General features: G+C 50.5%; 110 protein-coding genes, 1 tRNA gene and 13 pseudogenes (2 of these 124 cut by a window edge). 73 read left to right on the top strand and 51 right to left on the bottom strand.

Features of this window, described 5'->3' with window-relative positions:
- Together FTE26_RS14955 and FTE26_RS14950 are read left to right on the top strand one after the other, a co-directional pair.
- Positions 1 to 551: the 3' portion of a YjjI family glycine radical enzyme gene (locus tag FTE26_RS14955; RefSeq protein ID WP_001143253.1), read on the top strand. The gene continues 1,000 nt to the left of window position 1, outside the view; only the last 551 of its 1,551 coding nucleotides appear in the window; its start codon lies off the left edge, out of view; it ends in the stop codon at positions 549 to 551.
- Complete coding sequence (locus tag FTE26_RS14950; protein ID WP_001088423.1) at positions 523 to 1,386, top strand: YjjW family glycine radical enzyme activase; 864 nt, start codon at positions 523 to 525, stop codon at positions 1,384 to 1,386. Before FTE26_RS14955 ends, FTE26_RS14950 begins: the two co-directional genes overlap by 29 nt.
- 112 nt (positions 1,387 to 1,498) lie before the next feature.
- Here FTE26_RS14950 and FTE26_RS14945 read toward each other — a convergent pair whose 3' ends face one another.
- The 8 genes from FTE26_RS14945 to holD form a co-directional block, all read right to left on the bottom strand.
- Positions 1,499 to 2,281 carry a metal-dependent hydrolase gene (locus FTE26_RS14945; RefSeq protein WP_000563066.1) on the bottom strand — a complete coding sequence of 261 codons (783 nt, stop codon included), beginning with the start codon at positions 2,279 to 2,281 and terminating at the stop codon, positions 1,499 to 1,501.
- Positions 2,278 to 3,351, bottom strand: a complete 1,074-nt coding sequence (locus FTE26_RS14940; RefSeq protein ID WP_000531527.1) for a patatin-like phospholipase family protein — start codon at positions 3,349 to 3,351, stop codon at positions 2,278 to 2,280. The genes FTE26_RS14945 and FTE26_RS14940 overlap by 4 nt, the downstream gene beginning before the upstream one ends.
- Before the next feature lie 121 nt (positions 3,352 to 3,472).
- Positions 3,473 to 3,634, bottom strand: coding sequence for a DUF1328 domain-containing protein (locus tag FTE26_RS14935; RefSeq protein WP_000490275.1), 162 nt, complete (start codon positions 3,632 to 3,634; stop codon positions 3,473 to 3,475).
- Positions 3,635 to 3,760: 126 nt separating this feature from the next.
- On the bottom strand, positions 3,761 to 4,366 hold the full coding sequence (osmY, locus tag FTE26_RS14930; RefSeq protein WP_001348455.1) for a molecular chaperone OsmY: 606 nt from the start codon (positions 4,364 to 4,366) through the stop codon (positions 3,761 to 3,763).
- Between the two features lie 392 nt (positions 4,367 to 4,758).
- Positions 4,759 to 6,348: a peptide chain release factor 3 gene (gene prfC, locus FTE26_RS14925; RefSeq protein WP_000175943.1), complete on the bottom strand. Its 1,590-nt coding sequence runs from the start codon at positions 6,346 to 6,348 to the stop codon at positions 4,759 to 4,761.
- A 90-nt stretch (positions 6,349 to 6,438) separates the two neighbouring features.
- Positions 6,439 to 7,116, bottom strand: a complete 678-nt coding sequence (gene yjjG, locus FTE26_RS14920; protein WP_000870700.1) for a pyrimidine 5'-nucleotidase — start codon at positions 7,114 to 7,116, stop codon at positions 6,439 to 6,441.
- A 14-nt stretch (positions 7,117 to 7,130) separates the two neighbouring features.
- Positions 7,131 to 7,577 (bottom strand): ribosomal protein S18-alanine N-acetyltransferase, encoded by a 447-nt coding sequence (rimI, locus tag FTE26_RS14915; protein WP_001092461.1) that lies wholly within the window; start codon positions 7,575 to 7,577, stop codon positions 7,131 to 7,133.
- Positions 7,546 to 7,959 carry a DNA polymerase III subunit psi gene (holD, locus tag FTE26_RS14910; protein ID WP_000204016.1) on the bottom strand — a complete coding sequence of 138 codons (414 nt, stop codon included), beginning with the start codon at positions 7,957 to 7,959 and terminating at the stop codon, positions 7,546 to 7,548. Before holD ends, rimI begins: the two co-directional genes overlap by 32 nt.
- A gap of 102 nt (positions 7,960 to 8,061) precedes the next feature.
- Between holD and rsmC the strand changes: the two genes are divergently transcribed.
- Positions 8,062 to 9,093 (top strand): 16S rRNA (guanine(1207)-N(2))-methyltransferase RsmC, encoded by a 1,032-nt coding sequence (gene rsmC / locus FTE26_RS14905; protein WP_001272319.1) that lies wholly within the window; start codon positions 8,062 to 8,064, stop codon positions 9,091 to 9,093.
- A gap of 267 nt (positions 9,094 to 9,360) precedes the next feature.
- A tRNA-Leu gene (locus tag FTE26_RS14900) sits at positions 9,361 to 9,447 on the top strand.
- A gap of 38 nt (positions 9,448 to 9,485) precedes the next feature.
- Here the strand turns inward: FTE26_RS14900 and FTE26_RS14895 are convergent.
- Complete coding sequence (locus FTE26_RS14895; protein ID WP_001350368.1) at positions 9,486 to 9,722, bottom strand: DUF1435 domain-containing protein; 237 nt, start codon at positions 9,720 to 9,722, stop codon at positions 9,486 to 9,488.
- Positions 9,723 to 9,862: 140 nt separating this feature from the next.
- Between FTE26_RS14895 and fhuF the strand changes: the two genes are divergently transcribed.
- Entirely contained in the window at positions 9,863 to 10,651 is a 789-nt protein-coding gene (fhuF, locus tag FTE26_RS14890) for a siderophore-iron reductase FhuF (protein ID WP_000331602.1), read from the top strand.
- Positions 10,652 to 10,688: 37 nt separating this feature from the next.
- Here fhuF and bglJ read toward each other — a convergent pair whose 3' ends face one another.
- The gene (gene bglJ, locus FTE26_RS14885) at positions 10,689 to 11,366 is read right to left on the bottom strand and encodes a DNA-binding transcriptional activator BglJ (RefSeq protein ID WP_001300509.1); all 678 of its coding nucleotides are present in this window, start codon (positions 11,364 to 11,366) and stop codon (positions 10,689 to 10,691) included.
- Positions 11,324 to 12,049, bottom strand: a complete 726-nt coding sequence (locus tag FTE26_RS14880) for a helix-turn-helix domain-containing protein (RefSeq protein ID WP_000936630.1) — start codon at positions 12,047 to 12,049, stop codon at positions 11,324 to 11,326. Before FTE26_RS14880 ends, bglJ begins: the two co-directional genes overlap by 43 nt.
- 618 nt (positions 12,050 to 12,667) lie before the next feature.
- Between FTE26_RS14880 and FTE26_RS14875 the strand changes: the two genes are divergently transcribed.
- From FTE26_RS14875 to opgB, 6 genes are all read left to right on the top strand, one after another.
- The gene (locus FTE26_RS14875; protein WP_001340933.1) at positions 12,668 to 13,438 is read left to right on the top strand and encodes a threonine/serine ThrE exporter family protein; all 771 of its coding nucleotides are present in this window, start codon (positions 12,668 to 12,670) and stop codon (positions 13,436 to 13,438) included.
- Positions 13,429 to 13,902, top strand: coding sequence for a threonine/serine exporter (locus FTE26_RS14870; RefSeq protein ID WP_000538188.1), 474 nt, complete (start codon positions 13,429 to 13,431; stop codon positions 13,900 to 13,902). Before FTE26_RS14875 ends, FTE26_RS14870 begins: the two co-directional genes overlap by 10 nt.
- A gap of 106 nt (positions 13,903 to 14,008) precedes the next feature.
- Positions 14,009 to 14,548, top strand: a complete 540-nt coding sequence (gene dnaT / locus FTE26_RS14865) for a primosomal protein DnaT (RefSeq protein ID WP_000098818.1) — start codon at positions 14,009 to 14,011, stop codon at positions 14,546 to 14,548.
- A 2-nt stretch (positions 14,549 to 14,550) separates the two neighbouring features.
- The gene (gene dnaC, locus FTE26_RS14860) at positions 14,551 to 15,288 is read left to right on the top strand and encodes a DNA replication protein DnaC (protein ID WP_000799911.1); all 738 of its coding nucleotides are present in this window, start codon (positions 14,551 to 14,553) and stop codon (positions 15,286 to 15,288) included.
- Between the two features lie 48 nt (positions 15,289 to 15,336).
- Positions 15,337 to 15,831, top strand: coding sequence for a DUF2501 domain-containing protein YjjA (gene yjjA, locus FTE26_RS14855; protein WP_001308243.1), 495 nt, complete (start codon positions 15,337 to 15,339; stop codon positions 15,829 to 15,831).
- 253 nt (positions 15,832 to 16,084) lie between these two features.
- Positions 16,085 to 18,376, top strand: a complete 2,292-nt coding sequence (gene opgB, locus FTE26_RS14850) for a phosphatidylglycerol--membrane-oligosaccharide glycerophosphotransferase (RefSeq protein WP_001292657.1) — start codon at positions 16,085 to 16,087, stop codon at positions 18,374 to 18,376.
- A gap of 138 nt (positions 18,377 to 18,514) precedes the next feature.
- Here the strand turns inward: opgB and lgoD are convergent, their stop codons facing one another.
- On the bottom strand, positions 18,515 to 19,537 hold the full coding sequence (lgoD, locus tag FTE26_RS14845; RefSeq protein ID WP_000106033.1) for an L-galactonate oxidoreductase: 1,023 nt from the start codon (positions 19,535 to 19,537) through the stop codon (positions 18,515 to 18,517).
- Between the two features lie 138 nt (positions 19,538 to 19,675).
- Between lgoD and FTE26_RS14840 the strand changes: the two genes are divergently transcribed.
- Positions 19,676 to 20,590 carry a GntR family transcriptional regulator gene (locus FTE26_RS14840; protein WP_000091572.1) on the top strand — a complete coding sequence of 305 codons (915 nt, stop codon included), beginning with the start codon at positions 19,676 to 19,678 and terminating at the stop codon, positions 20,588 to 20,590.
- 214 nt (positions 20,591 to 20,804) lie between these two features.
- Positions 20,805 to 22,166, top strand: a complete 1,362-nt coding sequence (locus FTE26_RS14835) for an MFS transporter (protein WP_000410129.1) — start codon at positions 20,805 to 20,807, stop codon at positions 22,164 to 22,166.
- A gap of 48 nt (positions 22,167 to 22,214) precedes the next feature.
- Here FTE26_RS14835 and tsr read toward each other — a convergent pair whose 3' ends face one another.
- Both tsr and hpaR read right to left on the bottom strand, forming a co-directional pair.
- Complete coding sequence (gene tsr, locus FTE26_RS14830; protein WP_000919571.1) at positions 22,215 to 23,879, bottom strand: methyl-accepting chemotaxis protein; 1,665 nt, start codon at positions 23,877 to 23,879, stop codon at positions 22,215 to 22,217.
- Positions 23,880 to 23,997: 118 nt separating this feature from the next.
- On the bottom strand, positions 23,998 to 24,444 hold the full coding sequence (hpaR, locus tag FTE26_RS14825; RefSeq protein WP_000543915.1) for a homoprotocatechuate degradation operon regulator HpaR: 447 nt from the start codon (positions 24,442 to 24,444) through the stop codon (positions 23,998 to 24,000).
- A gap of 271 nt (positions 24,445 to 24,715) precedes the next feature.
- Between hpaR and hpaG the strand changes: the two genes are divergently transcribed.
- The 13 genes from hpaG (at position 24,716) to yjiA (ending at position 38,938) form a co-directional block, all read left to right on the top strand.
- Positions 24,716 to 26,005, top strand: a complete 1,290-nt coding sequence (gene hpaG, locus FTE26_RS14820) for a 4-hydroxyphenylacetate degradation bifunctional isomerase/decarboxylase (protein ID WP_000679094.1) — start codon at positions 24,716 to 24,718, stop codon at positions 26,003 to 26,005.
- Complete coding sequence (hpaE, locus tag FTE26_RS14815) at positions 26,002 to 27,468, top strand: 5-carboxymethyl-2-hydroxymuconate semialdehyde dehydrogenase (protein ID WP_000757512.1); 1,467 nt, start codon at positions 26,002 to 26,004, stop codon at positions 27,466 to 27,468. The genes hpaG and hpaE overlap by 4 nt, the downstream gene beginning before the upstream one ends.
- Before the next feature lies 1 nt (position 27,469).
- The gene (hpaD, locus tag FTE26_RS14810) at positions 27,470 to 28,321 is read left to right on the top strand and encodes a 3,4-dihydroxyphenylacetate 2,3-dioxygenase (protein WP_000516990.1); all 852 of its coding nucleotides are present in this window, start codon (positions 27,470 to 27,472) and stop codon (positions 28,319 to 28,321) included.
- A 9-nt stretch (positions 28,322 to 28,330) separates the two neighbouring features.
- Positions 28,331 to 28,711, top strand: a complete 381-nt coding sequence (locus FTE26_RS14805; protein ID WP_001119868.1) for a 5-carboxymethyl-2-hydroxymuconate Delta-isomerase — start codon at positions 28,331 to 28,333, stop codon at positions 28,709 to 28,711.
- 67 nt (positions 28,712 to 28,778) lie between these two features.
- Positions 28,779 to 29,582, top strand: coding sequence for a 2-oxo-hept-4-ene-1,7-dioate hydratase (gene hpaH / locus FTE26_RS14800; protein ID WP_000459750.1), 804 nt, complete (start codon positions 28,779 to 28,781; stop codon positions 29,580 to 29,582).
- Between the two features lie 10 nt (positions 29,583 to 29,592).
- Positions 29,593 to 30,381 carry a 4-hydroxy-2-oxoheptanedioate aldolase gene (gene hpaI, locus FTE26_RS14795; protein WP_000431706.1) on the top strand — a complete coding sequence of 263 codons (789 nt, stop codon included), beginning with the start codon at positions 29,593 to 29,595 and terminating at the stop codon, positions 30,379 to 30,381.
- Between the two features lie 174 nt (positions 30,382 to 30,555).
- A complete protein-coding gene (hpaX, locus tag FTE26_RS14790) occupies positions 30,556 to 31,932 on the top strand; it encodes a 4-hydroxyphenylacetate permease (RefSeq protein ID WP_001285769.1) in 1,377 nt (458 codons plus the stop codon).
- A gap of 9 nt (positions 31,933 to 31,941) precedes the next feature.
- Positions 31,942 to 32,832: a 4-hydroxyphenylacetate catabolism regulatory protein HpaA gene (gene hpaA, locus FTE26_RS14785; protein WP_000332890.1), complete on the top strand. Its 891-nt coding sequence runs from the start codon at positions 31,942 to 31,944 to the stop codon at positions 32,830 to 32,832.
- A gap of 250 nt (positions 32,833 to 33,082) precedes the next feature.
- A complete protein-coding gene (gene hpaB / locus FTE26_RS14780; protein WP_000801473.1) occupies positions 33,083 to 34,645 on the top strand; it encodes a 4-hydroxyphenylacetate 3-monooxygenase, oxygenase component in 1,563 nt (520 codons plus the stop codon).
- A gap of 17 nt (positions 34,646 to 34,662) precedes the next feature.
- On the top strand, positions 34,663 to 35,175 hold the full coding sequence (locus tag FTE26_RS14775; protein WP_001175455.1) for a 4-hydroxyphenylacetate 3-monooxygenase reductase subunit: 513 nt from the start codon (positions 34,663 to 34,665) through the stop codon (positions 35,173 to 35,175).
- A 392-nt stretch (positions 35,176 to 35,567) separates the two neighbouring features.
- The gene (btsT, locus tag FTE26_RS14770) at positions 35,568 to 37,718 is read left to right on the top strand and encodes a pyruvate/proton symporter BtsT (protein WP_001298933.1); all 2,151 of its coding nucleotides are present in this window, start codon (positions 35,568 to 35,570) and stop codon (positions 37,716 to 37,718) included.
- 49 nt (positions 37,719 to 37,767) lie between these two features.
- A complete protein-coding gene (locus tag FTE26_RS14765; protein ID WP_000467859.1) occupies positions 37,768 to 37,971 on the top strand; it encodes a YbdD/YjiX family protein in 204 nt (67 codons plus the stop codon).
- A 10-nt stretch (positions 37,972 to 37,981) separates the two neighbouring features.
- Complete coding sequence (gene yjiA / locus FTE26_RS14760; protein WP_001324160.1) at positions 37,982 to 38,938, top strand: GTPase; 957 nt, start codon at positions 37,982 to 37,984, stop codon at positions 38,936 to 38,938.
- Between the two features lie 77 nt (positions 38,939 to 39,015).
- On the opposite strand, the pseudogene FTE26_RS14755 reads toward yjiA, so the two are convergent.
- Both FTE26_RS14755 and FTE26_RS14750 read right to left on the bottom strand, forming a co-directional pair.
- Positions 39,016 to 41,555 (bottom strand): annotated as a pseudogene (locus FTE26_RS14755) (penicillin G acylase).
- A gap of 351 nt (positions 41,556 to 41,906) precedes the next feature.
- Positions 41,907 to 42,071: a DUF1127 domain-containing protein gene (locus tag FTE26_RS14750; RefSeq protein ID WP_000394274.1), complete on the bottom strand. Its 165-nt coding sequence runs from the start codon at positions 42,069 to 42,071 to the stop codon at positions 41,907 to 41,909.
- Between the two features lie 176 nt (positions 42,072 to 42,247).
- Between FTE26_RS14750 and FTE26_RS14745 the strand changes: the two genes are divergently transcribed.
- The gene (locus FTE26_RS14745; protein ID WP_000199283.1) at positions 42,248 to 43,660 is read left to right on the top strand and encodes an aminotransferase-like domain-containing protein; all 1,413 of its coding nucleotides are present in this window, start codon (positions 42,248 to 42,250) and stop codon (positions 43,658 to 43,660) included.
- A 242-nt stretch (positions 43,661 to 43,902) separates the two neighbouring features.
- Here FTE26_RS14745 and FTE26_RS14740 read toward each other — a convergent pair whose 3' ends face one another.
- Complete coding sequence (locus tag FTE26_RS14740; RefSeq protein WP_000181171.1) at positions 43,903 to 44,859, bottom strand: Rpn family recombination-promoting nuclease/putative transposase; 957 nt, start codon at positions 44,857 to 44,859, stop codon at positions 43,903 to 43,905.
- Positions 44,860 to 45,325: 466 nt separating this feature from the next.
- Between FTE26_RS14740 and mdtM the strand changes: the two genes are divergently transcribed.
- The 7 genes from mdtM to FTE26_RS14705 all read left to right on the top strand — a co-directional run bounded on the left by mdtM (position 45,326) and on the right by FTE26_RS14705 (position 52,348).
- Entirely contained in the window at positions 45,326 to 46,558 is a 1,233-nt protein-coding gene (gene mdtM, locus FTE26_RS14735) for a multidrug efflux MFS transporter MdtM (protein WP_001137019.1), read from the top strand.
- A gap of 40 nt (positions 46,559 to 46,598) precedes the next feature.
- Positions 46,599 to 47,879 (top strand): DUF445 domain-containing protein, encoded by a 1,281-nt coding sequence (locus tag FTE26_RS14730; protein WP_001037377.1) that lies wholly within the window; start codon positions 46,599 to 46,601, stop codon positions 47,877 to 47,879.
- Positions 47,880 to 47,994: 115 nt separating this feature from the next.
- A complete protein-coding gene (locus tag FTE26_RS14725; RefSeq protein WP_001307557.1) occupies positions 47,995 to 49,146 on the top strand; it encodes a double-cubane-cluster-containing anaerobic reductase in 1,152 nt (383 codons plus the stop codon).
- A 9-nt stretch (positions 49,147 to 49,155) separates the two neighbouring features.
- Positions 49,156 to 49,923, top strand: coding sequence for a putative 2-hydroxyacyl-CoA dehydratase activator YjiL (gene yjiL / locus FTE26_RS14720; RefSeq protein WP_000222495.1), 768 nt, complete (start codon positions 49,156 to 49,158; stop codon positions 49,921 to 49,923).
- A complete protein-coding gene (locus FTE26_RS14715) occupies positions 49,920 to 50,177 on the top strand; it encodes a DUF3343 domain-containing protein (RefSeq protein WP_000657676.1) in 258 nt (85 codons plus the stop codon). Before yjiL ends, FTE26_RS14715 begins: the two co-directional genes overlap by 4 nt.
- A 64-nt stretch (positions 50,178 to 50,241) precedes the next feature.
- Positions 50,242 to 51,102, top strand: a complete 861-nt coding sequence (locus tag FTE26_RS14710) for an SdiA-regulated domain-containing protein (RefSeq protein ID WP_001298932.1) — start codon at positions 50,242 to 50,244, stop codon at positions 51,100 to 51,102.
- 67 nt (positions 51,103 to 51,169) lie between these two features.
- Positions 51,170 to 52,348 carry an MFS transporter gene (locus FTE26_RS14705; RefSeq protein ID WP_001141192.1) on the top strand — a complete coding sequence of 393 codons (1,179 nt, stop codon included), beginning with the start codon at positions 51,170 to 51,172 and terminating at the stop codon, positions 52,346 to 52,348.
- 12 nt (positions 52,349 to 52,360) lie between these two features.
- Here the strand turns inward: FTE26_RS14705 and kptA are convergent, their stop codons facing one another.
- Complete coding sequence (gene kptA, locus FTE26_RS14700; RefSeq protein WP_001151854.1) at positions 52,361 to 52,915, bottom strand: RNA 2'-phosphotransferase; 555 nt, start codon at positions 52,913 to 52,915, stop codon at positions 52,361 to 52,363.
- Positions 52,916 to 53,164: 249 nt separating this feature from the next.
- Between kptA and FTE26_RS14695 the strand changes: the two genes are divergently transcribed.
- The 4 genes from FTE26_RS14695 (at position 53,165) to hypT (ending at position 56,467) form a co-directional block, all read left to right on the top strand.
- Positions 53,165 to 53,848 carry a nucleoside recognition domain-containing protein gene (locus tag FTE26_RS14695; protein WP_001295597.1) on the top strand — a complete coding sequence of 228 codons (684 nt, stop codon included), beginning with the start codon at positions 53,165 to 53,167 and terminating at the stop codon, positions 53,846 to 53,848.
- Positions 53,845 to 54,306 carry a YjiG family protein gene (locus FTE26_RS14690; RefSeq protein WP_000211971.1) on the top strand — a complete coding sequence of 154 codons (462 nt, stop codon included), beginning with the start codon at positions 53,845 to 53,847 and terminating at the stop codon, positions 54,304 to 54,306. Before FTE26_RS14695 ends, FTE26_RS14690 begins: the two co-directional genes overlap by 4 nt.
- Positions 54,307 to 54,318: 12 nt before the next feature.
- Positions 54,319 to 55,491, top strand: coding sequence for a beta-aspartyl-peptidase (gene iadA / locus FTE26_RS14685; RefSeq protein WP_000568406.1), 1,173 nt, complete (start codon positions 54,319 to 54,321; stop codon positions 55,489 to 55,491).
- A gap of 64 nt (positions 55,492 to 55,555) precedes the next feature.
- Entirely contained in the window at positions 55,556 to 56,467 is a 912-nt protein-coding gene (hypT, locus tag FTE26_RS14680) for a hypochlorite stress DNA-binding transcriptional regulator HypT (RefSeq protein WP_000340764.1), read from the top strand.
- Here hypT and iraD read toward each other — a convergent pair.
- The 4 genes from iraD to FTE26_RS20325 form a co-directional block, all read right to left on the bottom strand.
- Complete coding sequence (iraD, locus tag FTE26_RS14675) at positions 56,460 to 56,852, bottom strand: anti-adapter protein IraD (RefSeq protein ID WP_000986215.1); 393 nt, start codon at positions 56,850 to 56,852, stop codon at positions 56,460 to 56,462. The genes hypT and iraD overlap by 8 nt on opposite strands.
- Complete coding sequence (idlP, locus tag FTE26_RS14670; protein WP_120795393.1) at positions 56,849 to 56,932, bottom strand: iraD leader peptide IdlP; 84 nt, start codon at positions 56,930 to 56,932, stop codon at positions 56,849 to 56,851. The genes iraD and idlP overlap by 4 nt, the downstream gene beginning before the upstream one ends.
- Positions 56,933 to 57,047: 115 nt before the next feature.
- Positions 57,048 to 57,191, bottom strand: a complete 144-nt coding sequence (gene ytiD / locus FTE26_RS14665; protein WP_001329085.1) for a protein YtiD — start codon at positions 57,189 to 57,191, stop codon at positions 57,048 to 57,050.
- A complete protein-coding gene (locus FTE26_RS20325) occupies positions 57,170 to 57,238 on the bottom strand; it encodes a hypothetical protein (protein ID WP_418886026.1) in 69 nt (22 codons plus the stop codon). The genes ytiD and FTE26_RS20325 overlap by 22 nt, the downstream gene beginning before the upstream one ends.
- A 286-nt stretch (positions 57,239 to 57,524) precedes the next feature.
- On the opposite strand from FTE26_RS20325, the gene FTE26_RS14660 reads away from it, so the two are divergent.
- Positions 57,525 to 58,355 carry a DUF2686 family protein gene (locus tag FTE26_RS14660; protein ID WP_000062558.1) on the top strand — a complete coding sequence of 277 codons (831 nt, stop codon included), beginning with the start codon at positions 57,525 to 57,527 and terminating at the stop codon, positions 58,353 to 58,355.
- Positions 58,356 to 58,495: 140 nt separating this feature from the next.
- On the opposite strand, the gene uxuR is transcribed toward FTE26_RS14660, so the two are convergent.
- From uxuR to uxuA, 3 genes are all read right to left on the bottom strand, one after another.
- Positions 58,496 to 59,269, bottom strand: a complete 774-nt coding sequence (uxuR, locus tag FTE26_RS14655) for a Uxu operon transcriptional regulator (RefSeq protein ID WP_000833679.1) — start codon at positions 59,267 to 59,269, stop codon at positions 58,496 to 58,498.
- 214 nt (positions 59,270 to 59,483) lie between these two features.
- Positions 59,484 to 60,944 (bottom strand): fructuronate reductase, encoded by a 1,461-nt coding sequence (locus FTE26_RS14650; protein WP_000208194.1) that lies wholly within the window; start codon positions 60,942 to 60,944, stop codon positions 59,484 to 59,486.
- Between the two features lie 80 nt (positions 60,945 to 61,024).
- The gene (uxuA, locus tag FTE26_RS14645) at positions 61,025 to 62,209 is read right to left on the bottom strand and encodes a mannonate dehydratase (RefSeq protein WP_000438591.1); all 1,185 of its coding nucleotides are present in this window, start codon (positions 62,207 to 62,209) and stop codon (positions 61,025 to 61,027) included.
- A gap of 339 nt (positions 62,210 to 62,548) precedes the next feature.
- Between uxuA and gntP the strand changes: the two genes are divergently transcribed.
- On the top strand, positions 62,549 to 63,892 hold the full coding sequence (gene gntP / locus FTE26_RS14640; RefSeq protein WP_000558251.1) for a gluconate permease GntP: 1,344 nt from the start codon (positions 62,549 to 62,551) through the stop codon (positions 63,890 to 63,892).
- A gap of 242 nt (positions 63,893 to 64,134) precedes the next feature.
- On the opposite strand, the gene fimH is transcribed toward gntP, so the two are convergent.
- The 9 genes from fimH to fimB form a co-directional block, all read right to left on the bottom strand.
- Positions 64,135 to 65,037, bottom strand: coding sequence for a type 1 fimbria D-mannose specific adhesin FimH (fimH, locus tag FTE26_RS14635; protein WP_000832227.1), 903 nt, complete (start codon positions 65,035 to 65,037; stop codon positions 64,135 to 64,137).
- Positions 65,038 to 65,056: 19 nt separating this feature from the next.
- On the bottom strand, positions 65,057 to 65,500 hold the full coding sequence (locus tag FTE26_RS14630; protein WP_077897989.1) for a fimbrial protein: 444 nt from the start codon (positions 65,498 to 65,500) through the stop codon (positions 65,057 to 65,059).
- Between the two features lie 72 nt (positions 65,501 to 65,572).
- Positions 65,573 to 66,103, bottom strand: coding sequence for a type 1 fimbria minor subunit FimF (gene fimF, locus FTE26_RS14625; RefSeq protein WP_001244838.1), 531 nt, complete (start codon positions 66,101 to 66,103; stop codon positions 65,573 to 65,575).
- Between the two features lie 9 nt (positions 66,104 to 66,112).
- Complete coding sequence (gene fimD, locus FTE26_RS14620) at positions 66,113 to 68,749, bottom strand: fimbrial usher FimD (RefSeq protein WP_000120942.1); 2,637 nt, start codon at positions 68,747 to 68,749, stop codon at positions 66,113 to 66,115.
- A gap of 66 nt (positions 68,750 to 68,815) precedes the next feature.
- The gene (gene fimC, locus FTE26_RS14615) at positions 68,816 to 69,541 is read right to left on the bottom strand and encodes a type 1 fimbria chaperone FimC (RefSeq protein WP_000066540.1); all 726 of its coding nucleotides are present in this window, start codon (positions 69,539 to 69,541) and stop codon (positions 68,816 to 68,818) included.
- A gap of 36 nt (positions 69,542 to 69,577) precedes the next feature.
- A complete protein-coding gene (locus FTE26_RS14610; RefSeq protein ID WP_000824109.1) occupies positions 69,578 to 70,117 on the bottom strand; it encodes a fimbrial protein in 540 nt (179 codons plus the stop codon).
- Positions 70,118 to 70,181: 64 nt separating this feature from the next.
- Positions 70,182 to 70,730 (bottom strand): type 1 fimbrial major subunit FimA, encoded by a 549-nt coding sequence (gene fimA, locus FTE26_RS14605; protein WP_000695561.1) that lies wholly within the window; start codon positions 70,728 to 70,730, stop codon positions 70,182 to 70,184.
- A gap of 480 nt (positions 70,731 to 71,210) precedes the next feature.
- Positions 71,211 to 71,807, bottom strand: coding sequence for a type 1 fimbria switch DNA invertase FimE (gene fimE / locus FTE26_RS14600; protein WP_000044711.1), 597 nt, complete (start codon positions 71,805 to 71,807; stop codon positions 71,211 to 71,213).
- A 477-nt stretch (positions 71,808 to 72,284) separates the two neighbouring features.
- Positions 72,285 to 72,887, bottom strand: coding sequence for a type 1 fimbria switch DNA invertase FimB (gene fimB / locus FTE26_RS14595; RefSeq protein ID WP_000790583.1), 603 nt, complete (start codon positions 72,885 to 72,887; stop codon positions 72,285 to 72,287).
- Between the two features lie 1,453 nt (positions 72,888 to 74,340).
- Between fimB and nanC the strand changes: the two genes are divergently transcribed.
- From nanC to FTE26_RS20320, 3 genes and pseudogenes are all read left to right on the top strand, one after another.
- Entirely contained in the window at positions 74,341 to 75,057 is a 717-nt protein-coding gene (gene nanC, locus FTE26_RS14590; protein ID WP_001295734.1) for an N-acetylneuraminic acid outer membrane channel NanC, read from the top strand.
- 19 nt (positions 75,058 to 75,076) lie between these two features.
- Entirely contained in the window at positions 75,077 to 76,183 is a 1,107-nt protein-coding gene (gene nanM / locus FTE26_RS14585; protein ID WP_001295733.1) for an N-acetylneuraminate epimerase, read from the top strand.
- Between the two features lie 63 nt (positions 76,184 to 76,246).
- Positions 76,247 to 76,861 (top strand): annotated as a pseudogene (locus FTE26_RS20320) (sialate O-acetylesterase); the annotation flags it as partial.
- Between the two features lie 284 nt (positions 76,862 to 77,145).
- Here the strand turns inward: FTE26_RS20320 and FTE26_RS20315 are convergent.
- Complete coding sequence (locus FTE26_RS20315; RefSeq protein WP_418510044.1) at positions 77,146 to 77,244, bottom strand: hypothetical protein; 99 nt, start codon at positions 77,242 to 77,244, stop codon at positions 77,146 to 77,148.
- Positions 77,245 to 77,336: 92 nt separating this feature from the next.
- Here FTE26_RS20315 and FTE26_RS14575 point away from each other — a divergent pair.
- Positions 77,337 to 77,542, top strand: a pseudogene (locus FTE26_RS14575) (phosphorothioated DNA-binding restriction endonuclease); the annotation flags it as partial.
- Between the two features lie 267 nt (positions 77,543 to 77,809).
- Here the strand turns inward: FTE26_RS14575 and yjhR are convergent.
- Positions 77,810 to 79,051, bottom strand: a pseudogene (yjhR, locus tag FTE26_RS14570) (helicase YjhR); the annotation flags it as partial.
- Positions 79,052 to 79,167: 116 nt separating this feature from the next.
- Between yjhR and FTE26_RS14565 the strand changes: the two are divergent.
- From FTE26_RS14565 to FTE26_RS14480, 18 genes and pseudogenes are all read left to right on the top strand, one after another.
- Positions 79,168 to 79,413 carry a GNAT family N-acetyltransferase gene (locus FTE26_RS14565; protein WP_001420158.1) on the top strand — a complete coding sequence of 82 codons (246 nt, stop codon included), beginning with the start codon at positions 79,168 to 79,170 and terminating at the stop codon, positions 79,411 to 79,413.
- Between the two features lie 376 nt (positions 79,414 to 79,789).
- The gene (locus FTE26_RS14560) at positions 79,790 to 80,047 is read left to right on the top strand and encodes a YjhX family toxin (protein ID WP_001054379.1); all 258 of its coding nucleotides are present in this window, start codon (positions 79,790 to 79,792) and stop codon (positions 80,045 to 80,047) included.
- An 11-nt stretch (positions 80,048 to 80,058) separates the two neighbouring features.
- Positions 80,059 to 80,606 (top strand): annotated as a pseudogene (locus FTE26_RS14555) (GNAT family N-acetyltransferase).
- A 55-nt stretch (positions 80,607 to 80,661) separates the two neighbouring features.
- Complete coding sequence (locus FTE26_RS14550) at positions 80,662 to 81,408, top strand: SAM-dependent methyltransferase (RefSeq protein ID WP_000354249.1); 747 nt, start codon at positions 80,662 to 80,664, stop codon at positions 81,406 to 81,408.
- 127 nt (positions 81,409 to 81,535) lie between these two features.
- Positions 81,536 to 81,796 carry a zinc ribbon domain-containing protein gene (locus tag FTE26_RS14545; RefSeq protein ID WP_000077646.1) on the top strand — a complete coding sequence of 87 codons (261 nt, stop codon included), beginning with the start codon at positions 81,536 to 81,538 and terminating at the stop codon, positions 81,794 to 81,796.
- A gap of 37 nt (positions 81,797 to 81,833) precedes the next feature.
- Positions 81,834 to 81,950 (top strand): annotated as a pseudogene (locus FTE26_RS14540) (VOC family protein); the annotation flags it as partial.
- Positions 81,951 to 82,194: 244 nt separating this feature from the next.
- Positions 82,195 to 83,316 (top strand): M42 family metallopeptidase, encoded by a 1,122-nt coding sequence (locus FTE26_RS14535; protein ID WP_000010833.1) that lies wholly within the window; start codon positions 82,195 to 82,197, stop codon positions 83,314 to 83,316.
- On the top strand, positions 83,313 to 83,591 hold the full coding sequence (gene sgcB / locus FTE26_RS14530) for a PTS sugar transporter subunit IIB SgcB (RefSeq protein ID WP_000722973.1): 279 nt from the start codon (positions 83,313 to 83,315) through the stop codon (positions 83,589 to 83,591). The genes FTE26_RS14535 and sgcB overlap by 4 nt, the downstream gene beginning before the upstream one ends.
- 11 nt (positions 83,592 to 83,602) lie before the next feature.
- Positions 83,603 to 84,916 carry a PTS sugar transporter subunit IIC SgcC gene (sgcC, locus tag FTE26_RS14525; RefSeq protein ID WP_000460845.1) on the top strand — a complete coding sequence of 438 codons (1,314 nt, stop codon included), beginning with the start codon at positions 83,603 to 83,605 and terminating at the stop codon, positions 84,914 to 84,916.
- 12 nt (positions 84,917 to 84,928) lie between these two features.
- Positions 84,929 to 85,735 (top strand): BtpA family protein SgcQ, encoded by an 807-nt coding sequence (gene sgcQ, locus FTE26_RS14520; protein WP_000118626.1) that lies wholly within the window; start codon positions 84,929 to 84,931, stop codon positions 85,733 to 85,735.
- 130 nt (positions 85,736 to 85,865) lie between these two features.
- Positions 85,866 to 86,297 carry an SgcA family PTS sugar transporter subunit IIA gene (gene sgcA / locus FTE26_RS14515; protein WP_000606405.1) on the top strand — a complete coding sequence of 144 codons (432 nt, stop codon included), beginning with the start codon at positions 85,866 to 85,868 and terminating at the stop codon, positions 86,295 to 86,297.
- Between the two features lie 11 nt (positions 86,298 to 86,308).
- Positions 86,309 to 86,941: a ribulose-phosphate 3 epimerase family protein gene (locus tag FTE26_RS14510; protein WP_000600624.1), complete on the top strand. Its 633-nt coding sequence runs from the start codon at positions 86,309 to 86,311 to the stop codon at positions 86,939 to 86,941.
- A 16-nt stretch (positions 86,942 to 86,957) separates the two neighbouring features.
- Positions 86,958 to 87,740 carry a DeoR/GlpR family DNA-binding transcription regulator gene (locus FTE26_RS14505; protein ID WP_000082779.1) on the top strand — a complete coding sequence of 261 codons (783 nt, stop codon included), beginning with the start codon at positions 86,958 to 86,960 and terminating at the stop codon, positions 87,738 to 87,740.
- Between the two features lie 302 nt (positions 87,741 to 88,042).
- Positions 88,043 to 88,831: an IclR family transcriptional regulator gene (locus tag FTE26_RS14500; protein WP_000251800.1), complete on the top strand. Its 789-nt coding sequence runs from the start codon at positions 88,043 to 88,045 to the stop codon at positions 88,829 to 88,831.
- A 4-nt stretch (positions 88,832 to 88,835) separates the two neighbouring features.
- The gene (locus tag FTE26_RS14495) at positions 88,836 to 89,741 is read left to right on the top strand and encodes a dihydrodipicolinate synthase family protein (RefSeq protein WP_000714563.1); all 906 of its coding nucleotides are present in this window, start codon (positions 88,836 to 88,838) and stop codon (positions 89,739 to 89,741) included.
- 10 nt (positions 89,742 to 89,751) lie between these two features.
- The gene (gene yjhG, locus FTE26_RS14490; RefSeq protein WP_000116325.1) at positions 89,752 to 91,719 is read left to right on the top strand and encodes a xylonate dehydratase YjhG; all 1,968 of its coding nucleotides are present in this window, start codon (positions 89,752 to 89,754) and stop codon (positions 91,717 to 91,719) included.
- A gap of 106 nt (positions 91,720 to 91,825) precedes the next feature.
- The gene (locus FTE26_RS14485) at positions 91,826 to 93,175 is read left to right on the top strand and encodes a GntP family permease (RefSeq protein ID WP_001128363.1); all 1,350 of its coding nucleotides are present in this window, start codon (positions 91,826 to 91,828) and stop codon (positions 93,173 to 93,175) included.
- A gap of 346 nt (positions 93,176 to 93,521) precedes the next feature.
- Positions 93,522 to 94,508, top strand: a complete 987-nt coding sequence (locus FTE26_RS14480) for a sugar-binding transcriptional regulator (protein ID WP_000373366.1) — start codon at positions 93,522 to 93,524, stop codon at positions 94,506 to 94,508.
- Between the two features lie 40 nt (positions 94,509 to 94,548).
- On the opposite strand, the gene FTE26_RS14475 is transcribed toward FTE26_RS14480, so the two are convergent.
- From FTE26_RS14475 to FTE26_RS14450, 6 genes and pseudogenes are all read right to left on the bottom strand, one after another.
- A complete protein-coding gene (locus FTE26_RS14475) occupies positions 94,549 to 95,553 on the bottom strand; it encodes a GRP family sugar transporter (RefSeq protein ID WP_000471144.1) in 1,005 nt (334 codons plus the stop codon).
- 103 nt (positions 95,554 to 95,656) lie between these two features.
- On the bottom strand, positions 95,657 to 96,298 hold the full coding sequence (locus tag FTE26_RS14470) for an L-fuculose-phosphate aldolase (RefSeq protein ID WP_000439686.1): 642 nt from the start codon (positions 96,296 to 96,298) through the stop codon (positions 95,657 to 95,659).
- A 30-nt stretch (positions 96,299 to 96,328) separates the two neighbouring features.
- Positions 96,329 to 97,069 (bottom strand): S-methyl-5-thioribose-1-phosphate isomerase, encoded by a 741-nt coding sequence (gene mtnA, locus FTE26_RS14465; RefSeq protein WP_225521232.1) that lies wholly within the window; start codon positions 97,067 to 97,069, stop codon positions 96,329 to 96,331.
- Positions 97,070 to 97,087: 18 nt separating this feature from the next.
- Positions 97,088 to 97,275: pseudogene (locus FTE26_RS14460) on the bottom strand (IS3 family transposase); the annotation flags it as partial.
- Positions 97,276 to 97,650: 375 nt separating this feature from the next.
- Positions 97,651 to 97,755, bottom strand: a pseudogene (locus tag FTE26_RS14455) (IS3 family transposase); the annotation flags it as partial.
- Positions 97,749 to 97,953: pseudogene (locus tag FTE26_RS14450) on the bottom strand (hypothetical protein); the annotation flags it as partial. The pseudogenes FTE26_RS14450 and FTE26_RS14455, both read right to left, overlap by 7 nt.
- Positions 97,954 to 97,990: 37 nt before the next feature.
- Between FTE26_RS14450 and FTE26_RS20310 the strand changes: the two are divergent.
- Positions 97,991 to 98,062 (top strand): annotated as a pseudogene (locus FTE26_RS20310) (hypothetical protein); the annotation flags it as partial.
- Between the two features lie 10 nt (positions 98,063 to 98,072).
- On the opposite strand, the pseudogene FTE26_RS14445 reads toward FTE26_RS20310, so the two are convergent.
- Together FTE26_RS14445 and ykiE are read right to left on the bottom strand one after the other, a co-directional pair.
- A pseudogene (locus tag FTE26_RS14445) lies at positions 98,073 to 98,770 on the bottom strand (IS1 family transposase).
- Positions 98,771 to 98,856: 86 nt separating this feature from the next.
- Positions 98,857 to 98,925, bottom strand: coding sequence for a protein YkiE (gene ykiE, locus FTE26_RS14440; protein WP_211180522.1), 69 nt, complete (start codon positions 98,923 to 98,925; stop codon positions 98,857 to 98,859).
- 136 nt (positions 98,926 to 99,061) lie between these two features.
- On the opposite strand from ykiE, the gene fecI reads away from it, so the two are divergent.
- The 7 genes from fecI (at position 99,062) to fecE (ending at position 106,607) form a co-directional block, all read left to right on the top strand.
- On the top strand, positions 99,062 to 99,583 hold the full coding sequence (fecI, locus tag FTE26_RS14435; protein ID WP_001283626.1) for an RNA polymerase sigma factor FecI: 522 nt from the start codon (positions 99,062 to 99,064) through the stop codon (positions 99,581 to 99,583).
- The gene (gene fecR / locus FTE26_RS14430; RefSeq protein WP_001068910.1) at positions 99,580 to 100,533 is read left to right on the top strand and encodes a ferric citrate uptake sigma factor regulator FecR; all 954 of its coding nucleotides are present in this window, start codon (positions 99,580 to 99,582) and stop codon (positions 100,531 to 100,533) included. The genes fecI and fecR overlap by 4 nt, the downstream gene beginning before the upstream one ends.
- A gap of 86 nt (positions 100,534 to 100,619) precedes the next feature.
- A complete protein-coding gene (fecA, locus tag FTE26_RS14425; protein WP_000188262.1) occupies positions 100,620 to 102,944 on the top strand; it encodes a TonB-dependent Fe(3+) dicitrate receptor FecA in 2,325 nt (774 codons plus the stop codon).
- Positions 102,945 to 102,988: 44 nt separating this feature from the next.
- Positions 102,989 to 103,891 carry a Fe(3+) dicitrate ABC transporter substrate-binding protein FecB gene (gene fecB / locus FTE26_RS14420; RefSeq protein WP_000879164.1) on the top strand — a complete coding sequence of 301 codons (903 nt, stop codon included), beginning with the start codon at positions 102,989 to 102,991 and terminating at the stop codon, positions 103,889 to 103,891.
- Positions 103,888 to 104,886 carry an iron-dicitrate ABC transporter permease FecC gene (gene fecC / locus FTE26_RS14415; RefSeq protein WP_000125187.1) on the top strand — a complete coding sequence of 333 codons (999 nt, stop codon included), beginning with the start codon at positions 103,888 to 103,890 and terminating at the stop codon, positions 104,884 to 104,886. Before fecB ends, fecC begins: the two co-directional genes overlap by 4 nt.
- Entirely contained in the window at positions 104,883 to 105,839 is a 957-nt protein-coding gene (gene fecD / locus FTE26_RS14410; protein WP_000684856.1) for a Fe(3+) dicitrate ABC transporter permease subunit FecD, read from the top strand. Before fecC ends, fecD begins: the two co-directional genes overlap by 4 nt.
- Positions 105,840 to 106,607, top strand: coding sequence for a Fe(3+) dicitrate ABC transporter ATP-binding protein FecE (gene fecE, locus FTE26_RS14405; protein ID WP_000175457.1), 768 nt, complete (start codon positions 105,840 to 105,842; stop codon positions 106,605 to 106,607).
- Between the two features lie 556 nt (positions 106,608 to 107,163).
- Here the strand turns inward: fecE and FTE26_RS14400 are convergent.
- The 3 genes from FTE26_RS14400 to FTE26_RS14390 form a co-directional block, all read right to left on the bottom strand.
- Positions 107,164 to 107,421 (bottom strand): hypothetical protein, encoded by a 258-nt coding sequence (locus FTE26_RS14400; protein ID WP_000177057.1) that lies wholly within the window; start codon positions 107,419 to 107,421, stop codon positions 107,164 to 107,166.
- Positions 107,422 to 107,503: 82 nt separating this feature from the next.
- Positions 107,504 to 108,671 (bottom strand): IS3 family transposase gene (locus tag FTE26_RS14395; protein ID WP_260734176.1). Its coding sequence is split into 2 segments (ribosomal slippage): positions 107,504 to 108,419 and positions 108,418 to 108,671, totalling 1,170 coding nucleotides; the frame shifts between segments, so codons are not numbered across the junction.
- A gap of 87 nt (positions 108,672 to 108,758) precedes the next feature.
- Entirely contained in the window at positions 108,759 to 108,962 is a 204-nt protein-coding gene (locus tag FTE26_RS14390) for an MFS transporter (protein ID WP_000355616.1), read from the bottom strand.
- A 22-nt stretch (positions 108,963 to 108,984) separates the two neighbouring features.
- On the opposite strand from FTE26_RS14390, the gene FTE26_RS14385 reads away from it, so the two are divergent.
- Positions 108,985 to 109,242, top strand: a complete 258-nt coding sequence (locus FTE26_RS14385; RefSeq protein WP_000254998.1) for a surface-adhesin E family protein — start codon at positions 108,985 to 108,987, stop codon at positions 109,240 to 109,242.
- 52 nt (positions 109,243 to 109,294) lie between these two features.
- Here FTE26_RS14385 and ythA read toward each other — a convergent pair whose 3' ends face one another.
- From ythA to FTE26_RS14370, 3 genes are read right to left on the bottom strand one after another with little or no spacing between them, the layout of a single operon-like run.
- Entirely contained in the window at positions 109,295 to 109,420 is a 126-nt protein-coding gene (gene ythA / locus FTE26_RS14380) for a protein YthA (RefSeq protein ID WP_000594405.1), read from the bottom strand.
- A gap of 42 nt (positions 109,421 to 109,462) precedes the next feature.
- Positions 109,463 to 110,581, bottom strand: a complete 1,119-nt coding sequence (nanY, locus tag FTE26_RS14375) for a 2,7-anhydro-N-acetylneuraminate hydratase (RefSeq protein WP_000611568.1) — start codon at positions 110,579 to 110,581, stop codon at positions 109,463 to 109,465.
- An 11-nt stretch (positions 110,582 to 110,592) separates the two neighbouring features.
- On the bottom strand, positions 110,593 to 111,810 hold the full coding sequence (locus FTE26_RS14370; RefSeq protein ID WP_000179692.1) for an MFS transporter: 1,218 nt from the start codon (positions 111,808 to 111,810) through the stop codon (positions 110,593 to 110,595).
- A gap of 608 nt (positions 111,811 to 112,418) precedes the next feature.
- On the opposite strand from FTE26_RS14370, the gene FTE26_RS14365 reads away from it, so the two are divergent.
- Positions 112,419 to 113,765, top strand: coding sequence for an IS4-like element IS4 family transposase (locus tag FTE26_RS14365; protein WP_000483778.1), 1,347 nt, complete (start codon positions 112,419 to 112,421; stop codon positions 113,763 to 113,765).
- A gap of 513 nt (positions 113,766 to 114,278) precedes the next feature.
- Here FTE26_RS14365 and FTE26_RS14360 read toward each other — a convergent pair.
- Positions 114,279 to 114,508: pseudogene (locus FTE26_RS14360) on the bottom strand (transposase domain-containing protein); the annotation flags it as partial.
- A 583-nt stretch (positions 114,509 to 115,091) separates the two neighbouring features.
- Here FTE26_RS14360 and FTE26_RS14355 point away from each other — a divergent pair.
- Positions 115,092 to 115,343 (top strand): annotated as a pseudogene (locus FTE26_RS14355) (phosphoethanolamine transferase) (its annotated part continues 933 nt past the right edge of the window); the annotation flags it as partial.

Genomic DNA, 115,343 nt, shown 5'->3' with positions numbered 1-115,343 from the left:
GGATTGCCGCGCGCTACGGTAAAGAAGCCGCCGCAAATGAAGTGGGTTATCGCATCAGCGCGCAACTGGCGGAGTTTGTCGCCAATACCCCCGTGAAATATGGCTGGCAAAAACGCGCCATGTTACACGCACAGTCGGGGATCAGTTCCGATATCGGCACCACGCCGGGCGCGCGTTTGCCGTATGGCGATGAGCCAGATCCGATCACCCATCTGCAAACTGTCGCCCCGCATCATGCTTATTATTATTCCGGCATCAGCGACATTCTGACGCTCGACGAAACCATCAAACGTAACCCGCAGGCACTGGTACAGCTTTGCCTCGGTGCCTTTAAAGCCGGAATGCGTGAATTTACTGCCAATGTCAGCGGTAACGATCTGGTTCGCGTTACCGGTTATATGGTGCGTTTGTCGGACTTAGAAAAATATCGCGCCGAAGGTTCACGCACCAACACCACCTGGCTGGGCGAAGAAGCCGCACGCAACACTCGTATTCTGGAACGCCAGCCGCGCGTGATAAGCCATGAACAGCAGATGCGCTTTAGTCAGTAAGATTATCCCCTTCTCCTGCGTTGACGGGCCAGGCAGTCGTCTGGCTCTGTTTTTGCAGGGCTGCAATCTGCGCTGCAAAAACTGTCACAATCCGTGGACGATGGGACGCTGCAATGATTGCGGGGAGTGCGTGCCACAGTGTCCGCATCAGGCATTGCAGATTGTTGACGGCAACGTACTGTGGAACGCTGTGGTTTGCGAGCAGTGTGATACCTGCCTGAAGATGTGTCCGCAACATGCCACGCCAATGGCGCAATCCATGAGCGTGGATGAGGTGCTTAGCCATATCCGCAAAGCGGTGCTGTTTATTGAAGGGATAACGGTAAGCGGCGGCGAAGCCACGACCCAACTGCCGTTTGTAGTGGCGCTATTTACAGCCATCAAAAACGATCCGCAACTGCGCCACCTCACCTGCCTCGTGGACAGTAACGGTATGTTGAGCGAAACCGGCTGGGAAAAATTACTCCCGGTGTGCGACGGCGCGATGCTCGATCTCAAAGCGTGGGGGAGCGAATGTCATCAGCAATTAACCGGACGCGATAATCAGCAGATTAAGCGCAGCATCTGTTTGCTGGCAGAGCGCGGTAAGCTGGCGGAACTGCGTTTGCTGGTAATTCCAGACCAGGTGGATTATTTGCATCACATCGATGAGCTGGCGACGTTTATCAAGAGACTTGGCGATGTTCCGGTTCGCCTGAATGCGTTTCATGCCCACGGCGTGTATGGCGAGGCGCAAAGCTGGGCGAGCGCCACGCCGGAAGACGTTGAGCCGTTGGCTGATGCGTTAAAGGTGCGCGGGGTGAGCCGGTTGATATTTCCGGCGCTCTATTTGTGACATGCCGGATACGGCCTACGGTTCGGCACAAACCTGTAGGCATGATAAGACGCGACAAGCGTCGCATCAGGCATTATGCGCCGACTGCCGGATGCTGCCTACGAAGGGTAAACTACCCACGAACGCTAAACACCGCATACGTATTATTAAGCAACACTTCGGCAATCTCATCTTCTGGTTCCGGACGTAACTCGCAAAGCACGTCAAACACCCGCGCAGCCTGTTCCGGGCGGTTAGGCTTCCCCTGAAAGCCGTTGAGCGGCATATCCGGCGCGTCGGTTTCCAGCAACAACGATGCCAGCGGTAATTTTGCGATGACATCGCGGGTTTTACTGGCGCGTGGATAGGTGATAGTACCGCCTACGCCGATTTTGTAGCCCAGCTGTACAAACCGCTCGGCCTGTTGCAGGCTGCCGGAAAAACCGTGAACCACGCCAGTGCGCGATAAATCGTGGCGTTTAAGATGCATCGCCAGTTTGTCGTGTGTGCGCCGTGAATGCAGGATCACCGGCAGATCGTAGCGTTTCGCCAGTTTCAGTTGTTCGTCGAGTAACCACTGCTGCCTCTCAAATTGCGGATCGTCGCCGAAGAGATCCAGACCGATCTCCCCCACCGCCACCACCTTCGCTGGACGCCTTTCCAGCGCCTGCTGTAGCTGATCAAGAGACACATCGCTATGTTTTTCCAACATCCCCGGATGCAAGCCCAATGCGGCATACAGCGGTTGATATTTTTCCGCTAACGCCTGCACGCGGGCAAAATTTTCCGCCTCTGTCGCCGGAACAATGATCTTGCCTACGCCCGCTTGTGCCGCGCGTTGCAGGCTGGCCTCTTCATCGCCACTAAACGGCGGGAAATCAAAATGGCAGTGGGTGTCGATAAAACGGCAAATCAAGCCAGATCCTCATTGTTAAATGTCGGGTCGTTCGCCTGCGGAGCATCGCTCACTTCGGCAACCAGCGTATCGTTGGCGACTGGCGCAGGCGGAATAACGATCGATTCCGGCGTCACCACTGGCACCAGATGGCGGGTAAGCGGCGCTTTTTCAGTTAATAGCTTGCCAACCGTGGCGAGGAAATATCGCCCGCATAAACGCCCAAGTTTATAGTCTTCACGCAGCGCCGGAATCCGACTGCCAAGCGCGATACTATGTAATGGCTTCGGTGGATAAATTTCGAATATCCGCAGCTTGCCCGGTGGTTTCTCAATAAATTGCTGGATGTCACGATAGCTGGTTTCATGATGCTGCACCAGATTAACCAGCGGCTGCAGGCTACTGTCACCCAGCCAGCGTTCCATGCGTTTGAACCACTGCGGCGTGTAGTACATTTGTGACGGCACAGTGCGAATGACGACCAACGTTTTAGCGCCCTGCCTTGCCGCCTCTTTAACCGGAATCGCATCACTGATCCCGCCATCCAGGTAGTTAATGCCTTCCAGCGACACTCCGCTACGATAAAAGCCAGGTATCGCACTGGAGGCGCGAATCACATCCAGCCAGTTTTGTTTGGTTGGTAAAAAGTAATTCGGCGCATAGTCATCCTGACGACAGGCGCACATATAAAACGATTTGCCGCTGTCAAACAACCGCGCGGCGGTATCCATTTGCAACGGCATCTGACTTGCGGTGGCCTCCACCAGCCAGTCGAGATCGATAAGATTTCCTCCACGCACAAAGCGCAATGGATCGAAAAATTCGCGTTTTGTGGTATAGCGCATGATGACTTTGCGCGCGTAACCGGGCTGATTGCAGATATACGCCGAGAGGTTCTGCGCCCCGGCAGATGTGCCGAGATAAAGATCGAAAGGATTAAACTGCGCGCGCATAAACTCATCCAGCACGCCAGCCGTGAAAATTCCACGCTGCCCGCCGCCTTCGCACACCAGAGCTATTCGTCCAGGCTGGAACGGCCTTAGCGACAACGGCGCAATATTACCAAGCGTTACAGGTATTCGCTGCCCCACCTCTGCCTTCCTGTTTTTGTTGTGAAAGAATGACAAAGTAACGCAATTTATTATTCGCTAAAACCGCAAAAGCCAGTCCGCTGGACTGGCTTTGGATAAAATTTTCTTAATGGTCTGAAATCTAGGGTCGTTTTCGGCCCATGAACAAACTCACCAGGAACAGAATAATCCCGACGACAAAGACAATTTTAGCTGCGCCTGCAGCGGTACCGGCCAGACCACCAAACCCAAGTGCGGCGGCGATTAACGCGATAACCAGAAATATGATGCCCCAACGAAACATAAGCGTCTCCTTTACCATAGTTAATGTCACCGCTTGATATGAGCGTGAAAATCACTCAATGCGATATTTTTAGTGTGGTGCACATCGCGCCTCCCGACAAAGTTCGGGAGGACGAATTACGACGAATTACTTAGTTTTCAGATCATTTTTAACGCTTTTCACACCATCTACCGCTTTGGCGATACTTTCAGCACGGTCGCTCTGTGCCTGGGAATCGACGGTACCGGAGAGCTGAACCACGCCGTCGGTGGTTTCAACTTTCACATGACGGGAAGGTACGATATCGTCCGCCAGCAGTTTGGCTTTGATTTCACTGGTGGTGGCGGTGTCACCCGCGTAGCCCTTCACAGAGCCTTCTTTAGCGTCGCGAACGTGCAGTTTGTCGCTGACAGAAGTCACGCCTTCAACGCCTTTCGCCACTTTCACTGCCTCTTCGGCCTGGGTCTGGCTTTCAACGAAACCGCTCAGGGTCACGACTTTTTGATCGGTTTTGACAGAGATATCGGTGCTCTTGATGTTGTCATGATCCACCAGCGCCGCCTTCACTTTCGCGGTGATGGCGCTGTCATCCATGAAATTACCGACTTTATTCATAGAGCTATCGACTTTTTGCCCTGCGCTTTCATTGGTAGTCTGTGCGTTGTTTTCCGCGTAGGCAGCGCCGGTCGCGACGGCAGAGGTCAACATTACAGCCAGCAGAGTTTTCGAAATCTTCAGTCTTGTCATAGTCATCGATTTATTCCTGTAAGTTTGCTCGTAATTTGAGCCTGGCAACACGAGGTTGCATTGCTGAATAGGGAGAGACTTCACCCTCTACAGAAGTCAATGGTCGCCATCACAAAAGCGATGGGTGATGAATAACGACCATTACAGCCTCTGAATCAGTTATTAATATCGGTAGAATGACAATCAACGGCTTTAGATACTGATATCTACGCATTGAACGGTATTTAACGCCGTCAGAAATGTCATTACTTTGTTAAATATAGATCACAATTTTGAAACCGCTCGGGATATCAGCGAAAACATAAGCAAAAGTGAATGTTTTAAGAACATTCCGTAAGCGGCTAATAAGGAAGGGAAATTGACAGGGCGCAGCGGCTACCGCGCCCTGGAGGCAAGAATTAATGCTCGCGGGTCTGGTGGAACTGAACGTCCGGATAACGTTCCTGCGCCAGGCGCAGGTTGACCATGCTGGTAGCGATGTAAGCGAGGTTATCGCCGCCATCAAGCGCCAGTTGGCTTTCGTTCTTACGCTTGAACTCTTCGAATTTCTTCGCGTCCGCACATTCTACCCAGCGGGCAGTGGCAACGTTGACTGATTCATATACTGCTTCAACGTTGTATTCGCTCTTCAGGCGCGATACCACCACATCAAACTGCAGCACACCAACTGCACCAACGATCAAATCGTTGTTGGAGATCGGACGGAACACCTGCACCGCGCCCTCTTCGGAAAGCTGTACCAGCCCTTTGAGCAGCTGTTTTTGCTTCAGCGGATCTTTCAGGCGGATACGACGGAACAGTTCTGGTGCGAAGTTCGGAATACCGGTGAACTTCATCATCTCACCCTGGGTAAAGGTGTCGCCGATCTGAATAGTGCCGTGGTTGTGCAGGCCGAGGATATCGCCCGGATACGCTTCTTCAACGTGCGAACGGTCACCCGCCATAAAGGTCAGCGCGTCGGAGATAACCACATCTTTCGCAGTACGCACCTGGCGCAGCTTCATGCCTTTTTCATATTTACCGGACACCACACGCATAAACGCCACGCGGTCGCGGTGTTTCGGGTCCATGTTGGCCTGAATTTTAAATACGAAGCCGGTAAATTTGTCTTCGCTCGCCTCTACGGTACGGGTATCAGTCTGACGCGGCATCGGCGCAGGTGCCCACTCCACCAGGCCATCCAGCATATGATCGACACCGAAGTTACCCAGCGCAGTACCGAAGAATACCGGAGTGATTTCGCCCGCAAGGAACAGCTCTTTGTCGAACTCGTTAGACGCGCCTTTCACCAGTTCCAGTTCGTCACGCAGCTGCTGTGCCAGATCTTCACCAACCGCAGCATCGAGATCCGGGTTATTCAGCCCTTTAACAATGCGGACTTCCTGAATGGTGTGCCCTTTACCGCTCTGATAGAGATAGGTTTCATCTTTATAAAGGTGGTAAACGCCTTTAAACAGCTTGCCGCAGCCAATTGGCCAGGTGATCGGTGCGCAGCCAATTTTCAGCTCGTTCTCAACTTCATCGAGCAATTCCATCGGGTCGCGGATATCACGGTCAAGTTTGTTCATAAAGGTGAGGATCGGCGTGTCGCGCAGACGGGTAACTTCCATCAGCTTACGGGTACGATCTTCAACACCTTTTGCGGCGTCGATAACCATCAGGCAGCAGTCCACCGCCGTCAGGGTACGATAGGTATCTTCCGAGAAGTCTTCATGCCCCGGGGTGTCGAGCAGGTTAACCAGGCAATCGTGATACGGAAACTGCATCACAGACGTAGTAATGGAGATCCCACGCTGCTTTTCCATCTCCATCCAGTCCGACTTAGCGTGCTGGTTGGAACCACGGCCTTTTACTGTACCGGCGGTCTGAATGGCCTGTCCGAACAGCAGCACCTTCTCGGTGATGGTAGTCTTACCGGCGTCCGGGTGAGAAATAATGGCAAAAGTGCGGCGCTTCGCCACCTCTTGCAAATAAGGAGACAACGTCATAATTCTTTCTTCTTGAGTAAGCGGCATCGCGCCGCGCTTGTTGAAAACGAAAAATTGCGGCTATTTTACCCATCAACGGGGGGGAGGCAATCAGTGTTTACACAGGAGCTGCTCCAGTTCGTGCAACGAAGAAACGGTCCAGGTGGGCGCGATGCCTTCTGGTTGCTCGCGATGGTGCGCATTCAGCCAGCAGGTCGCAAGCCCGGCGTTGATGCCACCGAGAATATCGGACTCGGCAGTGTCGCCAACCATCAGCACGCGTGAACGGTCAGGATTGCCCGCCTGTTCCAGCGCATAATCGAAAATTTTCTTATTCGGTTTGGCAACGCCAACTTCTTCGGAAATCACCAGCAAATCGAAGTAATCACGCAGGCCCGTGCGTTCCAGACGCACTTGCTGCAAGGCGCTAAAGCCGTTGGTGATGATGCCGATTTTGGCGTTGCCACGAATGGCGTTAAGCAGAGAAACCGCGCCCGGCAGCGGCGTGCAGATTTCCGCCATCGCATTAATAAAGGCATCGTTAAGCAAGCCTGCTTCAACTTTCAGCCGTTCGGCCCAGCTCTCAAAACGCCCGTGCTGAAGCTGTAATGAAGTGATCGCGCCGTTTTGATAATCCACCCACAGTGGCTTGTTAACGGCCTGATAGTCCTGAAAATCTTCAGCGGTAAAGGTGACGCTGTAATCAAGAAACATCCGCTGCAGGCCGGTGAATGAGTCAAAGGTAAACAGCGTTTCATCGGCATCAAAGAAAATCCAGTCCCACTTCATTATTCCACCTTGTCTTACATACTGATTGGCAACGCCATGATGATGGCGTCTTCGCGACCGTCCGTGGTGGGGTAGTAATTGCGGCGAATCGTCGCCTCGTTAAAGCCTAAACTTTCGTACAGGGCAATGGCGGCAGCGTTTGAAGCACGGACTTCCAGCCATAGTGTCGCCACGCCGCGTTTTTCCAGTTCGTCGATCAGATGTTCCAGCAGCGCCCTTCCCAATCCCTGACGCTGATAGTCAGGATCGACCGCAATATTGAACAATGTAGCTTCATCCAGCACCACTTGCGTAATCGCAAACGCCGCCATTTTGCCGTTTTGCGTTAACTGAAAGTTGAGATAACGCTCGCCCTGGTTGCTGGCAAAGGTTTTTTCACTCCACGGAAAGGCGTGGGCGCGTTGTTCAATGTGGTAAGCCGCCGGTAAATCAGTCGTTTCGAGGGAAGAAATCGTGTTCATATGTGCAAATTTGTTGCCATAACGCGGCGCGTGCCGTTGGGTTTGCCCGTAAATCGGTGAGCGCCGGTGATGCCACCTGAGCGCCTTCCAGTGATAGCGGTTCGTCAGTACCCAACCGCCAGCTGTTGCAGCGACTGCCTTGCGGCAGCATCGCGATTTTTTCTGGCGTCAGTTGCAGCACCTGGTCGGGGCTGACGGTTAATGCGCGCAGAACATCGCTCACTAAAGGATCAGTCAGGGCGGGAAGATCGTTTGCCACCATCACCAGACGGACGTGTGCCGGGATCGCAATGGCAATCTCCCCCTGCAACGCGCCAGGGCGACGCAGCGACCACTGGGTAATGCCCAGTTGCTGTAACTGCCAGTCTCGTCGGGATGTCATAGCGAATCGCTCCTGTTGTCAGGGGCGCAAATATAGCAAATTCGTCGATACCGCGCCAACATATGGCTATAATCGCCGCCAGTATCAATTGAGGAGCATTCCATGTCTGCATTTACCCCGGCAAGTGAAGTCTTGCTGCGTCACAGTGATGATTTCGAACAAAGCCGTATTCTGTTTGCCGGAGACTTACAGGATGACCTGCCCGCGCGTTTAGATACCGCGGCCAGCCGTGCTCATACCCAGCAATTCCACCACTGGCAGGTATTAAGCCGCCAGATGGGGGATAACGCCCGTTTCAGTCTGGTCGCCACGGCGGATGACGTCGCAGATTGCGATACGCTGATTTACTACTGGCCGAAGAACAAACCGGAAGCCCAGTTCCAGTTGATGAATTTACTTTCTCTGCTGCCGGTGGGGACGGATATTTTTGTCGTTGGCGAGAACCGCAGCGGCGTGCGCAGCGCCGAGCAGATGCTGGCAGATTATGCGCCGTTGAATAAAGTCGACAGCGCTCGTCGCTGTGGCCTCTATTTTGGTCGTCTGGAAAAACAGCCGGTATTTGATGCCGATAAATTCTGGGGCGAATACAGCGTCGATGGCCTGACGGTCAAAACGCTGCCTGGCGTGTTTAGCCGCGACGGTCTGGATGTCGGTAGCCAGTTGCTGCTCTCGACGTTAACTCCGCACACGAAAGGTAAAGTGCTGGATGTCGGCTGTGGCGCGGGGGTGCTTTCAGTTGCCTTTGCGCGCCATTCGCCGAAAATTCGTCTCACCTTGTGCGATGTCTCTGCGCCAGCGGTAGAAGCCAGCCGCGCAACACTTGCGGCCAACTGTGTTGAAGGTGAAGTCTTTGCCAGCAACGTCTTTTCCGAGGTGAAAGGTCGTTTTGATATGATCATCTCCAACCCGCCGTTCCACGATGGGATGCAAACCAGCCTGGATGCGGCGCAAACGCTGATTCGCGGCGCGGTGCGTCATCTTAATAGCGGCGGCGAGCTGCGAATTGTAGCGAACGCCTTCCTGCCTTACCCGGACGTGCTGGATGAGACATTTGGCTTCCATGAAGTGATTGCGCAAACCGGGCGTTTCAAGGTGTATCGCGCCATTATGACCCGCCAGGCGAAGAAAGGTTAATTATCTCGCCGAATACCGTGTCGGATGCGGCGTGAACGCCTTATCCGACCTACAAAACCTGCACGTTAGCCCTTCGTAGGCCAGATAAGACGCGCCAGTGTCGCATCTGGCATCTGCCCCCGCATGCCTACCAAACCTGCACGCTAGTTTCCTGATGGACATTTTTCCAGCAATTACACCTCCGGCGATAATTAACTATTGACGAAAAGCTGAAAACCACTAGAATGCGCCTCCGTGGTAGCAATTCTTTTTAAGAATTGATGGTATGCGAAGGTGGCGGAATTGGTAGACGCGCTAGCTTCAGGTGTTAGTGTCCTTACGGACGTGGGGGTTCAAGTCCCCCCCCTCGCACCAATTATCTTTACTTCCTTTCTTGTTTCTTCCTTGATTTTTCATCCCTGATTCAAATTCATTATCATCAGCATGATGCCAGCAATAAGCGCCAGGCACGATGGTAGCAAAACGTAATGCCGTAACTGTTTGTGATACAGCATCACCGGCGTCAATACTAATCCCATCAGAATGACAATCCGCCATTGATCAGGCGATAAATCCGCATACATCAGCCCTGCAATCAGCAATCCTGGCAGCAACACTCCCCAGCCACTGCCCAGCGTACGTTGCAACATGGTTTCATCTCTTTCATTGATAATGATAACCAATATCATATGATAATTTTTATCATTTGCAAGCCAGAGAAATCCCTTGCTATCGGATAAACCTATCGCTAGGATTAGCAATCATTATCATTTAGATTACTATCCCGATTATGGCCTATCGTTCCGCACCGCTCTATGAAGATGTTATCTGGCGAACGCATCTCCAGCCACAGGATGCTGGGCTTGCACAAGCCGTACGTGCGACGATCGCCGAACATCGTGAACATTTGCTGGAGTTTATCCGCCTGGATGAACCCGCTCCGCTTAACGCCATGACGCTGGCGCAATGGTCATCACCGAATGCGCTAAGTTCTCTACTCGCGGTCTATTCCGATCATATCTATCGCAACCAACCAACGATGATCCGCGAGAACAAACCGCTGATCTCACTATGGGCACAATGGTATATCGGCCTGATGGTGCCACCATTAATGCTGGCGCTACTGACGCAGGAAAAGGCATTAGATGTGTCGCCGGAACATTTCCATGCTGAGTTTCACGAAACCGGCCGTGCCGCCTGTTTCTGGGTCGATGTGTGTGAAGATAAAAACGCAACACCACATTCGCCGCAGCAGCGAATGGAAAGGTTAATCAGCCAGGCGCTGGTTCCGGTTGTGCAGGCACTAGAAGCGACCGGAGAGATCAACGGCAAACTTATCTGGAGTAATACCGGTTATTTGATCAACTGGTATCTTACTGAGATGAAGCAACTGCTCGGCGAGGCGACGGTTGAATCGCTGCGCCATGCCCTCTTTTTTGAGAAAACGCTTACTACCGGTGAAGATAATCCACTCTGGCGTACCGTGGTGCTACGCGACGGCCTGCTGGTGCGCCGGACCTGCTGCCAGCGTTATCGCTTACCGGATGTGCAGCAATGTGGCGATTGTACGCTGAAATGAAAGCACTGCCGGGGAAGTAAACCCGGCATCATGCGGATTAATAGGGATGCAACACATTACTTGCTTCGCAATGCCGCATACATAACAGAATATCTGCGGCCTCCAACAACCCTGCATCAGAACTGACGCCCAGTTTCGACATCACATTAAATTTATGTGCACGGATCGTTTTGATATTGCGTTTAAGCTGCTCGGCAATTTGTGTCATTGAGTAGCCACGCGACATAAAGCGCAATATTTCTCTCTCCGTCGGGCTTAGCGTCCGGCTTTGGTTAATGTACCACTGATTGTTCAGTCGGTCGGTCGCCTGACGTACACCATTTAATGACAAAAAGAGTTCCTGATGAAAAATCTCCAGCGTTGACGCTTTACTTAATACACCGTCCAGCGGTGATGGCGACAATGAACCAATCAGCCGAGCTTCAATATCATCATCCGCAATAACTAAACGCCGGGTACGCGGAAACTTAATCGCCAGTTCAGTCAGGCAAGATAATCCCTCTCTGCGCTCACTTCTCATGGCAGAAAAAGAAAAAATGACCGCCGCAAATGAGATCCGCGACATGGCATCCTGAAATGACTCCTGACTGGTATAGGTATGGAGCTTATAAGGGTTACCCGCAAACTTTCTGAATAAACTCTCAATACCGATACTGCTCATGACGCATTTTTCTATGAGTGCGACATTTCTCTTCTTAATTCGGCTGTGTTCCATTCTGCGGCATCTCCATAAACAGAAGGCAAGTTAAGTTCTCTTGCACCCTGCGCGCTATTTATCCATGCATACATTTCAGCGTTGCTGTGAATTGCCAGTCGACGCATCGCACTGTTTTTTTGGGCGCTGATAGTTTTATTACTTTTCTTAAGCAACGAAGCTATCTGGTTGATGCCCCATCCTTTACCTAATAGCCGCAGTACCTTGCGCTCTGAAAGAGTGAGAATGACGGAGCGATAGCTAAAATCATGAGTTTCATTCATTGCCGGAGAGGTCAGCATGGCGCTGATACGCTCTGCGTGCGTATTGCCGGAACGTACGGTCTTGACCAGATTCTCAATGGGTTCAACATCAGACAATAACGTCGCCGTAGGGCACATGAGCAATTCTACTGCCTGGGAATACCAGGAGCGTGACACCATGAAAACCCAGTGAATTTCCCGATATTGTGAGATTAAAGAATAATAATGTTCACAAACAGAACGAGGATCTTCACTTTCACCGGCTAAATCAGCAATGACTAATCCGGAACGACGTAATTGTAATAAGGTAAGGTCCTCCGCAGAGGCGCTGGATATTATTTCATATTCAGGGAAGTGAGTCCTCATGACCTCTTTTAACCCTGCTTGCATAACAGGTATTTTACTGATAACAATTCCATTTTTGCAGCATCCTGGCAACATATTTCCTCCACATCCACTGTCTAAAAATCATGATGGTTTATTCAGGATATTCATTCCTTAAATGTTTCCAGCAAATTAATAGATTAAGCGAATAAATTATCCTTAGCATTCACTTTCATATCAGCATACTCCTGCTGCACAACAACTCCACTGCATGTGTCAGAAGGTTAGCATCAAATGATAACCTGGTGAAATAGCCTGGAGACATTTAAAATATCTACATTAAGTTGTTAGGAATACTTAATGAAAAACAGAAATCACATTCATTTAATTTATAATTAAATGATATCCCTTCCCGCAGAATGAAAAATCACACAACCAATATTTATTCAATGAAATCTGATGGTTTTAACTTGTTAACATTAAAAAACGTGCCCGGTTATCTATTATCCTGATTCGTAAAGGCCAAACAATAAATTCATTATAGTGATAATATTCATGTGATAGTTTGTTTGCGGCGAGAGATAATTCGCTTTTTATCACCGAGCTTGTCCCGATAACCAGGATTAATCAGCGCAATTTTGATCTTAACCTACCGCAAAACAACCGTGCTTCATGATACAAATGGATTCTCATTATCTGAACAATACGCAGCACGTCTATGACAAAGGGCGAGTTATGCAAACTGAGCAACAGCGAGCCGTAACACGGCTTTGTATCCAGTGTGGATTATTTCTTTTGCAACATGGTGCGGAAAGCGCGTTGGTTGATGAGCTTTCCTCACGACTGGGTCGGGCGTTGGGGATGGACAGCGTCGAAAGTTCTATCTCTTCGAACGCCATAGTGCTGACAACCATTAAAGATGGGCAATGCCTGACATCGACACGTAAAAATCACGATCGCGGCATTAATATGCATGTGGTGACTGAAGTCCAGCACATTGTGATTCTGGCGGAGCACCATCTGCTGGATTACAAAGGCGTAGAGAAACGATTTAGCCAAATTCAGCCATTACGTTACCCAAGATGGCTGGTAGCCTTAATGGTTGGCCTTTCTTGTGCCTGTTTCTGTAAACTCAATAAAGGTGGCTGGGATGGTGCCGTCATCACCTTCTTTGCCAGTACGGCCGCGATGTATATCCGCCAGCTGCTGGCACAACGTCATCTTCATCCACAAATCAACTTTTGCCTTACCGCTTTCGCCGCCACCACCATTTCCGGATTGCTTTTGCAACTTCCCACTTTCAGCAATACACCCACTATCGCGATGGCCGCCAGCGTTCTGCTGCTGGTGCCGGGATTTCCGTTGATTAATGCCGTCGCCGATATGTTTAAAGGCCACATCAATACCGGACTGGCACGCTGGGCGATCGCCAGTCTGCTGACACTGGCTACCTGCGTCGGCGTAGTGATGGCACTGACGATTTGGGGGCTACGCGGATGGGTGTGATCGAATTTCTGTTAGCGTTGGCGCAGGATATGATCCTCGCCGCCATTCCTGCGGTCGGCTTTGCGATGGTGTTCAACGTTCCCGTTCGGGCGTTACGCTGGTGTGCGCTGCTTGGCGCGATTGGTCATGGTTCACGAATGATCTTAATGACCAGCGGGCTGAATATTGAGTGGTCAACTTTTATGGCTTCTATGCTGGTCGGCACCATTGGTATTCAATGGTCGCGCTGGTATCTGGCGCATCCGAAAGTGTTTACCGTGGCGGCCGTTATCCCTATGTTCCCGGGCATATCGGCTTATACCGCAATGATTTCGGCGGTAAAAATCAGCCAGTTAGGTTACAGCGAACCGTTGATGATTACCCTGTTAACCAACTTTCTTACAGCTTCATCGATTGTTGGTGCGTTATCCATCGGTCTTTCCATTCCTGGATTATGGTTGTACCGCAAGCGCCCTCGCGTATAAAATTGCCTCGCTTAAGCACACGGATGAGAGACAGCCTCCTCTCCTCCGTGTGTTACTATAAAAGTTATCTCCCTTCTCGTTCATCGTTCCATATTTGAGAAACAGTATGTCTTCCAGAGTTTTGACCCCGGACGTCGTTGGTATTGACGCCCTGGTACACGATCACCAAACCGTTCTGGCAAAAGCTGAAGGCGGTGTGGTTGCCGTATTTGCTAACAATGCCCCGGCGTTTTATGCCGTCACGCCTGCACGCCTGGCTGAACTGCTGGCGCTGGAAGAAAAGCTGGCGCGTCCGGGAAGCGATGTCGCTCTGGACGATCAACTCTATCAGGAACCGCAAGCCGCTCCCGTTGCTGTCCCCATGGGGAAATTCGCCATGTATCCGGACTGGCAACCCGATGCCGACTTTATCCGCCTGGCGGCGCTATGGGGCGTGGCGCTAAGAGAGCCGGTGACCACCGAAGAACTGGCCTCATTCATTGCCTACTGGCAGGCGGAAGGTAAAGTCTTTCACCATGTGCAGTGGCAACAAAAACTGGCGCGCAGCCTGCAAATCGGTCGTGCCAGCAACGGCGGACTGCCGAAACGAGATGTGAATACGGTCAGCGAACCTGACAGCCAAATTCCACCAGGATTCAGAGGGTAACGATGAAAAACGTTGGCGACCTGATGCAACGCCTGCAAAAAATGATGCCTGCCCATATCAAACCTGCATTCAAAACGGGTGAAGAGCTACTGGCCTGGCAGAAAGAACAAGGAGCGATCCGCTCCGCCGCTCTCGAACGTGAAAATCGGGCGATGAAAATGCAGCGCACCTTTAACCGCTCCGGTATTCGGCCACTGCATCAGAACTGCTCCTTTGAGAACTATCGCGTTGAGTGTGAAGGGCAGATGAATGCGTTAAGCAAAGCGCGCCAGTACGTCGAAGAGTTTGACGGCAACATCGCCAGCTTCATCTTTTCTGGTAAGCCAGGAACCGGCAAAAACCATCTGGCGGCGGCAATCTGCAACGAGCTGCTGCTACGCGGTAAATCCGTATTGATCATCACCGTGGCCGATATTATGTCGGCGATGAAAGATACCTTCAGGAATAGCGGTACCAGTGAAGAACAACTGCTTAACGATCTGAGCAACGTTGATCTGCTGGTGATCGATGAGATCGGCGTGCAGACCGAATCGAAATACGAAAAAGTGATCATCAACCAGATCGTCGATCGCCGCTCTTCTTCCAAACGCCCAACCGGGATGCTGACCAACAGTAATATGGAAGAGATGACCAAGTTGCTGGGCGAACGCGTGATGGACCGTATGCGCCTGGGTAACAGTTTGTGGGTGATCTTCAACTGGGATAGCTACCGTAGCCGGGTAACAGGTAAAGAGTATTAATCCCCGTTTCTGGCGGTATACTGCGACACAATTCCACCTTGAGTAATGATGATGAAAACTGTTAAACATCTTCTGTGCTGTGCCATTGCCGCCAGCGCATTAATTTCCACCGGGGTGCATGCTGCGTCCTGGAAAGATGCGCTCTCCAGCGCCGCCAGCGAACTTGGCAACCAAAACAGCACGACACAGGAAGGCGGTTGGTCGCTCGCGTCATTAACTAACTTGCTTAGCAGCGGGAACCAGGCCTTAAGCGCAGATAACATGAACAACGCCGCAGGCATTCTGCAATACTGCGCGAAGCAAAAGCTGGCGTCGGTAACCGATGCCGAAAACATCAAGAACCAGGTGCTGGAAAAGCTGGGCCTGAACAGTGAAGAGCAAAAAGAAGACACCAACTATCTGGATGGCATTCAGGGTTTGCTGAAAACCAAAGATGGTCAGCAACTCAATCTGGATAACATCGGAACGACTCCGCTGGCAGAAAAGGTGAAAACCAAAGCCTGCGATCTGGTGTTAAAGCAGGGGCTGAACTTCATTTCCTGAACCGCGAAACGCCGCGTTTTAGCTGTTACCCGGCTGACGCGGCTCTCTCCTGCCCTTTTCCCTGCTCCTGGACGGTTTTCCCCCTGTTACACGGGAAGCGACCGCGATCAAAAAAGTCTGTTTATAAACTAATTCCTAACAACATCGCATTTTTTTGACACTAGAATTGCAGCAATATGGCGACGCCATTACATTGTGCTTCTCAAAAAGCTTAAACGTTGGCTAAACGGCCCGGTTTAGTGAGGATCGCCCGTTGTCAGAACTACTCTCTTTCGCCCTTTTTCTCGCCTCTGTGCTGATTTACGCATGGAAAGCGGGACGTAACACCTGGTGGTTTGCAGCCACATTAACGGTGCTGGGGCTATTTGTCGTTTTAAATATCACCCTGTTTGCCAGTGACTATTTTACTGGCGATGGTATTAACGACGCGGTTCTCTATACCTTAACCAACAGCCTGACCGGTGCTGGCGTCAGCAAATACATCCTGCCGGGTATCGGCATTGTGCTGGGGCTGACAGCGGTGTTCGGTGCGCTGGGCTGGATCCTGCGCCGTCGTCGCCATCATCCGCACCATTTTGGTTACAGCCTGCTGGCGCTCTTACTGGCGCTGGGTTCGGTGGACGCCAGCCCAGCATTTCGTCAGATAACGGAACTGGTGAAATCCCAGTCACGCGATGGCGACCCGGACTTTGCGGCTTATTATAAAGAGCCGTCGAAAACTATCCCTGACCCGAAACTCAACCTGGTTTATATCTACGGCGAAAGTCTCGAGCGGACCTATTTTGATAACGAAGCTTTCCCGGATCTCACGCCTGAACTGGGCGCGTTGAAAAATGAAGGCCTGGATTTCAGCCACACGCAGCAGCTGCCAGGAACGGATTACACGATTGCGGGCATGGTGGCTTCTCAGTGCGGCATACCGCTGTTTGCCCCCTTTGAAGGCAACGCCTCCGCCTCTGTCTCCAGCTTCTTCCCGCAGAACATCTGTCTGGGCGATATCCTGAAAAACTCGGGTTATCAGAACTATTTCGTGCAGGGCGCGAATCTGCGTTTTGCCGGTAAAGATGTGTTCCTGAAGTCGCATGGCTTCGACCACTTATACGGCTCAGAAGAGCTGAAAAGCGTGGTGGCCGACCCGCACTATCGCAACGACTGGGGATTCTACGACGATACCGTTCTCGATGAAGCGTGGAAAAAGTTTGAAGAGCTTTCCCGCTCAGGTCAGCGATTCTCACTGTTTACCCTGACAGTCGATACCCATCACCCGGATGGTTTTATCTCGCGTACCTGTAACCGCAAAAAATATGATTTTGACGGTAAGCCGAACCAGTCATTCAGCGCGGTAAGTTGCAGCCAGGAGAATATCGCGGCGTTTATCAACAAAATCAAAGCGTCACCGTGGTTTAAAGATACCGTCATCGTCGTCTCTTCTGACCATTTAGCGATGAACAACACGGCGTGGAAATACCTTAATAAGCAGGATCGCAATAACCTGTTTTTTGTCATTCGTGGCGACAAGCCGCAGCAAGAGACGCTGGCAGTGAAGCGTAACACGATGGATAACGGCGCGACGGTGCTGGACATTCTCGGTGGCGATAACTATCTCGGACTTGGTCGTAGCAGTTTATCCGGGCAGTCGATGTCGGAAATCTTCCTCAATATCAAAGAGAAAACATTGGCGTGGAAGCCGGATATCATCCGCCTGTGGAAATTCCCTAAAGAGATGAAAGAGTTCACTATCGACCAGCAGAAAAACATGATTGCCTTCTCGGGTAGCCATTTCCGTTTGCCGCTGCTGTTGCGGGTTTCAGACAAGCGCGTAGAACCGCTGCCGGAAAGTGAATACTCAGCACCGCTGCGTTTCCAGCTGGCCGATTTCGCTCCACGCGACAATTTCGTCTGGGTTGACCGTTGCTACAAGATGGCACAACTTTGGGCTCCGGAACTGGCACTCTCCACCGACTGGTGTGTCTCGCAGGGGCAGCTTGGCGGTCAGCAAATTGTCCAGCATGTTGATAAAACAATGTGGAAGGGCAAAACGGCATTTAAAGATACGGTCATCGACATGGCGCGTTACAAAAGCAATGTCGATACGCTGAAAATTGTTGATAACGATATTCGCTACAAAGCCGACAGTTTCATCTTCAACGTCGCCGGTGCGCCAGAAGAGGTGAAACAGTTTAGCGGGATTTCCCGTCCGGAGTCGTGGGGCCGCTGGTCCAACGCTCAGCTGGGCGATGAAGTAAAAATCGAGTACAAGCATCCGCTGCCGAAGAAATTTGACCTGGTGATTACCGCCAAAGCATACGGCAATAACGCCAGCCGTCCTATTCCGGTACGCGTAGGCAATGAAGAACAAACTCTTGTGCTGGGCAATGAAGTAACCACCACCACACTGCATTTCGATAACCCAACCGATGCCGACACACTGGTAATTGTGCCGCCGGAACCTGTCTCAACCAACGAAGGGAATATCCTCGGACACTCGCCGCGTAAGCTCGGGATCGGCATGGTGGAAATTAAAGTTGTGGAACGTGAAGGGTAATTCCTGACTGATGTGTAGGTCGCATAAGGTGCGACCTACACACCTTCTCCGGCCTACAAAACATCATTGAGAAACAGAAAAAAACAGCGCCCAACACTTCCCCGGACGCTGCATGGCAACTTTAATAATCTCGCCTTATCAGAAAGTAATTACACCCTTAATCAACTCACGATTGTTAATCACATCGCGCTCGTAGGTTTCTGCCAGCGTGGCGAACGGATAGCGATGGGTTAACATCATGTCGGCAGTGATTTTCCCTTCTGCCATCAGTCGACCGACTTTAGCGAAATCTTCCGGCGTGGCGTTGCGGCTGCCCATCATCGTCGTTTCTTTTTTATGGAATTCCGGATCGGAAAACTGCAACTCACCTTTAAACAGGCCGACAAATACCACCGTGCCGCCGTGACGAATCAGATTCACGGTGTTATTCATCGCATGTTGATTACCTGTCGCGTCGATCACTTTCTGCGCCAGCGAACCACCAAACTGCGCCCGTAGCTGCGCGTCAAAATCTTCGGCTGACGGGTCCAGTACAGGTAATTCCAGACGCGTTGCCACATGTTCACGGCGCGCTGGACTGGTATCCGCCACCACCACCTGTGCGCCATCGGCTTTAGCGATTGCCGCCGCGCCCAGACCGATTGGCCCCGCCCCGACCACCAGCACCTGCTCGCCGGGAGCAATGGCTGCGCGACGCACCGCATGAGCGCTAATAGCGAAAGGTTCAATCAATGCTGCCGCCTGCGGGTCAATACCGTCTGCGGGCAAAATGTTCGCCACCGGCACGCTCAAATACTCACTAAAACCGCCATCCTGATGCACGCCAATGACTGAAATTTTTTCACAGCAATTGGTACGCCCGCTTTTACACGCCGGGCATTGCTGACAGGCAACATAAGGGATCACAGCAACTTGCTGACCATTTTTAAGATCAGCAATATTTTTACCCAGCCCAACAATCTCCCCACATATTTCATGGCCTAAAACACGTGGATAACTAAAAAATGGTTGATTTCCACCCCAGGCATGAATATCGGTACCGCAAATCCCGACAGACTTAATTTTTATTAATGCTTCATTGTCACCCGGAATAGGTATCTCGCGTTGTTTCCAGACTAATTCTTTCGGCTGCTGGCAAATTAAAACATTCATCGTAGACATGATTCGGCTCTCCATTTTTTGTTGCCTTAGATATCAATGAAAATGAAAAATGGCAGCGGAACGGAAAATCTGTTTTGTGAAAACACACGCATAAAAATGTTTTAAATCGGGTTTTAATGGACTCACAAGGAGGAAAATATGAGTCGTTCACAAAATTTACGCCACAATGTGATTAACCAGGTCATTGATGATATGGCGCGGGGTCATATCCCTTCCCCACTTCCATCGCAAAGTGCGCTGGCGGAAATGTACAACATCAGCCGCACAACAGTGCGTCATATTCTCAGCCACTTACGCGAATGCGGCGTCTTAACGCAGGTTGGAAACGACTATGTTATTGCGCGTAAACCTGACCATGATGACGGTTTCGCCTGTACTACCGCTTCAATGAGTGAACAAAACAAAGTGTTTGAGCAGGCTTTTTTCACGATGATAAACCAGCGTCAGTTACGCCCTGGGGAAACTTTTTCTGAACTGCAACTGGCTCGGGCCGCGGGTGTCAGCCCGGTGGTTGTAAGAGAATATCTTTTAAAATTCGGCCGTTATAATCTTATTCAAAGCGAAAAACGCGGCCAGTGGAGCATGAAGCAATTCGATCAATCCTACGCCGAGCAGCTGTTTGAGCTACGCGAAATGCTCGAAACACATTCACTTCAGCACTTTCTCAACCTGCCTGATCATGATCCCCGCTGGCTGCAGGCGAAAACCATGCTCGAACGTCATCGGCTACTGCGTGACAACATCGGCAATAGCTTTCGCATGTTCTCGCAACTTGACAGAGATTTTCACTCCTTACTGCTTTCAGCTGCCGACAATATCTTTTTTGATCAATCGCTTGAGATCATCTCAGTCATCTTTCATTTTCACTATCAATGGGACGAAAGCGATCTTAAACAGCGCAATATCATTGCCGTCGATGAGCATATGACCATTCTCAGCGCTCTGATTTGCCGCAGTGACCTTGATGCCACCCTTGCGCTCCGTAACCATTTGAATTCAGCTAAACAATCAATGATTCGATCCATTAATGAGAACACGCGTTATGCTCATTAAGTACGGATTAAAAACAGCAAACTATTAGCGGGTGCACGGTTTTATCAAAAGATAAATACCGGGAAATTCCCGCTTACCTATGCTCACAATCAGTCGACTAAAAATTTTTTTGTGAGCGGTAGTAAAGTCCTAAAACTTTAACCTGCCGTTAATGTCAACCTTGCGTAATTCACAATTACGTAAACAATTAAAATTATAAATACAGGAGTCCGGCGTGGAAAAAGAAAATATCACCCTCGATCCGCGTTCTTCATTTACTCCATCTTCGTCGGCAGATATTCCCGTGCCACCAGATGGATTAGTTCAACGCAGTACCCGAATTAAACGCATTCAAACCACCGCCATGTTGTTATTATTTTTTGCGGCGGTAATCAATTATCTCGACCGCAGTTCGCTGTCGGTAGCAAATTTAACGATTCGTGAAGAATTGGGATTAAGTGCCACCGAAATCGGCGCTTTGCTCTCCGTGTTTTCACTCGCTTACGGGATTGCGCAACTTCCTTGCGGCCCACTATTGGATCGTAAAGGCCCACGCCTGATGCTGGGACTGGGGATGTTCTTCTGGTCACTGTTCCAGGCAATGTCTGGCATGGTGCACAACTTTACGCAGTTCGTGTTGGTGCGTATCGGTATGGGGATTGGTGAAGCGCCGATGAACCCATGCGGTGTAAAAGTCATTAACGACTGGTTCAACATCAAAGAGCGCGGACGCCCGATGGGCTTCTTCAACGCAGCTTCTACCATTGGCGTTGCCGTAAGCCCACCGATTCTGGCGGCGATGATGCTGGTGATGGGCTGGCGCGGGATGTTTATTACCATTGGTGTACTGGGGATTTTTCTCGCCATCGGCTGGTATATGCTCTATCGCAACCGCGAGCACGTAGAACTGACTGCCGTTGAACAAGCTTATCTCAATGCAGGTAGCGTCAATGCCCGCCGAGATCCGCTCAGTTTTGCCGAATGGCGCAGCCTGTTCCGTAACCGTACAATGTGGGGAATGATGCTCGGATTCAGTGGCATCAACTACACTGCGTGGCTGTATCTGGCCTGGCTTCCTGGTTACCTGCAAACAGCCTATAACCTGGATTTAAAAAGCACAGGGTTGATGGCGGCTATCCCTTTCCTGTTTGGGGCTGCCGGGATGCTGGTCAACGGTTACGTTACTGACTGGCTGGTCAAAGGGGGAATGGCTCCGATTAAAAGCCGTAAGATCTGCATTATTGCCGGGATGTTCTGTTCTGCCGCCTTTACGCTGGTCGTACCGCAAGCGACAACATCCATGACAGCGGTTCTGCTGATTGGCATGGCACTGTTCTGTATTCACTTTGCCGGAACATCCTGCTGGGGCTTGATCCACGTCGCAGTTGCTTCTCGCATGACTGCGTCGGTGGGCAGTATCCAGAACTTTGCCAGCTTCATCTGCGCCTCTTTTGCGCCGATCATTACTGGTTTTATTGTTGATACCACCCACTCATTCCGTCTGGCACTAATCATCTGCGGTTGCGTCACCGCAGCGGGGGCACTGGCGTACATCTTCCTGGTTCGTCAGCCGATCAACGACCCACGTAAAGATTAATCTCCCTATGCCCGATAACATTTTGCTTATCGGGCATTTTTATGGCGATTAAAACGTTTCCCAGTTCTCCCCGCTATCTGCCACTGCCATTTTACGCGGCGTAGCTGGCGTCACGGTTTTTACCACAGCCGATGTTTCACGCTGCTGTTGCTGCTGTTGCTGAATCCGGAACACTGCCACAGCTTCGGTCAGGCGACTGGCCTGCTCTTCCAGCGCGGCGGCGGCGGCGGCAGATTCTTCCACCAGCGCGGCGTTCTGTTGAGTTACCCGGTCCATCTCAGCAACCGCTAAGCCAACCTGATCGATACCACGGCTCTGCTCATCAGAAGCAGAAGCTATTTCGCCCATAATGTCCGTCACGCGGGTCACAGCACTGACAATCTCCGCCATTGTTTCCCCGGCGCTTTCGACCAGCGTAGAGCCAACATCCACTTTCCCCACCGAGTCTTCAATCAGGCTTTTAATTTCACGAGCCGCCTGGGCGCTACGCTGGGCCAGATTACGCACTTCTCCCGCAACCACCGCAAAACCGCGCCCTTGCTCACCCGCACGCGCAGCCTCAACCGCCGCGTTCAAAGCCAGAATATTGGTCTGGAAGGCAATGCCGTCAATTACGCTGATAATATCGGCGATTTTCTGCGAACTGGTGGAGATATCGCGCATAGTCTGCACCACGTTATCCACCACTTTGCCGCCGCGTTGCGCCGTTTCAGAAGCACTTAACGCCAGATGGCTGGCCTGGCGCGCATTTTCGGCGTTCTGCTTCACCGTTGCGGTCAGTTGCTCCATGCTGGCTGCCGTCTCTTCCAGCGAAGCGGCCTGTTGCTCGGTGCGCGAAGAGAGATCGTTATTGCCGGTGGCGATTTCGCTGGCACCGCTATAGATGGCATTGGCCCCGTTGCGCACATCACCGACGGTACGCATCAGCTCTCCCTGCATATGGCGCAAACTCTCTGCCAGTTGCCCCATCTCATTAGAGCCATCCACCTCAATCGGTTTCACCAGATCGCCGCCTGCAATATGACGAATGCTGTCAATCAGGCGATTCATTGGCGCTACCAGCGAGGCTTTAATACCGAACCAGACGGCGAAGATGACCGCCAGTACGACGATCATCACGCCCACCAGAATCCACATCGCCTGGCTGTAGGAGGCATTGTTATCGCTGACGGCGATATCATAGAGCCGATCGTTTTGCTCCATGTAAGCCACATACTGCTTCTCGAAACCGTCCTGATATCCCTGAGTCGGCTGATCAAAGAACTCGTTGATTTTGCCTGCACCTAACAGTTGGATCAGCTCCGCCAGCGCATTGTGATAAATATCGTAATTACGTTTGATCTCTGCCGCTGCGGCGGTGCTCTGACGCGGGTCACGCGGCAACGCTTCGTAATCCGCCCAGTTTTTTTCCGCCTGTTTCAGCGAAATACTGGCACTCTGCATCAGCTCAGCAACGGTTGAACCGCTACCAATATTATTCTGATCCATCATGTAGCGGATACCCGCGCGGTTGAGGGTGTTACGCGTCTGCAACAACGCGACCCAGCTGCCATTCAGCGTGGATTGCTGCTGGCGAATGGTTTGTAAAACAGTGAAATTTTCTTTGTCATTCTTTAAGGCATTAAAGAACAGACCGCCTGATGTCAGTTGTAAAAGGCCAAAAACGGCCAAAACCAGCAGTAAGCTGGTCACGATCTTGATACGTTTTAACATGGTTTCTCTTTCCTGTGGACCGATGCAAGATTTTCGGCCTGGAAAGCAAAAACTTTATGAAAAGGTGTAACCCGCCATCCATGGAAAAACCAGGCGCTGGTTATCAGATACTAAAAAGTTATTCATTATCGCCCGGGATGGCTTCTTGTCGGGAATTGCCCAGAGCAATAAATTCCTCTAACAGATGGGTTAACTGTTGCATTTTCTCGGCAGTAAACTGAGCTTCAATCTGCCGATAGGCTTCTTCAATCTGTGTCTGAGCGCGGTTATACAGCGCCTGCCCCTCTTTGGTTAGCGAGATATAGAGCTTCCGCTGATCATTGATCGGCTTTAATCGCAACACTAAACCGTCGCGTTCCATCCGCGTAAGGATCCCGGTCAGGCTTGGGCGCAAAATGCAGGCGCGATACGCCAGATCGTGAAAATCCATTGATGGGCTTTCCGCCAGAATACGCACGATGCGCCACTGTTGCTCAGTCAAATTATGCCGTTTAACGATTGGGCGAAAATAACTCATCGCCGCTTCTCGCGCCTGGAGCAACGCAATGGTTAGAGAGTCGTGCATTATCTTTCCCCTGAAAAATTCAAAATCATTAATATAGAAACAGTTAATCATCACGTTACCGGGACTGCGCTGCCCCTGCAATTCTTCATTTTATCAAAATTGAGCATGTTTTGTTAACTTGCTGATATTTAATATTTTATTATCTTTAAATGTAAATAGTTTGTTAATTAGATCACATTTACATCACTTACTTTTGCCAAACTACGCAATCGGGAATAAAAGTAATCATTAACATATTAATGATTAAAATGATCGAATCCGAGGAGTGGTAATGAAAGGCACTATCTTCGCCGTAGCGTTGAACCATCGCAGCCAACTTGATGCATGGCAGGAAGCGTTCCAGCAATCCCCCTACAAAGCCCCGCCTAAAACTGCGGTCTGGTTTATTAAACCGCGCAATACGGTGATTGGTTGCGGTGAACCGATTCCCTTTCCACAGGGTGAAAAGGTACTGAGCGGTGCGACTGTTGCGCTGATTGTGGGAAAAACGGCGACGAAAGTACGTGAAGAAGATGCGGCAGAGTACATCGCCGGATATGCGCTGGCTAACGACGTCAGCCTGCCGGAAGAGAGCTTTTACCGCCCGGCAATCAAAGCAAAATGTCGTGATGGATTCTGCCCCATTGGCGAAACCGTGGCTCTCAGCAATGTCGATAATCTGACCATCTATACCGAGATCAACGGGCGTCCTGCCGATCACTGGAATACCGCCGATTTACAACGTAACGCCGCGCAGTTGCTGAGCGCCCTGAGCGAATTTGCCACACTGAATCCAGGCGATGCCATTCTGCTCGGCACGCCACAGGCGCGCGTGGAAATACAGCCAGGCGATCGCGTTCGTGTTCTCGCAGAAGGTTTCCCGCCGCTGGAAAATCCGGTAGTGGACGAACGTGAAGTGACCACGCGCAAGAGCTTCCCAACGCAGCCACACCCGCACGGCACGCTGTTTGCCCTCGGCCTGAACTACGCCGACCACGCCAGCGAACTGGAATTTAAGCCACCGGAAGAACCGCTGGTGTTCCTGAAAGCGCCAAATACCCTCACTGGCGATAACCAGACCTCCGTGCGTCCAAACAATATTGAATACATGCACTATGAAGCGGAGCTGGTGGTAGTTATTGGCAAACAGGCGCGTAGCGTCAGCGAAGCCGATGCCATGGATTATGTCGCGGGCTACACCGTGTGTAACGACTACGCCATTCGCGACTATCTGGAAAACTACTACCGCCCTAACCTGCGGGTAAAAAGCCGCGACGGACTGACGCCGATGCTTTCAACCATCGTGCCGAAAGAGGCGATCCCGGACCCGCATAATCTGACCCTTCGCACCTTCGTCAACGGCGAGTTACGCCAGCAAGGCACCACCGCCGATCTGATCTTCAGCGTGCCCTTCCTGATCGCCTACTTAAGCGAATTTATGACCCTGAATCCGGGCGACATGATCGCCACCGGCACACCAAAAGGCTTATCTGACGTGGTGCCTGGCGATGAAGTAGTGGTGGAAGTAGAAGGCGTGGGCCGCCTGGTGAACCGAATTGTGAGTGAGGATACAGCGAAATGAAAAAAGTAAATCATTGGATCAACGGCAAAAATGTCGCAGGTAACGACTACTTCCAGACCACCAATCCGGCAACGGGTGAAGTGCTGGCGGATGTGGCCTCTGGCGGTGAAGCGGAGATCAATCAGGCGGTAGCGGCAGCGAAAGAGGCGTTCCCGAAATGGGCCAATCTGCCGATGAAAGAGCGTGCGCGCCTGATGCGCCGTCTGGGCGATCTGATCGACCAGAACGTGCCTGAGATCGCCGCGATGGAAACCGCCGACACGGGCCTGCCAATCCATCAGACCAAAAATGTGTTGATCCCACGCGCTTCCCACAACTTTGAATTTTTCGCGGAAGTCTGCCAGCAGATGAACGGCAAGACTTATCCGGTCGACGACAAGATGCTCAACTACACGCTGGTGCAGCCGGTAGGCGTTTGTGCACTGGTGTCACCGTGGAACGTGCCGTTTATGACCGCCACCTGGAAGGTCGCGCCGTGTCTGGCGCTGGGCAATACCGCGGTACTGAAAATGTCGGAACTCTCCCCGCTGACCGCTGACCGCCTGGGTGAGCTGGCGCTGGAAGCTGGTATTCCGGCGGGCGTGCTGAACGTGGTACAGGGCTACGGCGCAACCGCAGGCGATGCGCTGGTCCGTCATCATGACGTGCGTGCCGTGTCGTTCACCGGCGGTACGGCGACCGGGCGCAACATCATGAAAAACGCCGGGCTGAAAAAATACTCCATGGAACTGGGCGGTAAATCGCCGGTGCTGATTTTTGAAGATGCTGATATTGAACGCGCGCTGGACGCCGCCCTGTTCACCATCTTCTCGATCAACGGCGAACGCTGCACCGCCGGTTCGCGCATCTTTATTCAGCAAAGCATCTACCCGGAATTCGTTAAACGCTTTGCCGAACGCGCCAACCGTCTGCGCGTGGGCGATCCGAACGATCCGAATACCCAGGTTGGCGCGCTTATCAGCCAGCAGCACTGGGAAAAAGTCTCCGGCTATATCCGTCTCGGCATTGAAGAAGGCGCAACCCTGCTGGCGGGCGGCCCGGATAAACCGTCCGACCTGCCTGCGCACCTGAAAGGCGGCAACTTCCTGCGCCCAACCGTGCTGGCAGACGTTGATAACCGTATGCGCGTCGCCCAGGAAGAGATTTTCGGGCCGGTCGCCTGCCTGCTGCCGTTTAAAGACGAAGCCGAAGGCTTACGTCTGGCAAACGACGTGGAGTACGGCCTCGCGTCGTACATCTGGACACAGGATGTCAGCAAAGTGTTACGCCTGGCGCGTGGCATTGAAGCTGGCATGGTGTTCGTCAACACCCAGAACGTGCGTGACCTGCGCCAGCCATTTGGCGGCGTAAAAGCCTCCGGCACCGGGCGTGAAGGCGGTGAGTACAGCTTCGAAGTGTTCGCGGAAATGAAGAACGTCTGCATTTCCATGGGCGACCATCCAATTCCGAAATGGGGAGTCTGATATGGGTAAGTTAGCGTTAGCCGCCAAGATCACGCACGTACCGTCGATGTATCTCTCTGAACTGCCAGGGAAAAACCACGGTTGCCGCCAGGGCGCGATCGACGGGCATAAAGAGATCAGCAAGCGTTGCCGGGAAATGGGCGTCGATACCATTATCGTTTTCGATACCCACTGGCTGGTCAACAGTGCTTATCACATCAACTGTGCAGACCATTTTGAAGGCGTCTACACCAGCAACGAGCTGCCGCATTTTATCCGCGATATGACCTACAACTACGAGGGCAACCCGGAGTTGGGGCAGCTTATTGCCGATGAAGCCTTAAAGCTCGGCGTGCGGGCAAAAGCGCACAACATTCCCAGCCTGAAACTGGAATACGGCACGCTGGTGCCAATGCGCTACATGAATGAAGACAAGCACTTCAAAGTGGTTTCCATTTCAGCTTTCTGCACTGTTCACGATTTTGCCGACAGCCGCAAGCTGGGCGAGGCGATTCTGAAAGCGATCGAACAGTACGACGGCACCGTGGCGGTCCTTGCCAGCGGTTCGTTATCGCACCGCTTTATTGACGATCAGCGAGCGGAAGAAGGGATGAACAGCTACACCCGCGAGTTCGACCGCCAGATGGACGAGCGTGTGGTGAAGCTGTGGCGCGAAGGCCAGTTCAAAGAGTTCTGCAATATGCTGCCGGAGTACGCCGACTACTGCTACGGCGAAGGCAATATGCACGACACGGTGATGCTGCTGGGGATGCTCGGCTGGGATAAATACGACGGCAAGGTGGAGTTTATCACCGAGCTATTCCCAAGCTCTGGCACCGGTCAGGTTAACGCTGTTTTCCCGCTTCCCGCGTAAGGACGTTTTATGCCGCACTTTATCGTGGAATGTACTGAAAATATTCGTGAAGAAGCCCGCTTACCTGAGCTGTTTGCCAGTGTTAACACTGCACTGGCGGCAACGGGGATTTTTCCGCTTGGGGGAATACGTAGCCGGGCGCACTGGATCGATACCTGGCAAATGGCTGATGGCAAGCACGATTACGCCTTTGTGCATATGACGCTAAAAATCGGCAGCGGGCGCAGCCTGGAAAGCCGTCAGGAAGTGGGCGAAATGCTGTTTGATCTGATTAAAACGCACTTCGCCTCACTGATGGAGAGCCGTTACCTGGCGCTTTCATTTGAGATTGCAGAGCTGCACCCGACGCTGAATTTTAAACAAAACAACGTGCACGCGTTGTTTAAATAAATTTGCACCAGCTTCCAGGCCGGATGATAAGGCGCAGCCGCATCCGGCAATGCCACAGGATATCGCTATGTTCGATAAACACACCCACACCCTGATCGCCCAGCGTCTGGATCAGGCAGAAAAACAGCGCGAACAGATCCGCGCGATCTCGCTGGATTACCCGGAGATCACCATCGAAGACGCTTACGCGGTGCAGCGTGAATGGGTTCGACTGAAAATCGCCGAAGGTCGCACGCTGAAAGGCCACAAAATCGGCCTGACCTCGAAAGCGATGCAGGCCAGCTCACAAATCAGCGAGCCGGATTACGGTGCCCTGCTGGATGACATGTTCTTCCACGATGGCAGCGATATCCCGACCGATCGCTTTATCGTGCCGCGCATTGAAGTGGAGCTGGCTTTCGTGCTGGCAAAACCGCTGCGTGGACCAAACTGCACGCTTTTCGACGTCTACAACGCCACGGACTACGTGATCCCGGCGCTGGAGCTGATCGACGCTCGCTGCCACAACATCGATCCGGAAACCCAGCGCCCGCGCAAAGTGTTCGACACCATTTCTGATAACGCCGCCAACGCCGGGGTGATCCTCGGTGGTCGTCCCATTAAGCCCGATGAGTTGGATCTGCGTTGGATCTCCGCCCTGATGTATCGCAATGGCGTGATTGAAGAAACCGGCGTCGCCGCTGGTGTGCTAAATCATCCGGCAAACGGCGTGGCCTGGCTGGCGAACAAACTCGCACCGTATGACGTACAACTGGAAGCCGGGCAAATCATTCTCGGCGGTTCGTTCACCCGCCCGGTTCCGGCGCGTAAGGGCGACACCTTCCACGTCGATTACGGCAACATGGGCTCCATTAGCTGCCGCTTTGTTTAAGGAGAGAACGATGGAAAACAGTTTTAAAGCGGCGCTGAAAGCAGGCCGCCCGCAGATCGGATTATGGCTGGGGCTGAGTAGCAGCTACAGCGCAGAGTTACTGGCCGGAGCAGGATTCGACTGGTTGTTGATCGACGGTGAGCACGCGCCGAATAACGTGCAAACCGTGCTCACCCAGCTACAGGCGATTGCGCCCTACCCCAGCCAGCCGGTAGTACGTCCGTCGTGGAACGATCCGGTGCAAATCAAACAACTGCTGGACGTCGGCACACAAACCTTGCTGGTGCCGATGGTACAAAACGCTGACGAAGCCCGTGAAGCGGTACGCGCCACCCGTTATCCCCCCGCCGGTATTCGCGGTGTGGGCAGTGCGCTGGCCCGCGCCTCGCGCTGGAATCGTATTCCTGATTACCTGCAAAAAGCCAACGATCAAATGTGCGTGCTGGTGCAGATCGAAACGCGTGAGGCAATGAAGAACTTACCGCAGATTCTGGACGTGGAAGGCGTCGACGGCGTGTTTATCGGCCCGGCGGATCTGAGCGCCGATATGGGTTATGCCGGTAATCCGCAGCACCCGGAAGTACAGGCCGCCATTGAGCAGGCGATCGTGCAGATCCGTGAATCGGGCAAAGCGCCGGGGATCCTGATCGCCAATGAGCAACTGGCAAAACGCTATCTGGAACTGGGCGCGCTGTTTGTCGCCGTCGGCGTTGACACCACCCTGCTCGCCCGCGCCGCTGAAGCGCTGGCAGCACGGTTTGGTGCGCAGGCCACCGCCGTGAAGCCCGGCGTGTATTAATGCCGGATGCGCTGCACTTATCCGGCCTACACTCGCACCAAACCGTAGGCCGGATAAGGCGTTTACGCCGCATCCGGCAAAAAGCCGTACCAAATCGCGGACCGGATAAGGCGTTTGTGCGCATCCGCCATAAACCTTGTCGTACCCTACAAAAATCCCATTAGAGGAAGAAAAATGAGCGACACCTCACCTGCCATACCGGAGAGTATCGATCCGGCGAATCAGCATAAAGCGCTGACTGCCGGACAACAGGCGGTTATTAAGAAGCTATTTCGCCGCCTGATCGTCTTTCTGTTCGTGCTGTTTATCTTCTCGTTCCTTGATCGCATCAACATCGGCTTTGCCGGACTCACGATGGGACGCGACCTCGGTCTGAGCGCCACCATGTTTGGCCTCGCTACCACCCTGTTCTATGCCGCTTATGTCATCTTCGGCATTCCCAGCAACATTATGCTGAGTATTGTCGGTGCGCGGCGCTGGATCGCCACCATCATGGTGCTCTGGGGCATCGCCTCTACTGCCACCATGTTTGCCACTGGCCCCACCAGCTTGTACGTACTGCGTATACTGGTTGGCATTACCGAAGCCGGCTTTCTGCCTGGTATTCTGCTGTATTTAACCTTCTGGTTTCCGGCCTATTTCCGCGCCCGTGCCAACGCCTTGTTTATGGTAGCAATGCCGGTAACGACAGCGTTGGGCTCGATCGTTTCCGGCTACATTTTGTCGCTGGATGGCGTCATGGCATTAAAAGGCTGGCAGTGGCTGTTTTTGCTGGAAGGCTTCCCGTCGGTATTACTCGGCGTCATGGTGTGGTTCTGGCTTGATGACTCACCGGACAAAGCTAAGTGGCTGACGAAAGAAGACAAAAAATGCCTGCAAGAGATGATGGATAACGATCGTCTGACGCTGGTTCAGCCAGAGGGAGCCATCAGCCACCACGCCATGCAACAACGCAGTATGTGGCGGGAGATCTTCACTCCGGTGGTGATGATGTATACCCTAGCGTATTTCTGCCTGACCAACACACTTAGTGCGATCAGCATCTGGACACCGCAGATCCTGCAAAGTTTTAATCAGGGCAGCAGTAATATCACCATCGGCCTGCTGGCCGCCGTACCGCAGATTTGTACCATTCTCGGGATGGTCTACTGGAGCCGTCACTCAGATCGCCGCCAGGAACGAAGGCATCACACCGCCCTTCCTTATTTGTTCGCTGCCGCAGGTTGGTTACTGGCTTCGGCAACTGATCACAACATGATCCAGATGCTGGGGATCATTATGGCTTCGACCGGATCATTCAGCGCAATGGCGATTTTCTGGACAACACCGGATCAGTCCATCAGCCTGCGGGCACGAGCGATCGGTATTGCGGTGATCAACGCCACTGGCAACATTGGTTCAGCGTTAAGTCCGTTTATGATCGGCTGGTTGAAAGATTTGACCGGCAGCTTTAACAGTGGATTGTGGTTTGTTGCCGCGCTGCTGGTGATTGGTGCGGGGATTATCTGGGCGATTCCAATGCAGTCCTCCCGTCCGCGAGCGACCCCGTAAGGAACGACGATGTGTGACCGTCAGATTGCCAATATTGATATCAGCAAAGAGTACGATGAAAGCCTGGGCACGGACGATGTGCATTATCAGTCGTTCGCCCGCATGGCGGCCTTTTTTGGCCGCCATATGCTGCCACATCGCCACGAACAGTACTTTCAGATGCATTTCCTCAATAGCGGACAGATTGAGCTACAGCTTGACGATCATCGCTACTCGGTGGAAGCGCCCCTGTTTGTCCTGACGCCGCCGTCAGTACCTCATGCGTTTATTACGGAGTCTGATGCTGACGGTCATGTATTGACGGTACGGGAAGATCTGATCTGGCCCCTGCTGGAAGTTCTTTATCCGGGCACTCGGGAAACCTTCGGCCTGCCGGGGATTTGCCTGTCACTGGCAGATAAACCCGACGAACTGGCGGCGCTGGAACACTATTGGCAACTGATAGAGCGGGAATCGGTAGAACAACTGCCTGGACGGGAACACACCCTGACGTTACTGGCACAGGCAGTGTTCACCCTACTGCTGCGTAACGCAAAACTCGACGACCATGCCGCCAGCGGAATGCGCGGAGAATTAAAACTGTTCCAGCGTTTTCATATGCTTATTGAAAGCCATTTTCATCAGCACTGGACAGTACCGGATTACGCTAACGAACTGCATATCACCGAATCACGCCTCACGGACATCTGCCGCCGCTTTGCCAACCGTCCGCCAAAACGGTTGATTTTCGACAGGCAGCTACGAGAAGCCAAGCGGCTGCTGCTGTTTTCTGATAACGCCGTGAACAATATTGCCTGGCAACTCGGTTTTAAGGATCCGGCTTATTTTGCGCGCTTTTTTAATCGCTTAGTCGGTTGCTCGCCCAGTGCTTATCGTGCCAAAAAAGTACCTGTGACGTGAAATTCCCTTAGCCTTAACGGGAAACCAGGCACCACCTGCTATTCCCCTTTCTTCGCCTGGAGCAAGGGGATTTAGTAACGTTAAAAATCGCTAAAAGCGACCTCGATCACAAAACCGTACCCGACCTGAAAAGTACCAGCCATTGTCCCAAAAGTGTCTTCCCGTAATCGCCCCTGCAAGCTTCAATTGAATAACAAAAACAACACACAAAATTAACAATCGTATTCCGATTAATACTGTAGAGGTCGACATGAAACCAGAAGATTTCCGCGCCAGTACCCAACGTCCGTTCACCGGGGAAGAGTATCTGAAAAGCCTGCAGGATGGTCGCGAGATCTATATCTATGGCGAGCGAGTGAAAGACGTCACCACTCATCCGGCATTTCGTAATGCGGCAGCGTCTGTTGCCCAACTGTACGACGCGCTACACAAACCGGAGATGCAGGACTCTCTGTGCTGGAACACCGACACCGGTAGCGGCGGCTATACCCATAAATTCTTCCGCGTGGCGAAAAGTGCCGACGACCTGCGCCAGCAACGCGACGCCATCGCTGAGTGGTCACGCCTGAGCTATGGCTGGATGGGCCGTACCCCAGACTACAAAGCCGCTTTCGGTTGCGCACTGGGCGCGAATCCGGGCTTTTACGGTCAGTTCGAGCAGAACGCCCGTAACTGGTATACCCGTATTCAGGAAACTGGCCTCTACTTTAACCACGCGATTGTTAACCCACCGATCGATCGTCATTTGCCGACCGATAAAGTGAAAGACGTTTACATCAAGCTGGAAAAAGAGACTGACGCCGGGATTATCGTCAGCGGTGCGAAAGTGGTTGCCACCAACTCGGCGCTGACTCACTACAACATGATTGGCTTCGGCTCGGCACAAGTGATGGGCGAAAACCCGGACTTCGCACTGATGTTCGTTGCGCCAATGGATGCCGATGGCGTGAAATTAATCTCCCGCGCCTCTTATGAGATGGTCGCGGGTGCTACCGGCTCGCCGTACGACTACCCGCTCTCCAGCCGCTTTGATGAGAATGATGCGATTCTGGTGATGGATAACGTGCTGATCCCATGGGAAAACGTACTGATCTACCGCGATTTCGATCGCTGCCGTCGCTGGACAATGGAAGGCGGTTTTGCCCGTATGTATCCGCTGCAAGCCTGTGTGCGCCTGGCAGTGAAACTCGACTTCATTACAGCACTGCTGAAAAAATCACTCGAATGTACCGGCACCCTGGAGTTCCGTGGTGTACAGGCCGATCTCGGTGAAGTGGTGGCGTGGCGCAACACCTTCTGGGCATTGAGTGACTCGATGTGTTCTGAAGCGACGCCGTGGGTCAACGGGGCTTATTTACCGGATCATGCCGCACTGCAAACCTATCGCGTACTGGCACCAATGGCCTACGCGAAGATCAAAAACATTATCGAACGCAACGTTACCAGTGGCCTGATCTATCTCCCTTCCAGTGCCCGTGACCTGAACAATCCGCAGATCGACCAGTATCTGGCGAAGTATGTGCGCGGTTCGAATGGTATGGATCACGTCCAGCGCATCAAGATCCTCAAACTGATGTGGGACGCCATTGGCAGCGAGTTTGGTGGTCGCCACGAACTGTATGAAATCAACTACTCCGGTAGCCAGGATGAGATTCGCCTACAGTGTCTGCGCCAGGCACAAAGCTCCGGCAATATGGACAAGATGATGGCGATGGTTGATCGCTGCCTGTCGGAATACGACCAGAACGGCTGGACTGTGCCGCACTTGCACAACAACGACGATATCAACATGCTGGATAAGCTGCTGAAATAACGCAGCAGGAGGTTAAGATGCAATTAGATGAACAGCGCCTGCGCTTTCGTGACGCGATGGCCAGCCTGTCGGCAGCGGTAAATATTATCACCACCGAGGGCGACGCCGGACAATGCGGGATTACGGCAACGGCCGTCTGCTCGGTCACGGATACACCACCATCGCTGATGGTGTGCATTAACGCCAACAGTGCGATGAACCCGGTTTTTCAGGGCAACGGTAAGTTGTGCGTCAACGTCCTCAACCATGAGCAGGAACTGATGGCACGCCACTTCGCGGGCATGACAGGCATGGCGATGGAAGAGCGTTTTAGCCTCTCATGCTGGCAAAAAGGTCCGCTGGCGCAGCCGGTGCTGAAAGGTTCGCTGGCCAGTCTTGAAGGTGAGATCCGCGATGTGCAGGCAATTGGCACACATCTGGTGTATCTGGTGGAGATTAAAAACATCATCCTCAGTGCAGAAGGTCACGGACTTATCTACTTTAAACGCCGTTTCCATCCGGTGATGCTGGAAATGGAAGCTGCGATTTAAGCTCCAGCCCCTTCACGCATTCGTCGAAGGGGCATTTTTATTGTGATCTCAATCACATATCCACCCGATGAATAATTCTTGCCCAACCGCTCACCGCCATTCCTGACCGCTTACGTCCCTAAAATAACCACTCAGTTATTTACCTTACTTTACGCGCGCGTAACTCTGGCAACATCACTGCAGGATAGCGGTCAATTTACCTCCTCAAACGCAACGCAAACCTAGAACGGCTTCGGCCTATGATTAACAAATTACTCTATGAATTTTGGTTTGCAGGAAGGCAGCAAGTGAGTGAATCCCCGGGAGCTTACAACAGTAAGTGACAGGGGTGAACGAACGCAACTGCCGCACCTGTAAGCCAAAAGACGACGAGTAAAATGCCAGGTTTTACTATGGATACGAAAAAACTATTCAAGCACATACCCTGGGTGATTCTCGGAATCATCGGTGCATTCTGCCTCGCGGTAGTTGCATTACGTCGGGGGGAGCACGTCAGCGCCCTGTGGATCGTGGTCGCCTCTGTGTCGGTGTATCTGGTGGCGTATCGCTACTACAGTCTGTACATCGCCCAGAAGGTGATGAAACTCGACCCCACGCGCGCGACGCCTGCGGTTATTAACAACGACGGTCTGAACTACGTTCCGACCAACCGTTACGTGTTGTTTGGTCACCACTTCGCCGCTATCGCCGGTGCTGGTCCGCTGGTCGGTCCGGTTCTCGCCGCACAGATGGGCTACCTGCCTGGCACGCTGTGGCTGCTGGCGGGGGTAGTGCTGGCCGGTGCGGTACAGGACTTTATGGTGCTGTTTATCTCCTCTCGCCGTAACGGCGCATCTCTCGGTGAGATGATCAAAGAAGAGATGGGGCCAGTACCGGGGACTATCGCGCTGTTTGGCTGTTTCTTAATCATGATCATCATCCTTGCCGTCCTGGCGCTGATTGTGGTTAAAGCCCTGGCCGAAAGTCCGTGGGGTGTCTTCACCGTTTGCTCAACCGTACCGATTGCGCTGTTTATGGGTATCTACATGCGCTTTATCCGTCCGGGGCGTGTGGGTGAAGTCTCTGTCATTGGTATCGTGCTGCTGGTTGCCTCTATCTACTTCGGTGGCGTGATTGCTCACGATCCGTACTGGGGTCCGGCACTGACCTTTAAAGACACCACCATTACCTTCGCGCTGATTGGCTATGCGTTTGTTTCCGCATTGCTGCCGGTGTGGCTGATCCTCGCACCGCGCGACTATCTGGCAACCTTCCTGAAAATCGGCGTTATCGTCGGCCTGGCGCTGGGTATCGTGGTGCTGAACCCGGAACTGAAAATGCCTGCGATGACCCAGTACATTGACGGTACTGGCCCGCTGTGGAAAGGTGCTCTGTTCCCGTTCTTGTTCATTACCATCGCCTGTGGTGCGGTATCTGGCTTCCACGCACTGATCTCTTCCGGTACGACGCCGAAACTGCTGGCTAATGAAACCGACGCGCGTTTCATTGGCTACGGCGCAATGCTGATGGAGTCCTTCGTGGCGATTATGGCGCTGGTTGCTGCGTCCATCATCGAACCGGGTCTTTACTTCGCGATGAACACCCCGCCTGCTGGCCTTGGCATCACCATGCCTAACCTGCATGAAATGGGTGGCGAGAACGCGCCGATCATCATGGCGCAGCTGAAAGACGTTACCGCACACGCGGCAGCGACCGTCAGCTCCTGGGGCTTCGTGATTTCGCCAGAGCAGATCCTGCAAACCGCGAAAGACATTGGTGAGCCTTCTGTCCTGAACCGTGCAGGTGGTGCGCCAACGCTGGCGGTAGGTATCGCTCACGTGTTCCACAAAGTGCTGCCGATGGCTGACATGGGCTTCTGGTATCACTTCGGTATTCTGTTCGAAGCCCTGTTCATCCTGACCGCGCTGGATGCGGGTACTCGTTCTGGCCGCTTTATGCTGCAAGACCTGCTGGGTAACTTCATCCCGTTCCTGAAAAAAACCGACTCTCTGGTTGCCGGTATCATCGGTACTGCGGGCTGTGTGGGTCTGTGGGGCTACCTGCTGTATCAGGGCGTGGTCGATCCGCTGGGCGGCGTTAAGAGCCTGTGGCCGCTGTTCGGTATTTCCAACCAGATGCTGGCAGCCGTAGCGCTGGTACTGGGCACCGTTGTGCTGATTAAGATGAAGCGCACCCAATACATCTGGGTAACTGTTGTTCCGGCTGTATGGCTGCTTATCTGCACCACCTGGGCGCTGGGCCTGAAACTGTTCAGCACCAACCCGCAGATGGAAGGCTTCTTCTACATGGCAAGCCAGTACAAAGAGAAGATTGCTAACGGTACTGACCTGACGGCGCAGCAGATTGCCAACATGAACCACATCGTTGTAAACAACTACACCAACGCAGGCCTGAGTATTCTGTTCCTGATTGTGGTGTACAGCATCATCTTCTACGGTTTCAAAACCTGGCTTGCGGTGCGTAACAGCGACAAACGTACTGACAAAGAAACTCCGTACGTTCCAATCCCGGAAGGCGGCGTGAAGATCTCTTCGCACCACTAACCGTGTTTAGCCCCGCTTCGGCGGGGCTTTGTTCTTATCAGAGTGAACTATGTTTGGTAACTTAGGACAGGCAAAAAAATATCTCGGCCAGGCGGCGAAGATGTTGATTGGCATTCCAGACTATGACAACTACGTCGAGCATATGAAGACCAACCATCCCGACAAGCCGTACATGAGCTATGAAGAATTCTTCCGCGAACGCCAGAACGCACGCTACGGCGGCGATGGTAAAGGCGGTATGCGCTGTTGTTAATGGAGAGAGCATGAACCCGATTGCAGTTACCCTACTCACCGGTTTTTTAGGCGCGGGCAAAACCACCCTGCTGCGCCATATTCTTAATGAACAACACGGCTACAAGATTGCCGTGATTGAAAACGAATTCGGCGAAGTCTCCGTTGATGATCAATTGATTGGTGATCGCGCAACGCAGATCAAAACGCTGACCAACGGCTGCATCTGCTGTTCGCGCTCCAACGAGCTGGAGGACGCGCTACTCGACCTGCTGGATAATCTCGACAAGGGCAATATTCAGTTCGATCGTCTGGTCATTGAATGCACCGGCATGGCCGATCCTGGCCCGATTATTCAAACCTTTTTCTCCCATGAGATTTTATGCCAGCGCTACCTGCTGGACGGCGTGATTGCGCTGGTGGATGCGGTACATGCCGATGAGCAGATGAACCAGTTCACCATCGCCCAGTCCCAGGTGGGCTACGCCGACCGTATTCTGCTGACTAAAACCGACGTCGCAGGCGAAGCAGAAAAACTGCGTGAACGTCTGGCACGCATCAACGCCCGTGCACCGGTCTACACCGTCACCCACGGCGACATCGACCTGGGTCTGCTGTTCAACACCAACGGTTTTATGCTGGAAGAAAACGTCGTCAGCACCAAACCGCGTTTCCATTTTATCGCGGACAAACAAAACGATATTTCGTCGATTGTGGTGGAACTGGATTACCCGGTAGATATCAGCGAAGTTTCCCGGGTGATGGAAAACCTGCTGCTGGAATCGGCGGATAAACTGCTGCGTTACAAAGGGATGCTGTGGATTGACGGCGAACCTAACCGCCTGCTGTTCCAGGGCGTCCAGCGCCTCTACAGCGCCGACTGGGACAGGCCATGGGGCGATGAAAAACCGCATAGCACGATGGTGTTTATCGGGATTCAGTTGCCGGAGGATGAGATTCGGGCGGCGTTTGCGGGACTCAAAAAGTAACCAGCCCTCCAACATCACAATACCTGAGACTTTATCACCCTCATATTCCTCCAGAATATGAGGGCATTCGGGCTTAATTATCTCTGAACGTGCAACACTTCCTGCGACTCCTTATGCGCCTCCACATCCTGCTTCGTTAACCAGAGCGACTTACGACCAAAATTTTCGTACATTTTCAGCTGATCTTCATAGTGCTTATCAACTGTTCCATCGGGAGCAATAAACCCACTCTGACCGGGTGCGACCACATCCCAGGCAAGCACAGGACGATCGCTTGTCGTTGGTGAGAAAACAATCATATCGTTTTCTGTTCCACGGTTTTGATACTCCGCCTGATGACGCGTTTCTTCCGCTGCGGCCTGCGGTACACCAAAGAAATTATTTGCCCGGAACGTTAAGGCCATTGCAGGTGTTTTCCAGTTACTCACATTATTGCCATAGCGTTTGGAAAGAGTCTCCCAGGTATCTTCCAGCGCAGCCAACACAACCTCCTGCTGTGGTTTCCCAGCAAACAGATCAACCGCTTGTGGGATTGGTGATTTGTCTCCCTGCACCGCCTCATACAAAATTTTTGCTCCAACACTTATATTCAGCGAACCAGTTGGGCCGTCCTGGGTTGTTTCGTAGCCACTGGCGCTGTACCACTTATCAAATGGCATAGGTACGGCAGCCACTACGGTACGCTTCAACATACTGGTCAGCCAAACGTTCAGGATGGCAGAGCCTGGCTGCTGCCAGGTTTTACCATCATCATTAAGCAAATTGATGCCATCCCAACGTGTTAATGTATCCACCAACTGACGGCGCGGATCGCTCTGTGTCAAACCAGATGTCGCTGCTTGCAGAGTAGGTAAAAAAAGCCTCAGGTTAAGATCCTGACGACTGGTTTGGCGAATAACATCCCATGCCTGATCAGCAGTTAAGCGTGGCTTTTGCTCAAGCAGTCGGTCGATCTCCGTAACGCGATCTGCCCCCCCCACAAAAAGGCAAACAGATCCGAAGCGGGATAATCATTTTGGGGAGAATTGTTCCAGTTAGCAATATATCCCGACAGGGGGTTATACACCTTAGGGTTCATTTCAAAAGGCAATAGCCCTTTCCAGTCCCATTTTCCCGTACCAGGAACGGGTAATCGCGGATCATGGCCTGATTGACGATCTGGATAAGCACCAGTATGAACATAACCAATATTGCCGTTTACATCAGCATAGTACCAGTTGATGGTCAGTGCTTGTTTCGCTGCCTGCTGTGTCCACTCCTGCCAATTTTTGGCCTTCATCTGATGAGTCCAGGCCAGCAAAGACGCCACCTCTTTACCATCCCATGCGCGGGATTTAGCGTAAGCCGTTTGTGTCGTCTGGTCAGTTTGGAGAATGTTGCCATGCACCGTACGCCAGACAGTAAAGGTCTCTGCCTGACCATTTTTCACCGTAATGGTTTCCTCACGGCTTAACATTTTCACCCACTTACCATTATGCAAGTAGTAGCCTGGTTTCTCTGCCGACAGCCGTTCAGCAAAAATATCGACATCATCGCCGAAACCTGCCGTTGATCCCCAGGAAATCACACCATTATGACCAAAAACCAGCCCAGGATAGGCAAATGGTGTATTGCCAGTGACATCATAACCAGCACCGTGCAGACCAATACCATAAGTATACGCAGGCGCATACCAGCCAAACTGCGGACCATTTACCATGATTGCTTTCGCATCCTGGGCTTTGCTTTTGCCGATCACCCACATATTGCTGGTCGTTGGATACCCCGCCAGACCATTGGCACCACCCTGTGCAAATTGTGCAGCAATAGTTTCCCGGTTCTTCCCTGCTGTTAACGCCAGCAGTGCGCCATCCGCCCCTTTTGCTGGTCGGTCAAGCATTGGTGCAGGTAAATCGTAGCGTGGCAACAGAGCTGCTGTTTGCGAGTTTTGCTGATTAAATTTAAGTGGGTAGCTACTCTCTTGTACGGCAATAGTGGTTGGCGCTGATGGGTTTACCAGCCATTTCAACTGATTAAATACCGCCATGCCTTGTGATACACCATATTTATCTTTTAAAGCCGTTAGCAGTGCCAGATTATCAATTTCGCTAGTGCTATCAGAGAAGCGGTTTGCCATGGTGCCCACAAATATCATCGCGACATCAAACGGTTCCCAGCGCTTAGGAGTAAAGCCAAATGTATTAAACTGTTTTGGTAAGAGCGTCTCTGGATTGGTATTTACCTTATCAATCCAGGCATTCATTCCATCAGCGTAGCCTTGCAGAATGGACATATCCTCTGGGGAAAGGGCAGCAATTTGCGCCCGGATAGCATCCGGCCAGTAGTTACGACGGATATCTTTATCAAATTTCACAAAATCTTTGCCAAGCACTTCCGCGACAGTCCCTTGAGTACTGCGACGTGCCATTTCCATCTGAAAAAGGCGATCTTGTGCTACTACATAGCCATAGCCATAAAATAGGTGCCATGTATCATTGGCATAAATATGCGGCATGCCGTATTCATCGCGAACAATCTTTATCTCACTTGACGACTGCTCAGCCAGTGCAGGTAAGCTCCAATAATACATCAGGGAAGCAGTAACACAGTTCACGATCATACGATTTCTATTTTTCATTGTATCCTCTGGCAGGTGTATAATTAGCGAATTGATACTAGCAACGAAGCTTCGGTTATCTATTTGCAGAGAATTGTTTCATTATGAACTGTGAGCGCGATAACTAATTTTTGATACAAAAATTTCATTAATGTGATCTAAAACGAATCGCTTTATTCACCGCTGATGATTTTGTTCTATTCCTTTTTGTGACAGATCCCCCGGACGCATAGATGATGACCCCCAGAGAGACAGCTCAGGTCATTATCTGTATGTAAATCAGAAAAATATGTTGTAAACGACTTTTATGGTTGGATTTTGTAGCAATTTTGAATGCAGACAGGCAGCATTTGCCAACACGCCGCCCATAGTTCACTCCACATCCTCCCTGCGTAACCCGATATCCCTCAACCGTTCATCACTCATCTGCTGTAACACCCGTCGGGCCTGCATTTGCCGCCGCCAACGCCTCACCGCCTGCCAGAGTTGCACAAGTCTGATAAACGGCGTTTTGGCTTTGTTTTCGTGAAATTCCATCTGCTGCCTCCTCATCTTTCAGAGGCTTCATCATCCGTCTTCTGGCAGTTCACAATACAGATGCAAATATTAGTTTTATTTAACATACAGACAGGTTAAAACAGCATCTGCATCCGGTTTTTTAGCCTCATCTGTACCGGTTTTTCTTTCTGTATGGGCCAAATAAGGAATACAGCATGACGCGTTATCAACATCTGGCGACTCTACTTGCCGAGCGGATTGAGCAAGGGCTGTATCGTCACGGGGAGAAATTGCCGTCGGTGCGCAGCTTAAGTCAGGAGCACGGCATCAGCATCAGCACCGTGCAGCAGGCGTACCAGACGCTGGAGACGATGAAGTTCATCACTCCGCAGCCGCGTTCGGGTTATTTTGTCGCACAACGTAAAGCCCAGCCGCCTGTACCGCCGATGACGCGTCCGGTGCAGCGCCCGGTGGAAATTACCCAGTGGGATCAGGTGCTGGATATGCTGGAGGCGCATAGCGACAATTCCATTGTTCCGTTAAGCAAAAGCACGCCGGATGTCGAAACGCCCAGCCTGAAACCACTCTGGCGTGAGCTAAGCCGGGTGGTGCAGCATAATCTACAAACCGTGCTCGGTTATGACTTGTTAGCCGGTCAGCGAGTGTTGCGGGAGCAGATTGCCCGCCTGATGCTCGACAGCGGCTCGGTGGTCACCGCCGATGACATCATCATCACCAGCGGCTGCCATAACTCGATGTCGCTGGCGTTAATGGCGGTGTGTAAACCGGGCGATATTGTCGCGGTCGAATCTCCCTGTTATTACGGTTCGATGCAGATGCTGCGAGGCATGGGCGTGAAAGTGATTGAAATCCCAACCGATCCAGAAACTGGCATCAGCGTTGAAGCACTGGAACTGGCGCTGGAACAGTGGCCGATTAAAGGCATCATTCTGGTGCCAAACTGTAATAATCCGCTGGGATTTATTATGCCGGACGCACGCAAACGGGCCGTTCTCTCTCTCGCTCAGCGTCATGATATTGTGATTTTTGAAGATGATGTCTACGGCGAACTGGCAACGGAGTATCCGCGCCCGCGGACCATCCATTCATGGGATATCGACGGGCGAGTGCTGTTGTGCAGCTCGTTCAGTAAAAGTATTGCTCCAGGCCTGCGCGTGGGTTGGGTCGCACCGGGGCGTTATCACGATAAACTGATGCATATGAAATACGCCATCAGCAGCTTTAATGTGCCGTCCACGCAAATGGCGGCGGCAACGTTTGTGTTGGAAGGCCACTATCATCGCCATATCCGGCGGATGCGGCAGACTTATCAGCGCAATCTGGCGCTTTATACCTGCTGGATACGGGAATATTTTCCCTGCGAAATCTGTATTACGCGCCCGAAAGGCGGATTTTTACTGTGGATCGAATTGCCTGAACAGGTCGATATGGTCTGCGTCGCGCGGCAGCTGTACCGCATGAAAATCCAGGTGGCGGCAGGCTCGATTTTCTCGGCTTCCGGCAAATACCGTAATTGTCTGCGCATCAACTGCGCTTTGCCGCTCAGCGAAACCTATCGCGAAGCACTAAAGCAAATTGGCGATGCCGTGTATCGGGCAATGGAATAAATTCGAATTAGTGCCGAGGCCCCTGATTTACTCTCACGAATAACCTGTGACTCGTTTTATCTTTATAGCGACATCGCCACGTTCTGGCATGGCTTAGGCAAAGTGTGCTTCGTTCATGCCAGATGCCATGTGAACGCCTTACCAGGTCTACAAAATATTAAAAGTTCAATATATTTAATGGATTATGTAGACCTGATAAGCGTAGCGCATCAGGCTGCTTTGCGTTTGTCATCAGCCTCTGATTAGTACTCGATCCATGGTTCGCGCTTGCTTTCAGGCAAGGGCTGATCTAATGCCTGCATTTGCTCTGCCGAAAGTCCGGTATATCGTTGTATCCATTCAGGATCGGCCCCATTCTGCAACAACAATCGGAGGAGGCTCCGTTCCCCTTCTACTTTCCCTTCTTTCCTCCCCCTCTCCCTTCCCAACAGCCATCCATCATTATAAATTCGCTCTGCAATCGTCATTATTCGCTCCCTGTGTTGTGGCATTCGACGGGTAAGTTCGCTGATAAACTTCTTAAAACGCGCTTCATCGCCAGTCAGTAAAATGTAATTTAACAGCGCAGTTATCTGGCTGTCATTAGCACACTCTGTAACCAGTAATATTACCAGTTGATCGATAAGCCCCATCAGATCGCGCTGGCGAATATGCTTTTGGATCAACTCCAACAGGGCGACTCTGCGGTGCTGCACAATCTCGTCGTCTGGCACGACAGTGACATCCACCAGCGGGAACGCTGCGGTATAAAGCTTCCGTGCGGTGGTCGGGTCAGCAAATTCGTCCAGCCAGCACAGGGACCAGGGATAAGGACTACGGCTACCGTGATAAAACAGCATCGGGATGACCAGCGGTAGCGGCCGGCGTTTATCATGCTCGATATGGCGCTGCATCACCGCCATGGAATATCGCATCAGGCGAAAGGCCATATGGATATCCTCGCGGCTCTGATGTTCAATCACTACGTAAATATAACCATCACCTTCACGGGTCTTTACCGACCACAGAATATCGGAGTGTAGCGCCCGCAATTTTTCATCGACGAAGCTGGCGGATTCCAGTTTTAAGCTGTCGAGATCGCACAGTTCACGTAAATCTTTGGGTAAGTGGATCTCCATAAAATCCCGCGCGGTGTCAGGGTGCGTGAGAAAGGATTTAAATAATGCGTCATGCGGCGTGCTGGTTGTGAAGTTTGTCATGGCGATCCGTCACCTGTAGATAAGATGGCCCGACTGTAGCGACTAACAAAACCATTCTCACCCGGCAATTTCTCGTTCCCCGAGGCGCTTTCCAGGCTATTTTTGTTCCTCTGCAAACGATAAATTTTTCCGGAAACAGGCTCGCGTTTTACATTTCCTGTACCCGGCAGATATTCCCCTTTCCACCGCACTCTTTTGATTAACCGCAAATTTTAATTACACTTAAGGTGTATATTTTCTATGCAACCCATCAATTCAAGAGGGGTAATGTGCTGATGACTATTTGTAATCGTTATACATTCTGACCTGGAGTCAGAAGGTATTTCTCTGTCTGTGTGTTCACAGGCAGTGTGGTTGATTACATGAAATTCAGTACATTTGTCCTTCTCGCCTGCCTTTAGTCATTACCGACGGTATTGAATTTCGTTTTCCCCATTGGGGTTCTCCGGACAAGGAGTTGTTTGTTATGCCACGTTTTTTTGCCCGCCATGCCGCCACGCTGTTTTTCCCGATGGCGTTGATTTTGTATGACTTTGCTGCGTATCTGTCGACGGACCTGATCCAGCCAGGGATCATTAATGTGGTCCGTGATTTTAATGCCGATGTCAGTCTGGCCCCTGCTGCCGTCAGTCTCTATCTTGCTGGCGGTATGGCGTTACAGTGGCTGCTGGGGCCGCTTTCCGACAGAATTGGCCGCAGGCCGGTGCTGATTACCGGGGCGTTAATTTTTACCCTTGCCTGCGCCGCGACAATGTTCACCACGTCAATGACACAATTTCTTATCGCGCGTGCAATTCAGGGCACAAGTATCTGTTTTATTGCCACCGTTGGTTATGTCACGGTGCAGGAGGCGTTCGGACAGACAAAAGGGATCAAGTTGATGGCGATTATCACCTCCATCGTACTGATTGCGCCGATTATTGGCCCGCTTTCCGGCGCAGCTCTGATGCACTTTGTGCACTGGAAAGTCCTTTTTGCCATCATTGCGGTTATGGGTTTTATCTCATTTGTTGGCTTACTGCTGGCGATGCCAGAGACGGTGAAGCGCGGCGCGGTTCCATTTAGCGCCAAAAGCGTCTTGCGCGATTTTCGTAATGTCTTTTGCAATCGGCTGTTCCTCTTTGGCGCAGCAACCATCTCTTTAAGCTATATCCCAATGATGAGTTGGGTGGCTGTCTCGCCGGTGATCCTGATCGACGCAGGCGGCTTAACGACCTCGCAGTTCGCCTGGACACAGGTTCCGGTGTTCGGCGCGGTGATTGTCGCGAATGCCATCGTGGCGCGTTTCGTTAAAGATCCGACCGAACCGCGCTTTATCTGGCGTGCCGTACCCCTTCAACTGGTTGGCCTCGCACTGTTGATTATCGGCAATCTGCTGTCACCGCACGTCTGGCTGTGGTCGGTGCTGGGCACCAGTCTGTATGCTTTCGGGATTGGTTTGATTTTCCCGACCTTATTCCGCTTTACGCTGTTTTCCAATAACTTACCGAAAGGGACCGTCTCCGCATCGCTGAATATGGTGATCCTGATGGTGATGTCTGTCTCGGTCGAAATCGGCCGCTGGCTGTGGTTTAACGGCGGTCGCTTGCCGTTTCATCTGTTAGCCGTCGTGGCGGGCGTTATCGTCGTTTTCACCCTGGCAGGATTGCTCAATCGCGTGCGCCAACATCAGGCTGCCGAGCTGGCGGAGGAGCGGTGATTTTTGCGCGATCCTGCCGTCAGGCTCTATTCTTAACGTTATGAATAAACTCATTGAACTCAGACGCGCCAAAATGTTGGCGCTCTCTTTACTGCTTATCGCCGCTGCTACCTTTGTCGTTACGCTGTTTTTGCCGCCCAATTTTTGGGTGAGCGGCGTGAAGGCGATTGCTGAAGCGGCGATGGTCGGCGCGCTGGCGGACTGGTTTGCGGTGGTGGCGCTGTTTCGCCGCGTGCCGATTCCGATCATTTCTCGTCATACGGCGATTATCCCGCGTAATAAAGACCGGATTGGCGAAAATCTCGGTCAGTTCGTGCAGGAAAAATTTCTCGATACCCAGTCGCTGGTGGCATTGATTCGACGTCACGAACCGGCGTTGTTGATTGGCAACTGGTTTAGTCAGCCGGAGAACGCCCGCCGCGTTGGTCAGCATCTGTTGCAGATCATGAGCGGTTTTCTTGAACTGACCGATGATGCGCGTATTCAGCGCCTGCTTAAGCGCGCGGTCCATCGGGCGATTGATAAGGTCGATCTTTCCGGAACCAGTGCGTTGATGCTGGAGAGTATGACCAAAAACGATCGTCATCAGGTGCTGCTCGATACGCTGATCGCACAGTTGATCGCCCTTCTCCAGCGCGATAAATCGCGCAAGTTTATTGCCCAGCAAATTGTTCGCTGGCTGGAGAGTGAGCATCCACTGAAAGCCAAAATTCTCCCCACCGAATGGTTGGGCGAACATAGCGCGGAGTTGGTTTCTGACGCGGTGAATTCTTTGCTTGATGATATCAGCCGTGATCGTGCGCATCAGATCCGTCATGCGTTTGATCGCGCCACTTTTGCCCTGATCGACAAGTTGAAAAACGATCCGGAAATGGCAGCGCGAGCCGATGCCGTAAAAAGTTATCTGAAAGAAGATGAAGCTTTTAACCGCTATCTCAGTGAATTGTGGGGGGATTTACGGGAGTGGCTGAAAGCGGATATCAACAGTGAAGATTCTCGTGTGAAAGAACGTATCGCGCGGGCGGGTCAATGGTTTGGCGAAACGTTAATTGCCGATGATGCCTTGCGGGCGTCGTTAAATGGTCACCTGGAACAAGCCGCGCACCGCGTCGCGCCTGAGTTTTCCGCATTCCTGACGCGCCACATCAGCGATACAGTAAAAAGCTGGGATGCTCGGGATATGTCGCGGCAAATCGAGTTAAATATCGGCAAAGATCTGCAGTTTATCCGTGTCAACGGTACGCTGGTTGGCGGTTGTATTGGGCTAATTTTATATTTGTTGTCGCAGCTCCCGGCCTTGTTCCCCCTCAGCAATTTTTAGAAATCCATGAAAAACTAAGTGGCTAACCGCGAGAGAGATCAAATAAACCACACTAAAAGAATGGTAATAATGTGGCCTCTTTTCATTATCTCCCGTGGTACGGGGAAGGAAAATCATGTCACTTATCACCGATCTACCCGCCATTTTCGATCAGTTCTCTGAAGCTCGCCAGAAAGGCTTTCTCACCGTCATGGATCTCAAGGAGCGCGGCATTCCGCTGGTTGGCACTTACTGCACCTTTATGCCGCAAGAGATCCCGATGGCAGCCGGTGCGGTTGTGGTTTCGCTCTGTTCTACCTCTGATGAAACCATTGAAGAAGCGGAGAAAGATCTGCCGCGCAACCTCTGCCCGCTGATTAAAAGCAGCTACGGCTTCGGCAAAACCGATAAATGCCCCTACTTCTACTTTTCGGATCTGGTGGTCGGTGAAACCACCTGCGACGGCAAAAAGAAAATGTATGAATACATGGCGGAGTTTAAGCCCGTTCATGTGATGCAGTTGCCGAACAGCGTTAAGGACGATGCCTCGCGTGCGTTATGGAAAGCCGAGATGCTGCGCTTGCAAAAAACGGTAGAAGAACGTTTTGGGCACGAGATTAGCGAAGATGCTTTGCGCGATGCCATTGCGCTGAAAAACCGCGAACGTCGCGCACTGGCCAATTTTTATCATCTTGGGCAGTTAAATCCTCCGGCGCTTAGCGGCAGCGACATTCTGAAAGTGGTCTACGGCGCAACCTTCCGGTTCGATAAAGAGGCGTTGATCAATGAACTGGATGCAATGACCGCCCGCGTTCGTCAGCAGTGGGAAGAAGGCCAGCGACTGGACCCGCGTCCACGCATTTTAATCACCGGCTGCCCGATTGGCGGCGCAGCAGAAAAAGTGGTGCGCGCGATTGAAGAGAATGGCGGCTGGGTTGTCGGTTATGAAAACTGCACCGGGGCGAAAGCGACCGAGCAATGCGTGGCAGAAACGGGCGATGTCTACGACGCGCTGGCGGATAAATATCTGGCGATTGGCTGCTCCTGTGTTTCGCCGAACGATCAGCGCCTGCAAATGCTCAGCCAGATGGTGGAAGAATATCAGGTCGATGGCGTAGTTGATGTGATTTTGCAGGCGTGCCATACCTACGCGGTGGAATCGCTGGCGATTAAACGTCATGTGCGTCAGCAGCACAACATTCCTTATATCGCTATTGAAACAGACTACTCCACCTCAGATGTCGGGCAGCTCAGTACCCGTGTCGCGGCCTTTATTGAGATGCTGTAAGGAGTGGCAGTGACATATTCGATTGGCATTGATTCTGGTTCTACCGCCACCAAAGGGATCTTACTGGCAGACGGCGTGATTACGCGCCGTTTCCTCGTTCCAACACCCTTTCGTCCGGCAACAGCAATTACTGAAGCCTGGGAAACTCTGCGCGAAGGGTTAGAGACAACGCCGTTTCTGACGCTCACCGGCTATGGACGGCAACTGGTGGATTTTGCCGATAAACAAGTGACGGAAATCTCCTGTCACGGGCTGGGCGCACGGTTTCTTGCGCCAGCAACGCGCGCGGTAATCGACATCGGTGGTCAGGACAGCAAAGTGATTCAGCTTGATGATGACGGTAACCTGTGCGATTTCCTGATGAATGACAAATGCGCGGCGGGCACCGGGCGTTTCCTGGAGGTGATCTCGCGCACGCTTGGCACCAGCGTCGAGCAACTCGACAGCATTACCGAAAATGTCACGCCGCATGCCATCACGAGTATGTGCACAGTGTTTGCCGAATCAGAAGTGATCAGCCTGCGCTCAGCGGGCGTCGCGCCAGAAGCGATTCTCGCCGGAGTGATTAACGCGATGGCGCGGAGGAGTGCCAATTTCATTGCTCGTCTCTCCTGTGAAGCGCCGATTCTGTTTACTGGTGGCGTTAGTCATTGCCAGACGTTTGCCCGGATGCTGGAATCTCATCTGGGAATGCCGGTAAATACCCATCCTGATGCGCAATTTGCTGGCGCAATTGGCGCGGCGGTAATTGGTCAACGAGTGAGGACACGCCGATGAAAGAGTTTTTATTTTTATTTCACTCCACAGTCGGCGTCATACAAACCCGCAAAGCGTTGCAGGCAGCGGGCATGACTTTTCGCGTCAGCGATATTCCCCGTGATTTACGCGGCGGCTGCGGGTTATGCATTTGGCTGACCTGTCCCCCCGGCGAGGAAATACAATGGGTGATCCCTGGGCTGACTGAGTCAATTTATTGTCAGCAGGATGGTGTCTGGCGCTGCATTGCACATTACCGGGTTTCTCCGCGTTAAGGATTCATTAAGGTCGCTACGTATACTTCTCGATATCTTATTGATTTGCCTTAAAGGGATTACCGTGACAAAAAGTATTTCGTTAAGTAAACGCATCTCCGTTATTGTGATTCTTTTTGCCATTGTGGCAGTGTGTACTTTCTTCGTGCAATCTTGCGCCCGTAAAAGCAATCATGCAGCATCATTTCAGAATTACCACGCCACCATTGACGGCAAAGAAATTGCAGGCATAACGAATAATATCTCTTCGCTGACCTGGTCGGCACAAAGCAATACTCTTTTTAGCACTATCAACAAACCTGCCGCCATTGTTGAAATGACCACCAATGGTGATTTTATCCGCACAATTCCTCTGGATTTTGTTAAGGATCTCGAGACGATCGAATACATTGGCGATAATCAGTTTGTCATTAGCGATGAGCGCGATTACGCCATTTATGTGATTTCACTGACCCCAAACTCGGAAGTAAAAATCCTCAAAAAAATAAAAATCCCGCTGCAAGACTCCCCAACCAATTGCGGTTTTGAAGGGTTGGCTTATTCTCGCCAGGATCACACTTTCTGGTTTTTTAAAGAGAAAAATCCGATTGAGGTCTACAAAGTTAACGGGCTGTTAAGTAGCAATGAATTACACATCAGCAAAGACGAGGCACTACAACGGCAATTTACTTTAGATGATGTGTCCGGCGCAGAATTTAACCAGCAAAAAAATACGCTTCTGGTGCTGTCTCATGAATCTCGCGCACTCCAGGAAGTAACCCTGGTTGGCGAGGTTATCGGTGAAATATCACTAACCAAAGGTAGTCGAGGTTTGTCGCATAACATCAAACAGGCCGAAGGGATTGCGATGGATGCCTCTGGTAATATTTATATCGTTAGCGAACCAAATCGTTTTTATCGCTTTACCCCTAAATCATCGCATTAACAGGCTGGCATATTTCACCTTTTTGTTATTAACTTGTTAACAACAAAAATGACATACAAGGTTAAACATGCCTTCGTCCTCGCATCCCGTAGAACGCTTTTCTTTCAGCACCGCGCTTTTCGGGATGCTGGTTCTGACCCTAGGTATGGGATTAGGTCGCTTCCTTTATACGCCTATGTTGCCCGTCATGATGGCGGAAGGGGCGTTTTCATTTAGCCAGCTCTCGTGGATTGCCAGCGGCAACTATGCGGGGTATCTGGCTGGCAGTCTGCTATTTTCGTTTGGCGCATTTCACCAGCCGTCGCGCCTACGCCCATTTCTGTTGGTTTCTGCCCTGGCGAGCGGGTTGTTGATCCTCGCAATGGCATGGTTGCCGCCATTTATTCTGGTGTTATTGATTCGCTTCCTGGCGGGTGTCGCCAGCGCCGGTATGCTGATTTTTGGTTCGACGCTGATTATGCAGCACACGCGCCATCCTTTTGTGCTGGCAGCTTTGTTTTCTGGCGTTGGCATTGGCATTGCACTGGGCAACGAATATGTTCTGGCAGGCCTGCATTTTGCCTTCTCCTCGCAAACGTTATGGCAAGGCGCCGGGGCGCTTTCTGGCATGATGCTGATTGCACTTACGCTTTTAATGCCCTCGAAAAAACACGCCATCGCACCAATGCCATTGGCAAAAACGGAGCAACAGATAATGAACTGGTGGTTACTGGCTATTCTGTACGGCCTGGCGGGATTTGGTTATATCATCGTCGCGACTTTCCTGCCGCTCATGGCGAAAGATGCAGGCTCACCATTGTTAACCGCCCATCTCTGGACGTTAGTCGGCTTATCAATTGTGCCAGGCTGCTTTGGCTGGCTATGGGCAGCAAAACGTTGGGGGGCTTTGCCTTGCCTGACGGCGAATTTGCTGGTGCAGGCTATCAGTGTGCTGCTTACTCTCGCCAGCGACTCTCCTCTCTTGCTTATCATTAGTAGTATCGGTTTTGGCGGTACCTTTATGGGCACGACATCTCTGGTGATGACTATCGCCCGCCAACTGAGCGTTCCGGGAAATCTCAATCTTTTAGGCTTTGTGACGCTCATTTACGGCATTGGACAAATCCTCGGCCCGGCGCTGACCAGTATGCTCGGCAATGGAACATCGGCGCTTGCCGGCGCCACTCTCTGCGGCGCGGCGGCGTTGTTTATTGCTGCGCTTATCAGCACAGTACAATTATTTAAGCTGCAAGTGGTCACTTCATGAGGAGTGTTTCCCTTACCACTCAAGAAACTCAACAGCAACCGTTGATGTCAGCCAGACCCCGTTTTCCGCTTGCCAGAAAGGGATGCCTCGTTTCGCCATTTCCTGTGCTTTGACGGTTAAGATAACCGGCGATCCGTGTCTTGCTCCCACTTTGCGTGCCGTTGCTTCATCAGCAGAGAGATGTACGTAATGACGCTCCCCTGCAATCAGCCCCTGTTTTTTTATCTCGTCAAGGAAACGGCTTGCCGTACCGTGGTAGAGAAACTGTGGCGGTGTTTTTTCGGCAAAGGAAATGGCGACCTGCGAAGTCGAATGCCCCTGAACCGCGCGGATGCACCTACCATCACTGGAATAACTAAAACGTTTTTTATCACTGGTAGCGACCACGGTATCCAGCAATGCACGGGTTAACCGCTTGCCCGCTTTTTGGGCACAAAGTATGAGCTTATCGATATCCGCCCATCCTTCACGGTCCAGTACGATACCTATCGCCTCCGGTTTGTGTCGGAGGACAAAACTTAAAAACTTGCTCGTATCCGCCAGCTCTTTTTCGTTGTACTTTGCCATCGCGTTTTCGTCCCTGGATTTTCTGTTTTTATTTACTGATGTCATTGTCACTGGGTTTATGAATTTTCTGCAACTCAATCCTGCGCAGAGCCTTTTCCACACAGCATAATTTTTCCGCTATGCAAAAAACGCATAGCCAGAAACATACTTGCATTTTCCCCATACCCACATGGCTGATAAGGTTTTTCCGCTCCAGGAATTTTCCTGGCTCAAGCAACACACAAACACAAAAAAACAATGGGGATTGTTATGACACAACAAGGGGATGCTGTAGCCGGGGAGCTGGCGACAGAAAAAGTGGGCATTAAAGGGTATCTGGCTTTTTTTCTCACCATAATCTTTTTTTCCGGTGTTTTTTCCGGAACAGACAGCTGGTGGCGCGTTTTTGATTTTTCCGTTCTGAACGGATCGTTTGGGCAACTGCCTGGTGCGAACGGAGCCACCACCTCATTTCGCGGGGCGGGTGGCGCGGGGGCTAAAGATGGCTTTCTCTTTGCGCTGGAGCTGGCACCGTCAGTCATTCTCTCTCTGGGGATTATTTCAATTACCGATGGTCTTGGTGGATTACGCGCCGCGCAGCAGTTAATGACGCCTGTGCTAAAACCGTTGTTGGGCATTCCAGGGATCTGCTCGCTGGCGCTGATCGCTAACCTGCAAAACACTGATGCCGCCGCCGGTATGACCAAAGAGCTGGCGCAGGAAGGGGAAATTACCGAACGCGATAAAGTGATTTTCGCCGCATATCAAACCAGCGGTAGCGCCATCATCACCAACTACTTCTCTTCCGGCGTCGCGGTGTTTGCCTTTCTGGGCACGTCCGTAATCGTACCTTTAGCCGTCATCCTGGTGTTTAAATTTGTCGGAGCCAACATTTTGCGCGTCTGGCTTAACTTCGAAGAACGTCGCAACCCAACGCAAGGAGCGCAAGCATGACAACTCAGGTCCGCAAAAACGTCATGGATATGTTTATCGATGGCGCGCGCCGTGGCTTTACTATCGCCACGACCAACCTACTGCCAAACGTGGTGATGGCGTTTGTCATCATTCAGGCGCTGAAAATTACCGGCCTGCTCGACTGGGTGGGGCATATCTGTGAACCCGTAATGGCGCTGTGGGGATTACCCGGTGAAGCGGCAACCGTCCTTTTAGCCGCATTAATGAGTATGGGCGGCGCAGTCGGTGTTGCCGCCAGTCTGGCGACCGCCGGCGCATTAACCGGTCACGATGTCACCGTTTTACTGCCCGCGATGTATTTAATGGGCAACCCGGTGCAAAATGTCGGTCGCTGCCTGGGGACAGCCGAAGTGAATGCCAAATATTACCCGCATATCATTACGGTCTGCGTGATTAACGCATTGCTGTCGATCTGGGTTATGCAGCTTATTGTTTAACAAGGAGTTACCATGATTGATTATACCGCAGCCGGTTTTACCCTGCTGCAGGGAGCGCATTTGTATGCGCCGGAAGATCGGGGAATTTGCGATGTCCTCGTCGCTAACGGCAAAATTATCGCCGTTGCCAGTAATATCCCTCCTGACATTGTACCGGACTGCACGGTTGTCGATCTCAGCGGGCAGATCCTCTGCCCAGGTTTTATTGATCAACACGTCCATTTGATTGGCGGTGGCGGCGAAGCAGGTCCCACGACGCGCACGCCGGAAGTGGCGTTAAGTCGTCTGACGGAAGCAGGCGTCACGTCAGTGGTTGGTCTGCTGGGCACCGACTCTATCTCTCGCCACCCGGAATCCCTGCTCGCCAAGACCCGTGCGCTCAATGAAGAAGGCATCAGCGCCTGGATGCTGACCGGCGCTTATCATGTCCCTTCCCGCACTATTACGGGTTCCGTGGAAAAAGACGTGGCGATTATCGATCGCGTGATTGGCGTGAAATGCGCCATCTCTGATCACCGTTCTGCCGCACCGGACGTTTATCACCTGGCTAATATGGCGGCGGAATCCCGCGTTGGCGGTTTGCTCGGCGGTAAACCTGGCGTCACCGTGTTCCACATGGGCGACAGCAAAAAGGCGTTACAGCCTGTCTATGACCTGCTGGAAAACTGCGATGTGCCGATTAGCAAGTTGCTGCCGACCCACGTTAACCGCAACGTTCCGTTGTTTGAGCAGGCGCTGGAGTTCGCGCGCAAAGGCGGCACCATCGATATCACCAGCAGCATTGACGAACCAGTCGCCCCTGCCGAAGGTATTGCCCGCGCCGTTCAGGCGGGTATTCCGCTGGCACGCGTCACCCTCAGCTCCGACGGCAACGGTAGCCAGCCGTTCTTCGATGACGAAGGGAATTTAACCCATATCGGTGTTGCCGGTTTTGAAACGTTGCTGGAAACCGTGCAGGTGCTGGTCAAAGATTATGATTTCAGTATCAGCGATGCCCTGCGCCCGCTCACCAGTAGCGTAGCCGGTTTCCTTAACCTGAGCGGGAAAGGCGAAATTCTGCCAGGCAATGACGCAGACTTACTGGTCATGACGCCAGAATTACGCATTGAGCAGGTATACGCTCGCGGCAAGCTGATGGTCAAAGACGGCAAAGCCTGCGTGAAAGGAACGTTTGAAACGGCATAAACGGTTGTCAGCCGCCCGAATGGACGTAGAATGCCCGCAAGGGCGGCTGACAGAGTAAAACGTAATGGATGACTGTGGTGCGGTTTTGCATAATATTGAAACTAAATGGCTTTATGATTTTCTGACCCTGGAAAAATGCCGCAATTTTTCCCAGGCGGCAGTCAGTCGCAACGTCTCGCAACCGGCATTCAGCCGCCGCATCCGTGCGCTGGAACAGGCGATTGGTGTTGAATTGTTTAACCGCCAGGTGACGCCGCTGCAACTCTCGGAACAAGGTAAAATATTCCATTCGCAGATCCGCCATCTGTTGCAACAGTTAGAGAGCAACCTTGCAGAACTCCGTGGTGGCAGCGATTACGCGCAACGCAAAATTAAAATAGCCGCTGCACACTCTCTTTCCCTCGGGCTGTTACCGTCCATTATCAGCCAGATGCCGCCGCTCTTTACCTGGGCAATTGAAGCTATTGATGTCGATGAAGCGGTCGATAAACTGCGTGAAGGGCAAAGTGACTGTATTTTTTCCTTTCACGACGAAGATTTGCTGGAAGCGCCGTTTGACCACATTCGCTTATTTGAATCTCAATTGTTCCCCGTTTGCGCCAGTGACGAACACAGAGAAGCACTTTTTAACCTCGCGCAGCCACACTTTCCGTTACTGAATTACAGCCGCAACTCCTACATGGGGCGATTGATTAATCGCACCCTGACGCGCCACAGTGAGTTAAGTTTCAGCACCTTTTTTGTCTCTTCGATGAGCGAGCTTTTAAAGCAGGTTGCCCTCGACGGCTGTGGGATTGCCTGGCTACCGGAATACGCCATCCAACAAGAAATTCGCAGCGGGCAGCTCGTTGTACTGAATCGGGACGAACTGGTGATCCCGATTCAGGCCTATGCATACCGGATGAATACCCGCATGAATCCAGTTGCCGAACGCTTCTGGCGTGAACTGCGCGAGCTGGAGATTGTGCTTAGCTGACATTCTCCAGCGTCGCACTGCGCCAACCGCCATTATCCCAGACCAGATCAAACGTTAGCGATTCATCGTCGTGATACAGCATTATCTCAAGGCTGATCGCCAGAGTGTGGCAGTACGCTTCTTTCAAATTAACCTGCAACGCTGCAATCCGTGGCTCATGAAATAACAGTGCAGAACGCAGCTGACGGCAATACCAGCTCTGGAGATGTTTGTCGCTCGGGTTATGCACTTGCCACTCGGGCATGCCTGAAACAAGTAATGACGGTAATGCCGAATGAGGAGAATTAAAAAGAGTGAGGAGATCGCTGCATACTGATTTACGCAGCGGTGACGTTTTATTGCCTGAAATTTCAGGTAAAACAGCCTGAAGTGATTGGCGCATCATTTTGCGCACTCCTGACGTTTAGCAACATATGCGGCTTGCCCTGAACACCGGGCACCACTGTATTGATGCTCATTTTCCATAGCCATTCCCTTTTGTTCATTACATCCATGTCAGTCTGAGACAGGCCTGAATCCTGTCAGCAAAGTATAAAACCTTACTTGCCTATGAATATCTACTGACTTTTCAGGAAAAAAGTCATGATTTGATAAAAATCATCAAACTCAAAAAAAAACCGCTAGTATATTCTGAATATTCCGAATAGTTACGTAGATGAAAATACTTGTCACCACCGCTACTTAATTCCGGTGGGAAATTATTTATTTCCGCATAATCAGCCATGTATTATTTAAAACAATTAGTTTGTAAATAATATAAATTGATAACATATCAAATACATCAAAAATACCATTCACAGGCATTATTAATATAGACATCAATATAGCAACATCAAATTCCAATTAGTAATAATATATGCTTTTAAATTGCATGCAAATAATTTTAAATGAGCGTTTTTTGATACTTTAGAGTGTTTCCTACCCTTTAATATCACCGTGTAGAGTTGATATCACTACAACAGAAACATGCATGTCATTTGTTTACTTCTCTTTTTACTACAGAAAAATTTATCTATTTTTCTAAACATCAGTGAAATACTCCTAAAAGGTAACTATTATGTCTATGCCATTAAGCAATGCCCTTCAGAGTCAAATTATTACAGATAATCACTTCCTTCATCACCCAAAAGTCGACAATGAGTTAACACGTAAATATGAACGAGCTCGCCTGGATACGGAAAATATCTATCTTCTGCCTCTTGCTCGTGGCAATAACCATAATTACGATGGAAAAAGCGTTGTCGAAATTAGAAAACTTGATATTAGTAAAGAGTCCTGGCCATTTAATTATGTGACAGAAGCATGCAGAGAATCCGATGGTATTACAACAACAGGACGTATGCTCTATCGAAACTTGAAAATCACCTCAGCTTTAGACGAAATATATGGTGGTATATGTAAAAAGGCGCATGCTGCTACAGAATTAGCAGAAGGTTTACGGCTAAATTTATTTATGAAGAGCCCTTTCGATCCTGTTGAGGACTATACAGTTCATGAAATAACATTAGGCCCTGGTTGCAATGTTCCAGGTTACGCCGGAACCACGATAGGATATATTTCAACCCTTCCAGTTTCTCAGGCAAAAAGATGGACCAATGAGCAGCCAAGAATTGATATCTATATTGATCAGATAATAACTGTCTCAGGGGTAGCAAATTCTTCCGGATTCGCCCTTGCCGCATTACTTAATGCTAATATTGGAATGGGAAATGACCCAATAATTGGTATAGAAGCCTATCCCGGTACCGCGGAGATCCATGCAAAAATGGGATATAACGTTATCCCCGGTGATGAAGATGCGCCACTCAAACGCATGACTCTGCAACCGTCATCTCTTCCAGAACTGTTTGAATTAAAAAATGGTGAATGGAATTATATTGGTAAATAGCCACTGAGAAGAATGAGTACTAATATTCAGGTTATACAGATATTTAAACAATACCCTGCAATTTACAAAGTAATACTCATTGCGACTTCTTAATTTAAGAAAGCGCAAGGAACGTTTACCCTTGCGCTTATTATAATAAGTCAGGCGTCGACTTTATCCAGCGGCCATGAATCAAACAGATAGCCATCAAAATAAATATCGTCAACGTTCGAGAATTCCAGCAGACGTTGCTTAACGTTTTCCAGATGCTGCCACATTGCCAGCTTCGCCGCTCGGGCATCTTTTTTGATTAACGCGGCGAGGATCTGTTTGTGATCGCCCAACCACTCTTTGCGATACAGGCTGTCATCCAGATGGCTGTGCAACTGGATCCACATTGGATTGTTTTCCCGCCACTGCCAGGACTGACGGAACAGCTCCACCAGCATGCTGTTATGCGTTGCTTCGGCAATAGCGAGATGGAACTGCATGTCACCGCTTTCGCTGCTGCCTGGCGCACTGGAAGCCAGTTCACGCTCTTCCAGTTGCAATGCCTGACGCATTTTGACGATATCTTCGCGGGTAGCCTGCAAAGCGGCAAACTCGGCGATGTTGCTCTCCAATAACTGCCGCGCCTGTAACAGCTCAAAAGGACCGGCATCGTTGCAGACGTTGGCATCCGGACTGTCTGTGTTCTGGCTGCCTGAGTTATCAAGAACATAGATACCGGCACCCCGGCGTACTTCCACCAGCCCTTTGATCTCCAGCATGATCAGCGCTTCACGTACCACCGTCCGCGTGACATCAAGCATTTCTGCAATTTCACGCTCCGGCGGCAGCCGTTCGCCAGGGTTGTACGGCGTCTTTATGATCAGATCGCGGATCATCGCCCCGACTTCCTGGTAAGGTCTTTGCGCAGAGGTGGCAGATTTCATGGTGTTGTGTCCGTTAGGTGCGGTTAATCAAATTTTTGCCGGATGCGGCGTGAACGCCTTATCCGGCCTACAACGGGCAATTTTACGGCCCCCGTTAATCTCAAACTATACCATTAGCACTGGAAGTTGGCACGTACAGGTGGGCAAAAAAACGAAAACTGGTCAACCAAATATCAGTTTGATTGACCAGTAAGTCTGTAGGGTAATCAGTTAGTTACAGCGCAGCCACACACTCGCGCGCACCGCGTTCGCACAGCTGCTGATATGCCGCCGTCACTGCGCCAACAAAGTCGGCATTCTGCGGCAGATCATCGGCAAAAATACCGCTCAGGCCCAGCAGCGCTTTCACGCGGTCTGCGCCCTGATACTGCGCGTTAATCTTCTGGAACTCGGCCAGCATCGGGTCGACCACGTCAATGGCATTACCCTGCTCATCCACGCCCTGGGTGTAACGCATCCAGCCAGCCACGCCCAGCGCCAGGTGACGCCAGCTACCGCCGTTTTGCAGGTGCAGACGCACCGGATCCAGCAGACGCTGCGGTAACTTCTGGCTGCCGTCCATTGCAATCTGCCAGGTACGGTGACGCAGAGATGGGTTGCTGAAACGCTCGATCAGCAGCGTCGCATAGGCGTTCAGGTCCGTACCTTCCGGCATCGACAGCGTTGGCGCTTGTTCCTGCATCATCAGGGCAAAGGCCGCTTTGCGATAATCCGGGTTAGTCATGGTGTCGGCAATAGTTTCATAGCCGCCGAGGTAACCGAGGTACGCCAGGAAAGAGTGGCTGCCGTTCAGCATACGCAGCTTCATCATTTCGAACGGCACAACGTCTGCAACGAACTGTGCGCCCACTTTATCCCAGTCCGGGCGACCATTAACGAAGTTATCTTCAATCACCCACTGACGGAACGGTTCGCAGGCAATGGCGCACGGGTCGTAAACACCCAGCTGGTCAGCAATTTCCTGTAAGGTTTCTGGCGTCGCCGCCGGAACGATGCGGTCAACCATGGTGCATGGGAAGGTGACGTTCTCTTCAATCCATGCCGCCAGCTGCGGATCGCGTGCCTGAGCCAGTCCCAGTACCGCGACCTTCGCCACATGACCGTTTTCACGCACGTTATCGCAGGACATCACCGTAAACGCTTTCAACCCTTTTTCACGACGCAGACGCAAGGCTTCGACGATGTAACCAATCGCGGACTTCGGCGCAGTCGGGTTTTCCAGATCGTGCTTGATCAGTGGGTTATTGAGATCCAGTTGACCGCTTGCCGCATCAGCGCAGTAGCCTTTTTCCGTGACCGTTAGAGAGACAATCGCCGTTTGCGGACGCGCCATCGCGTTGAGAATACCTTCGCAGCCATCGATTTCCGGATGCAGCGCTTCTTTCATCGAACCGATAATTTTCAGCTCGGTGCTCTCTGCGCCTTTTTCCGCTACGGTGTACAGCAGTTGCTGTTTTTTCAGGTTTTCGATCAGCACGCGGTCGTTGCCTGGCATCAGGTTAACTTCGCAGATGCCCCAGTCGCTGTCGGTGCTTTCCAGCAGATGATGGGTATACAGCGCCTGGTGCGCGCGGTGAAACGCCCCGCAACCGAGATGCACAATGCGTGATTCCAGACGAGAATGATCCCATGACGGGCGGGCAACCGGCAGATTGCTGTCAACAATAGTAGTCATCGTAAACTCCAGAATCCGTCTTCAAAGAGTGACGGCAAGGAAGAAGGAACCGGCACGGCGCGCAGCCATGCCGGTGGATATTAACGGCTAAAGAAAGCGCGCTGGATCGCCAGTTCGACACCGCGAACTTCGGCCAGGCCTTTCAGACGACCAATTGCGGAGTAACCTGGGTTGGTTTTCTTCTTCAGGTCGTCCAGCATCTGATGACCGTGGTCCGGACGCATCGGGATCAGGTCTTCTTTGCCTTCCGCTTTACGACGGTGTTCTTCTTCAACAATCGCTTTCACCACTTCGTACATATCAACGTCACCGTTCAGGTGCGCCGCTTCGTGGAAGGTTTTCGGGTTATCTTCACGCATGGTGGAGCGCAGATGGGTGAAGTAAATACGCGGACCGAACTGCTTGATCATATCAACCAGATCGTTGTCAGCACGCACGCCGTAGGAACCGGTGCACATGGTAAAACCGTTTGCCATGCTGTTTACGGTATCAACCATCCACTGCATATCTTCAATGGTGGAAACAATGCGCGGCAGGCCGAGGATCGGGCGCGGCGGATCGTCCGGGTGAACAGCCATACGCACGCCAACTTCTTCGGCAACCGGAATAATCGCTTTCAGGAAGACGGCAAAGTTTTCGCGCAGTTTGGCTTTGTCGATATCTTTGTACAGCTCCAGGTGCTTACGGAACTGGTCGAGGGTGTACCCTTCTTCCGCGCCCGGCAGACCAGCGATGATGTTACGGGTCAGACGCGCTTTGTCTTCGTCGCTCATAGTGGCGAAGCGAACAGCAGCCTGAGCAATTTCTTCTTCGGTGTAATCCGCTTCCGCGCCTGGACGTTTCAGGATATGCATTTCGAATGCAGCGAATTCGATCTGGTCGAAGCGCAGAGCTTTGGAGCCGTCTGGCAGCACGTATTCGAGGTCAGTACGGGTCCAGTCGAGCACCGGCATGAAGTTGTAGCACACGGTGCGAATGCCACACTGCGCCAGGTTGCGCAGAGTCTGCTGATAGTTAGCGATCCACTGCTCATAGTTGCCAGTGTGGGTTTTGATATCTTCGTGAATTGGTACGCTTTCTACGACAGACCACACCAGGCCTGCGTCTTCAACGATCGCCTTGCGTTTGAGGATCTCTTCTACGGACCATACTTCGCCGTTCGGGATATGGTGCAGCGCGGTAACCACGCCAGTTGCGCCCGCCTGACGGACATCAGCTAAAGAAACCGGATCGTTTGGGCCGTACCAGCGCCAGGTCTGTTCCATGATTTTTCCTCTTTCACATAGTGGGTTCCACAGCAAAGAGACGCGGAACCCTGGAGTTGTTTAGGTATCCGGATGAACAACCAGACCGCAGCCGTGGCGTTGCATCGGATGAGATGGCGTATAAGTTCTACCTTTTGGTAAGACATGTCAACCCGAATTCTGAAATTGGTTAACCACATCACAAGAATTTTACTCTCCTGGTTGTTGCTGCAAATTGCAGCAAAAGGTTATCGATGGTTATTGATCAGAGGATGTGACATTCATCGCAACAATGGTTGACCAATTTACATAACATGTCGCCCAAAATAACAACGGTTCAACCAGGTAAGGTAAAACGTTATGCATGTGCTTAACATTCTCTGGGTAGTATTCGGCATTGGCCTGATGCTGGTACTGAATTTGAAGTTCAAAATCAATTCAATGGTGGCTTTGTTGGTGGCGGCGCTGTCCGTCGGGATGCTGGCGGGCATGGATTTGATGTCGCTGCTGCACACTATGAAAGCGGGCTTCGGCAACACGCTGGGGGAACTGGCTATCATCGTGGTGTTCGGTGCGGTCATCGGTAAATTGATGGTCGACTCCGGCGCGGCTCACCAGATAGCGCATACGCTGCTGGCGCGTCTCGGTCTGCGCTATGTACAGCTGTCGGTGATTATCATCGGCTTGATTTTTGGTCTGGCGATGTTCTATGAAGTGGCCTTTATCATGTTAGCGCCGCTGGTTATTGTTATTGCCGCCGAAGCTAAAATTCCGTTCCTGAAACTGGCGATCCCGGCAGTAGCAGCTGCCACTACCGCACATTCACTGTTCCCACCGCAGCCGGGTCCGGTGGCGCTGGTGAATGCTTATGGCGCGGATATGGGGATGGTTTATATCTATGGCGTACTGGTGACGATCCCAAGTGTAATCTGCGCAGGTCTGATCCTGCCGAAGTTCCTCGGCAATCTTGAGCGCCCAACGCCATCATTCCTGAAAGCAGATCAACCGGTAGATATGAATAATCTGCCCTCTTTCGGCGTTTCGATTCTGGTGCCGCTGATCCCGGCGATCATTATGATCTCTACCACCATCGCCAATATCTGGCTGGTAAAAGATACCCCTGCCTGGGAAGTGGTTAACTTTATCGGTTCCTCGCCGATTGCAATGTTTATTGCGATGGTGGTTGCATTCGTACTCTTTGGCACCGCACGTGGTCATGACATGCAGTGGGTGATGAACGCTTTTGAAAGCGCGGTGAAGAGTATTGCAATGGTGATTCTGATCATCGGTGCGGGTGGCGTGCTGAAGCAGACTATCATCGACACCGGCATTGGCGACACCATCGGCATGTTGATGTCCCACGGCAATATCTCGCCCTACATCATGGCATGGCTGATCACTGTGCTAATTCGTCTGGCGACGGGTCAGGGTGTCGTTTCGGCGATGACCGCCGCCGGGATTATAAGTGCTGCAATCCTTGATCCAGCAACTGGTCAGCTGGTTGGCGTGAATCCGGCGCTGCTGGTACTGGCGACGGCTGCGGGTTCCAACACCCTCACCCACATTAACGATGCATCTTTCTGGTTGTTCAAAGGTTACTTTGACCTGTCAGTAAAAGACACGTTGAAAACCTGGGGTCTGCTGGAGCTGGTCAACTCCGTGGTTGGGCTGATTATTGTGCTGATTATTAGCATGGTAGCGTAAAAGGACACCAGAGCCTGCCAATGGCAGGCTCTGACTGATGACAAAGTCTAAAAATGTGCCCAGACAGTCCTCTCGCCCCTCTGGGGAGAGGGTTAGGGTGAGGGGAAAAGACCAGCAAAGTGCGCTTTGTTTATGCCAGATGCGACGCTAACGCGTCTTATCTGGCCTACAAAGGGCTAACGTGCAGGTTTTTAGCTTCAGGTAATATTGCGTACCTGCATTAGCAATGCCCTGTGATTTCTTTATTGATAAACAAAAGTCACGCCAATAATCGATTGCACATTCCCTGCAGTCACCTGCCCTCCGGTACGTGCGTAATTTGCCGTTAATCCCAGACTTACCGCCGAAGTCCCTACTGCTCCTAACGATACCGTGTTATTCGCTGGAATAATCGTACCGTTGCGCGTCAACTGTACGCCGACGCCCTGTGCAGGTGAAAACGACGCGGTATTGGTGAAAATCGAGTTGCCCGCATCTGCGGTTGTGCCGGAGAGGTAATACCCCAGGTTTTGGCTTTTCGCACAATAAACGGTAAGAGGAATTGGCACTGAACCAGGGTAGTCCGGCAGAGTAACGGTGACATCACGAGCAGAAACATCGCAGCCGCCAGTAGGCACCACCACATCATTATTGGCGTAAATATTCCACACAAACTGGAAATCATCGCTGTTATAGTTGTTGGTCTGTCGCAAAATAAGCACGGCAATTAATGAGCCAGCTTTAATCGCCACCCCGCCCGCACTGCTCACAGGCGTCAAATAAAGCGCCACCGGCCACGGCTTATCCGTTCTCGAATTATAAACAACGCGCGGCGTTTCGCTGGTGGTCGGAAATGGATAGCTACTGCCACTATATTTTACGGTCCCGGAAAAATTAGATAACACGCCGCCATAAGCCGAGCCTCGTTGCAGTGTGACATAGTCTGTAATGGTTTCCGGATAATCGTTATGGCAAAAGATTTGCGTCGAAAGATCTACGACCAGGTTTTGCCCCACATTCACGGCAGGCGCAAGGTTTACATAAACATTAGCGCTGCCACCGCCAATAGGGATAGCTGTACCATTGGCGGTTTTACAGGCGAATGACCAGGCATTTACCGACCAGCCCATCAGCAGTACAGCAAACAGGGTAATAACTCGTTTCATTACAATCATCTCTTCGGGTTCAGCTGTAGGTATAGGTGATGCTAATCACTGCCTGAATGGTTCCCTGAGTGGCTCCGCCATTTACTGTCAATGCTCTGACCTGTAACGGGAAGTGCGCTGATTGTGAGGAATCATCCACCTGAACTGTTTTGGTTGCGCCAGTATTCAATGTGTTGCCACTGTCATCCTGTAGCTCTAACTGGATGTTTTGCGCGGTCCCCTGGTTTTTATAATATCCGGTACTGTCGGCTGCCCCGCTGAAGCTGGCAGTGACCCTCGACGTTCCCACCGGACAATTAGTCAACTCAAGCGCAACATCATGCCAGGCCGATGCCGCCCCGGCAGACATCAGACTGAAAGAATAAAGATCGCCGAGATCAACCGTGGCATTGGTGGTGGAAACTGTGCACGGTTTGGCGACGACCTTACCGTTCACCGTGATGGTGACATCGGCTGCCTGTATCGTCGCACTTGCGAGCGCCAATATTGCCGCCAATACATACCCACGTTTGCACCATTTCATGAGCATCTCCAGTTACTGATATTCAAGAGTGAAGGTAGCCGTGGCATTGATATGCCCCGCAGTGACAGGCACCTGTGTCGCCATTAGCCGGGCGTAAAAATTCAACGTATTTGGTTTACCCGGCGTCAGGGTCGTCCACGAAATCGCGGACGATGGAGCATTAAGGGGTATCTGATTTTGCTGCTCATTCAGAAGCTGTATTCCCAGTCCCGAAGCCGCTGATACCGTATTTTCAAGTGCAAGCAGGTTGGCATTGTGGCTATCTGCAACGCCGGTAAACCCAACCTTTACGGCAGAAACGGCGTTACCACAGGGTGACAGCAAAATACGAAATGGAACGACAGGAGTCGTTGCGCCAATGTTGTTAAATTGCTTCGCCGCGTTTTCCATCAGATCAACAGTAAAATTGGTTGATTCAGCGGCCACACTACAGCCGTTATCTCTGACATAGCCGCGGATAGTAATCGTGCTATCCGCAGCCAAAACGCGACTTACCGCCAGCCACAAAAAAGCGCACAGAAGATAAAAAGGTTTGTTTCTCATCACGCCCCCTTAACGACATTCAGCTGATAGCTGGGTTAATAACTGCTGCTGACTCTCTGGTGGCAGTTGATAATTGGCGATACAGTGAGCATTTTCCTCTTCTCCCCATTTCACCTGAACTTTTCCCGCTAAAGGCATTCCGCTGAGGTAAACCTGACCATTATCCGCAACAATGCCGCTACTCTGGCTACTCTCTGATGTCACCATCGCCCCAAACGGCAGCGGCTTATTATTGTGGGTTAGCGTCATGAGCAGTTTTATCCCAACGCGCGCTTTAAACTCTGCTCGCACGATCGCCCCACGAGTGGGAACAACGTTAGCGACCGCGTTATCTAAATCGACGTTATCAGCCAGGGTATTGGTATCCAGCGCCACTCTATTTTCCCGATATTCAGTGGCATAAGGCAGCACGGCATAACCACGCCAGTCGGTACGCACCCCCGTCTGGTTTTCGACTTTTGCATCTTTTGCGCCAGGCGCTTTAACAAGCACCACCGTATCGTTTAACGGCTGCCCCAGCGTTACGCCATTGGCATGAGCCAGTACCCCACCGCTGACTCCGTAATAGAGCTGCTTAATATCATCACTATGGCTGTAACCGATATTGGCATTGCCGTAACCACCGCGATAATTCAGCGTGGCGTAGCCTGTGCTTCCGCTATTACCATCGCCTCCCCCGGCATAGCCGGTTTGCACGCTATAGCTGAGGTTGTTGTCTTCCAGCAACGTACCGTATACACCAGCCAGATTGGTCATTCGACCGTTGAGATCGTGTGACATGCTGTAGCTGGCACTGGCATGTCGCCACTGAGATTTACTGTCAGAACGCAGCCAGTGGCTGAAAGGAATATTGACGTTAAGCGCTAACATCTGATCACGTCCTTTTTGCCAGGCGTTTTTCGTCAGGCTATAGCTGAGCGTCCAGTTGATATCTTCGAACGCAGTATTTAATCCAGCCTGGAATTGCTCATCGACATTACTCGTTCCCCAATAAGTTTGATGGCTACCACTCAAATACAGTGTTGATGAGCGCCCGAGTTGCTGAGTAACGGTGAGTTGTAATTTCCCGCGTTTGTTATAAGCGAGGTTGTAATAGTCGGTGAATTTCGGCTTAACCTGAATAACTCCGTCCTGTGTTTCGATGTTGTAGCCATTCATTCGACTGTATGTTGTATCAGCGAAATTAAAATATCCGCTGGTCGAATAACGGTAACCCACTAACTGAATATTCGTGCCTGACTCATTGAGCGATTTGTTATAGAGAAAACGCACCGATTGTCCGTCATGCTGACTGTCATCGGGAAGTGTGGAATTAGCCTGCGTCATATCCACAGACAGAGCGCCCAGTGCCCCCATGTTTTTCCCGATACCGAAATTAAAAGCACGATAACGATCCGCCAGTTGCGTTCCACCATATATTGTCCAGCCAGCCGGAAGGCCGTGGAGTAATGTACTCTGGAAAAAGCGGGGTTTTTCCTGCTGCGCATTTCCACTACGGTATTCTCCTGCCGTAATGGAATAACGAGTATGCCCTTCACGTTGCAAAAGCGGGACTGACGAATAGGGTACGGTAAAAATCTGCGTGCTGCCGTCAGCCTCTTTGATCGTTACCTGCAAGTCACCACTATTACCTGCGGCATAGATATCGTTGATGGTAAAAGGCCCCGGTGGCACCGTACTATTATAAATGTCATACCCATTTTGTTTAATAGTGACCTGTGCAGTACCACGAGCAATACCGTGGATCACCGGGGCAAATCCTCTTTGGCTATCGGGTAACATATTGTCATCTGAGGCCAATTGTACGCCGCGAAAGTTAATACCATCGAAAATATCGCCCTGAGTATAACCATCACCCAGCGTCAGCCGGGAACGTAACGGTATTATGTCTCGCTCAAGCCAGGTATTGATATGCTGCCATTTATTTTTGCTACCTGATGATCTGTCGCTACTGTTATAACTCCAGGTGGTATTGTCGCGTAAACGCCACGCACCAATATTTAACCCACTCTGTAGGTTTAAATATGCATAATGGCTGTTACCCCCAATCCGATTCTGTACACTATTTCCGCTGAAATTATAATTGAGCAATCCGGCATTAATACCGGGATCCCATAACTCAGGAGGAATATAACCACGCGCGCGATTACTCATAAATGCCTGAGGGATCGTCAGGTTGAGTCGCTGCTGACCAACATCTAAATGCGCAGTAGCGTCATGGATCATTGAGGTTAATGGCACGCAGGCATCATCCGCCAGCAGATTCATACCGGAGACAGAAGCCGTATTCAGCCCCATACTGGCAAGCTGCGCGCGTGTCAGGCAGGGAACAATCCCTTGTTCACTGTCGCCCGTATTAAATGTGACATCACGCGTTGCCATATAACCATTATTCAAATAGATATCGACACGATACGTCCCTGGCGGTAATTCTTGCCCATTTTCAAAACGCGATAAATCAGCCACAGCCTGGGGATCATCCGCTAAAAAACGCGGGTTAAAATAGAGTTCGGCAGATGACAAAGGTGCCTGTGCGGCAAAAGCACAGGCGACAAAGAGCCGGACAAAAAAACCAGCCAAACGATGCTTACGAATATGCAAGCATTGTGTGTTTCGCTGGTAAAGTCTTAAATTCAGATATGACATTATTCCTCCGGTTTAAAATCACCCGGCAGTCAATTCTTTTTATTCAGGCGAAAAATTCCCCCTGCGTTATTCCATTACGCCCGTCATTTTGGGGGTAAGTGCGCCATAATCATTTATTGTTCGGTAAGTAATATTGCTTCCCGCATCAGAAGGCAATTTAACCGTGCTTTCGCCCATTGGAGGCACCAAGGCATTTTCAAGAACCCGGGCTCCGGCATTCAACTCTGTTACCGTCAGGTAATAGGGTGTCGGGTTAATCAGCGTCAGAGAATTCGCGCTACGACGAAATCTTAATTTTTCTGCGGCCTGATCGGGTGGCAACGCTAATTTAGCCGGACGATAGTACAGTTTAATGCGGCTGATAATTGCGAGCTGTAGCGTATTCTCAGTCAATTTTGATTTATCCATTGACGGAATCGCTTTAACGTTCATCCAGAATAAACTTTCCCGGTCCTGTGGCAATTGGTTATTTGTTGCATCAAGAATACGCAAGGTATTCTCTCTTTTTCCCTTCATCGCAAACAGAGGAGGCGTCACGATAAAACGACCATCCTTTACACCATCGGCATTTTCCACCCATGATTGAATTAAATAGGTGCTATTTTCATCATTATTTGTCACGGCAAGTTGCACTTGTTTTTGCCCTGCCGGATAAATTACGCGAGTCGCACCTAAGGCCACTCCCGCTTCAGCGCGTCCGGCAACCATCATTGCCATGAATATCAGGATACCTGCCAGCAAGCAGAATGTTATTTCCTGCGATTTCCTTACATTGACGTTTTTATTACTCACTGTCCTGTTCCTGTTATCACATTATCTGCTGAACAATTACTGATAGGTTAAAGAGAACCAGGCCTGGGCATTGGCGATGCCGCCAGTAACCCGACGCCCGGTAGCACGATATTTGGCGATGAAATGTAGCGAAGTAGAGCCTGAGTAAAGCCGTTTCCAGTTTGCTGGAGGACGATTAATCGGTACGAGGTTTCCTTCATCATCAAACAACGCTACGCCAATATTGGTGGCAATCCCTGGCCCCTCTCCCACGGAAAGCACATCCGGATTTTTACCATCCGCGACACCGTGAAACGCCACACCCACACGTTCACTCACCACCGTGCTACATTCCTGTAAATGAATAACAAAAGGCACCGGTGCGCTATCTTCCCCTACCGCATGAAACCGGTTACTGCTGATTTGCCCCATATTGACCGTCATTTGTTTATCACCGGCTTCAATCCGGCAAGTTTCCGCAATAATGACGCCCTGAAATTGCATATTTCCGCCGGGCAGCGTGGTGTTCCATTTATTTCCGGCCAGAGCAAACATTGGCAGCAACGACGCTAATAGAAATAATCTCTTCCTTTTCATCGTTATTTTTATCGCACAAGGGTGGGCATCCCTGCCCGTAATGACGTCCCTGAACCTGGGTAGGTTATTGATACTGAACCTTGAAGGTCGCATCCGCATTAGCAGCACCCGGGGTTGCGGCACCGGTTGCAAAATAACGCGCCTGGAACGGAATGGTGTTGGTTCCGTTATTCAGGGTTGTTTCTGAACTAAATGTCGCACCGTCCAGCGCCAGCGCAGCACCCGTTCTGTCCAGGATCTGCACACCAACGTTTGTTGCGCTACCCGCAGCTGAACTCTGCAGAGCCAGAACGTTGGTATGACCCGCATCAATCGCCGTACCTAAAAAGGCAACAGCGGCTTTAGATGCAACATTGGTATCGCAATCATTCAGCTGAATGTTAAAACCGACAGCAGAACTGGTCGCTCCTTCCTGTGCCAGCGATGCGGTACGAACCTGTCCTAACTGAACGGTTTGATCAACAGAGCCTGCATCAACTGCGCAAGCGGCGTTAACAACTTCCCCTTTAAAGTGAACGGTCCCACCATTTACCGTCGTGGCAGCGGCCAGAGCCGCTGTAGAACTGAGGGACAGAGCCGACAGAACAACGATTGCCAGAGTTTTAATTTTCATGCTGCTTTCCTTTCAAAAAACTATTTCTAAATCGACATGGGCAGTCGTTCTGTACACTTTGTTTTGTCAACGAGTTTGACTGCCAACACTGCACAGTTTTCCCCCAAAAGATGAAACATTTGGGGCCATTTTGACTCATAGAGGAAAGCATCGCGGACAAACTTTTTCAGTTTATTTGTTGGCTTAATATTCTATTGTTATCTTTATTTATAGATTTTTATATTGCATGAGGTGGTTTTTGGAGAGAAGAATGAGGAAGATGCGTCGAGCCACAGAAACGTTAGCTTTACATATAGCGGAGGTGATGTGAAATTAATTTACAAGAGAAATAATTTACATATCAAACAGTTAGATGCTTTTTGTTGTTTTTTAATATTTTTATGCTTGAGAAAAAATACGTAACTTATTTATGATATGGACAGTTTGGCCCCAATTGTCTTGTATTTATTTGCTTTTTAACTTTATTATCAATAAGTTAAATTAAACTTCTTCTCTTTTTAATTTTTCGTTTATGAGATTATTTCTTTCCCATAATCCGGCAAAACGAGCAGCATTACTGGCGGTATAACGCACAGTATGGCGAATATTTCGATGCCCGAGATAATCCTGAATTAAACGGGTATCGGCACCACGCTCCGCCAGTTCATAACCGCAAGCATGCCTTAACATATGAGGATGAGTCTGCGTTACGGTTCCAGCTTCAATACCGGCATCGCGAATAATGCGATAGGCCTGCTGGCGAGAAAGCCGACTCCCGCGGCGAGAAATAAATATAGCGTCAGTCCGGTCAGCGCCTTTCCAGTTAGCACGTTCCTGGGTCCATCGTTCCACGGCTTCACGCTCATCAAAACGTAACGGGTGAACGGTAGAAAATCCGTTCTTCAGTCGGCGAATATTTATTCTACCTTCATTAAGGTCAAGGTCCTGATAATGCAGATCAAGCAGTTCACTAATACGCATCCCATGCCGATATGCCAACAGAATAAGACAATAATCTCTGGCTCCCGTTGCCCCGTAACAAACCGCCTGCATCATGGCCTGAACTTCTTTACCGGTAAGATAACGACGTTTACTCACAATAGTAGTACTCCTAACTGAGATATATTTGAATGAATACCTATAGGAAACCTCAATCGGTCAAAATTAGCCCAATAGATAAAAAGATAACCACACACGGAGTGATGTGGCTATCAGTCAATTACATTAAATATCATACAAAAATAAAATATCACTGATGTGACAACATCTATTTTCATTGATTTGATTCAATATAACAATAGATTGCAGTGGATTAACTTCCAGTTGCTTAAAAAATAAAGAAAAAAGTGCGGAAACAGGAGAATTTAAGTGATGTGTAAATTTATGAATGATTTTGTTTATTTATTTTGAAGAACATAAACCATTGTATTTTGTATGGATATGGTTAACTTAATGTTTATTATGATAATTAAGAATCACACTTACAATAACATCAATTAATAAATGGTTAATCATTTTTGATATATCGTAAGAATAATGTAGTTTTAAACACCATCCCTGGTATCTCAACTATCTCTATAAAACAGCGTGACGCTGTCGTCCTCTGGCTCTATCCCAGATGCCGTAAAAACGCCCTGCATTGCTGGCGGTATACCAGACAGTATGACGAATATTGCGATGCCCAAGATAATCCTGGATAAGTCGCGTATCTATTCCCATATTCGCCAAAGCAAAACCACACGAATGGCGTAACATGTGCGGATGAATCTCCAGTGACAACCCGGCATTACCACCGGAAGTCGAGATAATATGGTAAAACTGTTGCCGAGAAAGCGGATTTCCCTTACGAGATAAAAATACCCACTCGCTCTCAGCATGCGGGTACGAAGTACGGATACTCAACCAGTTTTTTAAAGCCTGAACTTCTTTGTTCAATAGCGGATGCGTTGTTGAAAAGCCTTTTTTTAATCGATGGATATATATACACTTTGCCTTAAGATCAATATCCGAAATCCTCAATCGACAAATTTCACTCGCCCGGAAACCATGAATAAAACAAAGCAAAGTCAGACAATAATTACGTGCTGCATGAGGCCCGGTATTTGCTGCTTTAAGGAGTGATTCGATTTCACTATGGGTCAGGAAGTTCCTTTTTTTGTTATCAGCCTTATTCTTCATCGTTTTTCCCTTAGAATTACAGACGCGCACTAGCTGTGCTGGGTTAGCAATAATCCAACATTTTTATCCTGATTATGTTTATAAAAGCGAACGTTTGCTTAATAACTAACGTAAGTGGACCAGTTCTTCTGAGTGAACTTAAATGGAGTAGCGATAGTTACTTATAATAACTTTGCCATACAAACGCCATGCTCTTGCATGCTATGTACCTTTATATATTTATCAATCGGATACGAATCTAATAATAACCCTCATCATTAATGCAACTAATCTTATCTATATATCATGTGATATGTTCTGTAACAAGTAAAATCAACATAAAAAATTCAGCAAAATTTAATATTCGTTCAACTAGCCGTCTCACATATAACATTATTAGTCAACTCCATTTACCACAAAATGGCTATTTCATGGAACGCAGTAATTTCTTAGTGGCTATTATCAAGCTAATTCTTAGGTCCCTAGCGATTATTCCTGGCTGGTTCGTCAGTTTAGGTCATGAGATTGTTACATTCCTTTTTATCCTGGAGATATGGGGGAACGCAGGCGACGCTTTTTCATCTACATCCGTTGGTAAATATGGCTTTGGTCACTACGACTTAAACCCTCCTCAATCACAGCTACTCGCCGGGCGATATGGCAAACAAACTAATTGAAACATCATCCTGAAAACACCAGCATCAACAAGCCTCTCCAGATCGACATCAGGAGTGACCAGTTACAAGCCACAAACCAAGAAACATATTTCATGATGAGAATTATGCTCAGCCTGATGGCGGGTAAACACTTATTTTCACCAAGCTCACTGAGTTAGCTTGCAAAGCTTTCTTTGTTTAGATTCTAAATAAATTATTTATAAAACATATAGTTAAAAGAAAATCTTTAGTTTTTGAAGACCACCGCAAGTGTTCGTCTGGCTTCACATGGCATCTGCCTCTTAGAAAAAGATCGACATATTTTGTGACACGAATTGCAAATCTGGTTTTGTTGTATGGATTGCGTGATTTTTGATCTGGTATAACAGGTATAAAGGTGCACCACGATAGTCAATGAAACTGGGCATCTCGCAATCTATGGCAAACATCACTTCAGTTCTTTCTCATCGGGTGATGAAAACGCACTTCAGTCTGAAAGGAATATGAAAATGAGATCAACAGACACTCTATTTTATGACTCTGGGTAAAATGGATTGAGTAAGCGATATAGCTTACGAAAATTCAAATCAATTAAACATCAGCAGAGATTTTATACTCAGGTATTTAATCTGGCTCTCTGTTTATTTAAATAATGTGGAAAGAGATTTTTCACAGGAGACATTATACAAAAAATATAAAATACAGCTACCCGTTGCCAAAGACACTATAAGCCTGGCAAAAAATATTACACAACATAAATGCTAATTGTTTATGCGGGCTTTGTATTGCTTTCTGTATCCTACAAATGAGTGAAATTTATGAAAAAGGCTAAAATACTTTCTGGCGTATTATTACTGTGCTTTTCGTCCCCATTAATTTCTCAGGCTGCGACACTGGACGTACGTGGTGGATATCGTAGTGGAAGCCACGCCTATGAGACTCGACTCAAAGTCAGTGAGGGATGGCAAAATGGATGGTGGGCAAGCATGGAAAGTAATACCTGGAATACCATTCATGATAATAAAAAGGAAAATGCCGCACTCAATGATGTTCAGGTTGAAGTTAATTACGCAATTAAACTTGATGATCAATGGACGGTACGCCCGGGAATGTTAACGCATTTTAGCAGCAACGGCACACGTTACGGACCCTACGTAAAACTGTCCTGGGACGCGACAAAAGATCTTAATTTTGGCATTCGCTATCGTTACGACTGGAAAGCTTACCGACAACAAGACTTATCCGGTGATATGTCTCGTGATAACGTTCATCGTTGGGATGGATATGTCACTTACCATATTAATAGTGATTTCACCTTCGCATGGCAAACGACGCTATACAGCAAACAGAACGATTATCGCTATGCAAACCATAAGAAATGGGCGACGGAAAATGCATTTGTTCTACAATACCATATGACGCCCGATATTACGCCATACATAGAATATGACTACCTTGACCGTCAGGGTGTTTACAACGGCAGAGATAATTTATCGGAAAACAGTTATCGCATTGGTGTGTCATTTAAACTGTAGTAGACAGGAGACAGTCACAATGAATAAAACAATAACGGCGCTTGCTATCATGATGGCTTCATTTGCCGCAAACGCGTCTGTATTACCGGAAACTCCTGTGCCATTTAAAAGTGGTACCGGAGCAATTGATAACGACACTGTCTACATTGGTTTAGGTAGCGCAGGTACGGCATGGTACAAGCTGGATACACAGGCCAAAGATAAAAAATGGACAGCGTTAGCTGCATTCCCTGGTGGACCAAGAGATCAAGCAACCTCGGCATTTATTGATGGTGATCTGTATGTGTTTGGCGGCATTGGCAAAAATAGCAAGGGCTTGACTCAGGTATTTAATGACGTACACAAATACAACCCCAAAACCAATAGCTGGGTTAAATTGATGTCGCACGCGCCAATGGGCATGGCGGGCCATGTGACTTTTGTACACAACGGCAAAGCTTATGTTACTGGCGGTGTTAACCAGAATATCTTCAATGGCTATTTTGAAGATCTCAACGAGGCTGGAAAAGATTCAACCGCTATAGATAAAATCAACGCTCACTATTTTGACAAAAAAGCAGAAGATTATTTCTTCAATAAGTTTCTGTTGTCTTTTGATCCCTCAACCCAGCAATGGAGTTACGCTGGCGAATCTCCCTGGTACGGAACGGCTGGTGCGGCGGTTGTGAATAAAGGTGATAAAACCTGGCTTATTAATGGCGAAGCCAAACCCGGATTGCGAACGGATGCCGTATTTGAACTTGATTTCACCGGTGATAATTTAAAATGGAATAGGCTTGCTCCCGTCTCATCACCAGATGGCGTCGCTGGCGGTTTTGCGGGGATAAGCAATGATTCTCTTATATTTGCCGGAGGGGCCGGATTCAAAGGTTCACGAGAAAATTACCAGAACGGTAAGAACTATGCGCATGAAGGCCTGAAAAAATCATATAGCACTGATATTCATCTTTGGCATAACGGGAAATGGGATAAATCGGGTGAATTATCGCAAGGTCGGGCCTACGGAGTATCATTGCCCTGGAATAATAGTCTATTGATTATTGGCGGTGAATCTGCAGGCGGCAAAGCGGTGACGGATTCAGTTTTGATCTCTGTGAAGGATAATAAAGTCACAGTACAAAACTAACGCTTCAGGGCCCCGGTAAAGGGCCCTGCTATCAATTTGTCATTTCAATTACGCGAAAATTATATGAACGCAATAATATCGCCCAATTATTACTATGTTCTTACCGTTGCTGGTCAGTCTAATGCCATGGCGTATGGCGAAGGACTGCCATTACCGGACAGGGAAGATGCGCCTCATCCCAGAATCAAACAATTAGCGAGATTTACGCATACGCATCCCGGAGGCCCGCCATGTCACTTTAACGACATTATTCCACTGACTCACTGCCCACACGATGTTCAGGATATGCAGGGTTATCACCATCCTCTGGCAACGAATCATCAAACACAGTACGGCACCGTTGGCCAGGCACTGCATATTGCACGGAAATTACTGCCCTTCATTCCTGATAATGCAGGGATTCTCATCGTCCCGTGTTGCCGTGGCGGATCGGCTTTTACCGCGGGCAGCGAGGGGACATATTCAGAACGGCACGGAGCCAGCCATGATGCTTGTCGTTGGGGAACGGATACCCCGCTCTACCAGGATTTAGTCAGCAGAACGCGAGCCGCACTGGCAAAAAATCCGCATAACAAATTCCTCGGCGTATGCTGGATGCAAGGCGAATTTGACTTAATGACCAGTGACTACGCGTCACACCCTCAACACTTTAATCATATGGTTGAAGCCTTTCGTAGGGATCTAAAACAATTCCATTCTCAGCTTAATAATATTACTGCCGCGCCGTGGTTTTGCGGCGATACCACCTGGTACTGGAAAGAAAATTTCCCTCATGCGTATGAAGCTATTTATGGCAATTATCAAAATAATGTTTTAGCCAATATTATTTTCGTCGACTTCCAGCAACAAGGTGAAAGAGGACTGACGAACGCGCCTGATGAAGATCCGGACGATTTAAGCACGGGATATTTCGGTTCAGCGTACCGGTCAGCGGAGAACTGGACGACGTCACTGCGAAGCAGTCATTTCAGCGCGGCAGCCCGTCGGGGGATTATTTCTGACAGATTTGTAGAAGCAATTTTGCAGTTTTGGCGCGAAAGGTGAGCGGGGAGTTTATTCATGGGGGATGTCCTTGTCCATTCCCAGAGCAGACAACAAAAAACAAATGAGATCAAGGTAATATCTCTTCACTTGCGGGCTCGAACAGCAGGCAATTGCCAATATAATAATCTGGCACAAGGGTGAAAAACGCGCACCGCATAAACCGTTGTTATTGCTTACAGATTAGCCGGATGCCTTAATAGACATCCGCGCCTTTTCGGTTATGGCTCGGAAATCTACGAACATCTACACAGTTTACTGGAACGTTTTGGGCCACAGCGTTCGCAGCACCGTCCTGATATGCCGTTCTGGCGATTATAAGTCGACGGATTCTGGCAAATAGACGATGATGATATGCTTAATGATGTTCAAAGAAATTAGGCCATTATTATATTATTGCTTGCATTTTCTTTCATTCCTAAAAGCACCCGCCATTAATCCCAGGCGCATTATGCAAAGGAAAATGATTAGGTAAACAATAAGATTTATAATCAGGAAAGGCGACTCGCAATAAAACGGAAAGTCGCCTTAACATTGGTAAAATATGCCCTTTACTACTCCTGTATCATGAACGGCTCATCACATTTAAAGCTGACGTTGATCCAGACTACCATATATTGCCTTTATTTCATTTTTTACGCCTTCGCCACGGTACACCAAAGACGTATCGTATCGTTGATACTTATCTTCCCGTGCAGCACTGAACCAGTTAAAAGATCCGACACACAGCAGTTCTTCATCCTCAATCACAATTTTGCTGTGGACACGATTAACCAATTTCGTAGCGATACCCATCTTATTGAGCTTTTCAACAGCATCATTCAGCAGATGTTGTTTCTCCTGACGCTTATCATCATCGACATGCGCTATATTGCAGTTTTTATCCGTCACCACGGTAATATCAATGCCCCGGGAACGGGCCAAAGCCATTGATGCCAGAAATCCCGTTTGCTCCACTTTTTGCCAAGATAACCAAGGGGAAATAATCGTTATTTTCTTTTGAGCTCCGGCAAGAGTCTTGTTCAAAAATCCATCATGCTGCTCCACACCATGCAGCGTTGAAATTTGTGTATGTGCGGAAATTAAATCCTGTCGTTTCTGAAACTCAAATTGCAACGCATTATTATCTGAAGAAAAGAGATATTTTGCCAATAACCCTCGCGGCGAAAATGCGGGCTGCATCTCGATAAGGTCCATATCGCCAAATACCAGAAAACTATCTTTAGCGCGTGAGACAGCAACATTGAGGATACTGCTGTTGCTATCAAGAAACCTGCCATCTTCATGTTTTGAGTAGACAGGAGAAAAGAGAACAATCGCCCTTTCCGCCCCCTGCAAGGAGTGCACAGTCCCCACTGTCAGTGAACCCTGCTCGTCTTTGCCATTAATTTCCAGCTTACGCAATGACGTTTTGATAGCATTAACCTGCGCCGAAAATGGCGTCACAACACCAACAACTTTGTACAGTGGTTCCCCGTAATGGCGCTCTATATCATCCTTATGTGCCACCAGCCATGCTGCTATTGTTTCAGCTTCAAGAGGGTTATAACGGCTTCCTCCATTTGGCTTCATGCCTCTACCATCAATATGTAAATATCCCATTGCGGGGAAAATCGTCCCTTTTTCCATCCCTCTTTTAGGCTGCAACTTACCGTGATAGCAAAGTGAGTTACAGTAGCCGATGATGTTATTGAAACAGCGACGATGCTCATACAGATACATTCCGCGCTCGAACTTGGGATCATACTGGTAGTGAGAGTTGAACTGGGCTACCTGCATTACGCTGCCAGATGCTGCACTTTTTCCAGACCCATTTATTATCGAATACGGTGACCGCCTGAGCGGCCACCTTTAATCGTGGGCAGTTACACAGAATTATTTACAGGGCCTTGCTGGGAGTTCTTACACTTGCTCGCGATATTCAATTGGCCATTGTCAACAAGATGACGCAGGTTTTGATTGGTGATATCTATTTACGTCAGCAATGTGATGTGTTTTGGCTCGGCTATACCATCAGTCCCGCTTATACTCGCCAGGGATATGCAATTGAAGCAATTACCGCCACGATTGACTGGATAAAAGAGAACGGTTTTTCACTCATCAAAGCCGGTGTGAATCCGGAAAATACCCTTTCAAAAAAATTACTTATCAGGATTGGCTTCAATTTTTCGAGCATCGAAGATGGGTGAGCATATTTATGTTCTGGATTAAACAAAAGGAGAATAATCTCCCGAAGGGAAAAGCCGATGAGGCCATTTCAGGCGTACTTCAACATGCATTCGTCAGTGTCATCTGCCTTTTCCAGTAAATGGGTTGGCATTCAATTTCCAAAGTACATCACACTTTTTCTACTGAAACATATCCCTCCTATAACTACGTGTTAATATTCGCTCCGTAAATACCTTTCAACTCAACCCGAGGCTTTGATGCTGGAGAATGTAATCATCCGATAATCAGTTCCCCGACCTTTTCAGGCCGGACTGATTATCAATGCGCCGAAATCGAATGCGGACACCGCGGTGTGTTTGCACGTTTTGCACATGATGATTAAACAGGTTCTTCAGTATGAATTTATCCCGTCAGGAACAACGTACGTTACACGTTCTCGCTAAAGGTGGACGTATTGCGCACGTCCGCGATTCTTCAGGCCGCGTCACTTCCGTTGAATGCTACAGCCGCGAAGGGCTGTTGCTGACCGACTGCACGCTCGCCGTCTTCAAAAAACTCAAAACCAAAAAACTTATCAAGTCCGTCAATGGTCAGCCCTATCGAATCAACACTACCGGGCTGAATAACGTTCGCGCTCAGCTCGATAATCGCTAAGGAGAGTTTCGATGACAGCACACCACTTCACTTTTCAAATCACAGATGAAAGTGATGCCAGTGATATCCGGGAAGTCGAAACCCGCGCATTTGGCTTCAGCAAAGAAGCCGATTTAACGGCCTCTTTACTTGAGGATGAAAGCGCGCGCCCTGCGTTATCGCTGCTGGCCCGACATGAAGGCAAAGCCGTCGGGCATATTTTATTTACCCGGGCAACCTTCAAAGGGGAAATGGATTCACCGCTGATGCATATCCTCGCTCCCCTGGCAGTCATACCGGAATACCAGGGGATGGGCGTGGGAGGACGGTTGATACGCACTGGCATCGAGCACCTGAGGTTGATGGGCTGCCAGACGGTTTTTGTTCTCGGCCACGCCACCTATTACCCCCGACATGGGTTCGAACCCTGTGCCGGAGACAAAGGCTATCCGGCACCTTATCCCATCCCGGAGGAGCACAAAGCCTGCTGGATGATGCAAGCACTCACCGCTCAGCCCATGAACGTGACCGGCCACATCCAGTGCGCGCAGGCCCTGATGAAACCGGAGCACTGGCGTGAATAACAATCTTGTTGTGCCCTTTTTAATGCTTAACCCAATAACAGGAATTAACTAATGGATATTCCACGTATTTTTACCATCAGTGAAAGCGAACACCGCATCCACAACCCGTTCACCGAAGAGAAGTACGCCACGCTGGGTCGCGTGCTGCGCATGAAACCAGAGACCCGAATTCTGGACCTCGGCAGCGGCTCGGGCGAGATGCTCTGCACCTGGGCCCGGGATCATGGCATTACGGGGACTGGAATCGACATGAGTTCGCTCTTCACCGCGCAGGCCAGACGCCGCGCGGAAGAACTCGGCGTCAGCGAACGCGTACATTTTATTCATAATGATGCGGCGGGTTACGTCGCCAATGAAAAATGTGACGTAGCAGCCTGCGTTGGCGCGACCTGGATTGCCGGAGGCTTTGCCGGGACAGTCGAACTGCTGGCGCAGAGCCTTAAACCGGGCGGGATCATGCTCATCGGTGAACCTTACTGGCGTCAGCTTCCGGCAACGGACGAGATAGCCCAGGCCTGTGGCGTCAGCTCGACGACCGATTTTCTGACGCTACCAGGGCTTGTCAGCGCGTTTGACGACCTCGGCTACGACGTGGTGGAAATGGTACTGGCGGACCAGGAAGGCTGGGACCGATATGAGGCCGCGAAATGGCTGACCATGCGCCGCTGGCTGGAGGCCAATCCTGACGATGACTTCGCCGCCGAAGTCAGGGCCGAGCTAAACATCTCGCCGAAACGCCACGTAACGTACGCGCGGGAATACTTTGGCTGGGGCGTGTTCGCACTCATCGCTAGGTAACAACAGGTTCCCGGTATTTCTGACTGGAGATACCGGGGGCTTAGCCTTTGCTTTAATCTGATGCATCACCTGCACAATACATATTCAGTATGTTTATTAATCAAGATGTCACCATAAGGAGCATCATATGTCACAACATGAACAGTTCTGTCAGGCTTGCGGAATGCCGATGTCGGCACCAGATGCACACAGTGCCAGTGATCAATATTGTGCGTACTGCAGCTACAGCAACGGCAATCTCAAACCCTGGGAAGAAGCGGTATCAGGTTTAGCCAGCTTCCTTGATTCCTGGCAAAAAGTCGGCCCGGAGGAAGCACATAAGCGTGCAAAACGTTATCTGACGGCAATGCCAGCCTGGGCTCATAAAGCGGAGAGTGATTTGAGCTGATTATCTATACTCCCTCTGAATCTATTCAGGAGATCCGATGTTTTCTTACATTATGCTGGGAACCAACGACCTGCCACGCGCCATTACATTCTAAGATCCGCTGATGGAGATGCTGGGGTATCCACGTGCAGGACGTAATGAAGAGGGAGCGTCCTGCAACAAAGTGGTGCGATAACAGTTACCGCGTTTTATTCATTCTCATTATTTCAACCATAATCACTGGTCTCTCTAGCCCGTAACTTTCACAAACGTTGAGCGCTTTTATTCCACTCGGCTCACATAATTTTTTATTTGTTCAGCTTTGCGCGTTTTCACGTGAACGTTCTCACAATTATTCGACCAGTCTGCGCCTATAAAACGCTCAACGAGTGATTGTTTTACGGTCTACGGAGATAGCTATGTCATTTTCTGTGCAGGAAACCCTGTTCTCGCTTTTGCAGCACAATGCGATTTCAGGACACGAAAACGCTGTCGCTGACGTCATGCTGTGCGAATTCAGGCGTCAGGCAAAAGAGGTCTGGCGAGACAGGCTTGGGAATGTCGTCGCGCGCTACGGTAGTGATAAACCCGATGCGCTGCGACTGATGATTTTTGCGCATATGGATGAAGTCGGTTTTATGGTGCGCAAAATAGAGCCTTCTGGATTTTTACGCTTTGAACGCGTAGGCGGTCCTGCGCAGGTCACTATGGCTGGATCCATCGTCACCCTCACCGGGGACAAAGGGCCAGTCATGGGGTGTATCGGCATTAAGTCCTACCACTTTGCCAAAGGCGACGAGCGCACGCAGTCACCTTCTGTCGACAAACTGTGGATTGATATTGGTGCCAAAGACAAAGACGACGCTATACGAATGGGCATTCAGGTCGGTACGCCTGTCACTCTGTATAACCCGCCGCAACTCCTGGCAAACGATCTGGTGTGCAGTAAAGCACTAGACGATCGTCTGGGCTGTACTGCCCTGCTCGGTGTAGCGGATGCTATCAGTACTACGGAGCTTGATATCGCCGTTTATCTGGTGGCTTCGGTACAGGAAGAATTTAATATCCGCGGCATTGTTCCCGTATTACGCCGTGTAAAACCTGACCTGGCGATTGGTATTGATATCACTCCATCGTGTGACACCCCTGATTTACACGATTATTCCGAGGTCAGGATTAATCAGGGCGTTGGGATCACCTGCCTGAACTACCATGGTCGGGGAACGCTGGCCGGATTAATCACGCCTCCTCGCCTGATACGGATGTTGGAACAGACGGCTCTTGAACACAACATTCCGGTGCAGCGAGAAGTGGCTCCCGGCGTGATAACAGAAACCGGTTATATCCAGGTTGAGCAGGATGGTATTCCCTGCGCCAGTCTCTCTATTCCTTGTCGCTATACCCATTCTCCGGCGGAGGTTGCCAGCCTGCGTGATTTGACTGATTGCATCCGCCTATTGACCGCTCTGGCAGGTATGTCAGCAGCACATTTCCCCGTTGAGCCTGATTCAGGCACTACACAAGAGGCACATCCATTATGAAAAAGATCCTTGTGGCATGCGGTACCGGCATGTCGACTTCAACCATGATTGCACACAAGCTGCAAGAGTTCCTGACTGAACAGGGCATTTCAGCCACTACCGCCCAATGCTGTCTGAATGAGATCCCTCTTAACTGTAACGGTATGGACCTTATTGTAACCTCCATGCGAACCAACAGTGATTACGGCATCCCTACGCTTAATGGCGCCGCCCTGCTCACAGGGATCAACGACGACGCGTTAAAACAACAAATCAAGGCTCTGTTAACTCAATAAAAGGAGGCATTATGTTTGATTACATCCTGTCTCTCGGCGGTACCGTTTTCGTCCCTATCATCATGATCGTGATTGGCCTTATCTTCCGCATCCCCTGGCTGCAGGCGATTAAGGCAGGGGTAACGGTTGGGATTGGTTTTGTCGGTATGGGACTGGTGATCGTCATGGCGATCGACAGCCTCAGTCCCCCTATCAAAGTGATGATTGAGCGTTTCGGCCTGGCCCTGCATGTCTTTGACGTTGGCGCAGGCCCTGCCTCCGGCGTTGGTTATGCGACAGCCATTGGCGCCATGATTATCCCAGTTATTTTTCTTCTCAATGTCGCCATGCTGGTCACCCGTCTGACCAAAACGATGAACGTCGATATTTACAATTACTGGCACTACGCCATTACGGGTACGGTGGTCCAGCTTATGACCGGTAGCCTGATTTATGGTGTGCTGGGGGCAATCTGCCATGCGGCGCTATCGTTAAAAATGGCCGACTGGACGGCAAAACGGGTACAGAACATCGTCGGGCTGGAAGGTATTTCGATACCGCAAGGCTACGGTTCCAGTTCAGTACCGCTTTTCGTTCTACTTGATGCTATCTATGAAAAAATCCCTTTCATGAAGGGACGCAATATCGATGCTCAGGAGATCCAGAAACGCTACGGCATGGTCGGCGATCCGGTGATTATCGGCGTAGTGCTCGGTCTGATTTTTGGCCTGGCGGCTGGTGAAGGCTTTAAAGGTTGCGCCAGTCTGATGATTACCGTTGCGGCAATCATGGTGCTGTTCCCGCGCATGATCCGCCTGATTGTTGAGGGCCTGATGCCCATCTCCGACGGTGCAAGAAAGTTCTTCCAGAAATATTTCAAAGGACGTGAAGTGTATATCGGTCTGGATACTGCTGTGACGCTGGGGCATCCAACCACCATTGCTGTCGGTCTGCTACTGATACCCATTATGTTAATTCTGGCCAGCATTTTACCGGGCAACAAAGTGTTACCCCTCGCAGACCTGCCGGTAGCACCGTTCTTTATCTGTATGGCTACGGTTATCCACCGCGGAGACCTGGTCAGGACGTTGATAAGCGGGGTCATCGTGATGATTACCGTCCTGCTGATCGCCACCCAGTTCGCGCCTTACTTCACTGAAATGGCGCTCAAAGGCGGTTTCAGTTTTGCCGGTGAAAGTGCGCAAATCTCAGCGTTGTCCGTGGGCAATATGTTCGGTTGGTCGATTTCTGAATTGATGTCGCTTGGGATTATTGGCGTTGTCGTGGCGGTCGGTATTGTCGCCAGCGTCGTGCTGTTCTTACGTAAACGTGAATTATCGGAATAAGGAGTACTTTCAATGAGTTGGCTGAAAGAGGTTATTGGGACGGAAAAAGCGGTCATCGCCATGTGCCATCTACGTGCATTGCCCGGCGACCCGAGTTTTGATGCGCAGTTGGGGATGAACTGGGTTATCGACAAAGCCTGGGACGATCTGATGGCGCTCCAAAATGGTGGGGTGGATGCAGTCATGTTCTCCAACGAGTTTAGTCTTCCCTATCTCACGAAGGTGCGTCCGGAAACCACTGCGGCAATGGCACGAATCATCGGGCAATTAATGAGCGATATCCGCATCCCGTTTGGCGTGAATGTTCTGTGGGATCCGGTCGCCTCATTCGACCTGGCGATGGCTACCGGCGCTAAGTTTATCCGCGAGATATTTACCGGTGCCTATGCCAGCGACTTTGGCGTCTGGGACACTAACGTCGGTGAGACCATCCGTCATCAACACCGGATTGGTGCAGGCGAAGTGAAAACCTTGTTCAATATCGTCCCAGAGGCCGCCGTGTATCTGGGCAATCGCGATATCTGTTCTATTGCTAAATCGACAGTATTTAACAACCATCCTGATGCGCTCTGTGTTTCTGGCCTGACCGCCGGGACGCGTACAGACAGCGCGCTGTTAAAACGGGTCAAAGAAACGGTGCCTGACACCGTCGTGTTGGCCAACACGGGCGTCTGCCTGGAAAACGTGGAGGAACAACTCAGTATCGCCGATGGCTGTGTGACCGCAACCACCTTTAAAAAGGACGGCGTTTTTGCCAATTTCGTTGACCAGGCGCGAGTCAGTCAGTTTATGGAGAAAGTGCATCATATACGCCGATAAGATAGGGATAAGCAGAGCGCTTATCCCCGGCAAAGAGCAATAACCCTTCTGCGATCCCTGCCGCCTTCGTCAAAAGTATCGACGGGGATCGCTACCAGATTAACCCGAATCGGCATGGAGTCAACGACGGATGATTAACGATATTAAATGGGTACAGGCACAACGTGAAGCCACCGACTGGCGTCAGGCCGTGGAAATCGCCACCCGCCCGCTGGTAGCCTATGGTGCCGCGCAGCCATGCTACGTTAATGGGATCATCGAAAATACCCTTAACTGGGGGCCTTATTATCTGATAGCCCCAGGAATCGCCTTGCCTCACGCCCGACCAGAGCAAGGCGCAAACTATAATCAGGTCAGTATCACCACGCTACGCACCCCGGTCGCCTTTGGTAACGAGGAGTGCGACCCCGTCTGGCTGCTTCTCTGCGTCAGCGCCACAGATGCCAACGCACATATTTTGACCATTCAGCGCATCAGCCAGTTTATTGATTCGCCACAACGCTTAGCGGCAGTGGGAAATGCCAGCACAGACGATGCACTGTTTGCGCTGGTATCAGGTTAACGGAGGCGCTTATGATCCTGCACCCTTCTCTCGCCAGCGCAAATCCTCTGCACTATGGTCGTGAGCTGACGGCATTGGACAATCTGGATTTTGGGAGCCTGCATCTGGATATTGAGGACAGCAGCTTCATTAACAACATTACGTTTGGGATGAAAACGGTGCAGGCCGTCGCCAGACAGACGCCTCATCCCTTGTCCTTTCATTTCATGGTTGCCCGGCCACAGCGCTGGTTTAACGCGCTGGCTGAAATCAGACCCGCGTGGATCTTCGTTCATGCAGAAACGCTGGACTATCCTTCGGAAACGTTAACTGAGATCCGCCATACCGGCGCACGAGCCGGACTGGTATTTAATCCGGCAACCCCGATCGACGCCTGGCGATATCTGGCGTCTGAGCTGGACGGAGTGATGGTGATGACCAGTGAGCCCGATGGGCAGGGACAGCGGTTTATTCCCTCCATGTGCGAGAAAATCCAAAAAGTACGCACGGCTTTTCCTCAGACCGAGTGCTGGGCCGACGGTGGAATTACGCTGGCAGCTGCACAGCAACTGGCAGCAGCCGGGGCGCAACATATGGTGATTGGGCGCGCCCTGTTCTCTTCATCTGACTATCGCGCGACCTTAGCTCAATTCGCCACCCTGTAAGAGGAGATTGTTTCTGATGAGCCAACAGAGACCTGACCGTATCAAACAGATGCTGCACTACCTGTGGCAACATCGTCACCTCTCCACACAGCAGGCCATGGAGCTTTTTGGCTATGCGGAAGCGACTGTCCGTCGTGATTTCCAGTATATTGCCAACCAGTATCCAGGCATGATCCGCGGTCACGGTTGCCTGGACTTCGACGACAGTACAGACGACAAAGAGTACGTCTTCGACGTGAAACGTACATTGCAATCTGTGGCGAAAAGAGAAATAGCTGCCCTTGCCCGAACAATGATCAAAGATGGCGACTGCTTTTTTCTCGACTCCGGCTCAACCTGCCTCGAACTGGCGAAATGCCTGGCCGATGCGCGGGTAAAGGTCATCTGCAACGACATTAAAATCGCCAATGAACTGGGCTGTTTTCCCCATGTGGAAAGTTACATTATCGGAGGACTGATTCGCCCAGGTTATTTTTCGGTAGGAGAGAGTCTGGCGCTGGAGATGATCAATGCCTTTTCCGTAGAACGTGCGTTTATCTCCTGCGATGCGCTGTCGCTGGAGACGGGGATCACCAATGCCACCATGTTTGAGGTCGGGGTGAAAACACGGATTATTCAACGCTCGCGTGAAGTTATTCTCATGGCCGATCACTCAAAATTTGATGCCGTTGAGCCGCATGCTGTAGCAACACTATCATGTATTAAAACGATCATCAGTGACAGCGGGTTACCTGAGACTATTGCACAGCGTTATCAGCGAGCCGGATGTCAGTTGTTTTTACCTCATTCAATAAAGTGATAAGTAAGTTCGTTCGAGAGGGATTTCAAGCAAAAATAATCAATGGCACCCAATAGAAAATATTGGCGATGCGCTCGAACGAATAAAGAAGCCCTATGCGCAATCCACACGCTACGATGTTGCAACAACACGCCATCTACTTTTTATTCTCATTCACTAAATGTGGTTGTTCTGGATTCATTATTCAAAGTGTGTACAAGATCACATTTAATCACTTCATTACAGTTCAGCATGCTGAACAAAGCATATTTTCCACTATGTAATGCCGATACCATTTATTCCATGAGCAAGAAGGAGCCATTATGGTTCGCAAAGGGTGTAATTCATTAGTCCGTGCTGAAAAAATATTAACCCACATTGCATGGGTTGGTATGGCAAGTTATATGGAGTTATTAAATAAATTCCAGTACCCCAAAAGCAGCCTGCTTAATTTATTGAATGTAATGGTGGAGTGTGGTTTCTTAATTAAAAACAAAAACGGCTACTATTCACTGGGAATAAAAAACTACGAATTGGGTTGTCAGGCGTTACACCGTCAAAATATATTTGAGGTGACTAAGCGGCCAATGCAGGAGTTGTCGCTGAAAAGTGGACTGGTTTGTCATCTTGGGGCGATGGAGAGCATTTCGGCTATCTATCTCGACAAGATCGAAAGTCCGGACTCTGTACCGACGAGCAAAAGCTGGATTGGCAAAAAACTTGAGTTGCATATTACCGCGTTGGGTAAGGCATTATTAGCCTGGAAGACACGAGAAGAACTGGATTATTTTTTAGAAGCACTCACGTTAACTCCACATACGCGCAATACATTTACCGATAAAAAATTGTTTCTGGAAGAATTACAAAAAACACGCCTTCGGGGATGGGCCATAGACAACGAAGAATCAACCTATGGGGCGGTATGTTTAAGTATGCCGGTATTCAATATGTATAACAGAGTTAACTATGCAATCTCACTTTCTGGCGATCCGGTAGTTTATTCAGGAAATAAGATAGACAGCTATCTGGAATTGCTCCGGAAATGCGCTGAGCAAATATCATATGGGCTGGGATACAGAAACGAAAATGAGCATTTACGAAAAGGAAACTGAGGTAATGAAAAAATTCAGCGGCATTATTCCACCGGTATCCAGCACGTTTCATCGTGACGGAACCCTTGATAAAAAGGCAATGCGCGAAGTTGCCGACTTCCTGATTAATAAAGGGGTCGACGGGCTGTTTTATCTGGGTACCGGTGGTGAATTTAGCCAAATGAATACAGCCCAGCGCATGGCGCTCGCCGAAGAAGCTGTAACCATTGTCGACGGGCGAGTGCCGGTATTGATTGGCGTCGGTTCCCCTTCCACTGACGAAGCGGTCAAACTGGCGCAGCATGCGCAAGCCTACGGCGCTGATGGTATCGTCGCCATCAACCCCTACTACTGGAAAGTCGCACCACGAAATCTTGACGACTATTACCAGCAGATCGCCCGTAGCGTCACCCTACCGGTGATCCTGTACAACTTTCCGGATCTGACGGGTCAGGACTTAACCCCGGAAACCGTGACGCGTCTGGCTCTGCAAAACGAGAATATCGTTGGCATCAAAGACACCATCGACAGCGTTGGTCACTTGCGTACGATGATCAACACAGTTAAGTCGGTACGCCCGTCGTTTTCGGTATTCTGCGGTTACGATGATCATTTGCTGAATACGATGCTGCTGGGCGGCGACGGTGCGATAACCGCCAGCGCTAACTTTGCTCCGGAACTCTCCGTCGGCATCTACCGCGCCTGGCGTGAAGGCGATCTGGCGACCGCTGCGACGCTGAATAAAAAACTACTACAACTGCCCGCTATTTACGCCCTCGAAACACCGTTTGTCTCACTGATCAAATACAGCATGCAGTGTGTCGGGCTGCCTGTAGAGACATATTGCTTACCACCGATTCTTGAAGCATCAGAAGAAGCAAAAGATAAAGTCCACGTGCTGCTTACCGCGCAGGGCATTTTACCAGTCTGAGGAGAAACTCATGTCTGTTCGCAATATTTTTGCTGACGAGAGCCACGATATTTACACCGTCAGAACGCACGCCGATGGCCCGGACGGCGAACTCCCATTAACCGCAGAGATGCTTATCAACCGCCCGAGCGGGGATCTGTTCGGTATGACCATGAATGCCGGAATGGGTTGGTCTCCGGACGAGCTGGATCGGGACGGTATTTTACTGCTCAGTACACTCGGTGGCTTACGCGGCGCAGACGGTAAACCCGTGGCGCTGGCGCTGCACCAGGGGCATTACGAACTGGACATCCAGATAAAAGCGGCGGCCGAGGTTATTAAAGCCAACCATGCCCTGCCCTATGCCGTGTACGTCTCCGATCCTTGTGACGGGCGTACTCAGGGTACAACGGGGATGTTTGATTCGCTACCATACCGAAATGACGCATCGATGGTAATGCGCCGCCTTATTCGCTCTCTGCCCGACGCGAAAGCAGTTATTGGTGTGGCGAGTTGCGATAAGGGGCTTCCGGCCACCATGATGGCACTCGCCGCGCAGCACAACATCGCAACCGTGCTGGTCCCCGGCGGCGCGACGCTGCCCGCAAAGGATGGAGAAGACAACGGCAAGGTGCAAACCATTGGCGCACGCTTCGCCAATGGCGAATTATCTCTACAGGACGCACGCCGTGCGGGCTGTAAAGCCTGTGCCTCTTCCGGCGGCGGCTGTCAATTTTTGGGCACTGCCGGGACATCTCAGGTGGTGGCCGAAGGATTGGGGCTGGCAATCCCACATTCAGCCCTTGCCCCTTCCGGTGAGCCTGTGTGGCGGGAGATCGCCAGAGCTTCCGCGCGAGCTGCGCTGAACCTGAGTCAAAAAGGCATCACCACCCGGGAAATTCTCACCGATAAAGCGATAGAGAATGCGATGACGGTCCATGCCGCGTTCGGTGGTTCAACAAACCTGCTGTTACACATCCCGGCAATTGCTCACCAGGCAGGTTGCCATATCCCGACCGTTGATGACTGGATCCGCATCAACAAGCGCGTGCCCCGACTGGTGAGCGTACTGCCTAATGGCCCGGTTTATCATCCAACGGTCAATGCCTTTATGGCAGGTGGTGTGCCGGAAGTCATGTTGCATCTGCGCAGCCTCGGATTGTTGCATGAAGACGTTATGACGGTTACCGGCAGCACGCTGAAAGAAAACCTCGACTGGTGGGAGCACTCCGAACGGCGTCAGCGGTTCAAGCAACTCCTGCTCGATCAGGAACAAATCAACGCTGACGAAGTGATCATGTCTCCGCAGCAAGCAAAAGCGCGCGGATTAACCTCAACTATCACCTTCCCGGTGGGTAATATTGCGCCAGAAGGTTCGGTGATCAAATCCACCGCCATTGACCCCTCGATGATTGATGAGCAAGGTATCTATTACCATAAAGGTGTGGCGAAGGTTTATCTGTCCGAGAAAAGTGCGATTTACGATATCAAACATGACAAGATCAAGGCGGGCGATATTCTGGTCATTATTGGCGTTGGACCTTCAGGTACAGGGATGGAAGAAACCTACCAGGTTACCAGTGCCCTGAAGCATCTGTCATACGGTAAGCATGTTTCGTTAATCACCGATGCACGTTTCTCGGGCGTTTCTACTGGCGCGTGCATCGGCCATGTGGGGCCAGAAGCGCTGGCCGGAGGCCCCATCGGTAAATTACGCACCGGGGATGTAATTGAAATTAAAATTGATTGTCGCGAGCTTCACGGCGAAGTCAATTTCCTCGGAACCCGTAGCGATGAACAATTACCTTCACAGGAGGAGGCAACTGCAATATTAAATGCCAGACCCAGCCATCAGGATTTACTTCCCGATCCTGAATTGCCAGATGATACCCAGCTATGGGCAATGCTTCAGGCCGTGAGTGGCGGGACATGGACCGGTTGTATTTATGATGTAAACAAAATTGGCGCGGCTTTGCGCGATTTTATGAATAAAAACTGAAAGCATAAATAAAAACATCCAGACACCTGAATTATCCGACTCTGCATCATTCGTTATTTGCTCAGTCGGATAATGATGGGTCGCTACCCTGTTATGAGAGGACGTTATGCCACTAATTATCGTTGTGGCAGGGATTGCTTTACTCCTGCTTTTAACCATAAAAATTAAGCTTAATACGTTTGTTTCGTTAATTATTGTCTCGATTGCTGTCGCCATCGCCAGTGGTATGGATTTGAGTAAAGTCGTCACCTCAGTCGAATCCGGGCTTGGCGGTACGCTGGGCCATATTGGTTTGATATTTGGCTTCGGTGTTATGCTCGGTCGCTTGCTGGCCGATGCGGGTGGTGCGCAGCGAATAGCGCTGACCATGCTGAATTATTTCGGGAAAAATAAACTTGACTGGGCAGTGGTCTGTTCGGCGTTTATTGTCGGTATCGCACTTTTTTTCGAAGTCGGTTTAATTCTTCTGGTACCTATTTTATTCGCTATTGCCCGTGAAGCAAAAATATCACCGATGTTTATGTGTGTGCCGATGCTTTCTGGTTTGCTGGTCGCACACGGTTTTTTGCCGCCGCACCCCGGCCCGACTGTTATCGCCAGGGAATATGGCGCTGATGTAGGATTGGTACTGATATACGGTATCATTGTCGGCATTCCAACCTTTATTCTTTGCGGCCCGGTATTGAATAAATTCTGCCAGCGCATTATTCCGGACGCCTTTAAAAAAGAGGGGAATATAGCCTCTCTCGGCGCGACCCGCCGATTCAGCGAAAGCGAAATGCCAGGCTTTGGGATCAGTTTTCTCACGGCAATGCTGCCGGTGATCCTGATGGCGGTTGTCACCATCATCCAGATGACTCATGCCAAAAGTGCCGCGGATTCTGGCTTATTTTACAACGTGATACTGTTCTTAGGTAATTCGACGATCGCCATGCTGATTTCACTGCTGTTCGCGATCTATACCATGGGCCTGGGGCGCGGGAAAACAATCCCTGACCTGATGGATTCTTGCGGAAAAGCTATCGCGGGTATTGCCGGTCTGCTGCTGATTATCGGTGGTGGTGGTGCATTCAAGCAAGTTCTCATCGACTCTGGCGTTGGTCAGTATATTTCCACCCTGGTTTCGGGTATGGATATTAACCCGATCTTGATGGCCTGGGGCGTGGCCGCATTCCTGCGTATTTGTCTGGGTTCAGCCACCGTCGCGGCGATCTCTACCGCCGGTCTGGTCATCCCATTGTTGGCAGTACATCCCAATACCAACCTGGCCTTGATTACGCTGGCTACCGGTGCCGGATCCTGTATTTGTTCTCACGTTAACGATGCCAGTTTCTGGATGATTAAAGACTTTTTTGGCCTGACCACCAAAGAAACGCTGTTATCCTGGACGTTGATGTCCACACTCTTATCCATCAGTGGGCTGATTTTTATTCTGCTCGCCAGCTTAGTTTTATAATCGGGTTCTTGCCAGTGAGCCAACCTGTTGTTCACTGTCCCCCATAATTTAGTGAGTGACGGCAACCGTCTGCACGGTGACGAATCGCTGGCGATCAAAAAGGGGCGATATTGAACCGTCGATTATGCTTGATGGGTGTACTCTCAGTAATACTGTAAAGCCGGAGCATGTCTCCGACTTTACAGTATGGGGGAACAGCAGGCGATCGCTCAAATGGTATGCTGGTTTATTTCATGTAAAAGAATAAAATATCTGTATAAAATCATGCCACTGGCAATCTGCATCAACTCTCCGGGTAAACAGGGTTAAGATGAGCATTTCCCCGGTTTAATACAGGTATACAAAAGTGGATAGAGATCAAACAAACAGCAGCCTGTTCAATGATGATCCCGTACTTCATGCAACATGGCTGTACTATCAGGAAGGCAAAAGCCAGACTGAAGTTGCAGCTATCATGGGGGTGTCCCGCGTCACGGTTGTCAAATACCTGCAAACAGCCCGGGAAAATGGACTGGTTCATATCAACCTGGATGTGAATGTCTTTGGCTCTATCGACGCTGCTTTGCAAATTCGCGATAAATTCAATCTCCAGAGAGTGATCATCGTGCCGGATGGCGAACATGCCGGAAAACGTGATGATACAAAGCTGATGCGGACTCGCCTTTCACGTGCCGGTGGCATGTATCTGAATCAGGTGATTGAGAATGGTGATGTGCTGGGGGTTGCCTGGGGAAGAACAATCCATCAGATGAGCAAAACCATGACGCCGAAGTCATGTAAAAATGTCACCGTTATACAGATGCTCGGTTCCATGCCATCTCAGCCAGACCTGACGATCATTGAATCCTCATCGCAAATCGCCTACAAGCTTTCAGGCCGTGTCGCCTCGCTGCACGTGCCCGCCGTGGTATCAAGCGCCAGACTGGCCATGGAGTTACAGGCAGAGCCTATTATTCGATCGAATTTTGACGTTCTGACTCGCTGTACGAAAGCCTTTTTTGTCGTGGGTAACGCGCTTGATGAAAATCCCCTGATTCGGGTGGGCGTGCTGAATAAGAAGGAAATGCAGACGTATCGGGATTTAGGCGCAGTAGGTGTCATTTGTGGTCGCTTCTATGACAAGGAAGGGATGCCCGTCGTGGCTGATGTTGACCAGCGTATTCTGGGAATCAGTCTGGCTCAGCTAAGGCAGATTGAACGGAAGATCTTCCTTGCTGGTGGGGAAAGAGGCTATGACGCAACGTTGGGTGCCCTGCTGGGAGGATATGTCACGGACCTGATTGTTGATGAAGGAACGGCAGAGTTTTTGCTGGCGTGTGAATTACCACACTAAAAGAATGAACAACTGCCCCATGTGGATATGGGGCAGGATTTTATTGATTAGCGGCGATAATAAGAACAATACCCACAATGTATGAAATAAACATGGTCAGCAGCAGTTTATTGGTTCCGGCTGGCGCACTGGCAAATTCTCTCCAGATGAAGACTCCCCAGATCACGGCAATCATTGTGGCCCCCTGTCCCAGACCGTAGGAAATGGCATACCCCGCCTGACCAGACGCAATCAGACTGAATGCCAGACCGACACACCAAATCATACCGCCCAGCCAGCCGCAAACATGATCCCGTAAGCTCCCGGAAAAATACATTTTCCCGTTGACCGGTTCTCCTGAAATAGGTTTTTTCATGACCAGCGTGTTAAGGACAAAGTTCGACAAGAACAGCCCCACGGCAAACAGAACAAGTGCTGAGTAAGGCGTCATCAGACCGCTGGCAGGCTGGCTGAAATTGTCAGACATGGAGTCCGCCAAGAAGCGGAAAAACCATCCCATGATGATACCCGCCAGAATGGCAGTAATGAGACCTTTATTACGGCGAGATTTATCCGCCTCCTGCGTGACACGACCATAGGCTATCGCGGTAAAAATAATGGCGATCACAACGCAGGCGACACCGAGGAACAGAATGAGCGGATCGCCCTGCGGATTGCCGATATAGGTGGTGATCACACCCAGAGCCAGTGCCAGCCCCACACCCACAGGAAAAGCTACCGCCATACCGGCAAGATTAATAGAAGCGACCAGAAGAATATTGGAAATATTGAAGATAATCCCTGCCAGTATTGCCGACATCAGACTACTGCTGCTCGCCTGCTGAATATCAGGTATAAAACTGCGACCGGCTTCGCCCATAGAACCCAGCGTGAAGGCAAATAACAAAGAACACAGCAATAATCCAATTGAATAATCCCAATAGAATAGAGGGAACTCCCATTTTTTATTGCTGACAAGTTTAGTTGTATTCGCCCATGAACCCCAGCAAATCATGGTAATAAAACACATTATTATGGCGACAGCATACGATTCCACGATAAACATAAATAACTCCTTGTGGTAGTTATAATCAATCGTTGTGGACAGAGGGAATAGCAGCCATTCTGCGAATGGCTGTCATATGTTATTAATTAAAATAAAGCTGTAATTACGCTTTCAAACCATACGTTTTGAATTTTTCAAGGACGATGGTCATTTCGGCTTCAGACAGCACGGGAACATCGTGATGTAATCCGCCACATTTGATGTATAAATCAGCCAGCGTCTCGGTTTCACCCGCCAGCCACAACGTCTTTTCCAGCGTGACGTCCATGGCCAGCATACCGTGGTGCTGCATCAGCAAGGACTTACTTTCTCTGATTCCTTTAGATACACCGTCGGCCAGTTCAGGACTGCCAAAGGTATAATAGGGAATACAGGGAATATGATCCGTCCCCGATACCGCCACCATATAATGAATGGCCGGAATTGAATGATTATGTATTGCCACCGCCGTGGAATTCACCGCATGCGTATGTATGACAGCATTCAATTCTGGTCTGGCTTTATAACACGCCAGATGAAATAACCATTCACTTGATGGTATTTTACCCGCTTCAGGTATTCCCTTATCGTCTACAAAGACAATCATGTCCGGCGTCATCTTTGAATAAGCGATCCCACTCGGCGTAATCAACATGCCACCGGTATACCTGGCACTCACATTACCTGATGTTCCTTGATTAAGACCTGACGCATTCATTTCCCGACAAGTGGAAATGATTTTTTCTGCTAACTTAATCCGTTCCATTCCTGATCCTTAATAGCAATGGCCGCCGTTTTAATGCTGTTCCCCCTGGAGTGCTTTACTCTTCAGGTCAGCAAACATATCCGCCAGCGCTGACTTACTGGCAGCACAGACTCCCCGCTCAGTAATGAAGCCGGTAATGTATCGGGCAGGCGTGACGTCGAAAGCGTAGTTCCCACAACGGGTTCCTTCAGGGGCGGTATTGACCCAGCTCAATTCTCCCTGAGGGTTTATCCCATAGACATGGGACTGCTCTTTTCCGTCACGTTGCTCAATCGGAATGCTTTTTCCGTCCTCGATAGTCCAGTCAATAGTGGGAGAAGGTAACGCGACGTAGAAGGGAACATGGTTATCATGGGCCGCCAGCGCCTTAAGATAGGTACCAATTTTATTACAGACATCCCCTCTGGCCGTGGTTCGATCGGTCCCAACAATGCAGAGATCAACGTCACCGTGTTGCATCAGGTGGCCACCCGCGTTGTCGGCGATCAGGGTGTGAGGAATACCGTGTGAGCCCAGTTCAAATGCCGTGAGTCCGCCCTGATTACGTGGCCGCGTTTCATCCACCCAGACGTGAACAGGGATTCCGTTTTCATGCGCTTTGTAGATGGGAGAAAGCGCGGTTCCCCAGTCTACAGTCGCCAGCCAGCCTGCGTTACAATGTGTCAGGATATTGACCACACTCCCGGCCGGTTTTTTCTGGGCTATTTCGCGGATGACTTCTGTACCATGTAATCCAATTTGTTCACACAACGCGACATCTTCCTCGGCAATTTCTGCCGCCTGTAGTGGTCAAGTAATATTGGCCACGGTTTTACAGTAAAAATGGTATCTGTTCTCTGACTCTTCCGGCGTCAGCCCATTTTCAGACTGCGGAAGAAGCGTTCCATGGGGCTGTTATCCCAGCAGTTTCCCCGCCGACTGACGCTTTGATTTATTCTGCAACGCCAGAGAAGTTGTTGATATTTAAGGCCTGTATATTTCACCAAAAACCATATTATAATAATCACTGTGCATCTTTCTCCCCCAGGGTTCAGTCAATAATTTTACCATGCCTAATTATGACAGGTGTAACAAGCATATTTTGCTATATAAATAAAATACATAATACTGATTATTGTAAGAACAGGAAGCAGACTAATGGTTTTTTTTGTGAGCACATTCCTTCTTATGTAGGAAGAGGCTGTATTATATTCAGTCAACTCTTTTTTACTAAAAACATTATCTATGCCATCAAAGTTGCCTGCTAGCTAATTTTTAGGATATCGCCTTGTCGTGGATTATGCACTCTAAACATGTAGAAGGTATTCATTATAAATACACAGACGGCCATCTTTTGTAAAATGGATGCCGTTTTAAGTGAGATTCTGATTTTCAAATTGTTCCGGACTGAGACCGCCACACCAACTGTACCATCGCCAGCGATTGTAATCGCACTCGATATAATTAAGTAAGTTTGCTGATTTTGCTGTTTACTGCGACAGATGTAAAGCTGTGGTGATTCATGCAGACTAAGTTCACGGACTCCGGCAGTAACACCGATGCATTCTGCAAGCTTCAGATCTTAACTACGAAATTCATGCGAATGGTGTTTACGTTTTTTTACTGGTTGAAACTGTTTTGTCTTGTGAGTCACCTCTGACTGAGAGTTTACTCACTTAGCCGCGTGTCCACTATTGCTGGGTAAGATCACAACACTTTAAAATGCCCTATATAGGGTTAACCAGTAATTATCTGTATGATAGCTTTGAGTTCGGGAGGAGGTAATGACTCCAACTTACTGATAGTGTTTTATGTTCAGATAATGCCCGATGACCTTGTCATGCAACTCCACCGATTTTGAGAACGACAGTAACTTCCGTCCCAGCCTTGCCAGATGTTGTCTCAGATTCAGATTATGTCGCTCAATGCGCTGAGTGTAACGCTTGCTGATAACGTGCAGCTTTCTCTTCAGGCGTGATTCATACAGCGGCCAGCCATCCGTCATCTATACCACGACCTCAAAGGCCGACAGCAGGCTCAGAAGACGCTCCAGTGTGGCCAGAGTGCGTTCACCGAAGACGTGCGCCACAACCGTCCTCCGTATCCTGTCATACGCGTAAAACAGCCAGCGCTGACGTGATTTAGCACCGACGTAGCCCCACTGTTCGTCCATTTCAGCGCAGACAATCACATCACTGCCCGGTTGTATGCGCGAGGTTACCGACTACGGCCTGAGTTTTTTAAGTGACGTAAAACCGTGTTGAGGCCAACGCCCATAATGCGTGCACTGGCGCGACATCCGACGCCATTCATGGCCATATCAATGATTTTCTGGTGCGTACCGGGCTGAGAGGCGGTGTAAGTGAACTGTAGTTGCCATGTTTTACGGCAATGAGAGCAGAGATAGCGCTGATGTCCGGCAGTGCTTTTGCCGTTACGCACCACGCCTTCAGTAGCGGAGCAGGAAGGACATCTGATGGAAATGGAAGCCACGCAAGCACCTTAAAATCACCATCATACACTAAATCAGTAAGTTGGCAGCATTACCGAAATCCCCATCCTTTAGGGCAGTGAGGATGTCAATAATAGCAGACCACATCATGAGTCATTCTGACCGACACATGCCAGAAGCAGAGGCTCCATCCCATTTTATACCTACCTTATAACACTTAGAAAAACAACATGTTAAAAATGTCTATTGGAAACAATTTTATTTCCAATTGTAATGATAACCATTCTCATATTAATATGACTACGTGATAATTAACTTTTGATGCACTCCGCATGTCTGACCGCGCCACTACCACAGCTTCCTTAACGTTCGAGTCGCTTTATGGCACACATCACGGCTGGTTGAAAAGCTGGCTGACGCGCAAACTCCAGTCTGCTTTTGATGCAGATGACATTGCCCAGGACACTTTTTTGCGGGTAATGGTCAGCGAAACGCTCTCGACGATCCGCGATCCTCGCTCCTTCCTCTGCACTATCGCCAAACGCGTGATGGTGGACCTGTTTCGCCGAAACGCGCTGGAAAAAGCGTATCTGGAGATGCTGGCGCTTATGCCGGAGGGGGGAGCGCCTTCACCTGAGGAACGCGAAAGCCAACTCGAGACCCTACAACTCCTCGACAGCATGCTGGACGGGCTAAACGGCAAAACACGTGAAGCGTTTCTGCTTTCGCAACTGGATGGTCTGACATACAGCGAGATTGCGCACAAACTCGGTGTTTCCATCAGCTCCGTGAAAAAATACGTGGCGAAAGCCGTCGAGCACTGCCTGCTGTTCCGTCTGGAGTATGGGTTATGAATCCTTTGTTAACCGATTCCCGCCGTCAGGCGCTGCGTTCAGCTTCCCACTGGTATGCCGTGCTAAGCGGCGAGCGCGTCAGCCCACAACAGGAAGCGCGCTGGCAACAGTGGTATGAACAGGATCAGGATAACCAGTGGGCCTGGCAGCAGGTTGAAAACCTGCGCAACCAGCTTGGCGGTGTGCCTGGCGACGTTGCCAGCCGGGCGTTGCACGATACCCGCCTCACCCGCCGTCACGTGATGAAAGGATTACTGCTGTTGCTCGGCGCTGGCGGAGGCTGGCAGCTCTGGCAGTCGGAAACCGGCGAAGGTCTGCGGGCAGATTACCGCACCGCCAAAGGCACAGTCAGCCGTCAGCAACTGGAAGATGGCTCCCTGCTCACGCTGAATACCCAAAGCGCGGCGGATGTGCGTTTTGATGCGCATCAGCGCACCGTCCGGCTCTGGTACGGTGAAATCGCCATTACTACCGCGAAAGATGCCCTGCAACGCCCCTTCCGTGTCCTGACCCGTCAGGGCCAGCTCACTGCTTTAGGGACAGAATTTACCGTCCGCCAGCAGGATAATTTCACGCAGCTTGACGTTCAGCAGCACGCTGTGGAAGTGCTTCTCGCCAGTGCCCCCGCGCAAAAACGCATCGTGAACGCTGGTGAAAGCCTGCAGTTCAGCGCCTCTGAGTTTGGCGCAGTGAAACCGCTGGATGACGAGAGTACAAGCTGGACGAAGGACATCCTGAGCTTCAGCGATAAACCACTGGGTGAGGTGATAGCCACGCTAACCCGTTACCGCAACGGCGTGCTGCGCTGCGATCCCGCCGTTGCCGGGCTGCGCCTGAGCGGGACGTTCCCGCTGAAAAATACCGATGCGATCCTGAACGTTATCGCGCAAACGCTTCCCGTTAAAATTCAGTCTATTACGCGGTACTGGATAAACATTTCACCACTGTAAGGAAAATAATTCTTATTTCGATTGTCCTTTTTACCCTTCTCGTTCGACTCATAGCTGAACACAACAAAAATGATGATGGGGAAGGTATGACGCCGTTACGCGTTTTTCGTAAAACAACACCTTTGGTTAACGCCATTCGCCTGAGCCTGCTGCCGCTGGCCGGTCTCTCGTTTTCCGCTTTTGCTGCACAGGTTAATATCGCACCGGGATCGCTCGATAAAGCGCTCAATCAGTATGCCGCACACAGCGGATTTACCCTCTCGGTTGACGCCAGCCTGACGCGCGGCAAGCAGAGCAACGGCCTGCACGGCGATTACGACGTCGAGAGCGGCCTGCAACAACTGCTGGACGGCAGCGGACTGCAGGTAAAACCGCTGGGAAATAATAGCTGGACGCTGGAGCCCGCGCCCGCACCAAAAGAAGATGCCCTGACCGTGGTCGGCGACTGGCTGGGTGATGCGCGTGAAAACGACGTATTTGAACATGCTGGCGCGCGTGACGTGATCCGCCGTGAGGATTTCGCCAAAACCGGCGCAACCACCATGCGTGAGGTACTTAACCGCATCCCTGGCGTCAGCGCGCCGGAAAACAACGGCACCGGCAGCCACGACCTGGCGATGAACTTTGGCATCCGGGGCCTGAACCCGCGCCTCACCAGCCGCTCGACCGTCCTGATGGACGGCATCCCCGTCCCCTTCGCCCCTTACGGTCAGCCGCAGCTTTCACTGGCTCCCGTTTCGCTCGGCAACATGGATGCCATTGACGTGGTACGCGGTGGTGGTGCGGTGCGTTACGGACCGCAGAGCGTGGGCGGCGTGGTGAACTTTGTTACCCGTGCCATTCCGCAGGACTTTGGTATCGAGGCGGGCGTGGAAGGTCAGCTCAGCCCAACCTCTTCACAAAACAACCCGAAAGAGACGCACAACCTGATGGTGGGCGGCACAGCGGACAACGGTTTTGGCACCGCGCTGCTCTACTCCGGCACGCGCGGCAGTGACTGGCGCGAGCACAGCGCCACCCGCATCGACGACCTGATGCTGAAAAGCAAATATGCGCCGGATGAGGTGCACACCTTCAACAGCCTGCTGCAATATTACGACGGTGAAGCCGACATGCCCGGTGGCCTGTCTCGCGCGGATTACGACGCCGATCGCTGGCAATCCACCCGCCCGTATGACCGCTTCTGGGGTCGTCGCAAGCTGGCGAGCCTGGGCTACCAGTTCCAGCCAGACAGCCAGCATAAATTCAACATTCAGGGGTTCTACACCCAAACCCTGCGCAGCGGCTACCTGGAGCAAGGCAAACGCATCACCCTCTCGCCGCGTAACTACTGGGTGCGCGGTATTGAGCCACGCTACAGCCAGATCTTTATGATCGGCCCTTCCGCGCACGAAGTGGGCGTGGGCTATCGCTATGTGAATGAATCAACGCATGAAATGCGTTACTACACCGCCACCAGCAGCGGGCAGTTGCCGTCCGGCTCAAGCCCTTACGACCGCGATACGCGTTCCGGCACCGAGGCGCACGCCTGGTATCTGGATGACAAAATCGACATCGGCAACTGGACCATCACGCCGGGTATGCGTTTCGAACATATCGAGTCATACCAGAACAACGCCATCACAGGCACGCACGAAGAAGTGAGCTATAACGCACCGCTTCCGGCGTTGAACGTGCTCTATCACCTGACTGACAGCTGGAATCTTTATGCAAACACTGAAGGCTCGTTCGGCACCGTACAGTACAGCCAGATTGGCAAGGCTGTGCAAAGCGGCAATGTGGAACCGGAAAAAGCGCGAACCTGGGAACTCGGTACCCGCTACGACGACGGCGCGCTGACGGCGGAAATGGGGCTGTTCCTGATTAACTTTAACAATCAGTACGACTCCAACCAGACCAACGACACCGTCACTGCACGTGGCAAAACGCGCCATACCGGGCTGGAAACGCAGGCACGTTACGATCTGGGTACGCTAACGCCAACGCTTGATAACGTTTCCATCTACGCCAGCTATGCGTATGTGAACGCGGAAATCCGCGAGAAAGGCGACACCTACGGCAATCTGGTACCATTCTCCCCGAAACATAAAGGCACGCTGGGCGTGGACTACAAGCCAGGAAACTGGACGTTCAATCTGAACAGCGATTTCCAGTCCAGCCAGTTTGCGGATAACGCCAATACGGTGAAAGAGAGCGCCGACGGCAGTACCGGCCGCATTCCCGGCTTCATGCTCTGGGGCGCACGCGTGGCGTATGACTTTGGCCCGCAGATGGCAGATCTGAACCTGGCATTCGGTGTGAAAAACATCTTCGACCAGGACTACTTCATCCGCTCTTATGACGACAACAACAAAGGCATCTATGCAGGCCAGCCGCGCACGCTGTATATGCAGGGGTCGTTGAAGTTCTGATGTGTTAACGCCCGGCTTGCCGGGCTTTTAGCTGGAATGTGATTATGTTGGCATTTATCCGTTTTGTTTTTGCAGGCCTGCTGCTGGTGATCAGCCACGCCTTTGCCGCCACGGTTCAGGACGAACACGGCACGTTTACACTCGAAAAAACGCCACAACGGATTGTGGTGCTGGAACTCTCGTTCGCCGATGCGCTGGCCGCCGTGGACGTCAGCCCGATCGGTATTGCCGACGATAACGATGCAAAACGCATCCTGCCCGAAGTGCGTGCGCACCTGAAACCGTGGCAGTCCGTCGGAACGCGCGCGCAGCCGAGCCTGGAAGCCATTGCCGCTCTGAAACCAGACCTGATCATTGCCGACAGCAGTCGCCATGCGGGGGTTTACATCGCCTTGCAGCAAATCGCGCCGGTACTGCTGCTTAAGTCCCGCAACGAAACCTACGCTGAAAATTTGCAATCTGCGGCTATCATCGGCGAAATGGTGGGTAAAAAGCGAGAGATGCAGGCACGCCTGGAACAACATAAAGAGAGGATGGCGCAGTGGGCCAGCCAGCTTCCCAAAGGGACACGCGTGGCCTTTGGCACATCACGCGAACAGCAATTCAACCTGCATACTCAGGAGACCTGGACCGGCAGCGTGCTGGCCTCTCTGGGGCTGAACGTTCCCGCTGCGATGGCGGGTGCGTCCATGCCGTCCATCGGCCTGGAGCAACTGCTGGCGGTCAATCCTGCCTGGCTGCTGGTTGCCCACTATCGCGAAGAGAGCATTGTTAAACGCTGGCAACAAGATCCGCTCTGGCAGATGTTAACCGCCGCGCAGAAGCAGCAGGTTGCTTCGGTCGACAGTAACACCTGGGCGCGGATGCGCGGTATTTTTGCTGCAGAGCGTATTGCCGCTGACACGGTAAAAATCTTCCACCATCAGCCGCTTACCGTTGTGAAATGACCGCGATAAAACACCCGGTGCTGCTGTGGGGGCTTCCCGTTGCAGCACTTATTATTATTTTCTGGCTGAGTCTGTTTTGCTACTCGGCCATTCCTGTTTCCGGAGCAGATGCAACCCGCGCCCTGCTGCCTGGACACACGCCAACGCTACCAGAAGCGCTGGTGCAAAACCTTCGTTTGCCACGAAGCCTGGTCGCCGTTCTGATCGGCGCAAGCCTGGCGCTCGCGGGCACGCTGCTGCAAACCCTGACCCACAACCCAATGGCCTCTCCTTCACTGCTCGGCATTAACAGCGGCGCGGCGCTGGCTATGGCGCTTACCAGCGCGCTGAGTCCGACGCCGATTGCAGGCTATTCTCTGTCGTTCATCGCGGCATGCGGGGGCGGCGTGAGCTGGCTGCTGGTCATGACCGCAGGAGGCGGATTTCGTCATACCCATGACAGAAACAAACTGATCCTCGCGGGTATCGCGCTGTCGGCCTTTTGTATGGGCCTTACCCGCATCACCCTGCTGCTGGCCGAAGATCATGCTTACGGCATCTTTTACTGGCTGGCAGGCGGAGTGTCCCACGCCCGCTGGCAGGATGTCTGGCAGCTCTTGCCGGTGGTGGTCACTGCAGTCCCTGTCGTGTTGCTGCTGGCGAATCAACTGAACCTGCTCAACCTCAGCGACAGCACCGCCCATACGCTGGGAGTGAACCTGACGAGGCTACGTTTGGTCATCAATATGTTAGTGCTGCTTCTGGTTGGTGCGTGCGTCAGCGTGGCAGGTCCGGTGGCGTTTATCGGTCTGCTGGTGCCACATCTGGCGCGCTTCTGGGCAGGCTTCGATCAGCGCAACGTACTGCCAGTGAGCATGCTGCTGGGGGCCACGCTGATGCTGCTGGCAGATGTACTCGCACGCGCACTGGCCTTCCCCGGAGATCTGCCCGCAGGCGCAGTGCTGGCGCTGATTGGCAGCCCTTGCTTTGTCTGGCTTGTGAGGAGGCGAGGATGAAAATTGCGCTGGTTATTTTCATCACCCTTGCCCTGGCGGGCTGTGCGCTGTTATCACTCCATATGGGAGTGATCCCCGTGCCGTGGCGCGCGCTGCTGACCGACTGGCAGGCCGGACGCGAGCATTATTATGTATTGATGGAGTACCGACTGCCGCGCTTGCTGCTGGCACTGTTTGTCGGTGCAGCCCTCGCCGTGGCGGGCGTGCTGATACAGGGGATTGTGCGCAACCCTCTGGCATCACCGGATATTCTCGGTGTTAACCATGCCGCCAGCCTGGCCTCTGTGGGGGCTCTACTTCTTATGCCGTCACTGCCCGTGATGGTGCTGCCGCTGCTGGCCTTTGCGGGCGGCATGGCGGGGTTGATATTGCTGAAGATGCTGGCAAAGACCCACCAGCCGATGAAGCTGGCGCTCACCGGCGTGGCGCTTTCTGCATGCTGGGCCAGCCTGACGGATTATCTGATGCTCTCGCGCCCGCAGGATGTGAACAACGCCCTGCTGTGGCTGACCGGCAGCTTATGGGGCCGTGACTGGAGCTTTGTGAAGATTGCCATCCCGCTGATGATTTTATTTCTGCCGCTGAGCCTGAGTTTTTGCCGCGATCTCGACCTCCTTGCACTCGGCGATGCGCGCGCCACCACGCTCGGTGTGTCGGTGCCCCATACCCGATTCTGGGCTTTGTTACTAGCTGTCGCCATGACATCTACCGGCGTGGCCGCCTGCGGCCCGATTAGCTTTATTGGTCTCGTGGTGCCGCATATGATGCGTAGCATCACCGGTGGACGTCACCGCAGACTGCTGCCTGTTTCGGCCCTGACAGGTGCGTTGCTGTTGGTGGTTGCCGATCTGCTGGCGAGAATTATTCATCCCCCACTGGAGCTCCCGGTTGGCGTGCTGACCGCCATTATCGGTGCGCCGTGGTTTGTCTGGTTGCTTGTGAGAATGCGATAAATGACTTTACGAACTGAAAATCTGACGGTCAGTTACGGGACAGACAAGGTACTTAACGACGTTTCACTCTCACTGCCAACGGGGAAGATCACCGCCCTGATCGGTCCTAACGGTTGCGGGAAATCGACGCTGTTAAACTGTTTTTCGCGGCTTTTAATGCCGCAGTCTGGCACCGTATTTCTCGGCGATAATCCCATAAATATGCTCTCATCGCGCCAGTTGGCCCGCAGGCTTTCGCTGCTGCCTCAGCACCATTTAACGCCAGAGGGGATCACAGTCCAGGAGCTGGTTTCGTATGGTCGTAATCCCTGGCTGTCACTCTGGGGGCGTCTCTCCGCTGAAGACAATGCACGAGTTAATGTCGCCATGAACCAGACCCGGATCAATCATCTTGCCGTTCGTCGGTTAACCGAGCTTTCCGGCGGTCAGCGCCAGCGCGCATTTCTGGCAATGGTCCTGGCCCAGAATACGCCCGTTGTATTACTTGATGAGCCAACCACCTATCTTGATATCAATCACCAGGTGGACCTGATGCGGTTGATGGGCGAACTCCGGACTCAGGGGAAAACGGTGGTCGCTGTGCTGCACGACCTTAATCAGGCTAGCCGGTACTGCGATCAACTGGTGGTAATGGCAAACGGACATGTTATGGCGCAAGGCACACCAGAAGAGGTGATGACCCCAGGATTGCTGAGAACAGTATTCAGCGTGGAAGCGGAAATACACCCCGAGCCGGTATCTGGCAGGCCGATGTGCCTAATGAGGTAGATTGCACAGGCCGTAAGAACCAAACCACGACTGAATGAAACTGGACTGGCGCCAGCAAGCCTGTTCAGACTGGGGCTGAACTTTTCCGGACTCTGAAAGATTACCAATACTCATCGTCCATCCGCTTGCTTTAGGCTGACAGGTTCATAATCAACGCAAACCAGAGCTGTACAGGCTTGGGCGCGGCTTTCAAACCAGTCGTGATCACGGCAATCAATTTTGAACTCTGCTTAACGGACATTTCTGTATAACCCTTACGGCAACGAAAAACGCGAAGTTAAAATTTTAGAAACCCAAAAACGTGACATGACTAAGTTTAGATTTCAGGGGGGAGATCAAAAAATTTCGCTCTGTGCCAGAGCGGACATTCACGGAGCTGGTTCATTACCAATGAGGTTGGGCTTTTGAGGATAAATCAATGATCAGACGCCAACGTAAATCAAAAGCAACCCTGGAACGGAATTGCTAATCCAGTTTCTGACCATCGATTTTTCTAAAAAGTGTGCGTTTGCTACTACTTAGGTAGGTGCAGCTTTCTTAATCACCGGCAGCCACGTTATACAGGCCAGTTGATGGATCGATTGTTATCAATGATATCTTCATGAGTCGGTGTCTCACCCAGCTTACCGAAGCTGGCATAAAGTGAAGGCAGACGGGCCCGTCCTTCTCCCTTTTTCGCCAGAGGGAAAGCGCGAAGCATGGTGGCAGCCTCCCAGTCACAACAATAGGATGGTGTGCACGGCTGCTGACGCCATGATTCAGCGATAGAGCCGGAAAATACGGGGTCAAAGCCGGTATCATTAACCAGAGTCATCGTGACCTGTACTGCGGCTGGATGATCTCCTGCTACTGCAACTGCCAGGCGACCGCGGCTCCCTTCAGGTAGTCTGTTGTGGTCAACTAAAACTGGCCTCCGCGTTAGAGTTTTTCCAGTATCGGTTTTCTGATTCGTTTGGTGGTAACCCACCATTATATTCGTGCGGTCTTAGTGCGCTGTAATATCCAACGATATAGTCCGTTATTGCGTGAGCTGCATCGCTGAAGCTTACATAGCCCGTCGCTGGCACCCATTCGTTCTTCAGACTCCTGAAGAAGCGCTCCATTGGGCTGTTATCCCAGCAGTTTCCACGCCGACTCATACTCTGCCTGATCCGGTATCGCCACAGTAACTGCCGGAACTGCCTGCTCGTATAATGACTGCCTTGATCGCTGTGGAACATCACCCCGACGGGCTTACCACGGGTTTCCCATGCCATTTCCAGTGCTTTCATGGTAAGCCTGCTGTCCGGCGAGAACGACATGGCCCAGCCCACTGGTTTTCTTGCGAACAGGTCGAGAACAACGGCGAGGTACGCCCAGCGCTTACCCGTCCAGATATAGGTCACATCACCGCACCACACCTGATTTGGCTCGGTCACGGCGAACTGCCTTTCAAGGTAGTTAGGGATAGCAACATGTTCATGACCACCACGTTTATACCGGTGAGTCGGCTGCTGACAGCTGACCAGCCCCAGCTCTTTCATGAGCCTGCCAGCAAGCCAGCGTCCCATCTGGTAGCCTCTCCGGGTTGCCATTGTGGCGATGCTTCTTGCTCCGGCCGAACCGTGGCTGATGCCATGTAGCTCAAGTACCTGACTGCGTAATACAGCCCGTCTGCCGTCTGGTTTTTCAGGACGGTTTTTCCAGTATCTGTAGCTGCTGCGATGAACCCCGAACACATGGCAGAGTGTGACCACAGGATAATGCGCTCTGAGTTTCCCGATTATCGAGAACTGTTCAGGGAGTCTGACATCAAGAGCGCGGTAGCCTTTTTAATATTTCATTCTCCATTTCAATGCGTTGTAGCTTTTTCCTCAGCTTACGTATTTCGATTTGTTCTGGTGTTATCGGAGAGGCTTTTGGTGTTTTGCCCTGACGCTCATCACGCAGTTGTTTGACCCATCTTGTCATTGTGGAAAGGCCAACATCCATAGCTTTCGCGGCATCTGCCACCGTGTATTTCTGGTCAACAACCAGTTGAGCGGATTCGCGTTTAAACTCTGCGCTGAAATTTCTTTTTTTCATTGGAGCACCTGTGTTGTTCTGAGGTGAGCATATCACCTCTGTTCAGGTGGCCAAATTCAGTGTGCCACTTCAGCCCTGATTCGACTTTTACAATGACTTATCTGGACGCATGAAGAACGTCAGGAATATACCAATAACAAGCAATGCGACGGAACCGTAGAATGGTAAACTCCAGTTGCCTGTTTTGTCGATAATAATGCCAAAGGCGATAGGTGAAATAATGTCGGCGACAGCGGAACCGGCGTTCATCAATCCGCTGGCAATTCCCACATACTTCGGCGTAATATCCATCGGGACAGCCCGGATAGGCCCAATGGTCAGCTCATCGGCCAGCAATGTCGTGAACTGTGAGACGAAACAGCGTACACAGTTTGAATGTATCTACTTTTCCCAATACTGGGCGAAGGGAGATTTTATTGCGAAGCCCGCGCCAATTGGTCAGTGGGAACCTTATTCGGAAGAGTCACTACTTGGCATCATCGTCACCAGCGTCTGTCGTATTAAAGTCGCGATGCTAAAACCTGAACCTCCCAGAGATCCCCATATCCCGCTGATGGGGGATTTTAACTAAAACTTAGCGCTATCGCTGCGTATCGTAACTATCCCGTATTACGTAGCGTAAATTATGACGCCATATGGGGAACAAATACACAGAGGAAGAAAAAGATTAGATTGGTTTTAAGGGATGTTTTTATCATAAATGGCACTGCTAAAATTATGAGATTATCGAAGATAAAATTCTTGATCATACATAAAAGGCCTCCTGAATTAAATCAAGAGGCGTATAGTTTTTACATTACTGATGTATGTTTAATGATCTCACTGATTTTCACTTTCCTGTCCTGCGATCTTGAAAGAGTGGCAGCATCAGCAGTAGCAATCGCCGACATGGCCGCCTCACCATTGAGAAGGTCAATATAATCTTCTTCAGGTTTTGCACCACAGAGGATATTATGGAGGAATAACGTCTCCTTTCTTATTAAACTGGCAAGCCATAATGGTGTTTTTTTTCCTGGATGACCATATGCTATAGCGCCATCCATTTCTGAGGTCATATTGCCTTTCCGACGATCATCATCTTCTTCTTGTGTTTCATGGACCAAAAAATGCTTTGTCTGACCGCCAATCCTAAGTGACCCTGCTGTTTCTTGCATATCAATTTTAATAGAGCCTTTAGTTCCATTGATGATGACATAATGTTCCGGCCAGTTAAATGCACTCCCCCACTCTAAGGTTGCTAGTTTTCCTGACGGGAATTCCAAGGTCATAAATAACATATCATCTTCATTGCCAAATCCTGGACCAGAATGGGCCAAATTTCCACCAATCATAGTAACCGTCTCTGGTATTTCTCCAAGTAAATGCTGAACACAATCTAACTCATGTATATGATGATATAGATGTCCACCAGATTGTTCTTTCATCTTTTTCCAGGAAAGTCTCTCTTGTTTGTTTTCCCAGCCATTTCTCTTAGTATGACATGATAATATTTCGCCGATAACACCTTCTTTAATTAACTTCCGTGCATATTGAACCCCATTGAAAAAATTCATAATATGCCCGGCCATAAAGGTCACACCAGCTTCTTTACACGCTTTGACCATATCCACACAATCTTCATAACTTAATGCAATTGGTTTTTCACAAAAAACATGCTTCTTATTCTTTGCTGCTTTAATTACTGGTTCTTTATGCAGATAATTTGGGGTGGCTACGATCACGCAATCGACTAATTTACTTGAGACTAAAGCATCCAAGCTTGACATATTGATACACTGCAATTCACGGGCAATATTTTCTCCATTTTCAGGATCGTATACACATGTAATTTTTGCATTATCATGCATATTCATAAAACGAGCTAATTCAGCGCCAAAGTATCCAACACCAACAACGCCATAATTAATCATAAAGCCTCCAATTATTTAGCCACGGATAGTTTATAAATTTTACCTGGAATATCAAAACCAACTAACAAAATTAATAAGGCAGAGAATGCAACCGTAACAATGAATAATGAAACACCTAAGCCATAATATCCTGAAATGTATGTAGCTAATACAGGTGCGGCCATTCCTCCAGTTGCCCCTAAGTTATAAATAAGACCGGTCCCTAATCCTCTTAATTTTGTTGGAAAGTAATCATATATAAATTTTGGAACCAACCCTGCAATACCTAAATTTGTAAACATTAATCCAAAGAGACATAATCCTATAAGAGAAGAGTTTTTCACAGAAATAAAAAAAAGAGGACAAAGGAAAACAAATGAAGTTATTAGACCGACTACAAAGGCTTTTTTTACACCAATCTTATCACCAACAAAACCAAAAAATATTGTACCTGTCAGTGTTCCTAAACCTGCTATTGTCATCAGAGTTGAAATAACCACTGTATTAACTCCATTATCTGCCAGGTAGGAAGGAAGTAGTCCGTTTATCGGCCAGTTTGCACCAAATAGACAAAAACAGACGAGGAAAACGATCATAGAGATTGAAAGATGTGGTTTTCTGAAGACAGACAAAAAAGTTGATTTATCCTTATATTTATCTTCAATCCACTCCTGACTTTCTGGAGCACTTTTTCTGATCCAAAGAACTAGTAAAACTGGTAACAGGCCTATAAAAAAAGAGTTTCTCCATCCATATACTTCAGCAAACTGAGGGATTATTTGTGCCGCAATAATATTTCCAACAGAAAAACCACTTACCAAAAAAGCACTAGCTTTAGATTGAAGATTTTTAGGCCAACTTTCTACCGCATAAGTTGAAGCACATGCATATTCACCAGACATCCCTAAGCCAACAATAAAACGGCAAACTGCGAGCATATATAAGTTTGTAGCAATACCGCTAAGGCCTGTTCCGACTGAGTAAATGATAATTGCCCACATCATCATTGGCTTACGACCATATTTATCAGCCATGGCACCAAAAAAACCACCTCCAATAGGTCTGGCTATGAAGGCCACTGTCCCTATTAAAGTAGCCTGAATATCCGTAATGCCAAGATCTGCTTTTATAATATGAAGAATGTAAAATATCATCATAAAATCAAAGCCATCAAATACATATCCAAGCCATGCGGAAAAAAGAGCTTTCCGTTGTGGTGGATTAACTTGTTTATACCATGCTGTTGCCATATTTGTTTCCTGTGTTATTCTAATATAGCCCTTAAAGTAAATATTAGGGAGCCTCAACAATATCCAGAAATAATTATATTGTCTTCAAATACGCCAGTACTATTGATTGTTATCAATACCTAATCCGTACAATCTTTTCCTCCATTTCTTCTTAACATATTTCACTCTATGAAAGATAAAACTGATACCCACCTACAGTTTTGGGTCACCAACAAAAAACAATGTTCGCCAGATATTCCACCACTGGCACAGTTCAACCCTGCTTCAAAAATTGACTTATTCATTGTGCTCATTTTCGTAGTCCGTTCAGGTTGAATAAAACTCCCTTAGTCAAATGAGGAAAGACTGAGAGGTTATTACTTTAGCTTACGTTATAGCTGTTTTCCTTTGCAGTATTTCTTTGCTTTTCTGTATACCTTTATACCTGTTATACCAGATCAAAAAACAAGCAATCCACATAACAAAACGCGTTTTGTTACTGATGTCACAAATTGAGCATATTTTTGTAGCTGATAGTTTGTTACAAACACCAGAACCAAGATTAATGCCGATCAGTTAAGGATCAGTTGACCGATCCAGTGGCTGTGTAAGAATCCGGAAACGCTCACTTGTTTCCGGATTTTTTTATGCACATTGGACAGGCTCTTGATCTGGTATCCCGTTACAATTCTCTGCGTAACCCACTGACTTCTCTGGGGGATTACCTCGACCCCGAACTCATCTCTCGTTGCCTTGCCGAATCAGGTACTGTAACGCTACGCAAGCGCCGTCTTCCCCTCGAAATGATGGTCTGGTGTATTGTTGGCATGGCGCTTGAGCGTAAAGAACCTCTTCACCAGATTGTGAATCGCCTGGACATCATGCTGCCGGGCAATCGCCCCTTCGTTGCCCCCAGTGCCGTTATTCAGGCCCGCCAGCGCCTGGGAAGTGAGGCTGTCCGCCACGTGTTCACGAAAACAGCGCAGCTCTGGCATAACGCCACGCCGCATCCGCACTGGTGCGGCCTGACCCTGCTGGCCATCGATGGTGTGTTCTGGCGCACACCGGATACACCAGAGAACGATGCAGCCTTCCCCCGCCAGACACATGCCGGGAACCCGGCGCTCTACCCGCAGGTCAAAATGGTCTGCCAGATGGAACTGACCAGCCATCTGCTGACGGCTGCAGCCTTCGGCACGATGAAGAACAGCGAAAATGAGCTTGCTGAGCAACTTATAGAACAAACCGGCGATAACACTCTGACGTTAATGGATAAAGGTTATTACTCACTGGGACTGTTAAATGCCTGGAGCCTGGCGGGAGAACACCGCCACTGGATGATACCTCTCAGAAAGGGAGCGCAATATGAAGAGATCAGAAAACTGGGTAAAGGCGATCATCTGGTGAAGCTGAAAACCAGCCCGCAGGCACGAAAAAAGTGGCCGGGACTGGGAAATGAAGTGACTGCCCGCCTGCTGACCGTGACGCGCAAAGGAAAAGTCTGCCATCTGCTGACGTCGATGACGGACGCCATGCGCTTCCCCGGAGGAGAAATGGGGGATCTGTACAGTCATCGCTGGGAAATCGAACTGGGATACAGGGAGATAAAACAGACGATGCAACGGAGCAGGCTGACGCTGAGAAGTAAAAAGCCGGAGCTTGTGGAGCAAGAGCTGTGGGGTGTCTTACTGGCTTATAATCTGGTGAGATATCAGATGATTAAAATGGCGGAACATCTGAAAGGTTACTGGCCGAATCAACTGAGTTTCTCAGAATCATGCGGAATGGTGATGAGAATGCTGATGACATTGCAGGGCGCTTCACCGGGACGTATACCGGAGCTGATGCGCGATCTTGCAAGTATGGGACAACTTGTGAAATTACCGACAAGAAGGGAAAGGGCCTTCCCGAGAGTGGTAAAGGAGAGGCCCTGGAAATACCCCACAGCCCCGAAAAAGAGCCAGTCAGTTGCTTAACTGACTGGCATTACAGAACCAAGATGCCTATTTCGTTTCAGCATCAACTGTTAAATTATCTGGTTGCCAACGAGAATACTGAGCTTTTTTGTCCCCAAGACTGACCGTCAACGCCACAATCTTTGACTGTTTGACATTGTCATGCCCGCAGGCCAGCGGATCTAAAGACATTAGACTGCTTGCATCAGCCAGTTGCGTATCTGGCTATGTCCCTTAATTGGTAAGGGTTCGAGGAACTCAACATTAACGCATTTTTCAGCGCATCACCGACAGTGTATATGAACGATTGCACTCTGACGATGGTTGATTTATTTGGTTGCGTAGGGGCTAGCTAGTCTGGTACCGGAGGCTGGATCTAAAGTACTGACCCCAGGAATAACGCCGGGCTGACTCATATTCTGACCCATTGTCAGCCCGCGTGTTTACTGCTCTAGCTCATTTCCTGTTGTCAGGCGTTCAATTCCCAACTGCAGGTTATGGCCCGGTGCACAAACACCTGACGGCAGGTATCACTTACCCGAAGAAGGTAAAGCCCTCAAGAGGCAGTAACTCAGCCAACCTCTCCTCCGGCCACTCAGGCAGACGCGTCAGGACGTCCGTCAGCCAAGCATGTGGCTCCAGACTGCGGTTCCCAGAAGGCTCATTATCTGTGCCGCGCGGTTCCCGGCCATCAGTGAACCAGCGAACAACCAGGCCTTTCGTCCCATAACGACCGGACGGATAGCACGCTCGCAGATATTGTTGTGTGTGCCTTGAAATGCACGATCTTTCCGTCGGTGAAAGTCCGCCCCGGCTAACTCTCGCTCCGACTGGAAGGACAAGAAGCGGTCCAGGAGGTAACAAAAGGGCTGAATCTCTCCCTGAAACGACTTCTTCAGGAAGTCAACGGGTTATGCGGGCCGTAACGTGAGTGAACACTGAGCAGCCATCGAAATGCCGTCGAGGGTGCTGACACGCCACAATAACGGGGAAGGCCGACGATGACCGGGAAGAGAGTGAGAAAGGCATCGGTCATACCCACCGGGGTTGTGGTGTCAGCATGCATAACAATTGATCGATCGTGCAACAAGAGAAGTCCATAACGATGTCTGTCCGGGTGACGGGCAACAACGCCTCGCGAGGGGGTGAATCGGTTGTTATGGATGGCAGATGGGGTGTAGTAGTGAAAATACTGAGTAATGTCAGAGGAGCGAAGGCCCCCTCTTGCAGTACCAGTGTAACATGCAGGAAGAGCCCGGGGATTGCCATCAGCCTCACAACCCCGCTCGAACCGGTTCAGAACCTACAGAAAACACTACAGGAGAAAGCAAAGTGAACCGCCCCGTGTTTCCTGTTTATCATTTTCTGGTCAGTGCCGCGATTCTGGTATTCGTGGTGATTTTCTGGCGGACACACCATCGCGACCACCGTAACTGGCTGGCTCTACGGCTATTCGTATTATGCTCTGTAAACCGTTGGCCATTGCGGATGGTTAAAGGAACAGTTGTGGGGACAACTGACACATTACGTGAAATGCAGCGTTATGAACAACTGAGTCAGCACGGGGCTGACAACTGGAAAATCCAGCCGGGAGCACCG

The sequence above is a fragment of the Escherichia sp. S10b genome, from assembly GCF_028421345.1.
In the GTDB taxonomy this organism is placed as follows: Bacteria; Pseudomonadota; Gammaproteobacteria; order Enterobacterales; family Enterobacteriaceae; genus ECMA0423.
Note: the sequence above shows the minus strand (reverse complement) of the source record. Positions and strands in the feature narration are given on the sequence as shown.

Excerpts from the sequence above, each read along its gene's own strand:
- hpaI (WP_000431706.1), top strand. The coding sequence starts at position 29,593 with ATGGAAAACAGTTTTAAAGCGGCGCTGAAAGCAGGCCGCCCGCAGATC.
- iraD (WP_000986215.1), bottom strand. The coding sequence starts at position 56,852 with ATGATGCGCCAATCACTTCAGGCTGTTTTACCTGAAATTTCAGGCAAT.
- sgcC (WP_000460845.1), top strand. The coding sequence starts at position 83,603 with ATGTTTGATTACATCCTGTCTCTCGGCGGTACCGTTTTCGTCCCTATC.
- FTE26_RS14650 (WP_000208194.1), bottom strand. The coding sequence starts at position 60,944 with ATGACTACTATTGTTGACAGCAATCTGCCGGTTGCCCGCCCGTCATGG.
- sgcB (WP_000722973.1), top strand. The coding sequence starts at position 83,313 with ATGAAAAAGATCCTTGTGGCATGCGGTACCGGCATGTCGACTTCAACC.
- FTE26_RS14400 (WP_000177057.1), bottom strand. The coding sequence starts at position 107,421 with ATGACTCTGGTTAATGATACCGGCTTTGACCCCGTATTTTCCGGCTCT.
- yjhG (WP_000116325.1), top strand. The coding sequence starts at position 89,752 with ATGTCTGTTCGCAATATTTTTGCTGACGAGAGCCACGATATTTACACC.
- hpaB (WP_000801473.1), top strand. The coding sequence starts at position 33,083 with ATGAAACCAGAAGATTTCCGCGCCAGTACCCAACGTCCGTTCACCGGG.
- FTE26_RS14950 (WP_001088423.1), top strand. The coding sequence starts at position 523 with ATGAACAGCAGATGCGCTTTAGTCAGTAAGATTATCCCCTTCTCCTGC.
- hpaH (WP_000459750.1), top strand. The coding sequence starts at position 28,779 with ATGTTCGATAAACACACCCACACCCTGATCGCCCAGCGTCTGGATCAG.
- yjjG (WP_000870700.1), bottom strand. The coding sequence starts at position 7,116 with ATGAAGTGGGACTGGATTTTCTTTGATGCCGATGAAACGCTGTTTACC.
- prfC (WP_000175943.1), bottom strand. The coding sequence starts at position 6,348 with ATGACGTTGTCTCCTTATTTGCAAGAGGTGGCGAAGCGCCGCACTTTT.
- osmY (WP_001348455.1), bottom strand. The coding sequence starts at position 4,366 with ATGACTATGACAAGACTGAAGATTTCGAAAACTCTGCTGGCTGTAATG.
- lgoD (WP_000106033.1), bottom strand. The coding sequence starts at position 19,537 with ATGTCTACGATGAATGTTTTAATTTGCCAGCAGCCGAAAGAATTAGTC.
- FTE26_RS14545 (WP_000077646.1), top strand. The coding sequence starts at position 81,536 with ATGTCACAACATGAACAGTTCTGTCAGGCTTGCGGAATGCCGATGTCG.
- hpaG (WP_000679094.1), top strand. The coding sequence starts at position 24,716 with ATGAAAGGCACTATCTTCGCCGTAGCGTTGAACCATCGCAGCCAACTT.
- idlP (WP_120795393.1), bottom strand. The coding sequence starts at position 56,932 with ATGGAAAATGAGCATCAATACAGTGGTGCCCGGTGTTCAGGGCAAGCC.
- uxuR (WP_000833679.1), bottom strand. The coding sequence starts at position 59,269 with ATGAAATCTGCCACCTCTGCGCAAAGACCTTACCAGGAAGTCGGGGCG.
- yjjA (WP_001308243.1), top strand. The coding sequence starts at position 15,337 with ATGATGAAAACTGTTAAACATCTTCTGTGCTGTGCCATTGCCGCCAGC.
- kptA (WP_001151854.1), bottom strand. The coding sequence starts at position 52,915 with ATGGCAAAGTACAACGAAAAAGAGCTGGCGGATACGAGCAAGTTTTTA.
- FTE26_RS14385 (WP_000254998.1), top strand. The coding sequence starts at position 108,985 with ATGGTCAGCTCATCGGCCAGCAATGTCGTGAACTGTGAGACGAAACAG.
- FTE26_RS14805 (WP_001119868.1), top strand. The coding sequence starts at position 28,331 with ATGCCGCACTTTATCGTGGAATGTACTGAAAATATTCGTGAAGAAGCC.
- FTE26_RS14610 (WP_000824109.1), bottom strand. The coding sequence starts at position 70,117 with ATGAAAAGGAAGAGATTATTTCTATTAGCGTCGTTGCTGCCAATGTTT.
- FTE26_RS14500 (WP_000251800.1), top strand. The coding sequence starts at position 88,043 with ATGGTTCGCAAAGGGTGTAATTCATTAGTCCGTGCTGAAAAAATATTA.
- hpaD (WP_000516990.1), top strand. The coding sequence starts at position 27,470 with ATGGGTAAGTTAGCGTTAGCCGCCAAGATCACGCACGTACCGTCGATG.
- gntP (WP_000558251.1), top strand. The coding sequence starts at position 62,549 with ATGCATGTGCTTAACATTCTCTGGGTAGTATTCGGCATTGGCCTGATG.
- FTE26_RS14495 (WP_000714563.1), top strand. The coding sequence starts at position 88,836 with ATGAAAAAATTCAGCGGCATTATTCCACCGGTATCCAGCACGTTTCAT.
- hpaA (WP_000332890.1), top strand. The coding sequence starts at position 31,942 with ATGTGTGACCGTCAGATTGCCAATATTGATATCAGCAAAGAGTACGAT.
- dnaC (WP_000799911.1), top strand. The coding sequence starts at position 14,551 with ATGAAAAACGTTGGCGACCTGATGCAACGCCTGCAAAAAATGATGCCT.
- FTE26_RS14660 (WP_000062558.1), top strand. The coding sequence starts at position 57,525 with ATGTCTATGCCATTAAGCAATGCCCTTCAGAGTCAAATTATTACAGAT.
- holD (WP_000204016.1), bottom strand. The coding sequence starts at position 7,959 with ATGACATCCCGACGAGACTGGCAGTTACAGCAACTGGGCATTACCCAG.
- bglJ (WP_001300509.1), bottom strand. The coding sequence starts at position 11,366 with ATGGAACACAGCCGAATTAAGAAGAGAAATGTCGCACTCATAGAAAAA.
- ythA (WP_000594405.1), bottom strand. The coding sequence starts at position 109,420 with ATGATCAAGAATTTTATCTTCGATAATCTCATAATTTTAGCAGTGCCA.
- FTE26_RS14765 (WP_000467859.1), top strand. The coding sequence starts at position 37,768 with ATGTTTGGTAACTTAGGACAGGCAAAAAAATATCTCGGCCAGGCGGCG.
- FTE26_RS14505 (WP_000082779.1), top strand. The coding sequence starts at position 86,958 with ATGAGCCAACAGAGACCTGACCGTATCAAACAGATGCTGCACTACCTG.
- FTE26_RS14690 (WP_000211971.1), top strand. The coding sequence starts at position 53,845 with ATGACAACTCAGGTCCGCAAAAACGTCATGGATATGTTTATCGATGGC.
- FTE26_RS14695 (WP_001295597.1), top strand. The coding sequence starts at position 53,165 with ATGACACAACAAGGGGATGCTGTAGCCGGGGAGCTGGCGACAGAAAAA.
- btsT (WP_001298933.1), top strand. The coding sequence starts at position 35,568 with ATGGATACGAAAAAACTATTCAAGCACATACCCTGGGTGATTCTCGGA.
- FTE26_RS14485 (WP_001128363.1), top strand. The coding sequence starts at position 91,826 with ATGCCACTAATTATCGTTGTGGCAGGGATTGCTTTACTCCTGCTTTTA.
- ytiD (WP_001329085.1), bottom strand. The coding sequence starts at position 57,191 with ATGGCTGATTATGCGGAAATAAATAATTTCCCACCGGAATTAAGTAGC.
- yjiA (WP_001324160.1), top strand. The coding sequence starts at position 37,982 with ATGAACCCGATTGCAGTTACCCTACTCACCGGTTTTTTAGGCGCGGGC.
- FTE26_RS14745 (WP_000199283.1), top strand. The coding sequence starts at position 42,248 with ATGACGCGTTATCAACATCTGGCGACTCTACTTGCCGAGCGGATTGAG.
- fimD (WP_000120942.1), bottom strand. The coding sequence starts at position 68,749 with ATGTCATATCTGAATTTAAGACTTTACCAGCGAAACACACAATGCTTG.
- fimB (WP_000790583.1), bottom strand. The coding sequence starts at position 72,887 with ATGAAGAATAAGGCTGATAACAAAAAAAGGAACTTCCTGACCCATAGT.
- FTE26_RS14715 (WP_000657676.1), top strand. The coding sequence starts at position 49,920 with ATGAAAGAGTTTTTATTTTTATTTCACTCCACAGTCGGCGTCATACAA.
- nanY (WP_000611568.1), bottom strand. The coding sequence starts at position 110,581 with ATGATTAATTATGGCGTTGTTGGTGTTGGATACTTTGGCGCTGAATTA.
- sgcQ (WP_000118626.1), top strand. The coding sequence starts at position 84,929 with ATGAGTTGGCTGAAAGAGGTTATTGGGACGGAAAAAGCGGTCATCGCC.
- hpaR (WP_000543915.1), bottom strand. The coding sequence starts at position 24,444 with ATGCACGACTCTCTAACCATTGCGTTGCTCCAGGCGCGAGAAGCGGCG.
- FTE26_RS14895 (WP_001350368.1), bottom strand. The coding sequence starts at position 9,722 with ATGTTGCAACGTACGCTGGGCAGTGGCTGGGGAGTGTTGCTGCCAGGA.
- hpaE (WP_000757512.1), top strand. The coding sequence starts at position 26,002 with ATGAAAAAAGTAAATCATTGGATCAACGGCAAAAATGTCGCAGGTAAC.
- FTE26_RS14390 (WP_000355616.1), bottom strand. The coding sequence starts at position 108,962 with ATGGATATTACGCCGAAGTATGTGGGAATTGCCAGCGGATTGATGAAC.
- fecA (WP_000188262.1), top strand. The coding sequence starts at position 100,620 with ATGACGCCGTTACGCGTTTTTCGTAAAACAACACCTTTGGTTAACGCC.
- fecE (WP_000175457.1), top strand. The coding sequence starts at position 105,840 with ATGACTTTACGAACTGAAAATCTGACGGTCAGTTACGGGACAGACAAG.
- FTE26_RS14470 (WP_000439686.1), bottom strand. The coding sequence starts at position 96,298 with ATGGAACGGATTAAGTTAGCAGAAAAAATCATTTCCACTTGTCGGGAA.
- nanC (WP_001295734.1), top strand. The coding sequence starts at position 74,341 with ATGAAAAAGGCTAAAATACTTTCTGGCGTATTATTACTGTGCTTTTCG.
- hypT (WP_000340764.1), top strand. The coding sequence starts at position 55,556 with ATGGATGACTGTGGTGCGGTTTTGCATAATATTGAAACTAAATGGCTT.
- FTE26_RS14730 (WP_001037377.1), top strand. The coding sequence starts at position 46,599 with ATGAATAAACTCATTGAACTCAGACGCGCCAAAATGTTGGCGCTCTCT.
- FTE26_RS14565 (WP_001420158.1), top strand. The coding sequence starts at position 79,168 with ATGACGCAGGTTTTGATTGGTGATATCTATTTACGTCAGCAATGTGAT.
- hpaX (WP_001285769.1), top strand. The coding sequence starts at position 30,556 with ATGAGCGACACCTCACCTGCCATACCGGAGAGTATCGATCCGGCGAAT.
- fecI (WP_001283626.1), top strand. The coding sequence starts at position 99,062 with ATGTCTGACCGCGCCACTACCACAGCTTCCTTAACGTTCGAGTCGCTT.
- sgcA (WP_000606405.1), top strand. The coding sequence starts at position 85,866 with ATGATTAACGATATTAAATGGGTACAGGCACAACGTGAAGCCACCGAC.
- fecC (WP_000125187.1), top strand. The coding sequence starts at position 103,888 with ATGACCGCGATAAAACACCCGGTGCTGCTGTGGGGGCTTCCCGTTGCA.
- FTE26_RS14840 (WP_000091572.1), top strand. The coding sequence starts at position 19,676 with ATGAGTCGTTCACAAAATTTACGCCACAATGTGATTAACCAGGTCATT.
- fhuF (WP_000331602.1), top strand. The coding sequence starts at position 9,863 with ATGGCCTATCGTTCCGCACCGCTCTATGAAGATGTTATCTGGCGAACG.
- fimF (WP_001244838.1), bottom strand. The coding sequence starts at position 66,103 with ATGAGAAACAAACCTTTTTATCTTCTGTGCGCTTTTTTGTGGCTGGCG.
- FTE26_RS14880 (WP_000936630.1), bottom strand. The coding sequence starts at position 12,049 with ATGTTGCCAGGATGCTGCAAAAATGGAATTGTTATCAGTAAAATACCT.
- FTE26_RS14705 (WP_001141192.1), top strand. The coding sequence starts at position 51,170 with ATGCCTTCGTCCTCGCATCCCGTAGAACGCTTTTCTTTCAGCACCGCG.
- iadA (WP_000568406.1), top strand. The coding sequence starts at position 54,319 with ATGATTGATTATACCGCAGCCGGTTTTACCCTGCTGCAGGGAGCGCAT.
- FTE26_RS14550 (WP_000354249.1), top strand. The coding sequence starts at position 80,662 with ATGGATATTCCACGTATTTTTACCATCAGTGAAAGCGAACACCGCATC.
- uxuA (WP_000438591.1), bottom strand. The coding sequence starts at position 62,209 with ATGGAACAGACCTGGCGCTGGTACGGCCCAAACGATCCGGTTTCTTTA.
- FTE26_RS14725 (WP_001307557.1), top strand. The coding sequence starts at position 47,995 with ATGTCACTTATCACCGATCTACCCGCCATTTTCGATCAGTTCTCTGAA.
- fecR (WP_001068910.1), top strand. The coding sequence starts at position 99,580 with ATGAATCCTTTGTTAACCGATTCCCGCCGTCAGGCGCTGCGTTCAGCT.
- mdtM (WP_001137019.1), top strand. The coding sequence starts at position 45,326 with ATGCCACGTTTTTTTGCCCGCCATGCCGCCACGCTGTTTTTCCCGATG.
- fimH (WP_000832227.1), bottom strand. The coding sequence starts at position 65,037 with ATGAAACGAGTTATTACCCTGTTTGCTGTACTGCTGATGGGCTGGTCG.
- FTE26_RS14560 (WP_001054379.1), top strand. The coding sequence starts at position 79,790 with ATGAATTTATCCCGTCAGGAACAACGTACGTTACACGTTCTCGCTAAA.
- FTE26_RS14870 (WP_000538188.1), top strand. The coding sequence starts at position 13,429 with ATGGGTGTGATCGAATTTCTGTTAGCGTTGGCGCAGGATATGATCCTC.
- FTE26_RS14935 (WP_000490275.1), bottom strand. The coding sequence starts at position 3,634 with ATGTTTCGTTGGGGCATCATATTTCTGGTTATCGCGTTAATCGCCGCC.
- FTE26_RS14370 (WP_000179692.1), bottom strand. The coding sequence starts at position 111,810 with ATGGCAACAGCATGGTATAAACAAGTTAATCCACCACAACGGAAAGCT.
- dnaT (WP_000098818.1), top strand. The coding sequence starts at position 14,009 with ATGTCTTCCAGAGTTTTGACCCCGGACGTCGTTGGTATTGACGCCCTG.
- FTE26_RS14510 (WP_000600624.1), top strand. The coding sequence starts at position 86,309 with ATGATCCTGCACCCTTCTCTCGCCAGCGCAAATCCTCTGCACTATGGT.
- FTE26_RS14750 (WP_000394274.1), bottom strand. The coding sequence starts at position 42,071 with ATGGAATTTCACGAAAACAAAGCCAAAACGCCGTTTATCAGACTTGTG.
- FTE26_RS14535 (WP_000010833.1), top strand. The coding sequence starts at position 82,195 with ATGTCATTTTCTGTGCAGGAAACCCTGTTCTCGCTTTTGCAGCACAAT.
- fecB (WP_000879164.1), top strand. The coding sequence starts at position 102,989 with ATGTTGGCATTTATCCGTTTTGTTTTTGCAGGCCTGCTGCTGGTGATC.
- FTE26_RS14740 (WP_000181171.1), bottom strand. The coding sequence starts at position 44,859 with ATGACAAACTTCACAACCAGCACGCCGCATGACGCATTATTTAAATCC.
- rsmC (WP_001272319.1), top strand. The coding sequence starts at position 8,062 with ATGTCTGCATTTACCCCGGCAAGTGAAGTCTTGCTGCGTCACAGTGAT.
- fimA (WP_000695561.1), bottom strand. The coding sequence starts at position 70,730 with ATGAAAATTAAAACTCTGGCAATCGTTGTTCTGTCGGCTCTGTCCCTC.
- FTE26_RS14475 (WP_000471144.1), bottom strand. The coding sequence starts at position 95,553 with ATGTTTATCGTGGAATCGTATGCTGTCGCCATAATAATGTGTTTTATT.
- fecD (WP_000684856.1), top strand. The coding sequence starts at position 104,883 with ATGAAAATTGCGCTGGTTATTTTCATCACCCTTGCCCTGGCGGGCTGT.
- FTE26_RS14875 (WP_001340933.1), top strand. The coding sequence starts at position 12,668 with ATGCAAACTGAGCAACAGCGAGCCGTAACACGGCTTTGTATCCAGTGT.
- tsr (WP_000919571.1), bottom strand. The coding sequence starts at position 23,879 with ATGTTAAAACGTATCAAGATCGTGACCAGCTTACTGCTGGTTTTGGCC.
- nanM (WP_001295733.1), top strand. The coding sequence starts at position 75,077 with ATGAATAAAACAATAACGGCGCTTGCTATCATGATGGCTTCATTTGCC.
- FTE26_RS20315 (WP_418510044.1), bottom strand. The coding sequence starts at position 77,244 with ATGAATAAACTCCCCGCTCACCTTTCGCGCCAAAACTGCAAAATTGCT.
- FTE26_RS14775 (WP_001175455.1), top strand. The coding sequence starts at position 34,663 with ATGCAATTAGATGAACAGCGCCTGCGCTTTCGTGACGCGATGGCCAGC.
- rimI (WP_001092461.1), bottom strand. The coding sequence starts at position 7,577 with ATGAACACGATTTCTTCCCTCGAAACGACTGATTTACCGGCGGCTTAC.